Consider the following 113,977-nt stretch of genomic DNA (forward strand, 5'->3'; position numbering starts at 1 on the left):
AGCAAGACGTCCTCTCGGTGTGAGAGGCGGTAGGAAACGGGTCTTCATCGCGAGCCTCCCGTCCGCGGAACCGCCGGAGCGGCGACCACGTTCTGGATATAGCTGTCGAACCACCGCCCGTTGCCGAGGGTGTTGGTGAACACCCGCACGTAGGGCGCGAGCAACTTGATGCTTCGGTCGAGGCTCGCCTGGTTGCGTTCGAGCATGCTGACCACCGAGTTGAGGCCTTTGAGCGCCGGGCCGATCTGCTTACGGTTGTCCTCGACCAGGCCGGAGAGCTGGATGCCGACCGCGGCCGAGCTCTTGAGCAGCGAGTGGATCGCCGCCCGCCGCTTGGCGATCTCCTTGAAGAGCTTGTCGCCGTCCCTGACCAGTACGACGAACTCCGCGGAGCGGTTATTCAGCACACCGGTGACCCCATGGGCGTGATCGAGGAGTTGCCGCAGCGACTGATCGCGGGAGGCGACCGTCCGGGAAATCTTCGACAGACCCTTGATGGACGCCCGTACCTCGGTCGGCGAATCCTCGAAGGTGGCGGAGATGGTGTCGAGAGCCTTCGCCAGCCGGGCCGTGTCGACCTTCTCCGTGGTGGTCGTCAGATCACTGAACGCTGCCACGACGTCGTACGCGGGAACCGTCCGGTTCAGCGGAATCTCGCTGCCGGGCCGCAGCTGCCCGGTGCCCTTCGGCTGGAGTGCGAGGTACTTCGCGCCCAGGATCGTCTTGACCCTGATGGCAGCCCCGGTCCGGGTGCCGAACTCGGGCTCTCCCTTGACCCGGAAGGTGACTTTGACATGGTCACCGTCCAGGTCGACCTCGTCGACCTTGCCCACCTTGACCCCGGCGATCCGCACCTCGTCGCCGGGCTTGAGGCCGCCTGCCTCGGAGAAGGCCGCGCTGTACGTCTCGCCGTCGCCGATCAACGGCAGGCTGTCGGCGTTGAACGCGGCCAAGGCCAGCAGTGCGAGCGTGGTGATGCCCACGGCTCCGATCACCACAGGATTTTTCTCGCGGAACGGAATCATGAGCACCTCGCCCGGGCGACATGGAGCTCGGGGGTGAGGATCTCCCTGGTCTTCGGCAGCACGATCCGGCCGTCGAAGTCACAGAGGTAGAAGTTGAACCAGGAGCCGTACGAGGCGGTCCCTGTCAGCTTGTTGAGCTTGTTCGGCAGCCGTTTCAGCACGCCCTCCACGGTCTTCTCGTTCGCTTTCAGCGTTCCGGTGAGGTCTCGCAGCCCGGCGATGTCGTCGCGCAGCGGAGGCCGGGCGTCCTGGAGGAGGCCCGAGGTGGCCTCGGTCAGCCCGTCGATGCCCGCCAGTGACGCGCCGATCGGCTTACGGTCGGCGGAGAGGCCTGAGATCAGCCGTTGCAGCTGCTTGAGGAGGCCGGAGAAGCGGGCATCGCGCTTGTCCAGAGTCCCCAGCACCGTGTTGAGGTTGTCGATCACGGAGCCGATCAGCTCGTCGCGATCGGCGATCGTCGTGGTGAGCGAAGCGGTGTGCGCGAGCAGGCTGTTGACGGTCCCTCCTTCGCCCTGCAGGGTCTTGATGATTTCGGTGGCGAGCTGGTTGACGTCTTCGGGGCTCAGCGCCGCGAACAACGGCTTGAACCCGCCGAGCAGGGCGTTGAGATCGAGCGCGGGCTTCGTCCTGGCGAGCGGGATCATGCCGCCCGGCTTGAGGCGCGTACCGTCGCCCGCGCCCTCGGTCAGGGCGACATAGCGCGACCCCACCAGACTCCGGTAGCGGATGACCGCGCCGGTGCTGCTCAGCAGCGGCCGGTCACGGGAGACGGTGAACGTCACCTCGGCCAGCGTGCGGTCCTTGATCGCGATGTCCTGGACCTCGCCGACGCGAACTCCGGCCACCCTGATGTCGTCGCCCTCCTCCAGGCTGGTGACATCGCTGAACACCGCCCGGTAGGTGTCCTCGGGAGTGAAGGAGATATTGACGATGGTCGCCGCGAGCAGCGCGGTCGCCAGCACCGTCGCCACCGCGAACACACTGAATTTGACCAGCGGCACCATGGCATCGGTGGCACGTGCTCTCCTCATGCGACGCTCACCGCCGTTCCGCGGGCCATCGGGCCGAACAGCAGCGTCGCGACCGCGGGCACCCGGTCGGCCGGCACCCCGAGGACGGGGGCCACGAGCGAGCCGACGGCCCCCTGCTCGGCCGCGGTGGCGGACACACCGGCTCCTCCGGGCAGTCCGCCCGCGCCTGTCCGCGACGTACCGTCGTCGAGATGGACATCGGGTGCGGGGACATAGGGGTTGGGCAGGCCCCCGCAGTCGGGTCCTGAGCGCTCTGCATAGCGCGGTTCCTCACCGGGTCGGTACGCGGGCCGCGGGTGGACGAATTCGAGCGTGATGTGCATCTCTCCGCCCCTGAACGCCTCTTCGGACGCCGCCTCCTGCTTCACCAGGCCGTCGAGGAGGCAGGGGTATTCGGGTGCGTAGCGGGCGAACAGCGCCAGGGTGGGCCGGGAGACACGGCCGAGCGTGATGAGCCGGTCGCCGTTGCCGTCGAAGAACTTCTCCGCGGTGCCGGCGACCGTGGTGGTCGTCTTCAGAGCCTCGGCCAGCCGGTCCTGTTGCTCGACGACTGTGCGGCTGGTGGTGACGGAGTTGCGCAGGATCCGCATCAGATCGGGTGCGGCGTCGCCGTACACCTCCGCCACATCGGCGAAGCGTGCGATGTCCTCCTTGATGGACGGCATACGGGGGTTGAGGTTGTGCAAGTAGCCTTCGACGCGGGTCAGATTGACGCCGATGCGGTCCCCGCGCCCTTCCAGAGCGGTGGCGAACGCGGACAGGGTGGCGTTGAGCTCCGCGGGCCGTACGGTGCGCAACAGCGGCAGCAGGTCGTTCATCAGCTGCTGCAGCTCGATGCCGACCGTCGTGCGGTCCTGGGTGATGACATCACCGGCACGGATGTGCCGGGCACCTGACCCGCGTGGCGGTACCAGATCGACGAACTTCTCGCCGAACAGCGTCTTGGGCAGCAGTCGGGCGTGCACATCGGCCGGGATACGCGAGACATGCTCCGGCTTGAGCGCGATGACCACAGTCGCCTTCTCGCCGTCGGCCCGCACCGTGCGCACCTCGCCGACCATCAGCCCGCGCAGTTTGACGTCGGCCCGCGGGTCCAGCTGATTGCCCAGCGTGTCCGCCTCCAGCGTGATGCGTACGACCGAGGTGAACACCTGCTGGTAGACGGCCACGGACAGCGACAGCAACAGCGCCATCACCGCGAGGAAGGCGACGCCATACAGCCTCAGCCGGGTGCCGCGTGCCAGGGTCGGTCCTGGAATGCGCATCGCTCGTTACCCCGCAATCCGTACGGTTGTGTTGGCGCCCCAGATCGCCAGACTGAGGAAGAAGTCGAGGACGTTGATGGCGACGATGGAGGTGCGCACCGCGCGGCCGACCGCGACGCCGACGCCGGCAGGACCACCGCTCGCGTAGTAGCCGTAGTAGCAGTGCACAAGGATGATCACGACGGCGAATACGATCACCTTGCCGAAGGACCAGAGCACGTCGACCGGCGGCAGATACTGCTGGAAGTAGTGGTCGTAGGTGCCGGTGGACTGTCCGTAGTAGTCGGTGGTGATGGTGCGTGCGGCGAAATACGAGGACAACAGCCCGATCACATAGAGCGGGATCACGGCGACAAAGCCGGCGATCATCCGGGTGGTCACCAGGAACGGCAGCGAGGGAACGCCCATCACCTCCAGCGCGTCCGTCTCCTCGCTGATGCGCATCGCGCCGAGTTGGGCGGTGAATCCGGCGCCGACCGTCGCGGACAGGGCGAGACCCGCCACCAGCGGTGCGATCTCACGGGTGTTGAAGTACGCCGAGAGGAACGCCACGAAGTTCGACGTGCCCAACTGGTTCAGCGCCGCGTACCCCTGCAGGCCGACCTCGGTGCCGGTGAAGAAGGACAGGAAGGCGATGACACCGACGGTTCCGCCGACGACGGCCAGCGCGCCGCGCCCGAAGCTCACCTCCGCGAGCAGCCGCAGGATCTCCTTCTTGTAGCGGCGCAGGGTCCGTCCGGTCCAGGTCAGCGAACGCCCGTAGAAGGCCAGTTGGGTGCCCAGCTCCTCGAGCCATTGCGTGAGCGCCATCCTCATCCCCTCTGCGGCACGATCTGGAAGTAGGCGGCGGTCATCACGAAGTTGGTGACGAACAGCAGCATGAAAGTGATCACCACGGACTGATTTACGGCGTCGCCCACGCCTTTCGGGCCGCCCTTGGCGGTGAGTCCCTTGTACGAGGCGACGATCGCGGCGATGGCGCCGAAGACCAGGGCCTTCAGCTCGGCCGCCCACAGGTCCGACAGCTGGGCGAGGGTGGTGAACGACGCGAGATAGGCGCCGGGCGTGCCGTTCTGCAGGATCACGTTGAAGAAGTAGCCGCCGGCCACACCGACGACCGAGACCAGGCCGTTGAGCAGGACCGCCACCAACATCGAGGCCAGTACGCGCGGTACGACCAGGCGGTGGACAGGGTCGATGCCCAGTACCTCCATGGCGTCGATCTCCTCGCGGATCTTCCGCGCCCCGAGGTCCGCGCAGATCGCGGTGCCTCCCGCCCCGGCGATCAGCAGCGCCGTCACGATCGGCGAGGCCTCGCGCAGCACCGCCAGGACGGACGCGGCACCGGCGAAGGACTGCGCGCCCAGCTGCCGGGTCAGACTGCCGATCTGCAGGGCGATCACGGCGCCGAAGGGAATGGACACCAGCGCGGTCGGCAGGATCGTCACACTGGCGATGAACCACGCCTGCTGGATGAACTCCCTTGCCTGGAAGGGGCGTCTGGGCATCGTCCGCAGGACGTCGAGACCCAGCGCGAAGAGGTTGCCCGAGTGCCTCAGCGCTCCGGTGGGCGACAGGCTCATATGTCCGCGCCCCTTCCGCGCACTGCGGCCCTCACCTGTCGCAGCGCCTCCCGCTCGGCGATCGCCTCCCAGCGCGGCGGGCGGGTGATCCCCGCGGTGGGCAGAAGACGTGGGGTCAGCTCAGGCAGGCCCCGCGGCACGGGATCCGCGTCGTCGCCGAGCTGCGCCAGCTCCTGTTCGACCTGGGCCGCGTCCTTCTCCTCGGCCATGCCGATCGGACCCTGCATCCGGCCGTTGAGGAACTGCCGTACCACCGGCTCCTCGCTGGTCAGCAGCTTCTCCCGGGGGCCGAACATCACCAGCTCGCGTCGGAACAGCAGCCCGATGTTGTCCGGGACCTGCCGCGCCGACGCGATGTCGTGGGTGACGATCAGAAAGGTCGCGTCGATCTGCGCGTTGAGGTCGACGATCAGCTGGTTGAGATAGGCCACCCGGACCGGGTCGAGCCCCGAGTCCGGCTCGTCGAAGAGGATGATCTCCGGATCGAGAACCAGGGCCCTGGCCAGTCCGGCCCGTTTGCGCATGCCGCCGGATATCTCGCCGGGCAGCTTCTCCTCGGCACCGATCAGGCCGACCATGTCCATCTTCTCGTGCACGATCCCTCTGATCGCGCTCTCCGGCTTGCGGGTGTGCTCTCGCAACGGGAAGGCGATGTTGTCGTAGAGGTTCATGGACCCGAACAGCGCGCCGTCCTGGAACAGCACGCCGAACAGCTTCCGTACCTCGTACAGTTCGTGTTCGCGCAGGGCGGTGATGTCCGTGCCCGCGATCCGGATCGACCCGCGTTCGGGCTTGAGCAGCCCGACGAGCGTCTTGAGGAACACCGACTTGCCCGTGCCCGAAGGACCGAGCATCACCGAGACTTCGCCGGCGGGCAGCGTCAGCGAAACGTCCTGCCAGATGACCTGGCGACCGAAGGACTTGGTCAGCCCTTCCACGCAGATCTCGACACCCATCCGGTTCACCCTTCAGCCGTGGAGCAGCTCCGACATCTGCTCTACGGGGAAGGGCGGCCCGTCCGTCGCTGCGGACCGAAGATTCTTTCCGGACAGTTCCTGAAGGTTTTTTACGGGTATGGAATCGGCGACGCCGCGTCCGTCCCGTCGGCGGGTAGGGCCACTGTGGGCAGTGACTTCGGCGGCAGCGACGCGGACGGCAAGGGTGCCGAGGGCAGGTCGGACAGGCCGGGTACGGGAACCTCCGGCACGGTCGGCATCTCCGGGACGGCCGGAGTGGTCAGCGGCAGTGGCGGCAGAGGCGGCAGCGAAACCCGGGGCAGGGGCGTGAGCAGGGTACCGCCGGAACGCCGCCCAGCGTCCGCAGCGGCCCGCGCCGGCCCGGTGGGAGTGGATGCGGTCGGCGGCGCCGTACGGCCGAGGGCCGACTCCCGCGCGTCCGCGGCCTGTGAGACCGCGGGGGACGCGGGGCGCGACGAACCGGGCTCGTCCCCGTCATCGACGTACGGCAGGAGGATCAGGCCCGCGAACGCCAGCGTCGCCGCTGTTGAGGCCACCGCCACTGCGTGGGCGTTCCCGCCCCGTGGGCGGCCGTGGCCGACCAGCCACAGGGCGAGGCCCAGCGTGGCGGCCAGCGAATGGCGCAGCGTCCGGCGGGCCCGAGCCAGCAGAGACTCGACGGTGCGGTAACTCAGCCCCATCTTCACGGCGACCTGGCCGACGTCCAGATCCTCGGACTTCAGCCACAGGGCCTCGGCCTGGCGGGCGGGCAGTTCATCGCTGCGGCGGGCGAGCCACCTCGCCTCAGCGCGGTCGCAGACAGCTTCCTCGACCGGCACCGGGACCGGCGAGAGAAGCCTCTGGCTGCTGCGCACCTCGCTCTCCCGGTTGACCTGCCGGTAGCGGTCCACGCACAGCCGCATCGTCACCGTCGTCAGCCAGGCGCCCAGCCGCTCGTCGTCCAGTTCCGGGTGCTCCACTGCGCGCAGCATCGCCTCGTGTACGGCGTCCTCGGCGTCCTCCGGACTCATGGACCTGCGCCGGGCCACCTTGAGTAGCTGCTCGCGGTGGCTCCACGCGCGCTGCCACCTGTCGTCGGCCGCGTTTGTGTCCGTCGCCATGAGGGCCCCTTCGCGCTCACCCGGCCGGACATGGTTCGGCCCGGCGTGGGGAGATTACCGCCCGGTATCCAGGCTTGGGGAGGGGAGGCGCGCATCGTTCGGTTCCGTTGCTGGTCAGCCCACCGACGCCGGGGATCTCGGCGATGGGGCTCGGGAGCGCGGGCAGCGGCACTGCGGGCTCTGCGCCGCCGCCAACGCTCTTCGAAGGCGAGGGTGAAGGGGGAGGCGGCGAAGAGTTGGGCGCTTCAGACGCACCTGCCGGGCGGCCGGAAGCCGCGGAGGACGCAGCCGGCCGCGGTTTCTTCGTCGCCCTCGGCTTGGGACGGACGGCCGGTCCAGAACCCTGGTCCGGGACGACCCGGTGGCCGTCGAGGTAGTACGCGAACCATGCCTTGACCGTGCGCAGATACGCACCGGAGCGGTTGTAGCCGAGGATCGCGCGGTCCAGGTCCGCCGCCCGGGAGAGATCGCGCCCGCCCGCGCACAGATAGTGCCCTGCCGCGAGCGCCGCGTCGTAGATGTTGCCCGGATCGCTGCGCCCGTCGCCGTTGCCGTCGGCGCCCCAGACGTCCCAGGTCGACGGAATGAACTGCATCGGGCCCACGGCACGGTCGTACGCGGAGTCCCCGTCGTACGTCCCGCCGTCGGTGTCCCTGATGACCGCGAATTCATTGCCGTCGAGGCGCGGGCCGAGGATCGGTGTGAGCGTCGTGCCGTCCGCTCGCACCCGGCCGCCGCGTGCCTGCCCGGACTCGACCTGCCCGATCGCGGCGAGCAGCTGCCAGCGCAGCCGGCAGCCCGGCCTGCTGTCCGCGAGCTCGTCCTCGGCCTGCCGGTAGGCGGCCAGGACGGTGGTCGGCAGTGCACCTCCGGCTTGTACGCCTGAGCCGCCCCTGCCCCCGGTGCCGCCCGCTGCTCCGCGCGACCGCAGGGGCGGGAGCTCGGTGCGGTACGGGGCGTCGCCTGAGACACTCGGCCTCGGCGGGGCCGAGTGCACCGTTACCGGGGCAGGGGCGTGAGCCGCCGTCCCCGGCGCCTGCGAGGCGGTCAGTGCTGCCATGGCCGCCGTGACGACCGCTGTCGCCCGGACACCTCTGCGCTTGCGCCCTGTCATGATGCAGCCCCCTCCCGGGGCCGCTGTTGTGCAGCCCGTTCACCTGGTCTACGCGGCAGCGGCGCGGGTCCGTCGGTGCGTTGCTGGGTGTCCGATGTGGAGCTCGGCCTGCTGGATGGGTTGCCGGTGGCCGTCACTGCCAGCCGCTCAATCGCGGGGATCTGGGACCTCGGCACCGGCACATCCCTGCATGAGATCCGAATGCCTGTCGCTCCCGGTGCCGTCGCCTTCGCCCCCGGCAGTGAGCTCGTCGTCGGCGCAGGGTACGAAGTGATCGCTCTGGAGCGTTGAAGCGCACGGCACGTCAGCCTGTCTTGTGCGTGACCGGGAACAGGGTGTATCTGGCGACAGCCGGCCAGTCCGTGGAGCGGCTTGGTAGCAAAAAGCCGTGACGCTCATTTGACGCTCCGAGCGTCTGACGGCTGCCTGCCTGACCCGAAAACTGGCTCTGACGTGCGGTCGCTGCCGCTTGGGAGTCCGCCGCGGCAGGGCGCCACTCCCCGGCGGCCAGGAGCTGCCGTGCCTGCCCGGCCTCACGGGTCAGGGCGCGAGTCTGCAGCGGCCGTGGGCTGAAGGCTGCCCGTGAGTCTCGTGCCCGCTCGCCATGGCCCCTCTCCCTCTTCCCTCGTTCCTGCGGCTGTCGCGACGTAACCGCGTGCCCGCTGTGAGCGCCGGTGGGCAGCCCATCACACAAGCGGATTGGGTCTCTTGGAGCCGCTGGGGTTCGCGTCAGGCTGCCGGTCTCGTCCAGGCCATCCTCTGCCTGCATCCGGCCAGCTCAGCATGAAGTTGGAAAGGGCTCACTGACCAGCAACAAAATCCCACAACCGCGACCCGGACGACTGAATCTCACCAAACCGAGAGATGGCGATCAGCAACACCAAGACCGACGCCACAACGGCACACCCAAGAACTTGGCGTCAAATGGGCAGCAGCATGACGACCTGCGTCGGCTGCAATGGGTCAGGGCTCGGCTCAGGGGCGCTCTACGTCTCGCCCTCCAGCTCTTCCCGCGTCTTCTTCTCCTCTCGCAGCATCTGCCACCTCTGGCGCTGGCGCTCGCCGTACGCCGCGTTGCGGACGGTGCCGTCGTCTTCGAGTCCGGATCCGAACGCACCCCCGACCATGCCCATCGAGCTGACGAACCAGGCGAGCACGGCGTAGTCGTGGACCGTTGAGTCTTGCCCGATAACCGTGCCGAAGACCGACGGGGTCAGGATGAGCTTGGAGACGCCGAAGAGGACGAGGAACAGGATCACGTACAGGGAGAGCACACCGGCGGTGATCGTCACGCACGTGACTGTGTTGTAGAGGCGGGAAAAGGAGCGGGAGAGCGAACCGTGAGGGCGTTCCCAGAGCTCGTGATCGATGATGATCCACGCCGTGAGGGCGAGAAGGGACACCACAGAAGCCCCGATCAGGCGCCCCACGTCCATGCCCGAAGAGATTTTCCAGGTCGAGTTGTTGATCAGGCCGAAGGCAGCGGTGGCGAAGACACCGGCCAGTGCGCGGGAGAGGGTGGCGAAGAGCCGCCAGGGCCGGTTGGCCCGCACCATACCGGTGACGAGACTCAGATGTCCGCGCAGGCCGGGCACGATGAAGCGTTCCAGACCATCCTCGCCGGCCCCCGAAGCTTCGAGCCGGCCGGCTTCCTCCAGGGACGGAGCGAGATCGGCACGTTCCCGGGTGAGCATGCCGACGACATCCGCGACGACGCGCCGGGCGCGCCGTCGCATCCGCCAGGAGCCGAGCGCGGGCAGGGACACCAGCGCGATGCGGTCCGCCGGGCTCACCTCGACGCTGACCGGGCGCAGGCCGGCTCGTCGAGGCAGATCGGTGAGGAGGACTCCGGCCTCCCAGTCGCCCTCGGGGAGCAAGGGGCGTACGACGTCGGCCGCGGAGGAGACGTCCAGTTGCTCGTCCGCGACCAGGGGTACCGTGCGCGCCGTCACCCGCCAGTCGACGTCCGCGCGGACCCGCCGCCTCAGCAGCTGCGGCAGCTTGTCGGCCAATTCCTGGGCGATCTCCGACGCCACTCCGGGGTCGGCGACCAGCACAATCCGCACCACGTGCGCCGCAGCGGCAGGCAGGAAATCTGTCACGGTCTCAATCCGGTCGGGGGCGGGCACGCGCGACGGTTTTTCGCCCGAGGTCCCGTTGTAACGCCCCTCTATGTGGCAGTCGAGCGCGACAGGCGCCTTGGCGCCCCCCGTCCCCCGATCAGGCCGGGACGGGGAGACCGGTGGCCGACGGACGGACGAGTGGCGCGGAGGAAGACGAGGAGACGCACTCATTCACCTACAGCGAACCGATGCTGACGGTCCAAAAGGACAATCCTCCCGCAGTCGACACGAGGTACGACCCTCCGACGAGACGCTCAGTCCCGCCAACCGCGCGTGCGAGCCCTTGCGCACGGGGGGTGCGGGCCCGCGTGGGTCAGCTCGAGCCGTTGGGGTGGAGGACGACCTTTGTCCAGCCGTCGTCACGGGCGTCGAAGTGCTGGTAGCCGGCGGGGGCCTGGTCCAGCGGCAGCTCGTGGGAGACGATCCATGAGGGCTTGGCCTTGCCCTGCTCTATCAGGGCGCACAGCTGTCGGTTGTATGCCTTGACGTTGGCCTGGCCGGTTCCCATCGACTGGCCCTTGAACCAGTACAGGCCGTAGTCGAAGGCGACCTCGCCGTCCTCCTTGTACAGCTTGTCCGGGCTCCCCGGGTCGTGCGGTACGAAGACACCCACGACCCCGATCGTCCCGGTGAACTTCACCGAGTGCACCAAGTTGTTGAGCGTCAGGTTCGGGTGCTCGACACCCTGAGGGTCGTGCGCCTGGTAGCCCACGCACTCACACCCGCGGTCGGCTCCCAGACCGTTGGTGAGCTCGTTTATCTGGTCGATCGGCGAGGCCTTGGAGTCATCGATGGGAATCGCACCGATCTGCTCTGCGAGTGCGAGCCGGTCCGGGTGACGGTCGACGACCATCACCTGCGCCGCGCTCTTGAGATTTGCCGACAGCGCCGCCATCAGACCGACCGGCCCCGCGCCATAGATGACAACGGTCTCACCCGGCTGCACGCCGGCCAGCTCCGTGCAGTGCCAGCCGGTCGGGAAGATGTCGGACAGCATCACGTAGTCGGTCTGCTTCTCCCGCGCGTCCTCCGGCAGCACCAGGCAGTTGGAGTCGCCGTACGGAACCCGCAGGAACTCTGCTTGACCGCCGTTGTAGGGGCCCATTCCCGCGAAGCCGTATGCGGCACCGGCCATCGTCGGATCCACCGGTGTGGTCAGGCAGAAGGCGGTCAGCCCGTTGTCACAGTTGCGGCAGAACCCGCAGCTGATGTTGAACGGCAAACAGACCAGATCCCCCACCCGCACACGGTCCACGCCGTCGCCGACCTCGATGACCTCCCCCATGTTCTCGTGGCCGAGGACACGCCCCGTCTCCATGTCCGTGCGCCCCTCATACATATGCAGGTCCGACCCGCAAATGTTGGTGGAAGTGATCTTCACCAGCACATCCGTCGGCCGCTCGATCCTCGCGTCCGGCACGTCCTGCACGTTCACCGAACGCGGCCCGTCATACACCAGAGCCTTCATGGGCATTCCCTCCTGTCCGATATGGATTCACGAATGAATCAACCGCGATTGCTATGCATGCGCCGCGGGAAACGCGCACGGAGGACGCGCATGGCTACCAGCGCCGGTACACAACTGACCGACACGTGGTGAAGAGGTTTCGCAAAATGCTCACTCATTTACCGGGGAGCCGTACGGCACCAAAGGCCGGGCCGCTGCTTCCCGGTGGCTCTGCGGCCGCAGCAGCAAACGCAACCAATGCGCCGTCCAGAGGAGTACTCAATTAAAGCCTCCCACCGGGACACTGCATGTCAACCGGAGATCGGCGAAGAATATTTGGTCATCCCTGCTGCAGGGCCAACCGTGACGGAACTACGGGAATTCCATGTCACAGCAATGCGGGTGACGGTGGTGGAAGCCGGGAACGAAGAAGGACTGGACGACTCCAGGACGCAGTGGACCACGCCTGCCGTCACCGAGATCGCTGTGGCCGCCGTACCGTCTTCGCCTGGAGGCGTGTACACCTTCCTGCCACTCCGCGACGACCTGACCCCTCCGCTGGCCGGCCATCTCAACGCGCCCTTCTACAACAAGAGCGACCGCACGGGATGCGACAGGGAACGCCCGCTCAACACCATGCTCCTCGACGCCGCGGCGCTGGGGGACAGCGCGGAACCGGACGCCGTACGGTTGGCGGTGGATCTTGTGAGCTGGCAGGCGGCGTGGGCCGGGCGGTGGCCGCGGCGGACTCAAGGACGAGGGCTTCTCGTAGCCGAAGTGATCGGTGATCTCATCTCGCTCTCCAGGGCCGACTCTGCAACAGCCTCCCTCACCGGTCAGCTGCAGGCCCTCGCTCCGGGCCCGGTCAACCAGCATCGCGACGGGTTGCTCGTCCGACGCAGCCGACGGCATGCAAGTCTCTCCCTTGATCAGCAGATCCGCCGTTGATTGGAACTTCCATAATGGGGCAGCCCACTGCCGCTGGCGCCGCTCGCACGACAGTTCTAGCGGGGCATCAGCCTGGTCCGCCCAGCACGATCGTCCACACTCGGGTCGCCACCTGGAGGTTGAGGCGGTCCTCGACGTTCGCGAGGTCGTTGCCGCTGATGTCGCGGATGCGCTGGAGCCGATAGCGCAGCGTGCTGCGGTGGATCGCGAGGGATTCGGCGGTCTCGTCGTAGTTGCCGCCGCAGTCGAAGTACCGGGACAGGGTCTCCACCATGGCCGCGTGGTGCCGGGAGTCGTAGTCGATGAGCAGGCCGAGCCACTCGTGGACGAACGTCTCCAGTTCCCGGAAACCGTTGCCAGGTCCCAGGATGCGGTACAGGCCGAGCTCGTCGAAGAACGTCGTGCCGTAGCGCTCGCGGGAGTGGCGGCGCACTTCCAGGGCGCGCTGCGCCTCCTCGTAGTGGTGGGGGATGTCGTCCAGAGAGTCGCACGGGGCGCTCACTCCGATCGTCCCGGACCGTGTCCCGGTCTCCCGGGCGAGCGCCTCGTACAGCGCGCGTGCGTGCGGCCTGTCGTCGGCGACCAGGACCACGTGGTCGGAACGCGGGGTCAGCAGCGAGCGCATGCCCACGGCAGAGGCCGCCCGGCCCACGGTATGCGCGAAGGAATCGTCCGCAGTCCGGTTCGACCACTGCACCACGACGATGTAGTGGCTGCGGTGCAGGTCGTGTCCGACTGCCTCGGACCGGGCGTAGGCGCTCGCCTCGTCCGTCCCTGCCAGGAGGTCGTCGACCAGCTCGCGGTGCAGCCTCAGCTCCACCTCGGCCAGGTTACGCAGGTGCGCCAGCTCCAGGGCGAGCGACGTGGCGGCGTGTTCCAGCGCGAGCACGGTGTGCTCGTCGGCCTCGCCCCGGGCATCGACCAAAGCCAGCACGCCCAGCACCTCGCCGTGCGGGCGGACCAGGGTGATCAGCCGGTCCTTTATCCGCACCGGCCCGACCTCCCGGGCGACGGCGCGCAGCATTTCGTCCTGGCGCACGGGGTCCGGTTCCGGATAGGGGTCGGGGCGGCTGGGGCCGGTCCAGGACCTCAGCCGACCGAAGCGGTCCTCGACCAGTGCGGGGAGTCCAGTGAGCTCGTGCAGTGCGCGGGTGATGGCTTCCTCGCTGCCGCCCGAGGCAGCGACATCGGCCATGAGCGCGTGAACAGCCCGCTGGTACCCCAGCTCAGCCTCGACGGAGATCAGCTGCCGCTGGAGGGCTGTCCGTTCCTCCCTCAGCCGGTGCAGCTCCAGCGCGTCCTCGCGTTGGCGGCGGTCTGTGAAGGCGACTGACAGAGCAGCAGCGGTGTGCCGGACGATCGTGGCGAGCAGGGATCGCTCGGCCTCGGTGGGCCGGGAGCGGGACGTCACCACGAGGTAGCCGTGGAGTCCCTCAAGTCCGCGCAGCCCCAGGGCCCGGCCCCAGGGCCAGCCGGGTAGGGTCACAGGGCCGTCTTGCCCGGCCAGCTCCCGCACCCTCCGGTCCACGGCGGCATGGATCTGCCCGCCCCTCGGGCCGGGGACCAGGACGCCGTCCACCCTGAGGTATCCGGCCTCGGCGCTGTATGGCCCCGCGGCGGCTATGTGGTCCATGGCCAGGCGCAGGATCTCGCCTTCGTCCCGGGTGTCGAACAGGGCGCTGGAGAGCACCATCAGTTCGTGAAGGGCATAGGCGGCTGGGGTCGGAACGGGTGGGCTGGGCTCTGTCCGCGCGGCCGTGGACTGTCGCCCGGCGCTGCCCCGCGGAAGGCTGCCCGCCCGGTCGGAGCGGCGGCGGTACAGGTTGTGCGCCCGGCTGCTGGTCATGGGATTACTCCCTTCCCCCAACAAGCCCTCAGAAAGGTGAATGCGACCCTTCCTGTACGCCTCTCCGACCAACTTACCCGAGATGTTCGGAGACCTCGTCTCGTGCTCGCGGGGCGACGGGTTCCGTTGTTTTTTGACCTGCCGGGCGCAGGCGTAGAGCCGCTTGGTTAAGCGAGTCTGGGGCGTGCGGGTGGCGCCATGCGCACCGGCAGGAAGGACTGGGCGATGCTCGAGAAGCCTCGCAGGCCCGTTGACACGTACGAGACGTACCAGGGAGCCGAACGCACCGGCGACCACCTTTCGGACCAGGGGTTTCCCGTGCAGAGGGTGGCTGTCATCGGCCAGGACGTCTGCCTCGTCGAGCAGGTCATCGGCCGGATGGACTACGGCAGGGCTGCCCTGCACGGAGCGGCGAGCGGGGCCCTTCCCGGTGCGTTGATCGGCTGGCTCTTCGGCCTGGTTGACTGGGTGGACCCGCTCGTCTCCGCCCTGCTCGTCGCCCTCTACGGCGTGATTTTCGGAGCGATCGTGGGCGCGCTGTTCGGTCTGCTGCTGTACACCCTGCGGGGCAGCCGCCGGGATGACGGCGAGGTGCAGCGGCCGGACCGGGCGGGTCCTGCGACTTCGGATCGGGGTTTGGCCCCCGTCCGCTCGATGCAGCCCAGCCGGTACGTCGTCGTCGCCGGCGCTGGTGGTCCGCAGCCCGCCGAGCAGCCGTACGGCCTCGTCGGCGACCGCTTCGTCCGGACGTCCCGCCCATACCTCAACGATCGGATCCGCAGCGTCGGCGCAGGCCGCCGCATCGGGAGGAGTTCCTCATGGCCAAGGCAGTCGGCATCGACCTGGGCACCACCAACTCGGTGATCGCCGTGTGGGAGGGCGGCGAGCCGTCCGTCGTGCCCAACAGCGAGGGCAACCGCACGACACCGTCTGTGGTGGCTTTCACCGACAGCGGGGAACGTCTGGTGGGCCAGCTGGCCCGGCGCCAGGCGATCCTCAACCCGAAGGGCACCATCTACTCGGCCAAGCGGTTCATCGGCCGGCACTTCGACGAGATCTCCGACGAGGCCAGAGCCGTGGCGTACGACGTGGTCGAGGGCGACGGCGGGGCGGCCCGCTTCAAGGTGCGCGACAAGCTCTATGCGCCTGAGGAGATCAGCGCACAGGTACTGCGCAAACTCGCCGACGACGCCTCCAAACAGCTCGGGGAGCGGGTCACGGAGGCGGTCATCACGGTGCCCGCCTACTTCAATGACGCTCAGCGCACCGCCACCAAGGACGCCGGACGGATCGCGGGACTGGAGGTGCTGCGGATCGTCAACGAGCCGACTGCGGCTGCCCTCGCGTACGGCATGGACAAGAAGCAGCACGAGACCGTCCTCGTCTTCGACCTGGGCGGCGGCACCTTTGACGTGAGCATCCTCGACGTCGGCGACGGCGTGGTGGAGGTGCGCTCCACCGCCGGCGACAGCCACCTGGGCGGCGACGACTTCGACCGGCGTCTGGTGGATTACCTCGCGGACGACTTCCAGAAGGACAACGGCATCGACCTGCGCAAGGACCCGCAGGCGCTGCAACGACTGTTCGAGGCGGCAGAGAAGGCCAAGACCGAGCTCAGTTCGGTGACGCAGACGCAGGTCAGCCTGCCGTTCATCACCGCCGACGCCTCGGGCCCCAAGCACCTCACCGACTCGATCATGCGGTCCACGTTCGAGCAGATCACCGGCGACCTGGTGGAGCGTTGCCTGGGACCGGTCCAGCAGGCAATGGCCGACGCCAAGGTCGGCGAGAGCGACATCGACGAGGTCATCCTCGTAGGCGGCTCCACACGTATCCCGGCGGTCCAGGCCCTGGTCCGCCGGCTGACCGGCGGCAAGGAACCCAACATGAGCGTCAACCCCGATGAGGTCGTGGCCCTGGGCGCCGCGATCCAGGCCGGGGTGCTCAAGGGCGAGGTCAAGGACGTCCTGCTGCTCGACGTCACACCCTTGTCGCTGGGCCTCGAGACGCGCGGCGGAGTGATGACGAAGATCATCGAGCGGAACACCACCATCCCGGTGCGCCGCAGCGAGACCTTCTCCACCGCCGAGGACAACCAGCCGGCCGTCGATGTGGTGGTCCTCCAGGGCGAGCGCGAGAGGGCCGCCGACAACCGGGTGCTCGGCCGGTTCCAGCTCACCGACATCCGGCCGGCGCCGCGGGGCGAACCACAGATCGAGGTCACCTTCGACATCGACGCCAACGGCATCCTCAACGTCAGGGCCCGCGACCGGGACACAGGCAAGGAACAGGGCATCACCATCAGCGAGAGCTCCAACCTGGACCGCAGTGAGGTCGAACGCATGGTCCAGGAGGCCGAGCACAACCGAGGCCAGGACCAGGCACTCCGCGAGGCCGTCGACGCCCGCAACGAGCTCGACGCCGTCGCCTACCAGGTCGAGAAGCGCCTCGCCGAACTGGGCGACGCAGCGCCCGCACACGAGAAGGCACGCGCCGAGATGCTCGTGTCCGACGCCCGGGCGGCGGTCAAGGAAGAGGCGGACGTGGAGCGCGTACGGACCCTGACCTCCGAACTCCAGCAGGTGCTCGCCGGGCTGGTGGCCCATCAGGGCGCCGCCGCCACGGGCGGTCCCGGCCAGGACGCCGCCCCCGGTGGTCCCACCAGTGGCGTTGGCGGTGGCGACGATGTCATCGACGCCGAGTTCGACAAGGACTGAGGCGCGCCATGCCCAGCCACCCCCAGGAACCCGACCGGGCCGCGTCGGATCCGGTCGAACCGGTCCCGGAAGGCACCGTACGCCCTCCTCGCGGGGATTTGCCGCAACCGGGCCCGCCGACCCGGCCGGAAGCGGCGAACGGCGAACCGGGACCCGACGCCGCCGGCCCCGCGCCTGTCGAGGACGAGTACACGACCGCGATCCAGGAACTGGAGGACCGCTGGCGGCGCGCGCTCGCTGACCTCGACAACCTTCGCAAGCGTCACGCCAGGGAACTGGAGCGCGAACAGGCGGTCGAGCGGTCCCGCACGGCGGCCGCCTTCCTGCCCGTCCTCGACAACCTCGAACTCGCCCTGACCCACGCCGGGGCCGATCCGAACGCGATCGTGGAGGGCGTCCGGGCCGTACGCGACCAGGCGGTGAACGTCCTCGAACTGCTCGGCTACCCGCGGCGGGCGGAGACAGGCGTCGCCTTCGACCCGGCCCGGCACGAGGTGGTCGGCGTCGTCCAGGACCCCGACGTCGAGCCGGGCACCGTCGTCGAGGTGCTGCGCCCCGGCTACGGGGACGGCGAGCGGCAGCTCAGGCCGGCCGCGGTGACCGTCGCGAAGCGGGAGTGACCGGCGATGGCACGGGACTACTACGAGGTGCTGGGCGTGTCGCGGAGCGCGAGCCAGGACGAGATCCAGCAGGCATATCGCAAACTCGCCCGCAGGTACCACCCCGACGTCAACAAGGACCCCGGGGCGGAGGAGCGTTTCAAGGACCTCAACGAGGCATATGGCGTCCTGTCCGATCCCAAGTCCCGGGCCCGCTACGACCGCTTCGGCGAGGATTTCCGTAAGATCCCGGAGGACTTCGACGAACGGGTCGCGGCGGGCGCGGGCGGCGGCTTCCGCGGTCGGAGGGCCGCAGGCGCGGGCGGTCCTCGCGTCCGGTACGCCACCGGCTTCGGCGATGACTTCGGAACGGAAGGCATCGACATCGAGGACCTGTTCGGCTCCATGTTCGGAGCCGGCGCCGCCCGAGGCGGCGTCCCCGGAGCGGACCAGGAGGCCGAGCTGCCGCTCACCGTCGAGGAGGCGTACCAAGGCGGCCGTCGCACCGTCACGCTCGCCGGTCCCACCGGGCAGCCGCGGCGGTACGAGGTCGACGTGCCGCCGGGCGTGACCGATGGGCAGCGCATCCGGCTGGCGGGCGAGGGCGGCCGGGGTAGTGGTGACGGCCCCGCGGGCGACCTGTACCTGCGGGTGCGTATCCAGCCCGACCCCCGGTTCCGGCTGGACGGCCGCGACGTACACGTCCAGGTCCCCGTCGCCCCCTGGGAGGCGGCCCTGGGTGCGAGCGTGCCGGTGCCCACGCCCGGCGGCGGCACGGCCAAGGTCACGGTGCCCGCGGGTTCGTCCAGCGGCCGGCGGCTGCGGCTGCGTGGCGAGGGCATGCCGAACCCGCGCGGCGCGAACGGCGACCTGTACGCCGAAATCCGAGTCATGGTGCCGCCCACCCTCGGCGACCGGGAGCGCGAACTGTTCGAGGAGCTCGCCGCCACCTCCTCGTTCGACCCCAGGAGGACGCGATGAACGACCGAACCGCGGGAGCGGCAGGCGGGCGGGCCGGCGTGGGCGACCGTCCGGTACGAACGGGCGCCGACATCACCGCCTCGACGGCTGTCCGGTACGCGCTCGTGCCCGCCCCCAGGCTCTCCCTGCAGACCGTGGCCCGCCGCTCGGGCCTCCATCCCGATCTGATCTGCCGGTTCGTCGCTCTCGGCCTGGTCGACGCCGAGCGCGACGGCGCGGGGCGCCTGGTGTTCGACCCCTCGGCCCCGGCGGTCCTTGCCCGCATCCAGCGGCTGCGCTCCGGACTCTGCCTCAACTACGCATCCATCGGCCTGGTGCTCGACCTGCTCGACCGCATCAGCCTGCTCGAGGCCGCCCTGCGCGGCCGCGGCACGAGGAGTGAAACACCCCCATGGACATGAACCGTCTCACCCAGAAGTCCCAGGAAGCCCTCCAGGAGGCCCAGACCGCGGCCGTCGGCATGGGGCAGACCGAGGTCGACGGGGAACACCTGCTGCTCGCACTTCTCGATCAGGAGGACGGTCTGATCCCGCGGTTGCTGCAACAGGCCGGCACCGAGCCGAAGGAACTGCGCGCTGCTGTGCGCGAGGAACTGGCCCGCCGCCCGAAGGTCACCGGCCCCGGCGCGGCACCCGGCCGGGTTTTCATCACTCAGCGCCTCGCCCGCCTGCTCGATGCCGCCGAACGGGAGGCCAAACGGCTCAAGGACGAGTACGTGTCCGTGGAGCACCTCCTGCTCGCCCTGGCTGAGGAGAGCTCTTCAACCGCCGCCGGACGACTGCTCAAACAGGCCGGCATCACCAGGGACTCGTTCCTGAGCGCGCTCACCCAGGTCCGCGGCAACCAGCGCGTCACCTCCGCCAACCCCGAAGTGGCCTACGAGGCTCTGGAGAAGTACGGCCGCGATCTCGTCGCCGAGGCCAGGGATGGCAGGCTCGACCCGGTCATCGGCCGGGACGCCGAGATCCGCCGCGTCACCCAGATCCTCAGCCGCAAGTCGAAGAACAACCCGGTCCTCATCGGCGATCCCGGCGTCGGCAAGACCGCCATCGTCGAGGGTCTCGCCCAGCGCATCGTCCGCGGCGACGTGCCCGAAGGACTCCGCGACAAGATCGTGTTCGCCCTCGACATGGGCTCCCTGGTCGCCGGCGCCAAGTACCGCGGTGAGTTCGAGGAACGCCTCAAGGCCGTGCTCAGCGAGGTCAAGGCCGCCGAGGGGGGCATCTTGCTCTTCGTCGACGAACTGCACACCGTCGTCGGCGCGGGCGCCGCCGAAGGGGCCATGGACGCGGGCAACATGCTCAAGCCGATGCTCGCCCGCGGCGAACTCCACATGATCGGCGCCACCACCCTCGACGAGTACCGCAAGCACATCGAGAAGGACGCCGCCCTCGAACGCCGTTTCCAGCAGGTCCTGGTCGACGAGCCGAGCGTGGAGGACACCATCTCCATCCTGCGCGGACTGCGCGAACGCCTCGAGGTCTTCCACGGCGTGAAGATCCAGGACACCGCGCTGGTCTCCGCGGCCACCCTCAGCCACCGCTACATCACCGATCGATTCCTGCCCGACAAGGCCATCGACCTCGTCGACGAGGCATGCGCCCGGCTGCGTACCGAGATCGACTCGATGCCCGCCGAACTCGACGAGATCACCCGCCGCGTCACCCGCCTGGAGATCGAGGAGGCGGCCCTGTCCAAGGAGACCGACCCCGCCAGCAAAGCCCGCCTGGAGGAGCTGCGCAGGGAACTGGCCGACCTGCGCGGCGAGGCCGACGCCAAACATGCCCAGTGGGAGGCCGAACGGCAGGCGATCCGCCGCGTGCAGGAACTGCGCCAGGAACTGGAGCAGGTCCGCCACGAGGCGGAGGAGGCCGAACGCGCCTACGACCTCAACCGCGCCGCCGAACTCCGCTACGGCCGCCTCCAAGAGCTGGAGCGCCGACTCACCGCAGAGGAGGAGCAACTGGCCGCCAAACAAGGACAGAACCGGCTGCTGCGCGAGGTCGTCACCGAGGAGGAGATCGCCGAGATCGTCGCCGCCTGGACCGGCATCCCCGTCACCCGCCTGCAGGAGGGCGAACGCGAGAAACTGCTGCGCCTCGACGAGATCCTGCGCGAGCGCGTCATCGGCCAGGACGAGGCCGTCAAGCTCGTCGCCGACGCCATCATCCGCGCCCGCTCCGGTATCCGCGACCCTCGCCGCCCCATCGGCTCGTTCATCTTCCTCGGCCCCACCGGCGTCGGGAAGACCGAGCTGGCCAAGACCCTCGCCCGGGCCCTGTTCGACTCCGAGGAGAACATGGTCCGCCTCGACATGAGTGAGTACCAGGAGCGGCACACCGTCAGCCGACTGATGGGGGCTCCGCCCGGATACGTCGGCTACGAGGAAGGCGGCCAGCTCACCGAGGCCGTACGCCGCAAGCCGTACTCCGTTGTGCTGTTCGACGAGATCGAGAAGGCACACACCGATGTCTTCAACACCCTGCTGCAGATCCTCGATGACGGCCGCATCACCGATGCTCAGGGCCGCACCGTCGACTTCCGCAACACCGTGATCATCATGACGTCCAACATCGGTTCCGAGCACCTCCTCGACGGTGCCACCGCCGAGGGTGAGGTCAAGCCGGACGCCCGCGCCCTGGTGATGGGCGAGCTGCGCGGGCACTTCCGCCCGGAGTTCCTCAACCGTGTCGACGACATCGTGTTGTTCAAGCCGCTCGGTGAGGCCCAGATCGAGCGGATCGTGGAGCTGCAGTTCGACGAGCTGCGGCAGCGGGTCGCCGAACGTCGCATCACTGTCGAACTCACCGACGCAGCCCGCGAGTTGATCGCCCACCAGGGCTACGACCCGATCTACGGGGCCCGGCCACTGCGGCGCTACATCTCCCACGAGGTCGAGACCCTGGTCGGACGCGCCCTGCTGCGCGGCGACGTCCAGGACGGCGCCACGGTCCGCGTCGACGCCGAGCACGCAGAGCTGGTGGTCACCTACGACCAGCCGGAGGGAGCCCGGGAAGCGAGGGCGGCGTGAGCACCACCCGGACGACGACTGTGACCTGCCCGAACTGCGGGCGTGACAACCGGATTCCCGTGGCCGCCGAGGGACGTCCCAAATGCGGCCACTGCAAGCAGCCCCTGCCCTGGATCGTCGACGCGGGCGACGACGACTTCGCCGAGGTCGCCGACAACGCCACCCAGCCCGTCGTCGTCGACCTCTGGGCCACCTGGTGCGGCCCCTGCCGCATGGTGAGTCCCGCCCTCGAACAGGTCGCCCGGGACCTCGCCGGACAGATCAAGCTCGTCAAGGTCGACGTCGACAAGAACCCACGGCTCAGCCGGCGGTTCGAGGTGCAGGCGGTGCCGACCCTGCTTGTCCTGGACCAGGGCGAGACGGTCGCCCAGCAGGCCGGCGCGGCACCCGCGCACGTCCTGCGCTCGTGGGTCGAGCAGGCGATGGCGGGCCGGCAAACCACTGCAGGAGAGTGAACACGATGGGCCGGCCACGCGGAATCCCCACGAAGCCGCAGTCCCCGAGACTCCGGATTTGCACGGAACGTATCCCCGGTCGACGGACGAACAGATCGGGTCGACGGCAGCATCGAACGAGTCGTACACACCGTGCTGGAGGCTCCGGAACGGGAGCGGCGATGTCCCGCCGGGCTGGTGCCGCCACCCCGGAGCTGCGCCGCTGGGTGAAGGAGAGCATCGCGGGCCGCGGCTGAGAAGTCCCACCCAGGAAGGAGAACCCTGATGGCCACGATTCCCGACCCGCACCTGGCGATGGTGCGCCCAGTGACGCCGCGTACCCCGGAAGGCTGCGAGGAGTGCCTCATGGAGCGTTCCCCGTGGGTGCACCTGCGGCTCTGTCTCACCTGCGGGCACGTCGGCTGCTGCGACTCCTCGCCCCTCAAGCACGCCAGGCAGCACGCGGGCAGCGCCGGTCACCCCATCGTGCAGTCCTTCCAGCCGGGAGAGGACTGGCGCTGGTGCTACGTTCACGAGGCCCTGGTCTGATGAGCGCGGCCGAGCACAAGCAGAGTGCGGTCCGCGAGACACCGGACCGATACGGGGCGTTCCCGCGCCTGACACCGGAGCAGTTCGAGGACCTGACCGCGCACGGTGAGCGCCGAAGGACCGCCGAGGGCGAGGTGCTGTACCGCGAGGGCGAGCCGTTCCGGGAGTTCCTCGCGATCCTCAGCGGGACCGTCGAGATACTCCACGACCTCGGCGGGCCCGACGAGCGCACGGTGGCGGTGCACGGACCCGGCAGATTCCTGGGTGAACTCGGGCTGCTGGAGGGCCAGGCGGCGTTCGACACCGCCGTGGTGCGCGAGGCGGGCGAGGTCCTGGCCGTGCCGGTGGAGCGGCAACGCGCCCTGGTCGGCCGCGACCCCGTCCTCGGCGACCTGATCCTCCGCGCTTACCTGGGCCGCCGGTATCTGCTCATCGGCCTCGGCGCCGGCTTCCGGATCCTGGGGTCGTGTTATTCACCGGACACGCTGCGGCTGCGTGAGTTCGCCGCCCGCAACCGGCTGCCCCACCGCTGGGTGGATCTGGAGAAGGACAAGGAGGCGGAGGCGCTGCTGTGCCGGTTCTCCATCCGTCCCGAGGAGACTCCGGTGGTCATCTGGGAGGGCGAGCGGGTGCTGCGCAATCCGAGCAACGCCGAACTCGCCCGGCTCATCGGGCTGCCCGCCCCCTCGCCGGAGGCCGGGCGGTGCGACGTGATGGTGGTCGGTGCGGGCCCCGCGGGACTCGCCGCCGCCGTGTACGGCGCCTCCGACGGCCTCACCACGGTCACCGTCGACGCCGTGGCCACCGGGGGCCAGGCCGGTACCTCGTCTCGCATCGAGAACTACCTTGGCTTCCCGTCGGGCATCTCCGGGGGCGAGCTCATCGAACGCGCGGTGCTCCAGGCCCACAAGTTCGGTGCCCGCCTCATGGTGCCGGCCCAGGTCAGCGGGCTCACCCCGCAGGACGACGAGTACGTCGTCACCTTCACAGACGGGTCCCAGGCCCGGGCGGGCGCCGTGGTGCTCGCCTCGGGCGTCTGGTACCGCAGGCTCGAGGTGCCCGGCATCGACCGCCTGGAGGACATCAGCGTCTACTACGCGGCGACGGTCCACGAGGCCAGTCTCTGCCAGGCGGATCCGGTCGCCGTGGTCGGCGGCGGGAACTCCGCCGGGCAGGCGGCGCTGTTCCTCGCGAACCACGCGTCCAGGGTCCACCTCCTCGTCCGGGGCAGTGACCTCAACGCGGACATGTCGCGCTACCTGGTTGACCAGGTGGAACGGCACCCGAAAATCGAGGTGCTGCTCCACACCGAAGTCCAGGGCGTCTCCGGGGAGGAAAAGCTGGAGTCGCTGACGGTGGAGGACAACGCAAGTAGTGAGCGCCGGGAACTGCGGGCCGCGGCGCTGTTCGTGTTCATCGGGGCCCGGCCGCGCACGGAATGGCTCAGGGGCGTGCTGGCCCTGGACGAGAAGGGCTTCGTCCTCACCGGCGCCGAGGCCCAGGCGGCGGCCGACGCGACCCGGTGGGCCTCGCTCGGCCGTGGTCCGTTGCTGCTGGAGACCACCCTTCCCGGGGTCTTCGCCGCCGGCGACGTGAGGAGCGGCTCGGTCAAACGGGTGGCCTCGGCCACCGGTGAGGGTGCCATGGCGATCCGCCTCGTGCACGAGCACCGGGGAAAGACGGGGAATCTGGTCCGCTCCGCTGGCCCGTAGGGCGTCGGCTGCGAGGAGGCGCAGCGCGCCCTGGAAGTGCGCCGCCACTCCCGCGAGCGCTACGGCACGACGTTCTTCGACGAGCTCGGCCTGTACCGCATCCTGGGACCTGGCAACGGTTTCCGGGAACTGGAGACGTTCGTCCACGAGTGGCTCGGCCTGCTCATCGACTACGACTCCCGGCACCACGCGGCCATGGTGGAGACCCTGTCCCGGTACTTCGACTGCGGCGGCAACTACGACGAGACCGCCGAATCCCTCGCGATCCACCGCAGCACGCTGCGCTATCGGCTCCAGCGCATCCGCGACATCAGCGGCAACGACCTCGCGAACGTCGAGGACCGCCTCAACCTCCAGGTGGCGACCCGAGTGTGGACGATCGTGCTGGGCGGACCAGGCTGATGCCCCGCTAGAACCGACGCCGCCTGTGGACGACGGCAGCCTGAGCGTCAGCGGATGCTGCGGCAGATGTCGCGGCAGGAGCGAGGCGAGCGCAGGGGGCCGGACACCACCGACGGGAGACGCCCGGGCCGCGGCCCGCGCGTCACAGGGCGATGACGTGGAGGTCGACCAGGTCGAGCAGCGCCCGCAGGGCCGAGCTGGGCCGCCTGGTCGACGACGTGCCGAGATGCATGCTCCAGCGGAGCATGGTGCCGTGGACGTCCAGGACTTGCAGGCCGGGGGTGCGGGCAACGGCGAACGCGGGCAGGAAGGCGATGCCCAGACCGTGCCGGACCAGTGCCGCCCCCATGTCGATGTCGGGCACTTCCAGTGCCACCCGGCGTACGACGCCCGCCACCGCGAACGCCCGGTCGACCACCTCGCGGTTGCCGTAGCCCGGCGGGAAGTCCACGAAGGGCTCCCCCGCGAGGTCCGCAAGTGCCACCTCCCCCCGCTGCGCGAGCGGATGGGCAACGCTCACCACCAGGACGAGCGGCACGGTGGCCAGCTCCCGTGCGTCGATCCCGGCGGGTTTGTGCTCGGGCAGCGACAGGAAAGCCACGTCCAGGTCCCCGCTGAGCAGTGCGTGCGCCAGTCCCGCCGATCCGGTCGTCGCCAGCCGCAGCCGGACGTCGATCGCTGGATGCCGCGCGTGCAGCTGCCCGAGGAGCGCAGGCAGGTCCACCACCTCGACCGAGGCCATGGCGCCCACATTCACCGTGCCGCGCAGCGTGTCCTGTGCGGCGCGCACGGCGTCCTGGGCCGCCTGGGCGGCGTGCAGGGTGGCCCGAGCCTCCGGCAGCAGCGCCGCGCCCGCCCCGGTGAGCCGGACCTGCTGCGACGTGCGCTCGAACAGCTCGCAACCGAGCTCGCGCTCCAGGGAGCGGATCGCGGCGGACACCCCGGACTGCACCACGTGCAGCCGTCGGGCGGCACGCGTGAAACTCAGCTCCTCGGCGACCGCGATGAAGTGCTCCAGCTGGCGTAGCTCCACACGAGAAGTATCACTCGCATTGCTCGAGCCCAGCAAAAACATTCGTTGGCACTGATCCCGGCTGGTGAGGAGAATGGAAAGCGCCATCCACTTCCGCCCGAGGAGGGGTACCCCTGCCTGCCGTTTCGACGCCGCTGAGCCGTCCCACAGCCGACGCTCCCGACGACCCGACCCACCCGATCCCAGCACCCGCTCCCGCCGACCTGCCGCCCCGCGCCCCCGCCCGGCGTCGTGCCTCGCACACGACCGGCTTTTGGTTCGTGGCGGTGGCCTTCACCGTGCTTATGGCCTTCGGTACCGCGCCGACCCCGCTGTGGCCGCTGTACGAGGCCCGGGACCACTTCGGCGCGACCACGGTCACGGTGGCGTACGCCTCGATGGTCGTGGGCGCAGCGGCCGCCTTCCTCGGACTGGGACACCTGTCGGACCGGCTCGGCCGACGGCGCGTCATCGTCCCGGCGCTGCTGGTTGGCATCGTCGCGTCGGTCGTACTGATCGCGTGGCGGGACCTGCCGGGGCTGATCGCGGGCAGGATCCTGAACGGTGTCGGACTGGGGTTGATGGCCTCGACCGCGACGACGTACCTGCACGACCTCCACCACGAGGCCCGTCCGGAACGGACGGGTTCGGTGCTGCCCGGCATCGTGGCCACCGCCGCCAACCTCGGCGGCCTGGCCTCAGGGCCCCTGGTCGCCGGAGCCGCCGCCGAGTGGCTTCCCATGCCCCTGATCACCGCCCAGGCGATCTTCACGCTCGCCATGGCAGTGTGCCTGGCGCTGGTGCTGTCCACCCCGGAGACCGTGGACCTGGAGCTGCCCGCGGCCGAACCGCCCAGCAGGTTCGTCCTGCGCCCCGGCGGCGGGCGGACGTTCGGCGCCGCCGGCGCGCTGGGCGCCTTCGCCTTCGCGATCCTCGGCCTGATCTCCTCCCTCGGGGCGAGCGTGCTCCATGGCACCCTGCACACCGACTCGCACCTCGTGGTCGGCTTGTCGGCCTTCCTCATGTTCGGTTCCGCGGCGGCCGGCCAGCTGGTGCTGGGCCGCCTCCCACTGCCCCGGGTCCTGACCGTGGGGGCAGTGGTATTCCCGGTCGGCCTGGTCCTGTGCGCCGTCGCCCTCTACCACCCGGCGCTCTGGCTCTACCTGGTCGCCGTGTCCCTGTCGGGAGCCGGCTCCGGGCTGCTGTTCAAGGGAGGCGTCGAACGTGCCGTTTCAGTGGCCGAGCCCGCCTCACGCGCGGGGGTCCTCGCCGTGTTCTTCGTCGTCGCGTACCTGGGAATGGGCCTGCCCTCCGTCCTGTTCAGCATCGCCCTGCGGCATTTCGCCGTGCAGACCGCGATGATCGGCTTCGCGGCGGTCCTCTCCTGCGGCGCCGTTGTGTCGGTCGCCGTCGCGTTGCGCGACCGCGCACCCGGTGCCGGCGCGCTCTCGGCGCAGTCCGCTCGCCCCTCCTGACCTCCCTGCGGCGCATGCGAGACTGGTTGCCTGGGAGGCGCGGACCTGGGCACTCGGTGCGGGCGCGCGTGACACGGATCCACGGCAGACGGGAGGCCCGAGATGCCTGCGGAATCGGCCAGAACGATCGCGCTCCCCTCCGGTGAGGAGATCGCGGCGCTCGGGCAGGGCACCTGGTATCTGGGCGAGGAACCGGCCCGGCGTGAACAGGAGATCGCCGCGCTGCGGCTGGGCGTGGACCTGGGCATGACCGTCGTCGACACGGCGGAGATGTACGGCGACGGCGCAGCCGAGGAACTCGTCGGGGAGGCCCTCCGGGGACGCAGGGAGGAGGTCTTCCTCGTCAGCAAGGTGCTGCCCGGCCACGCCGACCGGAAGGGCACCGTCGCCGCCTGCGAGGGCAGCCTGCGGCGGCTCCGTGCGGAACGGCTGGACCTCTACCTGCTGCACTGGCGGGGACGGTGGCCACTCGAGGAGACCCTTGCGGGATTCACCGACCTGATGGAGGCGGAGAAGATCCGTTACTGGGGCGTGAGCAATCTGGACGTCGCCGACATGGTCGAGCTGACCGCCCTCCCCGGCGGCGACGCCGTGGCCGTCGACCAGGTGCTGTACAACCTCTCCCGGCGCGGCATCGAGTGGGATCTGCTCCCCTGGTGCCGCGAGGCCGGGGTGACGGTCATGGCCTACTCCCCGATCGAGCAGGGGCGACTCCTGAAGGTCGAGGCACTGGGGGCCGTGGCCCGGGCCCTCGGAGCCACGCCGACCCAGGTGGCACTCGCCTGGGTGCTGGCACAGGGGGTGGCCGCGATCCCGCGTTCCGGATCACCCGACCACGTTCGGGAGAACCGCGGCGCAGTGGACCTCCACCTTCCCACCGAGGCGCTCGACGCCCTCGACGAGGCGTTCCCGCCGCCCAGCGGGCCCACGCCCCTGGAGATGCTCTGAAGAAGTTGTCAGGATGGCGCGCCTCACGCTGGCTCACGTCCGCAAGGCACCGCCAGTTCGGCCGCCTCTTCTGACCGGCCGACGCGCCGTCACCGGTCCCGGCGTGCGATACGCACCAGGGCCTCGCTCACGGTCGTCACGCCTTCGTCCCAGCCGTCCTCGAGCTTCGGACCCCAAGAGGCCGGCGCCATACCGTTGCCTGCTCATGCATGGGGTGGTTCACCCGGCTTCGCGTAGATCGTTTCGCCGGAAAAACGTCAATGGCTTGGCGGCAAGAGGGGCAGCTCGGTCGCCGGTGTCTCATGAGACACCTCGCAGTCTGAAGTAAGGACGGCTACCGCCGCCCACTCTTCAGCCCGGCCCCTGCGCCGGGCCCGGTCCTGTTCCAATCTCGGCGGGGTGCCCTAATGCGGGGTGCCCAAATACAGTCCCGCTTCCCCGAGCTGGTCGTGTCGTCCGGTCAGCAATTCTCGTTCGAGGCGTTGCAACGCCGTGCAGCCTCCTGCGGACGGACGGACGCCCGTACGGCTGGCCGAGGGATGCCTGCGCACTTCATGCTGCTCTGCAAGGGGAAGAGGGGGTGCCCTTTTTCGGCCTGGGGTGCGGAGGCGCTCAGCAGGGGGCTCTGCGAATCTCGACCGGGTAACAGCCGATGGCGGCGCGGGCGGGAGCGAACGACGCCGTCCGTTCCCGGTGAGGAGGCGAGAGGCATGACCGTGATGGGTGTGTCGAAGTTCGAGAGGTTCTTCCGCGCCGCCGCAAGCCTCGACGTGGACAGGAACGACCTGAAGCGGTACGGCGACTTCGTCGACGCCAAGCTCTACGACCTCCTGGTCGCCGGCCAGGCGTCGGCCAAGGGCAACGGCAGGGATACCGTCGAACCGTGGGATCTACCGATCACCAAGGGCCTCCAGGAGAGCATCCACCGGTTCCGGCGGCTCGACGAGGAGGTCGAGCTGAAGCCCATCCTGGAACAGCTCGCCGCGCATCCTCCCCTCGACAGGACACCCACCCAGGAGGCCGAAGAGCGCTACCCCGAGATCATCGGCGGTCTCAGCGTCGCCCTCGCCGAGACGTTCAAAATCATGTATCCGGATGTCAAGAACCCGCAGACCAGTCACTGGGAGGGCGTGACCGCGGTGTTCGACCGGCTGCTGTAACAGTCGCGCCCCGGTGCATGTCGCCGGACTGAACTGAGATGCCGGACGGGGGCGGAAGGTGGAAACTGGAAACCTTCACCCAGGCCCGGGTCGCGCCGCAGGTGCTCGGGGATTCGCGATCGCGGTTTCAGCGCGGCTGGTCGTCGGCCAGGAAAATCACACCCCCTTGCCTTCACGTAATGGCGTCTGACTCGGAAGGTCGTTTCGAGGGTCTGTCTCGTCCCGCGATGCTCTGACACGCCGAGGGAAGACTCATGAAAGCTGTTGTCTACGAGGGATCGCGCGCCGTCCGTGAGCGTGAAGAATGTCCCCGATACGTATGTCGAAAGGCCCAAGAAGGGCCTGACCGCGTTCTGTCTGACCACTCCCCACAAATCCGAGGATGGCCGGCGCCGCCTACGGTTTCGCCGACGTGGGTCCCTACAACGGCGGGCGGGCCGAACTGCTGCGCGTTACCTGCGGCGACCACAACTGCCTGGTGTTGCCGGAAGAAGCCAGTGAGCGGCGAACCGACTACGTGATGCTCTCCGGCATCTTCCCCACCGTCTGGCACGCCGCCGAGCTCGCCTGGCGGCCTGGTCCAGGCCGGGAAGGCCGAGCCGTCCTAATCCGGTACTAACGACTCTCAGGACTGATGTGAGTTCTGAGGGCCATTCGAGTAGCGAGCGGTGCTCGCGGTGGTGATCGCGTGGGTGCCGGACTGACGCCTTGAGCCGTCGTCAGGAGCGCGCTAGCCGGGCCGCGAGATAGGGCGCGGTGGCGCTGCGGCGGGCCCTCGCCACCTTGGCCGGCGGGCCCGCCGCGACCACCCGCCCGCCCGCGTCGCCGCCGCCCGGCCCGAGGTCGATGACCCAGTCGGCGGTGGCGATCGTGTCCAGGTCGTGCTCGACGAGGACGACCGTGTTGCCGGCGTCGACGAGCCGGTGCAGCTGTCGCAGCAGCAGCGCGATGTCCGAGGGGTGCAGCCCCGCCGTCGGCTCGTCGAGCAGGTAGAGCGCGTGCCCGCGGCGGGCTCGCTGCAGTTCGGTGGCGAGTTTGATGCGTTGCGCCTCACCACCGCTGAGTTCCGTCGCGGGCTGGCCCAGCCGCAGGTACCCCAGTCCCACCTCGCGCAACGTCTCCAGACTGCGGGAGGCGGCCGGGACGGCGGACAGGAACTTGGCGGCGGCGTCGACGGACAGCGCCAGTACTTCCGCGATGTTCTTGCCGCGGTAGGTGACTTCCAGCGTTTCGGCGTTGTACCGGGCGCCCTGGCAGGTCGGGCACGGCGCGTAGGTGCCGGGCAGGAACAGCAGTTCCACCGCGACGAATCCTTCGCCCTGGCAGGTCTCGCACCGCCCTTCGGGCACGTTGAAGGAGAACCGCCCGGCCGAGTAGCCGCGCGCCCTGGCCTTGTCCGTCGCCGCGTACAGCTTGCGCACCGCGTCGAACATCCCCGTGTACGTGGCCAGGTTGGACCGGGGAGTTCGGCCGATGGGCCGTTGGTCGACCCGGACCAGCCGGTCGAACGACTCGACCCCCGACGCGTCCTGGACATCGACCTCCAGCTGCGCCTCGTCGGGCTCCTCGGGTACGAGTCCGAGGTGGCCGCGGACGACCTCGGCGAGCACCTGCGTCACCAGCGTCGACTTTCCGGAACCGGACACGCCCGTCACCGCCGTCAGTACACAGAGCGGTACGTCGACGGACACGTCGTGCAGATTGTGGCGGGAGACGCCGCTCAGGTGCAGCCAGCCATGCGGTGTGCGCGGGCGGTGATCGAGCGGCTGGGCACGCCCGAACAGGTACTGGCTCGTGGCCGACTCCCCGACCCGCTCAAGACCGTCGACCGGGCCGCTGTACAGCACGCGTCCGCCGCCCTCACCCGCGCCGGGGCCGATGTCGACCACCCAGTCCGCCCGCCGTACGACGTCCATGTCGTGCTCCACGACGAACAGCGAGTTGCCCGCCGCCTTGAGGCGGTCCAGCACGTCCAGCAGCGGTTCCGCGTCAGCCGGGTGCAGGCCCGCGGAGGGTTCGTCGAGAACGTAGACGACGCCGAACAGCCCCGAGCGCAGCTGGGTGGCGATCCGCAGGCGCTGCGCCTCGCCGGGCGACAGGGTCGTCGAGCGGCGCCCGAGGCTGAGATATCCGAGGCCCAGGTCGAGCAGTACGTCGACCCGCGCGACCAGATCGCCGCAGATCCGGACCGCGACCTCGGTCGTCTCCCCGGATCGGGCGGTCGACGTGGTGGCGTCGGCCTCGGACCGCCCCGCGACGGGCCGCAGCAGCGCCACGACCTCGGTGAGCGGCATCGCGTTGATCTCGGCGATGGAACGTCCGGCGAAGGTCACGGCGAGCGCCTCGGGCCGCAGTCCGCTGCCGTGACACTTGGGGCAGGGCACACTCCTGACGAACCGGAGCGCCCGTTCGCGCATCTTCTCGCTCTTGGAGTCGGCGAGGACGTGCATGACGTGCTTGCGGGCGCTCCAGAACTTGCCCTGGTAGCCGTAGTCGACGCGGTCCTCCTCCGGCTCGATGTACACGGAGGGCTGCTCGTCCGTGTACAGCAGCCAGTCCCGGTCCTTCTTCCTGAGCCTGCGCCACGGTCGGTCGATGTCGATCCCCAGGCCGCTCACGACACTGCGCAGGTTGGCGCCCTGCCAGGCGCCCGGCCAGGCGGCGATCGCCCCCTCGCGGATGCTCAGCGAGGGGTCCGGGACGAGGAGGTCCTCGGCGATGTCGTGCACGACGCCCAGTCCGTGGCACTCCGGGCAGGCGCCGGCCGCGGTGTTGGGTGAGAACGACTCGGCCTCCAGCCGTGCGGCCCGGGGCGGATAGGTGCCGGCGCGGGAGTACAGCATGCGCAGCAGATTGGACAGCGTGGTGATGGTGCCGACCGTCGAGCGCGAGCTGGGCGACCCGCGTCGCTGCTGCAGGGCCACGGCGGGTGGCAGTCCGGTGATTTCCTGCACGTGCGGTGCGCCGACCTGTTGCAACAGCCTTCGGGCGTACGGTGCTACGGACTCGAAGTAGCGCCGCTGGGCCTCCGCGTAGAGCGTGCCGAACGCGAGCGAGGACTTGCCCGAACCGGAGACGCCGGTGAAGGCGACCATCGCGTCCCGCGGAACGTCGACATCGATGTTCCGCAGGTTGTTCTCACTGGCGCCCCGGACATGCACGAAGGGGTCGGTCGCGTCCTTGTTCACCGTTCCTGATTACCTGATCGCACCGGGAACCGCGCGACAGGCGCCGTCACCGGGCCCCGCTCACACGAGCGTCCGGAGTATCCCGGGATCCATTTTCAATGCACGGCCTAGCCTAGGCGGCGCACACTCCGCTGTTGGCGGACGCCGACAAGGTGGCGTTGCTGCTGGAGACCACCCTTCCCGGGGTCTTCGCCGCCGGCGGCGTCAGGAGCGGCTCGCTCAAAGGGGTGGCGTCGGCGGCCGGGAGGGTGCCATGGCTATCCGCCTCGTGCACGAGCACCGGGAAAAGACGGACAACCTGGTCTGCACCGCGGGCCCCGAGGGCCCCGGCCGGTGGCGGGCCATAGAGAGGCACTCGGCATCGTGCTGGTGTCGGACGAGGGGACGCAACGACTGCGGTGTGAGCAGGAACGCCGCAGTGACATGGACGAGCAGGAACAGCGCGGCGTAGAGGCAGTGATGCCCATGAACAAGGTGATCACGGTGACGAGGTTGAACAGGAGGCGGGCCTGCTGCCGATCGATCTCGTCGCGGTGCCCGGGGTGGCGCGGAGCGGGTGTTCGCGGTGGCGCACGCAACCGTGGCCGGTGGTGGAGCAGGCCCTGCACGGGGAGGACGAGGAGATCTGACCGTACCGCCTGCACCTGCTGGCAGGGGCCAGCGTGTCACGCGGCGTGGGCGATACCTCGGGGGCATCCTGTGGGCACGGGCGGTCGGGGGTGGGGGCAGCCGACGAGAAGGAGTCATGCGGGTGTCGTCTCAGGGCGTTACGGTCGTGGCTCTCCTGGCGGATCCGGATGCGCCGACGGAGATCGCGCAGCGCATGGCCCGGATACTTTCCACTCGACTCGCCGACAAGTCGGGCCAGGGCCGACGTTTCGACGTCGAGGTGGTCAGTGAGCCTTTCACCGCAGGGACCGAGGACCCGCCCACCTTGATGCGCCGGATCATGGACCGCGGAAGAGCTGAGAATTGGGACATTGTCGTGGCCCTCACCGACCTTCCGCTGCACTCACACGGGCGCAGGCTCGTTATGGATGTGAGTCACGAACACGGCTTGGCGCTGCTGTCTCTTCCTCCGCTGGGGGGCTTGCGTCTGCAGACGAGAGCCCGGCGGGCCGTGGAAGAAGCCGTGCTTGGTTTGGCGGGTCCGCGGGCTACCGGGGCTGAGGGACCTCCGCAGAGTGAGCCGCTTCTGGGGCCCTTCGTCAGTCGTCTCGCGCCTGTTCACCTGGGCCCGGTCGGTGAGGAGGAGACCGCTGATCTTCGGTACGTCGTAAGCGGGCCGCGCGGTTACCTGAGGGTGCTCGTCGGTATGGTCCGCGCCAACCGGCCGTGGCGGTTGGTGCCGGGCTTGTCGAAAGCCCTGGCGGCCGCACTCGCCACGGGAGCAGTCGCCACCGTGAACTCCACCATCTGGGGCCTGGCAGAGTACCTGAGCGCGCCACGCCTCGTGATCGCGATGGTCGGGTCTGTCGGGCTCATGGTCGGCTGGCTGATCGTCGACGCGCAGTTGTGGCATCGATCAACAGAGGTCTCGCCGGAGGCGAGGCAGAGGGCGAGGCTCTACAACGCCTCGACGGTCATGACCGTGGGTATCGGGGTGCTCGTCTGCTACGGCGGTTTGATCGTCATCAACCTGGTGTGGGCTCTGTTCATCATCAACGGCCAAGTGTTCGCTTCCGTGACACGGACCCCGCTGCACGCCGCGGAATACTTGACGTTGTCATGGTTCGTCGCTTCGGTAGCCACCGTGGGCGGCGCGCTGGGATCAGGCTTGGAGAGCGACGAGGCGATCCGGGCAGCCGCCTACTCCAAGCGCGAACAGGAACGTCGCCACATGCTCCAGGACGACCACGGCGACTAGCTCGTGGTCCTGCCCTTCAACATCGCCTGCGGCTTCTGCAAGCAGTGCGAGATCTGTCGCTGCTCGCCGCGGTCCGCGCGGCGGGCGAGGAGATCGCCGCGCACTATCCGCGGATCGACGTACTGATCAACAACGCGGGCCTGCACGCCTTCTCTCAGCGGGTCACCACCGAGGGGTACGCGGAGATGACCGCGGTGAACTACCTCGCACCCTGGGTGCTCACCGACGCCCTGCGCGACAGGCTTGTCGCATCCGCTCCTGCCCGGATCGTCACGGTCGCCTCCCGGGCCTCGCGGCAGGCCGGCGCCATCGACCCGCTGCACGATTTGACCGACACCGCGGACTTCACGCGCCGCGGCTCCAGCCCGCGCTACGGCCGGTCCAAGCTGATGGACATCATGTTCACCCAGGAACTCGCCCGCCAACTGCAGGGCACGGACGTCGCAGCCACCTGCTGCTGCCCCGGCTTCAACGCCACCGGCCTCGGGCGCGAACTCCCTCTCGCCGGAGCTCTGGAGAAGGCCCTCACCACGCTCAACATCGGCAACCCCCAGCACGGCGCCGACATCATCGTGAAACTCGCGACCGACCCCGAGTTCGCCGACACCAGCGGCGGCTACTTCGCCGCCAGGACCGCCGAGCCCCTGCAGTGCCCGGAGATCGGGCGCGGCGAAGGGATCCAGCGTGCCCTGTGGGACGCCACGGCCGACCTCGTCCACACCATCCGGCGGCCGCAAAGCACCTGAAACCCTTGACCGGCTCCGCCCGCCCCACTCGCCCCGCCCGAAGGAGACCGCAATGAACCCAACCAGCCACGACCAGCCCGACGCGGTGACCCTCCAACCTGTCGGACACGTCGTGAGTCCGCGGGACGATCTCTCGGACGACAACTGGGGCGAGGTTCCTGCCGTCATCCGCCTCGACTCCACCCGCTTCGGCGAAGACGCGCTCTTCGGACTCGCGGACTTCTCCCACCTCGAAGTGGTCTTCCACTTCCACCGGGTCCCCGAGGAGAAGATCGAGACCGGTGCGCGCCACCCACGAGGAAACACGGACTGGCCGCTGGTGGGCATCTTCGCCCAGCGCGGCAAGAACAGGCCCAACCGGCTCGTCGTCTCGCGGTGCACGTTGGTGAAGGGCGAAGGACACGACATCCACGTCCCCGGCCTGGACGCGATCGACGGCACACCGGTGTTCGACATCAAGCCCTACCTCCGGGAGTTCGGCCCCCGCGGAGAGACCGAGCAGCCCCAGTGGTCCGTTGAACTGATGGGCGAGTACTACTGACGCGTCGCGGGTGTCACCGGCCGGAGGCGAGGAGGGGTCCGCAGGCACTCGGCGATGTCGGGGTCGAGGGCGTAGCGGGCGACGTCGTGCAGGGTTCCGGTGCGGCGGCTCGGTGGGCCTGTGGTGGATCTGCTTCGGCACCGGCACCGGCACCGAAGCCGTCGAACTGGACGCCGGCGTCCTCGGCCAGGTTCGTCCAGCGGATCCAGCGGATCCAGCGTCCGTCGACGGTGTGTTTCCACCCGGCGTCGTTGAGTGGCTTGGTGGCGACGGTCTTCTCATCGACGGGGCCGCCGATGGCTGTCTCCCAACCGCCTCCCTCGGCGAGGTGGTGAAGCAGGGTCTGGAGCACGGGTCGCGGCCAGGTGCCACATTCGGTCCGAGACGGGTGTCTCGTACGCCGCCACAGTCCAGGCGATCTCCCGGGGTGGGCTTCGTGGACGGGCTCAATGTGGAGAATTTGTGATTCGTGGATCGCGTGGGTGGTGTCGTCGGGCCATATCCGGACCACGCTGGCACAGCGATCAGCTCATCCATCAGGCTGAGCTGAAGTGGCCCACACGACCTCCGCAAGCGGTTCGGAGCCGCACTTTGCCACGTGGTTCGCGTCAGACGCGGGCGAAGTCGCGGGGGCGGAACTTCCCGCTCTTCAGGTGCCTCTCGATGTCTTCGAGGCTGTGCCCGGTGAGCTCCGGCATTCGCCGCCATACGAACAGCCACGCCGCGACGTTGAACATCCCGTAAATCCAGAACACCTGGCCCACACCGAAGATGCTGATCATCGTCAGCAGGGTCAGCGTGATCAGCAGGTTCGTGCTCCAGAGCGTGGCCGACTGCACGCTTGTGGCGGCGGCACGCACCGACAGCGGGTAGATCTCGGAGCCGGTCAGCCAGCCCATCAGCTGGAGCCCGCCAGCGTTGAAGAACATGAAGGCGAGCAGGCAGGCGACGATGGACGGCACGTAGTCGCGGGTGGCGTGGCCGGTGATGAAGAGGGCTCCGAGGGCGAACAGGCTGACCGCCGCGCCGGGCACCATCACCAGGGTCATCCGACGGCGCCCGACCTTGTCGACGATCACCAGGCCAACCACCATCATCACCAGGTAGGTCATGCCCAGCGCCACGCTGACCGACAGCGCGGTCGTCTCGGAGAAGCCGTTGTCGGTCAGGATGGTCGGGGCGTAGTAGATGATCATTTCGATGCCAGACAGCTGGGTGAAGACGGCGATGCCGCAGCCGACCACCAAAGCCGGGCGCACCCATGGCTGCCACAGCCCGCTCCACCCGCGGTTGCGTCTGCTGGTCCGCTGCTGGCGTCCCTCCAAGGCGACGAACTCCTCGAGCTCGGAGGAGATGTCGTAGCCGTCGGGCCGTATGTCCTCAAGCACCCTTGTGGCCCCGTCCACGCCGACGCGGCCGTGCCTGAGGACCAACCACCGCGGGCTCTCGGGCAGGCGCAGCTGCAGGAGAAGCATCACCAGTGCCGGTACGGCGGCCGCGCCTATCGCCTCCCGCCACGACACAGCCTGGCTCGCGCCCACGAGCGTCGCGATGACGATGCCAACGCCGATGGCGAGCTGGAAGCAGAGCACAAGCCGTCCGCGGATCGCCTTGGGGGCCAGCTCGGCGATGTACATGGGCACGGTTTGGGTGGCGCCGCCGACGGCGAAGCCGAGCACCACCCGGGCCAGGGCCAGACTGACCGCGGTGGGGGCGAGCGAGCTGCTCACGCTGCCGAGCATGAACACCACGCAGATCAGCAGGATCGTGCGGTGCCGGCCGATGCGCGCGGACAGCAGGCTGCAGGCAAGGGCGCCGATCACGGCGCCGAGCAGGATCGCGGCGGCGATCACCTGCTTCATGTCGTTCCCGATGTGGAATTCCTTGGAGATCTGCAGCAGTCCGCCGGAGATGATGCCCGTGTCGTAGCCGTACAGCAGTCCGCTGACGGCAGATACCACGGCCGCCATCAGCATCCGCCCGTTCAGGACCTTGGTCGGTGGCGCCTTGTCTGCGATATGGGCCATGGTTCCTCCAGGGCGGTGAACGGACCCTCATCCATCCTCGAACCGGGGGCTGGGCCCTCATCGCTCGGCTGACCTGCCGCGCCGAGGCACAGCACGTGACGGCCTTTCGCCGTTGGCATTCACTTGCGAAGCACCAGACGACGGTGACCCCGTAGAAGGGTTCGGCATGCCCAAGGTCGGCATTCGCAATATCCTCGGCAGCACGGAGACGACACAGAACCTAAACCTCTCGGTGACAGCGTGCGCGTAGCGGGTGACTGGCGACATGGCCCAGGGAGACAAATTGTTCTCTTCATCTCACCCCAAGGGGCCTAGCGCTGGATTCCTCTTTGGCAGGGTATATGTCCTGGTGGCGGGGTAGTTCGGGTGCTCGGGGGCGGGTGCTGGACCGTGGTGTTACGGGCACGGCCGAGCCGTGACGAGAACGAGCAACGGGTCGTGCGTCGACTGGCACGGGCACGCAAGGCGCCGCGTGATCTGGCATTGCGGGCTCGGATGGTCGACCTGAGCTGGTCCCGACAGACGGCCTGCCATCGCGGATGAGTTGAGGTGCAGCCCGAAGACAGTCCGCCGCTGGCCGCACCGCTTCGACCGTTCGGGCCTGGACGGGCTGGAGGATCTGGGTGGTCAGGGCCGCAAGCGGCGGATTACCGAGGCGGAACGCTCCCAGATCATTGGCCTGGTCAGACAGCCAGCGCCGGGCCGGCTGACGGTGGGGCGGACGGCGAACTGGCCGCCGCGGATGAGTCCGGGCCGCCGGAGTGGCCCCTCGATGCACTGGCCGCTGAGGCCGGGCGGCTGGGTGTTGAGGTTGGCATCGGTGGTCACCACGTGCGTGATCAAGTGCGGACATCCTGCGAATGGGTCGTCGCAGGTCTCACTGAAGTGGACTTTGTGGCCGCGCCAGCCGGATCCGTGTTTCATTCCGTATCGGGAGTCGACGTCATAGGGGAGGTGATACGCCGGTTACATCTCCGCCGAACTGCTGCTGACCTCACCGACTGGATGCGGAGTCACCGTCGTCGGGCGCGTGCGACCAAACACCACCCCGCAGACCGTTCAGGCCGCCGGCTTCGGCGAAACGTCCTTCACCATCTGGGATGGACCACAACCACAGGCCGGCGATCCGGATCCGATTCGCAACCGAGACCTGCGCGTCCCGCCCTGTCCAATCCCAGTGCGCGCGCCTGCCATCAACCTGATCCGACTCGACGCCTGGTGGCGCGGGGATCCGCTCGCACAGACCCGCATCTCGCATCTCGCAGCCCTTGACCTCGCGGCGTGAGATCAATTGGGCCACGGGGTCATCGAGAGCTGATACAAATTGCACCGACTGCACAGCAGCGTCGGCTACCCCAGCCCCGCCGACTACGAGACCGCACTGGCGGCCTGACCACCACACCAAGCGTGTCCGTCAAAGCGGAACAAGCTCAGTGCGTCGTCGTGTACATCAACATCGATTCCCATTCCGGGATCGCCGTTCGCGGACCGGAGGCCATCGGTCAAAGCATCCTGGGCCATCAACAAGGCGCGCTCGTAAGCGGGTACGACCTTCTGTGGCCAGGCTTCATCGCTGTAGGCATCACGGTGAGCGGTCTCGATGCTGTCCCGCAGGACAAGAAGTGCCTCACGGTGCGCGTGCACCACGTCTGCAGTGTCCAGGCCACTCCGAACAAACAGCTCCTGACGTACGCCATCGCCATGCTTGATCATGCCGCTCAGGTCTGCTGGACGACCCTGCAGACGCAGGCCCATCGCTGGCTGAAGGCCGGCATCTGGGCCGAGGCCATGACGTTGCTGAAGGACGTGGAGGCCGTACCGGCATGGCAGCCGGACCCGGTCGAGATACGGGCGAGCCTGAAGCCGCTGGCCATTGAGCCCATTGTGGGTGACGGAGAACGCGACCGTTGGATACCGGCCCGCCCACGCAGAACTCGGTGCGCTCGCCGAAGCCTTGCTGGGCGGTGTCGTGGGACACGATCTGGGCGTGCGCCGAACAGTCCTTGATCAGCGCCGAGAGTTCGAGCAGGGCGAAGACGTCGTGGCGGTGGACGGCGCCGTCCCCGCCCGCGTCGCGGTTGACGACGAGCAGGCACTCGGAGTTCCCGGGCAGCCCGAAGAACGCCTGCTTCCGACGGAGCCTGCGGCGCCAGAGATAGGTGCGAGCCGCCCAGCCGAGGGCGGCGAAGATGCCGCGGCTATCACGCCCAGCACGATGTTGCGTACGTCGTCAGTCATGGGCGGGCATGTAGCGGTCATCCGGACCATGTTCACAGTGGCCCTGACGAGACCGGTGGGGCGGCGTTAGCCTGCGCGGACGATCCTTCACTGGAGGTGCGCATGCGACGTTCAGTCGCACGGAATGTGTCGTTGTTAAGTGTGCTCGCCGCTGTCGTCACGGTCGGCGCGGCCGCACCGTCCTCTTCGTCGCCATCGGCCGTGCCACCGCCCAAGCCCCCTGTCGCGGTGGGATACGGCGGCGCGGTCGCCAGCGTCGACGCGGATGCGACGGCCGCCGGGATCGAGGTGCTCCGCGAGGGCGGCAACGCCGTCGACGCCGCCGTGGCGACCGCGGCCGCGCTCGGTGTGACCGAGCCGTACTCGGCGGGCATCGGCGGGGGCGGTTACTTCGTCTACTACAACGCCAAGAAGCGCACCGTGGAGACCATCGACGGCCGCGAGACCGCCCCGCGCAGCGCGGACTCCTCGCTCTTCCTGGAGAACGGGAAGCCGCTCGCCTTCGCGGACGCCGTCACCAGCGGTCTGGGCGTGGGCACGCCGGGCACCCCGGCCACCTGGGGCACCGCCCTCGACGCCTGGGGCAGCAAGTCGCTGGGCAGGCTGCTGAAGCCGGCTGAACGCCTGGCCCGGGACGGCTTCGTCGTCGACTCCACGTTCCGTTCGCAGACGGAGGGCAACCAGGCCAGGTTCGCCGACTTCCCGGACACCGCGAAGCTCTTCCTGCCGGCCGGGCAGCTTCCGGTGGTCGGCTCCGTCTTCAAGAACCCCGATCTTGCCCGTACGTACGAGAAGGTGGGCCGCGAGGGCATCGACGAGCTGTACCGCGGCGACCTGGCCGACGACGTCGTACGGACCGTGCGCAACCCGCCCGTCGACCCGGAGGCGACCCGGGTGGTGCGTCCGGGCGACCTCACAGCGAGGGACCTGCGGTCCTACCGGGCAGTGCGGCAGGCTCCGACGAAGGTCGGCTACCGCGGCCTCGACGTGTACGGCATGGCGCCGTCCTCGTCCGGCGGTACGAGTGTGGGTGAGGCCCTCAACATCCTTGAGTCCACGGACCTTTCGCGGGCCACCGAGGCGCAGTATCTGCACCGCTACATCGAGGCGAGCCGGATCGCGTTCGCGGACCGTGGGCGGTGGGTCGGCGACCCGGCGTTCGAGGACGTACCGACGCGCGACCTGCTCAGTCAGCGGTACGCCGACTCGCGGGAGTGCCTCATCAAGGACGACGCGGTGCTGACCAGTCCGCTCGCTCCCGGCGACCCGCGCCACCCGGCCGACTGCGCGAATCGTGGAACGGCCGCCCCGACGACGTACGAAGGGGAGAACACGACGCATCTGACGGCCGCGGACAAGTGGGGCAACGTCGTCGCGTACACCCTGACCATCGAGCAGACCGGCGGCAGTGCCCTCACGGTGCCGGGGCGCGGCTATCTGCTCAACAATGAGCTGACGGACTTCTCGTTCGCCCCCGCCGACCCGGCGGTGCACGACCCGAATCTGCCGGGTCCGGGCAAGCGGCCTCGGTCGTCGATCTCGCCGACGATCGTGCTGAAGCACGGGCAGCCGGTGCTGGCTCTGGGGTCGCCGGGCGGTGCCACGATCATCACCACCGTGCTCCAGTCGCTCATCGGCACGGTCGACCGGGGCCTTCCGCTGGTCGACGCGATCGCGGCGCCGCGCGCCAGCCAGCGCAACTCGCCGACGACGGAGCTCGAACCGGGGCTGTGGAACAGTCCGCTACGGAGCGAGCTGGAGTCGCTGGGGCATGCCTTCAAGCTCAACCCCGAGATCGGGGCGGCCACGGGGGTGCAGCGGCTGCCGGACGGGCGGTGGCTCGCCGCGGCGGAGAAGGTCCGGCGGGGCGGTGGTGCGGCGATGGTGGTGAAGCCGAGCGGAAGGCCATGACGGAGTGTCAATAGCCGGGCCGGCGAAGCCGGTTGGTGGTGAGTCGTCCGGCGGTGTCAGAGCGCGGTGAGGATGCGGGGTCCCGCGTCCGTGATCGCCACCGTGTGCTCGGCGTGCGCCGCCCGGCTGCCGTCGGACGTGCGCAGCGTCCAGCCGTCCCGGTCGGGGTGGAACGCGTCCCGGCCGCTGCCGATCAGCATCGGCTCGATCGCCAGCACCATCCCGTGCCGCAGCGGCATGCCGCGACCCGGTCGTCCCTCGTTGGGGACGGCCGGGTCCTCGTGCATGGACCGGCCGATGCCATGGCCGCCGAAGCCTTCCGGGATGCCGTATCCGGCCGTCCGGCAGACCGTGCCGATCGCATGCGCGATGTCACCGATCCGGTTGCCGACGACCGCCGCCGCGATCCCCGCCTCCAGCGCCTCGAAGGCCGTGTCGATCAGCCGGGTGTCCGCGGGCCGTGCGCGGCCGACGGTGAAGCTGATCGCCGAGTCGCCGGCCCAGCCGCCGAGCGTCGCGCCCGCGTCGATGCTCACCAGATCGCCGTCGCGCAGCCGCTGGTCGGTCGGGATGCCGTGCACGATCGCGTCGTTGACGGACGCGCAGATCACGCCGGGGAACGGGGTGGGCGCGAAATGCGGCTTGTAGTTGAGGAACGGCGAGCCGGCGCCTGCTTCGCGCAGCACTTCGCGCGCCACCTCGTCGAGCTCGCGCAGCGACACACCGACCGCCGCCGCCTCCCGTACGGCCGCCAGCAACTGGGCCACGACCCGGCCCGCCTCGCGCATCGCCTCTATGGATGTATCCGTCTTGAGCTGAACCATGCCAATTACTATACCGGTGAAAGCGGTATGAGAATAACGGCGGTATGAGAATAACGGCAGTACTAGACTGTCGGCATGGTACGAACGCCTCTGACCCCGGAAGAACGCCTGCGCGGCGAACGGCTCGGCCGACTGCTCCGCGAGGCGCGAGGCGCCCGCAGCATGGTCGAGATCGCTGCCGGCGCCGGCATCTCCGCGGAGACGCTGCGCAAGATCGAGACGGGGCGCGCCCCGACCCCTGCGTTCTTCACCGTCGCGGCACTGGCCGGGGCGCTCGGCCTCTCCATGGACGAACTGCTGATCCGCTGCGCCCCGGAACCGGACGTGGCCGTCCCACTGGCCGGCTGACCGCAGATCCGCGGCGGTGCCGTCCGGCCGGCGGCCGCCTGCGCCCGTCGACCGGTCGGTACCCACGGGAGGTGCGTACCCGGCACTCGGGCGCGTAGGGTCACCGCCGTGACTTCCCGGACTCCGCAGGACTTCGCCCACAGCGAGTACGTCAGCCTGACCACGTACCGGAAGGACGGCACCGCCGTTGCCACGCCCGTGTGGGCGGCGGCCGACGGCGACGAGCTGTTCATCTGGACCCGCGACGACTCGTGGAAGGTAAAACGGCTGCGCAACGACAGCCGGGGCGTCGTCACCGTCTGCGACGTGCGCGGCCGGATCGTGGAGGGTGCGCCGAGCGCCGAGGGAACGGCGCGACTGCTGGACGAGGCGGGGACACGCGCGGTGCACCAGTTGCTCGCCCGCAAGTACACCTGGAAGTTCTGGCTGGTCGACTGGCCGGCGACCGTCGTCCGGCTCGGCAAGCGCCCGCACATCGGGATCGCCGTCACCCTCTGACCCGGCCTGCTGCGGGGGGCGTGCGCCCGCGGCGTTGCGCCGGTCGCACCCTCGCCGAAAAGTGCGCGTAGCCGCCTCGTAACACGCCTGCGATCGAATGCCTGCGGACTGGAGTGCTCCAGTCGACGCTGGGTGAGGGCGACGATGACAGTGCATCAACTTGCTGGAGAAGTAGCCGAGTTCGCGCAGTATCTGCGGAACCTCACGGCCCTGCTCGACCCGGGGCGCGGCTGGTACGGGGTGTTCTGCCGACGCGATCCCGCCGGCGTGCGAGCCTGCCTCGACGGCGCGGAGATACCGCCGTGGGACGTGGTGGAGTCGCTGCTGCAGGACCTGGCCGGCGAGCGTGGCGCCGCGTTCGCGGCGCGTGAGTCGGTACGCGCCGCAGCGCTGTACTCCGCATCGGCCGCCGCCCACGACCGGCGGCCGGGCGGACGGCAGGCACTCGTCGAGCGGTTGGAGCTGATGCTCCGCGAGCAGGCATACGCCGCCCAGCGGGTCCGCGCGGCCGGGGTGGACAACGGCACGCAGCCGCCGGACCCGGACACGCTGGCATGGGCCCAGGACGACCACACGCGCGCCTCGGCCCGCTGCACGGAACTGCGCAAGCGGCTGTCGGCCGTGACCGTGCCGCAGGGGTGGTTCCGGGCTGAGGAGGAATCCCCCGCCGAACCCGCGAGGCCACGGGTGCCGGGCCCGCGCACCGCACCCGGCCCCGCAGCCGGAAGCGAGCGGGCACCCGCCGCCCGGAAGCCCCCTGCCGCCGGACCGTCGTCCTCCGCCCCCGGGCGGCCCCAACCCCCGGCCCCCAAGCGCAAGAAGCCGCGCGGCGCCCGCTTCGCCGGACTCGAGGTGGACGACGACACCGGCGTCGACGCCCCCCTCGCCGTCCCCGTGCTCCCCGTCCCCCCGACGAACGCCGCCGTCCCGCGCGGCGCCCGATTCGGGGGCGCCCCCACCACGGCGGACGCCGACGCCCGGGGCCGTGATGCCGCCCGGCTCGCCCCGGACCCCGTCGCGCAACGCGCCGCCACCGACGCCGTGGACATACTCGTCCGGCTCCGTACGGAGGGCCGCAGCGGCGAGGCCCATGGCGTGCTGTGCGAGGCGGCCGGCTGGCCTGCCGACCGGCTGCCCCTGCTCGCCGTGGAACTGCACAGGTCGGGCCTGGCGGCCGACTGGGCGACCCTGCTGTGGGAGGTCTCCTCGCTGCCGCCCGTCGAGCTGGCCGCCGCGGCCGGTGCACTGGCCGCGGCGGGCCGTACCGACGACTGCGGACAGCTGCTGCGTCAAGGGGTGGCGCGACCCGCGGCGGAGATCGCCGACGCGGTGCTGGCTCTGGACCGGGCCGGTCTTGAACCGGAGGCGCAGGCGCTGATGGGCGCCTTCGTCCGTGTACGCACCCCGGAGGATGCGGCCCTGATCGCGGCGGGCGATCCGCGCCAACTCGTTCCGCAACTGCTGGCCGCCGCCCGTGCGGTGTCACCCGAGCGGGAGTGGGACCTGGTGCACGCCCTGCGCGTCGCGGGCATCGCGGACGCCCCTTAGAGGGCATCCGGTGCGGGCGCAGTCCGTCGAGGTGGCGTCACGCGGTCCGGACACGGGGTGGCGGCGCGTTGCTGCCCGTGAGGCCTGGGAATCCACCCGGGGTGCGAGGGGATCGGAAGTGTGGACCGCACGGGTATGAAACGTGATCGACTCAGCCGGTTCACGGCGATGGTCTTGCCCCACCGTGTGGCGGGGCTTACGTTCTCCTCCTATGCACCGAGTCTACGTGCGTAGAAAACGCGTAGAGGCTCTCTGACGCCGCGTCGAAGGAGCAGCTCATGTCCCACGTCGTACGCGCCGCACTAGTCCAGGCGACCTGGACCGGCGACACCGAATCCATGATCGCCAAGCATGAGGAGCATGCTCGCGAGGCCGCCCGGCGGGGGGCGAAGATCATCGGCTTCCAGGAGGTGTTCAACGCCCCCTACTTCTGCCAGGTCCAGGAGCCCGAGCACTACCGCTGGGCCGAGGCCGTCCCGGACGGGCCGACCGTCCTGCGGATGCAGGATCTCGCCCGTGAGACGGGCATGGTGATCGTCGTGCCGGTCTTCGAGATCGAGCAGTCCGGCTTCTATTTCAACACTGCCGCCGTGATCGACGCCGACGGCTCGTACCTCGGCAAGTACCGCAAGCACCACATCCCGCAGGTCAAGGGGTTCTGGGAGAAGTACTACTTCAAACCCGGAAACGTCGGCTGGCCGGTCTTCGACACCGCCGTCGGCAAGGTCGGTGTCTATATCTGCTACGACCGGCACTTCCCCGAGGGGTGGCGTCAACTCGGTCTGAACGGCGCCCAGTTGGTCTACAACCCGTCAGCCACCTCGCGGGGCCTGTCCAGCTACCTCTGGCAGCTGGAACAGCCTGCGTCCGCCGTCGCCAACGAATACTTCATCGCCGCGATCAACCGCGTCGGTCAGGAGGAGTACGGCGACAACGACTTCTACGGAACCAGCTACTTCGTCGACCCGCGAGGCCAGTTCGTCGGGGAGGTCGCCAGCGACAAGGAGGAGGAACTCCTCGTCCGCGACCTCGACTTCGGTCTCATCGAGGAGGTGCGCCAGCAGTGGGCGTTCTACCGGGACCGCCGCCCCGACGCGTACGAGGGACTGGTTGAGCCGTGAGCAGTCTCCACCATCGCCATCTCGCCGTCAGCCCCGACTGGCTCGCGCTCTACTACCGGCACCCCCTGGAGCTCACCCACGGCGAGGGCCGCCATGTCTGGGACGCCGACGGCAACCGCTACCTCGACTTCTTCGGCGGCATCCTCACCACGATGACCGCACATGCCCTGCCCGAAGTGACCAAGGCGGTCAGCGAGCAGGCCGGGCGGCTGATCCACTCCTCGACGCTCTACCTCAACCGGCCGATGGTCGAACTCGCCGAGCGCATCGCCACGCTCTCCGGCATCCCGGACGCCCGGGTCTTCTTCACCACCTCCGGCACCGAGGCCAACGACACCGCCCTGCTGCTCGCCACCACGTACCGCAGCTCGAACCAGATCCTCGCGATGCGCAACAGCTACCACGGCAGGTCGTTCTCGGCCGTCTCCATCACCGGCAACAAGGCCTGGTCGCCCACGAGTCTGTCCCCGCTGCAGACGCTGTACGTCCACGGTGGCGTCCGCACCCGAGGACCGTACGCGGAACTCAGCGACGCACAGTTCATCAAGGCGTGCGTGGCCGATCTGGAAGATCTGCTCGGCCACACCCGCGGCGCCGCCGCGCTGATCGCCGAACCCATCCAGGGCGTCGGTGGATTCACCTCCCCGCCCGACGGCCTGTTCGCAGCGTTCCGCGAAGTGCTCAGCCGGCACGGCATCCTGTGGATCTCCGACGAGGTGCAGACCGGCTGGGGCCGTACCGGCGAACACTTCTGGGGCTGGCAGGCGCACGACCGGAACGGCCCGCCGGACATGCTCACCTTCGCCAAGGGCATCGGCAACGGCATGTCGATCGGCGGTGTCGTGGCCCGCGCCGAGGTCATGAACTGCCTGGACGCCAACTCCATTTCGACGTTCGGCGGCTCTCCGGTCACCATGGCGGCCGGCCTGGCCAACCTCTCGTACCTCCTGGAACACGACCTCCAGCGCAACGCGCGACGCGTCGGCGGACTGCTCATCGAGCGGCTGCGGGCGATCGGCGCCGGAGTGGAGTGCGTACGCGAAGTGCGCGGCCGGGGTCTGATGATCGGCATCGAGCTGGTGAAGCCCGGCACCGACGAGGCCGACCCGGAGGCGGCGACCGTCGTACTCGAAGCGGCCCGCGAGGGCGGGCTGCTCATCGGCAAGGGCGGCGGGCACAACACCAGCGTGCTGCGGATCGCCCCGCCGCTATCGCTGTCCATCGCCGAGGCGGAGGAGGGCGCGAGGATCCTCGCCGACGCGCTGCACGCGGCGGGGTGAGGGGCCCGACTCACCGGCACGGCCCCGAGTCACGGCGGGTGGGTGTCCGGCCCCGATCCGCTGGACGGCCCCGAAGGGGGACGCCTGAATCCGGCGTCCCCCGGGGCCGCACGCCGGGCCGAGGCGATGAATCAGTTTCTGATCACGGGCCGACGGTCTTTCGTTCGGATCGGGCTGGATCAGGGAGCGGCCCGCCGCGGAGCGGCTGATGTCACCGTGGTGCGTGCAGCTGCAAGGCGGAGGAAGGAGTCCACGCGGAGCGAATGGGGTCTCCCCTGCTCGAGCGAAGCCGAGAGCTCGGGGAAGACCGACGACAACGCGGCAGATGTGCGTGCCGGACCCTGCGAGCCCTGCATGATCCGAACGAGAGGTCCTAAGCCGGGGCGTCGTCGTCCTTCTCCGGTCGTGGCGCCCCGGCACGCCTCGCCGCGTGGCGTGCGGTGGATTCGCTCATCGACGCACCGATGTATACGACGTGACGCGGTGTCGGCTTTGGGCCGACGGTGTACGCCATGCCCGGAAACGGAAACGACTTCAGCGGTTAGCCGCAGTGGTATTGCCACAGTGGGTAACCCACTTCTACGTTCTTCACCACGCACCTTGTCTACGTGCGTAGACCCATTCCGCCACAGTGAGGAGGGGTACATGAGCCGCACCGTCATCCACGGCGGCCTTGTCGTCACCGCGTCCGACGAACTCCATGCAGACGTACTCATCGAGGGCGGCCGCATCGCCGCACTCGCCGCGCACGGTACCGACACGGCCGAGAGCTGGACCGCCGACCGGACCATCGACGCCACCGGCAAGTACGTCATCCCCGGCGGTGTCGACGCGCATACCCACATGGAGATGCCGTTCGGCGGCACCTACGCGGCCGACACCTTCGAGACCGGGACCAGGGCGGCCGCCTGGGGCGGCACCACCACGATCATCGACTTCGCCATCCAGACCGTGGGGCGCGCGGTCCGCGAGGGGCTCGACGCCTGGTACGCGAAGGCCGACGGCAACTGCGTCGTCGACTACTCCTTCCACATGATCCTCTCCGACGTGAACGAGTCCACGCTGGGGGAGATGGACCTGCTGGTCTCGGAGGGCGTCACGTCCTTCAAGCTGTTCATGGCCTACCCCGGTGTCTTCTACAGCGACGACGGCCAGATCCTGCGGGCCATGCAACGGGCCGCCGGCAACGGCGGGCTGATCATGATGCATGCCGAGAACGGCATCGCGATCGACGTCCTCGTCGAGCAGGCGCTGGCCGCTGGCCGCACCGACCCGCGCTACCACGGCGACGTCCGCAAGGTGGCGCTGGAGGCCGAGGCCACCCACCGCGCCATCCAGCTCGCCCGCGTCGCCGGATCCCCGCTGTACGTCGTGCATGTCTCCGCCGACGAGGCCGTCGCCGAACTGGCGGCCGCCCGCCACAAGGGACTTCCGGTCTTCGGCGAGACGTGTCCGCAGTACCTGTTCCTCTCCACCGACAACCTCGCCGAGCCGGACTTCGAGGGCGCCAAGTACGTCTGCTCCACCCCGTTGCGCCCCAAGGAGCACCAGGAGGCGCTCTGGCGGGGCCTGCGGAACAACGAACTCCAGGTCGTCTCCACCGACCACTGCCCGTTCTGCTTCTCCGGTCAGAAGGAGATGGGACGCGGCGACTTCTCGAAGATCCCGAACGGGATGCCTGGTGTGGAGAACCGGATGGACCTGCTGCATCAGGCGGTCGTGGAGGGCCGTATCTCCCGCCGCCGCTGGATCGAGATCGCCTGCGCCTCCCCGGCCCGGATGTTCGGTCTCTACCCGAAGAAGGGCACCATCGCCCCGGGCGTCGACGCCGACGTCGTCATCTACGACCCGCACGCCGAGCAGACCATCTCCGCCGAGACCCATCACATGAACGTCGACTACTCGGCGTACGAGGGGAAGCGGCTCACCGGGCAGGTCGACACCGTCCTCTCGCGCGGCGAAGTCGTCATCGACCAGCGGAAGTTCACGGGTCGCGCCGGCCACGGCATGTACACCCCGCGCGCCACCAGCCAGTATCTGGACTAGGAGCACCTGTCATGGACTTCGGACTCGTCCTCCAGGCCGACCCGCCCGCCTCCGCCGTCGTCGGCCTGATGCGCCGCGCCGAGCGCAACGGGTTCCGCTACGGGTGGACCTTCGACTCGGCGGTGCTCTGGCAGGAACCGTTCGTCATCTACAGCCGCATCCTCGAACACACCGAACGCCTCGTCGTCGGGCCCATGGTCACCAACCCGGGCACCCGCACCTGGGAGGTGACCGCCTCCACCTTCGCCACCCTCAACGACATGTACGGCAACCGCACCGTCTGCGGAATCGGCCGGGGCGACTCGGCGATGCGGGTCGCCGGACGCAAGCCCAACACCCTGGCCCGCCTCGGCGAGGCCATCGACGTCATCCGCGACCTCGCCGAGGGCCGGGAGGCGACCGTCGACGGGCAGAGCGTCCAGATCCCGTGGATCAAGGACGGCAAACTACCTGTCTGGATGGCCGCGTACGGTCCGAAGGCGCTCGCCCTCGCCGGGCAGAAGGCCGACGGATTCATCCTCCAGCTCGCCGACCCGTACCTCACCGAATGGATGATCAAGGCGGTTCGGGACGCGGCGGCGGAGGCGGGCCGCGACCCGGAGGCCGTGACCATCTGCGTCGCAGCCCCCGCCTATGTCGGCAACGATGTCGACCATGCCCGGGAGCAGTGCCGCTGGTTCGGCGGGATGGTCGGCAATCATGTCGCGGACCTGGTGTCCCGGTACGGCGCACACTCCGGACTGGTCCCGGAGGCCCTCACCGAGTACATCGCCGGGCGGTCCGGTTACGACTACAGCCACCACGGCCGTACCGGCAACCCGGACACCGCCTTCGTGCCGGACGAGATCGTCGACCGGTTCTGCCTGCTGGGCCCTGCCGAGGCGCACATCGAGAAGCTTCAGGCACTGCGCGACCTGGGCGTGGACCAGTTCGCGGTCTACAACATGCATGACGCGCGTGAAGCGACGATCGACGCCTACGGCTCCGAGATCATCCCCGCACTGTCCTGACCCGCCTCTCCGCATCCCCCGCGTCGTCACACCCCATCCCCCGCGTCGCCACACCCCCGCGCCCCACAGCCCCGCACGGCACCGCTCCCGAGCGAAGGGTCCAGCCGCCATGGCATCGACAGCCCCACCCACCCCGCCGACTCCACCGACCCCATCGCAGGACCTGATAGCGGACCTGTCAGGACGCGTGGAACTCGCACCCGGCGCCGTCCCCGTCGACAACCGTTTCGTCAACGACGACCTGCTGCCCGTTTCCCTGGAGCGGCGCAACTGGACCACGTACAACTTCGCCGCGCTCTGGGTCGGGATGGCCCACAACATCCCGTCCTGGCTGCTCGCCTCCGGCCTCGTCGCCCTCGGCATGGACTGGAAGCAGGCCGTCTTCACCATCGCGCTGGCCAACCTGATCGTGCTCGGGCCGATGCTGCTCACCGGCCACGCCGGACCCAAGTACGGCATCCCGTTCCCCGTTCTGGCCCGCGCCTCCTTCGGCCTGCGCGGCGCCAATCTGCCCGCGCTGATCCGCGCCGCGGTGGCCTGCGCCTGGTTCGGCATCCAGACCTGGATCGGCGGCGTCGGCATCTTCACCCTGCTCGGGAAGATCTTCGGCGGCTGGGCGAGCGCCTCCGAGATCGGCGGACAGCCCTGGACGCTCTGGCTCTGCTTCGTCCTCTTCTGGGTGCTCGAACTCGCCATCATCTACCGGGGGATGGACACCCTGCGCCGGTTCGAGAACTGGGCGGCGCCGTTCGTCATCGTCGGCGCCGTGGTGCTGCTGATCTGGGTCGCCGTCAAGGCCGGTGGCTTCGGCCCGCTGCTCGACCAGCCGTCGAAGCTCGGCTGGGGCGCGGACTTCTGGCCGGTCTTCTTCCCGTCCCTGATGGGCATGATCGCCTTCTGGGCCACGCTCTCGCTCAACATTCCCGACTTCACCCGCTTCGGCGCCGGCCAACGCGCCCAGGTCTGGGGCCAGTCGCTGGGCCTGCCGACCACGATGACCCTCTTCGCGCTCCTCTCGGTCCTCGTCACCTCCGGCTCGCAGGCCGTGTACGGCGAGGCGATCTGGGACCCGGTCCAGCTCGTCGCCAGGACCGACAACGTCTTCGGTCTGCTCTACGCCCTGGTGACGGTGCTGGTCGCGACGATCTCCGTCAACATCGCGGCGAACGTGGTGTCACCCGCGTACGACCTGGCCAACCTCGCCCCCAAGCTCATCAACTTCCGTACGGGCGCGCTGATCACCGGTGTCGTCGGCGTCCTGATCATGCCGTGGAAGCTCACCGAGACCCCCGAGCTGTACATCTTCACCTGGCTCGGCCTGGTCGGAGGTCTGCTCGGTACGGTCGCGGGCATTCTGATCGCCGACTACTGGATCGTCCGCCGCACCGTCCTCGACCTCGCCGACCTCTACCGCCCCGGCGGCCGCTACTGGTACACGCAAGGCTGGAACTGGCGCGCCGTCGTGGCCTTCGCCGTCGGCGGCATCCTCGCGATCGGCGGTTCCCACTCGGCCCCCGGCAAGGGCCCGTTCCCGGCGGACGGCCTGATCCCGTTCCTGAAGCCGCTCGCGGACTACGGCTGGGCGGTCGGCCTGGCCTCCTCACTGGTGCTGTACGTGCTGCTCAGCGGCAGGCCCGCCGTCAGGTCGAACGGGTCTCCTGCGCATTGATGCCGACAGTCTCGTCCGGCGGCGGCGTGGTCGTGGGCACCGGCTTGTCGAAGGCGGAGAAGCCCACGGTCGCGTCCGCCTTCGGCGAGCCGCCCGTCACATCGATCCTCAGCGGATACGGCTTGCCCGTGGCCGCGACATACATCGTCACCTTCTGACCGTGCCATGTCCGGACCAGCGGGACGACCGGAGCCCCGGCGAGTGTGGTCTTCTTTCCCTTCGTCAGCGTCCCCTTGTCGGTCTTCGCGTTGTCGCTGACCACCTTCTGGAACGTGGCCAGGTCGCAGGCGCTCGACAGGCCGCTCAGCCGCGAGTCCGAGGCCGAGCCCTTCATATAGCGCCCGGCGAGAATCGCGGCGAAGGCGGAGCCCACGCCAGGGTCCCGGTTCTTCCAGAACTGGGCATCCGGTTTGATCCAGACAGTGTCGCCCCGCTTCACGATCCGCACGGACCCCTGCTTCCCGCCGAGGCCCACCGAACCCGTGCAGTTACCGGCCCCGTCCACGATGAGATCCAGGGTCGTCGGCGCGCCGCCGTCGGCCGGCGTACTGCGGGTGCTGAGGTGCACCGAACGCGCGCCCCGCAGTGCGTCGCTGGAGCGGTCGGCGATCTGCCGGGCGGAGAGTGTGTCGATGGGGTCGTCCGCCCGCGCAATACCTGCGCCGAGCACGCCGCCGCTCGTGAGACCGAGCATGACGGTCGCTGCCCAGGCGGTCGTTCGCATGCCGATGTGTGGGCCGGTCACGTCGCCTCCCTCGGCAGGGGCTGTCGGACCGTTCAGGTTCGCGGTCCGACCTTTTGAGCGTACGCCGCGGCGCCATCGGCCGCGATTTCGGCTCGCAACCCCCACTCGCGTACACAGGGTGAGGTCCTGCCTCGTTTTTGGTCACGGACGGTGGGGGACGGTGTCGGGGCACCGAGTTCGTGACCGCGAAGGAGAAAAACGAAAAATGAAGCCGTTCCTGTCGATGTCCACGTCCATGGGGAGTGTGTCCAGGGCCCTGCTGCGGGGCGCTGTGGTCGCGGGGGCGACCGCCGCCCTCGCGGTACCCGCGACCACGGCCACCGCCGTCACGCCCATGGCGACGCCGCCCGGTCTGTCCTGCGAGACCGGTAAGCACGAGATCGACGACTACACGGGATACGCGCTGTGCCGGAACAACGGCACCACGGCGCGGACCTTCTGGGTGCACCTGGTCTGCGGCTGGTCGCCGGACGTGGACGGTGAACACGTCACCCTCAACCCGGGCCAGTCCGGCCAGTCCACCGCACACTGCGCCGGCCTCGGCACCGGGATCGGCGAGATCAGCGTCCAGCCGTAAGGCGTGTACGGGAAGAAGTGGGTCCGGTACCTGTGGTGGCAGAGGCCGTGCGCCGCCGCGGGTACCGGCCCCGAGACGGTCCCCGACCCGTCCACCGGGACATCAGCTCGCCGGGGAACGGCCGGTCCGCTGTGCTCATACGGTCACCCCGGGCCGCCGCTCGTCTCGCTCCTCGGCCGGTTGCTCGGTCCGTTCGTCGATCCAGCCCGCGTCCACTGCCGGATGGTCGTCGTGCACCACGAACTCCTCCTCCACCTCCGCCACTTCGAGACCGGCGGCGGTCAGCGCACCGAGGAGGTCGTCGAGTCGGGCACGGGCCTCCGGGCGGCCGACGCCACGGCAGCGCTGGGTGACGAACCGTTCGTGGCGTCCGTGCCGGGCGGCGCGACGGGCGTTGCGGGAGAGATGCGCGCTGTGCCGCTCGGCGACAGCCCGCGCCGAGGCCACCTCCGGCTCACCCGACAGCAGCAGCTTGATGTGGTGCTCGAAGTGGCAGACCGACGACAGCTCGGCCGCCTCGTCCGCCGTCCGCGGTACGTCCTCGTTCCGTGGAGCCGCTTCGATCTTCACCCGTACGACGAGGAAGCCCGCTGCCCGCAGTTCGGCGGACCGCAGCAAGGCGGCGGCCCGCTGCTCGGCGAGGGTGCCCCGGCCCTGTTCGGTCAGCATGGGCTGGTCGGGCACGGCACCGCGGTCCAGGACGATGCGGGTGAGCTTCAGGCCGTGCTGACCGGCCCAGCGCTCCAGTCGCGCACCGCTGACGGTATGGGCATCGGGACACACCGTCAGGTGCGTCTCGAACTCTCCCCGGAACGCCCTCTCGACGACTGTTCCCACTGGCCCCACCTGCCCCGTTGTGTGCTGCGCGCTGCCTCGGCCCGCTGTCGGAGAACGTAGCAACCGGCACTGACACTCAGCGCCACGCCCCGCACTCCGCGTGGATCGGTTGAGTGGACCGCCTCCACTCGTTACCCTCCAGTAAGTCTGTACGAGCCGTCAGGTGCGGACACGCACCGATATGCGGGAGGCGGGCACCCCATGTCCTCAGCTGAAGCCGTGGAACTCACCGAGCCGACCGATTCGACCGGACTGGCCGACACCGCACGGGCGTTGGCCGACGGCCGGACCACCTCGACACAGCAGGTGTCCGCCGCCCTTGCACGGATCGATGCGAGCCAGAGCACTCTCAATGCCTTCCGTCACCTGCGTGCCACGTCCGCGCTGGCCGAGGCGGCGGAAGCCGACCGGCGGCTCGCCGCCGGTGAGCGGCTGCCGTTGCTCGGGGTGCCGATCGCGGTCAAGGACGACACCGATATCGCGGGGATGCCCACCCACTTCGGCTGTCGCGGCGATCTGCCCGCGGCCGCCGAGGACAGCGAGGTCGTGCGCCGGCTGCGCGCCGCCGGGGCCGTGATCGTCGGGAAGACCAACTCCTGCGAGCTCGGCCAGTGGCCCTTCACCGAAGGGCCCGCCTTCGGCGCCACCCGTAATCCGTGGCACACCGGGCACACCCCGGGCGGTTCGTCCGGAGGTTCGGCGGCGGCCGTCGCCGCCGGGCTGGTGCCTGCCGCGCTCGGTTCGGACGGCGCGGGGTCCGTCCGGATCCCCGCCGCATGGACCCATCTCATCGGCATCAAACCGCAGCGCGGCCGGATCTCCGTCCACCCGCACCACGACGCCTTCCAGGGTCTCACCGTCAACGGCCCGCTGGCCCGGACCGTCGCCGATGCCGCACTGCTGCTCGACGCCGTAGCCGGAGCGCACCCCGACGACCTGCACCGGCCGCCGCCCGTCGCCGCCTCGGCCGCCGCGGGGCGCGACCCGGGCAGGCTGCGGATCGCCCTCGCCTGGCGGCCCCCGCTCACCCTCACCGGCTCGGCCCCCCACCCGGCCGTACGACGGGCCGTCACCGCGCTCGCCGAGGCCCTCGCCCGGCTCGGCCACCAGGTCGAGGAGGCCAGGCCGCGCTACGGGCTGATCGGCCTCGGCTTCCTCCCCCGCGCCACCGCCGGGATCGCCGAACTCGCCGCGCTCCACCCCGAACCGGCCCTCCTCGACCCGCGCACCCGCAGCGCCCTGCGCACCGGCACCCGGCTCGGCGGCCGGGTGGTGCGAGCGGCCAGGGCACGGGAGGTTCGCCAGCACCGCAGGATCGGCAGGCTCTTCCGGACCTCCCCGGCCGGGGCCGGGTACGACGTGCTGCTCACCCCGACGACCGCCGAGCCCCCACCCCGGATCGGCGCATTCGACGGCCTGAGCGCCTGGCGTACCGATGTGGCGATCACCGAGGCGTGCCCGTACGCCTGGCCGTGGAACGTGCTGGGCTGGCCCGGCATCAACGTCCCGGCCGGGTTCACGCCCGACGGACTTCCCGTCGGTGCCCAGTTGCTCGGCCCGTCCCGCAGCGAGGAGTTGCTGATCTCCCTGGCAGCCCAGCTGGAGGCCGATCAGCGGTGGTACGAGCACCGGCCGCCGGCCCACGCGGTCTCCTGACACACCGCCGGTCGGAGCGGCAGGCGGTCGCCGACCACCCACACCCCCGCCCTCAGCAGTACGCCTTCCGCGGTCTCGTACGGCAGCAGGGTGTCCATCATCGAGGCCCGGGTGACGTCGGAGAGGCAGCCGTGCATACGGCGGCGCGCGGCGGACGGCGCACGGGGGGTATCGCCGCGGGCGCCCTCTTCCTCGCCGGGTACTTCACTGTCCTGATCGTCTCCGCTCCGGGCGCGCAGGACACCGTCGAGCGGACGCTGCTGCTCGGCTGGTTCCTCTGCGCAGGGGTCACCGGACTCATCGACAAGAACTGGCAGGCGTATCTCCGCCGGACCGAGCAGCGGGCGCTCGACGCCGAACGCAACCGGGAGGAGACGGCGCTGCGCCGGGCCGGTGAGGAGCCGGATCGCCCGGGAGCTGCGCGACTCGCTGACCCACTCCATCTCGATCGTCAAGCTCCAGGCGGGAGTTGCTGTCCATCTGGCGCACAGGCGGGGCAGCGAGGTGTAGCCGGCGCTGCTCGCGATGTGAGAGGGCTGCCGGGCTCCACGAAGGTGGTACGGCGAAACACCACGATGCTTCTCCGGTGACAGCAAGAGGACCTGACCTGTGAGTACTTGGCTGGGGCGACACAGCTTCGGAGCAAGCCGGAAACTGCTACGGCACTCGTGCCGTCCACTCGGGAGTGCCGAACTTGATGCGCACGAGTTCTTCCGCCTGCGCCAACTCTTCAGCGGTCACTGCACCCTGGGTGAGGCCGTGACGCTTGCGGAAGGACTCGATCATGTTGTCGATGACAGTCTCGCGTGGCAGGCCGGTCTGCCGGCGCAGGGGATCGACGCGCTTCTTGGCGCTCCTGGTGCCCTTGTCGGACATCTTTTCCTTGCCGATGCGCAGGACATCGAGCATCTTGTCGGCGTCGATGTCGTAGGACATCGTGACGTGGTGCAGCACGGCGCCGGGCCCGCCGCCGGGGCCCACGACGCGTTTCTGGGCCGCTCCGGCGATCTTCCCGATGTCGGTCGCGATGTCGTTGAGCGGCTGGTACCAGGCCTTGATGCCCATGTCGCCGAGAGCTTCGAGGACCCAGTCGTCGAGGTAGGCGTAACTGTCCGCGAAGGAGAGGCCGGAGACGAGGGCGTCGGGGACGGAGAGCGAGTACGTGATGGTGTTGCCGGGCTCCACGAACATGGCGCCGCCGCCGGAGATGCGGCGGACGACGGTGACGCCGTGACGATCGGCGCCCGCCGGGTCGACCTCGTTGCGCAGGGACTGGAAGCTGCCGATGATCACGGCGGGGGAGGCCCATTCCCAGACCCGCAACGTAGGCGGCCGGCGGCCGGCCGCGACCTCGGCGGTGATGACCTCATCGAGTGCCATGTGGAGTGCGGGGGACTGGGGGGCTTCGTGGATGAGCTGCCAGTCGTAGTCGCTCCACTCGGTGGCCTGCGCGAGGGCCCGGCGTACGGCGACGGCGACGCCTTCGGAGGTCAGGCCCAGCATCACGGTGGAGGCGGGGAGTGCCGCGTCGATACGGGCGGTGAGCCCGGCGGTGTCGGTGTTGGCCGGGGCGCCCTCCAGGGCCGCGTCGATCGCGAGGATGGCCTCGTCGGGCTCGAGAAAGAAGTCCCCGGCCACTCGTACGTTGCGCAGCGCGCCGCCCTCGACGTCCAGATCGACCACGACGAGCTTGCCGCCGGGGACCTTGTACTCACCGTGCACGGCCGTGCCTCCAAAGATGCCCGACTCCTCGACGTATCGGCTCTGATCACCTATAACGCTGCCACCGTGAGGGATTAATCCGAACCGGCATTTCACACCTTCGGCTCCGCTATCGTGCCCTGGTCCGTGTGCCGAGCAGCGGGCTGTTGGTGGTGCGGTCGCTTGAGTCACGGGGCCTTGGCAAGCACCTGCACCGACCAGCCGGCCCACAGGCGACTACTGCCTAGTACGGGCTGTGGCCGTGAGGGGGACGCCGACTTCGCGCACGACGGCGTTGAGGGCGTCGGGGGTGGAGCCGGTCCCGCCCCGGCCGATGCCCGCATGATCGCCAGACTTGGTGGGGCCTGGCAACGCCGGACCCCGAGAAATCAGCCCGCCTCGCTGCGTGTCTCTGGCGTCGGCTGGAGCCACGCACCAGCTGCCAGACAGCGGAGACCTGCGGCAGATGCGCAAACGTGACCGGCACCTCCGACTGATCGCCGGTTAGTTACGCCTGCAGCTCACCGTGACGAGCACCGCGGAGACCGGAACACCCAATGCCGATACGGCCAAGGTGACGCGATCAATCGCCTGCCGACTGTCATTGAGCTATTGCCCCACTTGCCTACCCAGGTCCGGCAGACGCCGCCAGAGGAGGCCGAAAGTGCGGGCCACTCACCACCCTCGACACTTCCATACATCGTATGGTACTAATGAAGGGCAGTTCCATACATCGTATGGAAAGGCATTCTCCGAGGACGCCAGGCGCATCACACCGCCTGCACAAGCAACTGATGGTGCAGATTGCACCAATCCGGAAGGAATGACCATGAAGCTCAAGAAGCGCCTCTCTGTCACTGCTACCTCCGTAGTGGTGGCGGGTGTTGCCGTTCTCGGTGCCGGGGGCACCGCTTCGGCCGCGACTCCTGACTTCGCACACGTTCAGCGTCCGGCCGTCAGCGTCAAGGCCACCGACTACCGCTGGGACCACGGTGTCAGCTACCTGATCGAGCAGGGCTACTGCTGGGACGGAGTCCGCGGCTGGCATCACGACGACCGCGTCATCGACTCGGCCCGGTACGGCCGCGATGGTCACTGCTACCGCTGGGATGACACCGAATGCGGCTGGAAGTTCGACAGGTCGTACCAGTACCACTGGAACCGGTACGAGCACGACGGCCAGGACTGGCACCACCACAACCACAACCACAACCACAACGACCACTGAGACAGCCGCCACCTGTGCCCGCAAGCCCAAGCCACGCGCCTCGCCGTGATGCCTGCCGGAGGCAGGGGGGTGATCGCTGGTCCGGAGGGCCAGCGGTTTTGACCGTCGCCCAGGCGCCTGGCTGTGTGAGGGCCTGCCTTTCACGCAGCCGGCGGACATCAACCATGCGTAGCGGGCTCGCTCGCCCAGCGACGCCGACGTCACGAATCTTGGGGTCCGCCGACACCGTCCGGCACCCGGGTCCTGTTGTAACCCCTCTCCCTCGTTGAATCCTGCCGCCCGACGGCGGGGCGCAGCCGAGGCAGAGGCGCCGTGGAGTGGAAGCCGATGAAATCCTTGAGGACCGTGGTGCAGGAGGTGGCCGCGCAGCTTGTCGTCACGCGCGACTACTCGCTACCGCTGTGCATGCGCTTGCGGTACGAGCCCAGTGATCCCTATGTCGTTCGTGCCACCTTTTTCACCCACAGTGACGATCCGGGTGAATGGGTCCTGGGGCGTGATCTTCTGGCTGATGGCCTGAGCGGTTCCGCAGGCGATGGGGACATCCGGATCTGGTCGGCCACTGGCCATGGTGGCCAAGGGATGTACATCACCCTCGGGTCTTCCGCGGGCACCGCCTTGCTCGAGGTTCCCGTGCAGGACGTCAAAACCTTCCTGGAGAACACCGAGGCTTTGGTGCCACGGGGCGCCGAGTCCGGACACATCGACTGGGACATCGAACTGGCGAACCTGCGTGCAGAAGGCTGAGAGAGGCCTCCCAACTAAGGGCTGTCCCGTGATCCCTGGTGGATCAGCGCGCGGCGTCGGATGCGGTGCATCGCAAGGCGGAGGAGCGTCCTCATACTGGGCGTATTCGGGCGTTCCGACAACGCAGCGAGGTGCCGTAGCTGTCGTCGTGCGCCCGCCAGGGATTACGGGACAGCCCTTAGCCTGCCGAATCGATCCGTTGCGCGCCTCTTCGTCCGCTGTCGCCGGACGGAGGATCCGGACACAGCCTCCACTGCGTCATGCCCTCACCAATGACAACCATGCTCAGTAGAAAAGGAACGAGTGTTCATGTCCCAGTATCAGCTTCGTGTCTACACACTGTGCAGCCCTGAGGCGCTCGTCGCCTACGAGGCCATCTGGTCCAAGCACATTCCCGGTATGGCCAAGCACCGGATCACCACACACGGCATCTGGACGGTGCCCACGGCTCTCGAGAGTGAGGCGCCCCAGCTGTACGCCCTCGTTTCCTACACGGACGCCGACGACGTGCAGGAGCGACTGGGGGCGTACCTGTCCAGTCCAGAATTCCGCGCGGATATGGAGGGCTTCGACATCAGCCAGATCGTCGGCGTCGCCGAATCCGTACTGACGCCCACCGCCGCCTCACCCTTGCGGTGACAGGTACCGAGCCGCAGGAAGTGACCCACACAGCCGAAGATCGATCTGCGTGCCCCGGTCAGTGATCAAGTGGCCCGTTGTTGCATCACCTGACGCACACGTTCCCCCGGCGTGGACGGCGATGCCCTGAAAGAGTCGGTCGCCGCCGACGGTCGGGCCTGGCATCGGGCGGCAGGATGACGATTCCGGCGACCTTTGAGTCCGTGTCGGAACGCGGCTCAAGCCGTCATGTCGCCGGCCTTGTAGTGCAGTGGAATGTCGACGGCTGTGTGGTCGCCGATGTGCCGGCTGAATGGCTCGGCCTCGCCGAAGCCCCGACTACGCCGGGAGGCCGGTCACCGGCCAGACCGTTGCCGCGCCGGCGCGTTCTGCCGCACCGGCCCTTCCGACGGACTTCTGGACGGTGATTCGGGGGCGGATGCGACATAGCCCATGTACGAGACGGTTTCGTTTCGATAGTGCTGCTGTACAAGACGGTTTCGTTCGGAACGGAGTGGATGAGCATGGCTGATGCCGCAACGGTGCGCTGCAGCCGGATCACGCCCGCGCGCGAGGCCGAGCTCTACGCGGCCGTGCTCGATCTGCTCCGGGAGGTCGGCTACGACGCCCTGACCATGGACGCCGTGGCCGTCCGCGCCAGGGCCAGCAAGGCCACCCTCTACCGCCAGTGGGGAAGCAAGCCGGAGTTGGTCGTTAAGGCGCTCAGGCACCAGAAGCCGGTGAGCATAGGCGAGATCGGCACCGGGAGCCTGCGGGGCGACTTCCACGAAATGGTCATGCATGCGGACGACTGCCGGATGGAGCAGGACACCTCGCTGATGCGGGGCCTGGCCATGGCGGTGCGCGAGAACGCCGATCTTCTGCGCGCCCTGCGTGAGCTGTTGTTCGAGCCGGAGACGATCGGCCTCGACCGGATGCTGCGGCGGGCCGTGGAGCGGGGCGAGATCCGCGCGGACAACCCCACGCTGGAGTAGGTACCGCAAATGCTGGTCGGCGCCCTTGTCGTCCGGGGGCTGATCGACAACCAGCCGCCCACGCAGGCATTCCTCACCTCGTACATCGACGCCGTGGTCCTCCCCGCCCTCGGCGCCTGACATCCCGGGGCCCCGCACCCCTCTCGCAGCATCCGACTCGGCCGCTCACGTCGTCGGCTGATGACACCGGTCGTGCCGGTGATCACCTTCGGTTTGCGGATAGCGGCTGGACTGTTGTTCACCGCACTGATCGGCGTCGGCATCGGTATCTCCACGATCACCGCGCTGGCGAACACGTCCGCGCTGGGCTCCGCCACCTCCATCCTCGCCTCGATCTCGCCGTCGGCATCGACTACGTGTCTCCCGCTACCGCGCCGAGCTCGCCGAGGGCCGTGAGCGCGAGGAGGCGGCGGGCTGGGCCGCCGACGCAGTCGTCATTGCGGTCCTCATCGCGCTCACCCTCATTCCGGCGCTCCTCGGAGACGCGGGCAGGGAGGTGCTGCCCGCGGCGTGAGGAGCAAGCTGCTCGGCGGCGGCCGCAAGAAGGCCAAGGGCGACCGGGCAAGCGGCGATCTGCCCTCCGGCCGTGGCGCGGTCGCGCATGGGGGCAGGTGACTGACCAGGGACGGTACGTCGCCGCGTACGGCCGCCGCTTTGCCGCCTCAGCGCGCAGGCACTGTGGCGGCGGAGAAGTGTGCGTCAGGGGAGCCCACGTCAGCCGCTTGCTCCGTCACGGCTCCCTGCGGGCGAGATGGCTTTCCAAGCCAGCGATCGTGGCGTCCAGCGCATAGCTGAACGTCGCGTCGACCACGTGCGTCGCGGGTGGGGGCGCGTCTTCCCCGTCGGTGCTGGCTGGTGCCGGCGGCAGGGTGGCCCAGCGCTGGAGTGCTCCGGTCAGTTCGCTGAGCAGCAGCCCCGTGAAGACCGCGCACAGGGAGGCAGCGACGCGCGGGATTGCCGAGGCTGGCAGTCCCGCGGCGGCCAGTGTCTCGGTGAGTCCCCGCCAAAAGGGGTCTTCCGGCTGGACGTAGTCGGCGCGTGCGAAGGAGTACTCCATCAACCTGGGGTGGCGGTGCGCCAAGGCACGGAAGTCCAGGGCCAGTTGGCGCATGCGGTCCTGCCAGGGAATGTCCTCCCGCTGCCCCTCGCGGAACTGTGATCCGACGCGCGCGGCCACGCCGTGCAGCAGCGCCTCCTTGTTCGGTACGTGGTGGTACAGCGACATAGGGTTCGCATCCAGCGCGGTCGCGAGTTTGCGCATGGTGAGCGCCTCGACCCCATCGGCGTCGATGAGTTGCAGCGCCATGGCGTAGATGCCGTCCTTGGTAAGCGGGACGTCCCTCTTTCTGGTCCCCCGGGGGGCCTTCCTCACCTTTTCCATACGTCGTATGGTACCACTGAAACGGTTACGTACGACATATGGAAACTCGGAACGAGAACCGCCGCATTCCCCTGGTGCCGTAGTGAGCTGCTCGATGGCGGCCCCCGCCAGCAGGCTGTGAGCCGGGAGGACGAGGAGAACCTGGCCGACCTGCACGGGCGCAAAGCCGTCAGGACGTGTCGTACATGCAGTGCGACACATCTGTCCTCGCCGAGCTCATGAGCATGTTCCGCCTACAGATCGGTACCGGCGTTGCCGTCGTCGCTCGAGGAGTCTCGCTGCTTGGCCTCACCCTGGGCGGAAGCGTCCTTCTCCTGCTTGTCCAAGAGCTCCAGGAGCGCGACGTCTGCCTTTTGCTGATCCTCCTTCGTCAGTTCAAGAGGTGCGTTGTTGTAGACGGCGTACCGGACGGGATCAATGATGTTGGTGGTTCTCAAGGTGAACGTCACAAGCGGGCGCCACCCCTTTCTGTGGCCAACCCTCACTTGAACTTGGACCTTGTAGTCTCGGGCCTCTGGAACGAGCCCAGGAAACGGTGCCTCAAACTCAATGAAGAGTTGTTGAGCTGCTCTGCCGGCCACGACGAACCCGGCTGGCAACTTCGTTTCCTCGTCCGGGCCGGGTTGAAGCCGAGACGGTGAAGACATCCACAGGAGTGGTAGATGAGAGGCGGGCTCATCAGGGAAGGTGAGCCTGAGATCCTGTACAACTATCGGCTTGGCACCGGTGTTGTGAAGGACGAGCGGTAGCCGCAGGCGAACCAGAGAGGAGGTGAAAGTCGCCGCAAAAGAATGAGGCTCCCATGACTTCAGGCGCCCTTGCCTGGAATTGAGCCACCAGAATGAGGCGACGGTGAAGACCAGTGCGCAGACCGACACGACGGCGGCGCCAGAAATCGATGAGAACGCATGCTGATCAGCAGCGGTCATCAGCGGGGACACACATTCAGTGTGCCAGCCTCAGGAGGGGCACGCTAACCGTTGCCCATGGGCCTGCAGCCAGTCAGGGTGGTCTCGGCCTGCAGTGGCACATTTGCTGCAATCGCGGCTAAAGCCCGGCGCCCGAGCAGGGAAACCTCAGTCTTTGGCGAGGAGGTGCCTCAGCAGGCTGTAGCCACTCGTTGAGGGCCGCCATGAGGGCGGTCGCTTCCAGGAAGTCCATCACAGCTACTTCGGGCAGGGGAGAAAAGTGGGCGCCGCACGCAGGAGAGCACCGGCGCCCACGGCATGGCACGTCTTACCGCCGACCACTCTCGGGCTGCTCGGACTTCCGTTCCGGCGCGCCCAGGCGGCGGCAGGGGCCGTCAGACCCAGGCGACGGCGTCCTCGACGGGCACGCGGGGCAGCCGCGGGAACCACGGGTCGGCACCAGGGTGGCCGATGTTGACCACCAGATGCGAACGCCAGCTGGTACCGGTGAAGAACTCCCCGTCCACGCCGGCCCTGTCGAAGCCCGCCATGGGACCCGCCGCGAGCCCCGCCGCGCGCACCGCGAGCAGGAAGACCCCGGTCTGCAGAGCCGAGTTGTAGGCCGCGATGCTCTCGCGCTTCTCGACCTGGTCGGCGAAGGCCGCTCGCAGCATGTCGCCCCGAGCCGGGAAGACTGTCGGCATCTGCTCGTGGAAGTCGACGTCGTACGCCAGGATCGCCACGGCCGGCGCACTGAGCGTCTTGGCCCTGTTGCCCTCGTCGAGATGCCGGCCCAGGCGCTCCTTGCCCTCGCGCGTGCGCACGAAGAGCACGCGCAGAGGCTGACCGTTGGCGGCGCTCGGCGACCAGCGGGCAAGTTCCCAGATCATGGCGAGTTCGTCGTCGGCAACATCCGTTGTGGCAAAGGTATTCGCGGTGCGGGCCTCGGTGAACAGCACCTTTCGCCCGGCATCGTCAAGGACGTCGAGGGCCTGCGGTTCGTAGTCGGTCATGTTCATGGTTTCTCTCTTACTTGGTTATGCGAATTGTGTGGTGCCGGGGCGGGTTGACCGCCTCGGCACCACGCGGTGGGGACGGGGTTTGCGGAGCCGGGCGGGGCACAGCGACCCGGTGCTGTCACGTGGGCCTGTGGCCCCCTGGCCGATGTCATGTGAGGCGTGTTGACCGCTTGTTCCGCTCCGCGCCCAGGCGGGCGAAGTAGGCGATCAGATCAGGGTTGTCGACCGCCGCGGGGTTCAGGACCTGCTCGACGGGGGCGCCCTGGAGCAGGCGCTTGACGGGAACCTCGAGCTTCTTTCCGGTCTTCGTGTGCGGGAGGGCCGGCACGGCGAGGATCTCGTCGGGGACATGGCGGGGTGAGGCGCCGACGCGGATCGCGTCGCGGATCCGGTCGCGCAGGGAGTCGTCCAGGCCGACCCCGTCGGCGAGGACCACGAAGAGGGGCATCCAGTAGCCGCCGTCGGGTTCCTCCGCGCCTATGACGAGGGCCTCGGTGATCTCCGGGAGGCGTTCGACGACGTCATGGATGTCGGCACTGCCCAGGCGCACGCCGTTGCGGTTGAGGGTGGCGTCGGAGCGGCCGTGGACGATCACCGAGCCGTGCGAGGTGAGGGTGATCCAGTCGCCGTGGTTCCACACGCCGGGGTAGGCGCCGAAGTAGGCGTTGCGGTAGCGGCTGCCGTCGGGGTCGTTCCAGAAGTACAGCGGCATGGACGGCATGGGGCGGGTGACGACCAGTTCGCCGACCTGGTCGAGGACAGGGGTGCCCGTGGCGTCGTAGGCGGCCAGTGCCACGCCCAGGTTGGGGGCAGACAGCTCCCCTGCCCAGACGGGGGTCGTGGGGGCACTGCCGGCGAAGGCGGAGACGACGTCCGTACCGCCGCTGGTGGACGCCAGCTGGATGCCTGCGCCCACGTGGTCGCGGACCCAGGGGTAGGCGGATGCGGGCAGGGCGGAGCCGGTGGAGCCGATGACGCGGATGGCCGACACGTCGTGCACGGAGGGTTCGATGCCCAGCTTGGCCATGGCCAGCAGGTACTGGGGGCTGGTGCCGAAGACGGTGACCTTGTGGCGGTCCGCCAGCTCCCACAGGATGTCCGGTCGCGCCTGCGGTGCCGGGCTGCCGTCGTAGGTGCAGGTGGTGGCACCGGTCAGCAGGGTGGAGACGACCAGGTTCCACATCATCCAGTGGGTCGTGGTGTACCACAGCAGGCGGTCCCCAACACCCAGATCGGTGTGCAGGCCGAGGATCTTGAAGTGCTCGAGCAGGACCCCGCCGTGGCCATGGACGATGCCCTTGGGCAGGCCGGTGGTGCCGGAGGAGAACACCACCCAAAGAGGGTGGTCGAACGGCACCGGGGTAAAAACGAGGTCCTCGGTGCGGGTGGCCGCGTCCTCCCAGGGCACCGTCAGCCCCGGGTGCCCGCCCGTGGGCCAGGCAAGGCCCACGTGCTCCACGCGCACCGTGGCCTTCAGCGTGGGCAAGGCGCGGGCCAGTTCGAGCGAGGCGGTCCGACGGTCGTGTGCCGTGCCGTTGAAGAGGTAGCCGTCCGCTGTGATCAGCACCGTGGGTTCGAGCTGAGCGAAGCGGTCGGCGGCGGCCTTGGGTGCGTAGTCCTGGCCGCACACCGACCACACCGCGCCGAGACTGGCGGTGGCGAGGAAGGCGATGACGGCGTGGGGGGTGTTGGGCAGGTAACCCACCACCCGGTCGCCCTGTCCGACGCCCAGGTCGCGCAGGGTGGCTGCGACGGAGGCGACCCGGGCGCGCAGCTCACGGCCCGTGATCTCGTAGCAGGCTCCGGTCTCGTCCAGCGCGGTGATCGCGGGAGCGTCCGGCTGCCAATTACGCAGCGCGTGGTGAGCGTAATTGAGCGTAGCGCCGGGGAACCAGCGGGCGCCGGGCATGGTGTCCTCGGCCAGCACTCGCTCGTACCCGGTCGTCGCGTCGATGGCGAAGTACTCCCACACCGCCTCCCAGAACCCCTCCAGGTCGGTGACGGACCAGTGGTACAGGGCTTGGTAGTCGGTGGGGTCCTGGATCCCTTCGGTGCCCTGGTGGCGGGCCGCCCATCGGGCGAAGTCCGCGATACGGCTGCGGGCGGCCGTCTTCGGGTCGGGGATGAAGAAAGCTTCCGGATACGGCGTGGGGTGCGGGGTGGTCATGGTGTGGGGCTCCTCGGCGGAGGGACGGGCCGGGCATCGGCGATATGGCGGGCCGTGTGGAGCAGGGGGGCCCAGACAGCGGTGTCTGTGAAATCGCCGGTGCCGATGGGGACGGTGTCCATCACGGCGCGGTCGGGGCGCAGCAGGACGGCGTCGGCTCGGCCGCGTGCCAGCCAGGTGGCCAGGGCGCCGTCGTCGCCCAGGTCGTCGATGTGAATCGTGGATGCGCCCAGTGCCGTGGCCACAGCCGTCACCTGCGGGGTTGGCGGCACGGCGGTCAGGACGGCGAAGGAGTCCCCGAGGACGTCATCGAGGCGCACTCGCCTGCCGTCGCGCTGAACCCAGGGCTGCGGGCAGAAGGTGCCGGCCAGCACACGGCCGGTCAGCCGGGGGCGGCGCCGTACCAGCGGACCGGCGGCCAGGGCGGGGCTGAGGTCGCGGCTCACCGCCGCGGTCACGCCGGGGATGCGGCACGCTGCGCCCACGACGGCCCGGCGGAGCGCTGCGGCGCGGTCCTGGCCGCCGGTCATGGCCCAGCCGACGGCGACCGCGACGCGGATCACGTGGCGGGCGTGCGGCTTGCGCTCGTGCTCGTAGGTGTCCAGCAGCCCTTCGTCTGCGCCTTGTTGGAGGACCCGGGCGAGTTTCCAGGTGAGGTTGTGGGCGTCGCGCAGGCCCGTGCACAGCCCCTGCCCGATGAAGGGCGGGGTGAGGTGGGCAGCGTCGCCCAGCAGGAAGACGCGTCCCCGGCGCCACCGGTCGGCGAGGCGGGCGCGGAAGGTGTACTGCGCCTGCCGGATCACCTCGAAGTCGTCGCCCGGGGAGGCATCAGACGGCAGGTCCATCCAGGGGGCGACCAGCTCGCGCAGGCGCTCCAGCCCGTCCGGACCGTCCAGGTGCTGATCGTCGGGCAGCCGGAACTCCCAGCGGTAGCGGTCTTCGCCGACGCGCATGAAAGTGGCCGGCTGGGTGGGGCAGCAGATCTGCTCGGCGCCTTCCCAGCTCCGCACCCGGCGGCTGGTGCGCACGTCGATGACTCGCCAGCTCTCCTCGAAGTGCAGGTCCTCCCATGTGGCGCCGATGGCGTCGCGGGTGACACTGCCTGAGCCATCGCAGCCGAGGACGGCATCGGCTCAAAGGTGCTCGTCCTCGTCGCTGCCGTCGCGGCGGAAGGTGACCCGGACCGGACCAGCCGAACCCTTTGTTCCATCGGCGTTCTGGCTGACGGAAACGACCTCTACCCCGCCCCGCAGCTCACACTCGGGGCGGTTCGCCAGGGCGTCGCGCAGCAGGTGTTCCAGCTCGGGCTGGTCGAACATGCTGGTCTGCGGGAAGCCGTGATGTCCCTGCGGGGACCGCGCGAATTCGGCGATCACGCGGTGCCGGGCGTCCAGCAGCCGGAGCCCGCGTGCCGGGCGGGCGAGGGCGGCGAATTCCTCGTGGACGCCGACACTCTGCAGGATCCGGCGGACCTCGTCGTCCACGACAACGGCGCGCGGCAAGGGGTAGACGTCCCGGTGGCGCTCCAGGACGACGCTGTGCACTCCGCGTCGGGCGAGCAGGAGAGCGGCCGTGACCCCCACGGGTCCCGCACCGATGATCACCACGGGTGTCCGGGATGCGGCGCTCATGGGGTGCCCGTCACAGAGGTCCGCTGCTCGCCGAGGTCGATCCGCCCGTCCGGGGTGGCGATCGTGGCGGTGATGAGGTCACCATTACGCAGGTAACGGGGGTTTTTGGCCTGGCTGTTGAAGAACGCCTTCCACTTCAGGGCGGGCGGCAGCAGTGCTGCGATCTTCTCGACAGCCTTGGGCGGGGCTTTCAGGGCCGTGCCGCCGGGCGTGCCGGTCAGCAGCAGGTCGCCCGGATCGAGGGTCTGGAAGCGGGCGAGCAGGGTGAGGGCCTGCGCGGGTCGTACGATCATGTCGGCGAGCGTGCGGTCCTGGCGCGGCTCGCCGTTGACCGACAATCGCAGCCGCAGGTTGAGCAGGTGGGCGAAGTCCTCGGGTTCCAGCAGGGCCAGGTACGGACCCGTCGGTGTGAATGTCGGGTAGGACTTGCTCTCGTAGAACTGGGTCTTGGTCAACTGGACGTCGCGGGCGCTGACATCGTTGGTCAGGACGAGACCGGCGACGTAGCGCGGCAGGTCACTCTCTTCCACGACGGTGCCCACGGGCAGAGGTGCGCCCATGACGAGGGCGAGTTCCACCTCGTAATCGAGGAACTTTACGTGCGAGGGGCGGACGATCTCCTCGTGCGGGCCGCTGACGGAGCCGGACGCCTTGCGGAAGAAGGTGGGCGGGATGTCGCCGGTGAAGCCCGAATCCTTGGCGTGGCTGCGGTAGTTGACCATTTGTGCGACCACCCGGCAGGGGGTCGTGACCGGAGGCAGGGCCACCAGGTCGGCGACGGGCGTGCCGCTCTCGGCGGAGGTGGCGGCCTCGCGGACCGCGTCCCGGTCGGCGAGCAGATCGACAGTGGTGACTGCCTTGGTCTCGATACGGACGGCGCGCTCGTCCCGGACGACCCACCAGCCGTCGGTGGTGCGCATAACGTTGGTGCTCATGAGCTCATCGCTTTCATCAGGCCCAGCAGGCGTGCGGGGTCGAGTTCGTTGTCGTCGCGCAGGGCCGTCATGACCTCGCGGAGCTTGGCGGGAGACGGGTTGGTGCCCAGGAAGTCGCGGGTGACCGGCGGGCCCCACTGGGCCAGGCCGCTCCCCGACATCGGCGCCCAGCCCGGTTCGAGGTCGCAGGAGAACAGGTCGCCGTCGGCGAAGTGCTCCAGCATGAAGTGGTTGGGGTCGCGCCAGTAGTCGAAGAGCTGGCTGCCCTGGATGTGCCGGCCGATCCCCCAGCTGCGCCGGTAGCCGCGCTCGGCGAGGTACTCACCGCCGACGGCGATCGCGTCGAGGTCGGTGACCTGGTAGGCGGAGTGGACATAGCCGGTTCCGGGCCCCAGGTGCAGGGCCAGCGTGTGGTGATCGACGGCCACGCCCCCCTGGTCGCACCGGATGAACGCCATGGTCGGTCCGCGCCCGCGCTGCCCGTCCAGGAACAGGAAGTCGGACACGATCATCCCGAGGGTGTCCAGGTACCAGTTCAGGGTGCGGGCAAACACTCGAGTCTCCAGCACCACATGGCCCAGGCGCTGGATACGGGACGGCTCACGGGGCGGACGCTGGGCGGTGTTCGTACGACGGGGCTCGGTGCCGAAGTTGAGGATCAGCGGCTGCTGCTCGGGCAGCGCGGGCAGCTGCTCGGCGCAGTACACGACCCGGACCGCCAGGCCGGAGGGATCGAGCAGGGCGACCGACTGCCCACCGCCAGGTACGTCGATGTCCCGCACGGTACTGCCGGTGGCGCGGGCGAGCCGGTCCAGGTCGGCCCGCTCGGCCGCGCGGAACGCCGGCCCGATGAACCGGGACGCACGCCCCAGCCGGATGACCATGCAGGGTGAGCCCGCGAACGTGCCGCGCAGCCACAGCTCCTTCTCGGTGCGGGCGGCGATCGCGAACCCGAAGTCACGCGCGAACACCTCGGCCTGGTCCAGGTCCGGCTTCTCGAACTCCAGCCAGGCCAGATCCGCCACCTTGATCACGGGATTCCGGGAACGTCCGGGGTGCTCTCCGCGCAGGGCGCCCTGCTCACTGTGAAGGTCTTGGTGGGGCGTCGGGGGAGCGGCCCTGTTAACGGGGGTGTGGGACATGGTGTCCTCCAAGCAACATTGCCGTAATGAGAAAATCATCAACTTTGACTTGCTCATCGTCAATGGGTTCGGGTCAAATAATTGATAATCTCATCAGTAATGGCAGACTGATCGTAACGGTTGTTACACTCGCCGTATGCCGACGTCAGCCCTGACCAAGAACCGTTTCGAGCGGCGCCGCGCCGAGACCCGGCAAGCGCTCGTCCGCGCGGCCCGGCAGATCCTCGCGGAGACCGGGGACACCAGCGCCAGCATCCAGGCCATCGCCGAGCGCGCCGACGTGGGTTTCGGCTCCTTCTACAACCACTTCGAGTCCAAGACGGAGCTGTTCGACGCCGCGGTGACGGATGCCCTGGAGGAGTTCGGGCAGGTCATCGACGACCGTGTCGAAGGGATCGAAGATCCGGCCGAACTAGTCGCCGCGGGCTTCCGGCTCACCGCCCGGATGGCCGACTCTCACCCGGAGCTCATGCGGATCCTGCGTGATCGCGGTCTGGCCTACATTCACGCCGACCGCGGCTTGTCACCGCGGGCCCTGCGCGACCTGGAGATCGGCATCGCCTCGGGCCGCTTCACCTGCAGCAACGCGACCACCGCCCTGTCCGCCCTGGGCGGGACCCTGCTGTCCCTCGTGGCGCTGAGGCTGGCCCGCCCGGACCTCGACGGCGACGAGACCGCCTCCGACCTGGCCGAAATGGTCCTGCGCATGCTTGGCCTTCCGGCGGACGACGCCCATGAGGTCACCCGGCGTTCCCTGCCCGCCCTCGACTGACAGCTCCGGGATAGCCCCCCAACTCGGCCTCAGCGAACGTACGCTGCGCCGCCGAATCACCGACCTGACCGTCCGCCTTGGGGCGACGACCCGATTCCAGGCGGGCGCGCAGGCGGTCCGCCGAGGGTGGCTCTGAACTCTCTGTGTTTCAGGGGGCCGGGAGCGAAAGACCGTGGGCGCCGGTGCTCTCTCAAGCATCGGCGCCCACTCACCCCTGCCGGAGGTGGTCTTGGTGAGCTTTCTGTTCAGGTGTTAGGGAACGAGGATGAGGCGGATCGGGTCGCCGATCTTGTTCTCCAGCCGGTGGACGGCGTCGGCGGCGTCGGCGAGCGGGATGTGGTCGGTGATGGAGGGGGCCAGGTCGAGTCGGCCGGCTGCGGTGAGCCTCACCAGCTCGGAGACGGACTCGGGGGAGCCGCCGTAGTGGCCGCGGACCTGCTTCTGCATGTAGTTGAAGGTCAGCCCCTCGGTGATGGTGAGCGGCTTGGGCGTGATGCCCACGAGGATGAGGGAGCCGCCCAGACCCAGCACCGCGGCGGCCTGCTCGCGGACGGCGGGAACGCCGGCGCAGTCGAAGGCGAAGTCGAGGCCTCGTCCGGCGGTGGCCTTCATGACCTGGTCGGCGAAGTCGGAGGCGGCCGGGTCCAGGGCGAAGTCCGCGCCGAATTCCAGGGCGCGCTCGCGGGCGCTGGGCAGCGGGTCGATGGCGATGATCGGCGCGGCGCCGACCAGGCGGGCGAGGCGCACGTTGTGCGCGCCGACTCCGCCCACGCCCCAGATGCCGACGGACTGGGCGGGTCGGACGTCCGCGGTGGTGACGACGGCGGCGTAGGGGGTGGAGACCGCGTCGGGGATGATGGCGGCCTGGTCGAAGGGGAGGTTGTCGGGGATGGGGATGAGGGTGTCCTCGCGGGCGATGGTGTACTGGGCCCAGCCGCCGTCGTAGTCGATGCCGGCAGTGCGCATCTGAGTGCAGGGGCGGCGGCGCGCGCAGTCGGTGCACTGGCCGCAGGTCTTGCCGGCCTCCAGGGTGACGCGGGTGCCGACGGTCAGGCCGCGCTTGAGGGCGGGGCCAAGGGTGTGGATCACACCGGAGACCTCGTGGCCGACGGTGACCACGTCGGAGGTAGCGAACTGCGGGACTAGAGTGCCGTCGATCAGGTGGACGTCCGACAGGCAGACGCCGGCGGCCTTGACCTCGATGAGGACCTCGCCCGGGCCGGGCACGGGAACGGGGGCCTCCTCCACGACGAACTTCTTGCTGTCCAGGTGGAAACGTCCGGCGAGCATGGTGTCCATGGTGATCTTCCTTCTATGAGTGGCACTCCCGGCCGGTTCGGGCCGATGGGTGCCCTGTGGTGTCTGGCGGGCTTGTGGTGGCCGGGAGGCGTGCGGGGGGAGAGGTACGCCGCACGCCTCCCGGGGTCTGAGGGTCAGGCGAAGACGTCCTGCTGGTAGCGCTCGTCGGCCTCGAGCTGGGCGAGCCACTGCTGGGCTGTCTCGTCGTCGGCGCCGGTCCGCTGGCGGTAGATCGCGGCGAGGGCCTCGCGCACGGCGGGCGCCATCCGGCGGCCGTCACCGCAGACGTAGATGTACGCGCCGTCTTCGATGGCCTGCCACACCGTGTCGGCGGCATTGGCGATGGCGTTCTGCACGAACCGGGCCGGGTGACCGGCCACCGCGGAGAACGCGGTGTGGACCTGCGCGATCCCGGACTGCTCCCAGCCCTGCATCTCCTGGCGGTAGAAGTAGTCGTGCTCCGGGTGGCGGCAGCCGACGAAGACCTGCGACAGGCCCACCTTCGTGCCGTTCTCCTGCTGCGAGGCGCGCTCCTCCAGGAATCCGCGCAGCGGCGCGATACCGGTGCCCGGGCCGATGAGAACCAGCGGCGTGGCCGGGTCGGCCGGCGGCGCGAAGGTCGGGGAGGGGACACGGACGTAGCCGTAGAAGACGTCACCGGGCTCAAGGCCTGCGATGTAGGAGGAGCAGGTGCCGCGGTACTGGCCGTCACCGGACAGGGCTGGGCCTTCCAGCAGGCCCACGGTCAGGCGCATGTGGCGCGGGTTGGCCAGCGGTGCGGAGGAGATGGAGTAGAAGCGGGGACGGATCGGCCCCGTCATCTCCAGGAAGACCGCCAGCGGCAGCTCGACCGCGGGGAAGCGCTCCAGCAGGCCCAGCACCGAGACCCGCTTGCCGAGGATCTCGTTCTGGTAGCGCTCTTCGGCTTCCTCGGTGTCGGCGGTGTAGGCGTGCAACTGCGGCCGGGTCCACGGGCACTCGGTGCGCTCGGCCAGCGTCTGTATCTGGGAGCGGGTGGCCACGTCCTGCAGCTCCAGGAACTCGGTGAGCAACAGGCCTGCGGTCACGGGGGTGCCCACCGGGAAGTGGGTGCGGCCGCCGGCCGGCTGCTCCAGGCGCAGGACCTGATCGCGGTCGACGCCGAGGCGGGCGAGGGCGCGGTTGACCAGGACCGGCTCGTTCTTGGCGAAGACGGCCAGGTGGTTGCCGGTGTCGTAAGTGACACCCTCGGGCAGCTCGATGGTGATGGACTTCGCCGACGGGCGCGGCGGCTCGAGGCTGAAGTCCCACAGGCCGGTCGCGTCGGCCACTAGTTCCTCGTTGGCCACTACCGTGAGCGGGTAGGCCTGCCCGGAGACGATCGCGGGGCGCACGTCCGCCTCGGTGAGCAGCTGCACCTGGAAGCGCGGACCGCCCGCCTCGGAGGTGTCAGCGGCGTACTCCTCGGCCAGGGTGGCCCACAGGGTGTCCATCCAGCGAGTGGCCATGCCGTCGAAGTCACCGGCCGCGTCCGCGATGCCGCGCTCGATGACGGGAGTAGCGCCGGCGGCCAGCAGGCCTGCCTCGATCCGCTTGGGGAAGCCCTGGTAGGTGGCCACCCACTGGGTGTTGCCAGCACCCAGCAGCGCGAACCGCACCCCCTTCAGCGAGCCCTCGGGCAGGCCGGCGGCGACCAGGTCGTCGAAACGCTGCGCGTTGTCCGGGGCCTTGCCGTTGTAGCTGGAGGCCACGACCACGAGCAGGCCCTCGGTGGGCAGGTTGTCGCCCAGCTCGTCCAGGCCGACCAGGGTGGTGCCGAACCCGGAGCGCTCGCTGCGGTCGGCGATGGTGCGCGCCAGGTCCTCGCACGAGCCGAGGCTGGAGCCGTAGGCGACGGTCAGGTTCACCCCGACCCCGCTGACCGTGGCCTGCGCCTGCGTGTCGTCGGCCTGCAGGTCCACTGCGCCGAACACGGTCCGCTCGTGCTCCCGACGGGCCCGCACTTTCAGTTCGAAGCCGCCGGGCTTGCGCGTCAGCGCCTCCTTGACGTCCATCTTGTAGTCGTCGGTGTCGGCGAACTTGAACTTCTGCAGCACCAGTGCGAGGGCCAGACGGGCCTCGGTGAGCGCGAACTGACGGCCGATACAGGCACGCACGCCGTTACCGAACGGCTTGTAGGCGTGCGGGTGGTGGTTGACCCGGTTCTCCGGCAGCCACCGCTCGATGTCGAACTCCTCCGGCCGGTCCCACGCCTTGGGGTGGGTGTGCAGCGGGCCCTCGAGGAGGTTGACCTGCGCTCCCTTCTTCAGCTCGTAGCAGCCGCCGATGACGGTGTCCTCGATCGGGGACTTGCCGATCAGCGGGATGGGAGCCCACAGGCGCAGGGTCTCCTCCAGGATGCGCGGGATCACGTCCATCTGCATGATCGTGTCGTAGTCCGGGACCGTGTCGCCCGGCAGCAGCCGGTCCACCTCGGCGTAGGCCTGGGCCAGCACCTGCGGGTTACGCATCAGCGAGTACGTGGCGAACGACAGCAGACCACTGGTGGTCTCGTGACCGGCGATGAGGAACGTCACCACCTGGTCACGGACGTTGTCGTCGGCCAGCCCCTTACCTGTCTCCGGGTCGGTGGCCTCCAGCATCAGACCCAGCAGGTCATCCTCAGCGGTGCCCTTCCCCTCACGGCGCTCCTTGATCACACTCTGGACCAGGTCCCGCATCAGCTGGATGTTCTCGCGGTACTTCTTGTCGTCGGCCTTGCGCATCTTGGTCATCATCGGCAGCTCCTGCGAGCGCCGCAGCGACTCAACCAGCGCCTCCAGCAGTGCGTTGAGGAAGGGGTGCAGATCCTCCTCGGCGAAGGAGTCGAACCGGTAACCGAACCCCGACAGAGCGATGGTGTCCAGGGTCAGCCGGGTGTAGTCGTTGGTGATGTTGACCGACTGGCCCTCCCTGCGCTCCCACTTGCCCACCAGGTTCTGGGCGATCTCCAGCATCTGCCCGTAGTAGCCCTTCATTGCCCGCTGGCTGAAGGCCGGGAGGAGGACTCGGTGAGCCATGCCCCATTCCTCCTCGTGCTGGTGGGCCGTGAACAGGCCCGCACCCGTGAAGTCCCGGACATGGGCCAGCGGCGTCTTCTCGATCTGCTTGAAGAACCGCGTCTCGTCGCAGACCTCGGCCACCAGGTCCGGGTCCCAGACGAAGACCTGCTCGATGCCGGCGATCTCCAGGCTGTAGAGCCCCTCGGGGAACCGCTTGGACAGCTCGCCGAAGTACGCCACCGGGTTGGTGCTGGGGATCTGCGGGGTGTGGCCGAGCAGGGGCATCCCGCGCGGGGACCGAATGGGGCGAAGGTCGTTCGACGTGGTCATGGCTTGCTCCTTTGGGCGGAGAGGGAAAGGCAGCGGCGCCGGTCGATGCCGGGGTGTACCTCAGAAACATACGCCGTATGGAAGAGAACCGTACGCCGTACGGAACGTCGAGCGCAACCCGGGGCGCGGGAGTGTCTGCTCCGTCACGGTGTGGCCGAGCCCATTTCCATACGCTGTACGGAACATATATCGTACGGCGTATGACAAAGGCGAAGCGTCCCCAGCGGGGAACAAGGAAGAGAGACGTGCCTCTGACCGAGGCCGGGATCTATGCAGCCGCCCTACGGCTCATCGACGCGGACGGGGTCGAGGCGCTCACCATGCGCAAACTCGCGACCGCGCTGGATGCGAACCCGATGTCGCCGTACCACCACGTGCCGAACAAGGACGCCCTGCTGCGCGGAGTGGCAAGGATGATCGGCGCCCAGTTCCGCACCGTGACGCTGGAGGAGGCTCCCTGGCAGGAGCGCATCCGCCTGCTCGCCACAGATTTCCGGACGCTGGCGTACCGCCACCCCAACCTCATGGCCTACTCATTCAGCCACCCGGACTTCATCCAGCCCGACGACCCGTTCTGGGCCGCGCTCATCGCGACACTGGATGCCCTAGGGGTACCGCCCACAGAGATCCAGCAGATCGCCGCTCTCATGTGCGCCGTCGTCATCGGTGTCCTCATCGCCGAACTCAACGGTGCGCTTCACCAGTGGTCGAACCTCAAGCCCACCGCCCCCGCTTCCGGCGAAGACGGCGAAGACGGGCCCCCGGACGGAGCCCCTGACGAGGACCGCATGTTCCGCCTGGTACTGGACACGATCATCACGGGCCTGGAAAGCCGACTCACCGTCAATCGTGACGCCGGAGTGCCAGCCATTGAGTCCTGAGGCATTGCGGCCTGGGGCAGGCCCGTGGCCGAGCGAGCTCGGACTACGCGTGGTCACAGATTCCCCCTCGCCGGCATCCGAACCAGGTCGACGTCGTCATCTTCCACAAAGTCCCCGGCAGCGAAGTTACGTCCGAGGAGTTCCAGTACTTTTGCGGCCGCTGGGGCGTGGTGCAGTTGATGGGGCGCGTCGGGTCGGACAATGGCGCCGCGTAGTCGTTCCACTCGCTCTTCACGGTCGAGTACGTCCACCGGCACACCTTCGCCACTCGCGCCGAGGCGAGGCTGAAGTGACTCCATGCAGCCCACGGCAGCACTGATAACAGATGGTGACCGTCCCGCCGACGCTCGCCACCGCGCACGGGCGAAGACCGCTGTGGCGGTTCGCCAGACGCCGGGACCGGGTCCGCCCAAAAGACCAGCAGGGACTGACAACACCTACGGCGGGCCAGGCTTGCCATCCAGCCCCGGCGCCCAGCCCTGCACCCAAGGCGCGACATAGATGATCACGATAATCTGGTCAAGCGGCCACAGATCCCCACTCGCCAGCATCCGACAGTGGAGTGAAAAATGGGCACGAAAGGAACGACTGTCCGGCGCTGGATCGCCAGAGGACAACGAGCATGATCAGTCCGAAACCTGGCGGTTGGCTGTACGCCTTGGACGACCTGGCAACCGCCGTACTCGACAGCCGGGGGACCGTGCTGGGGTGGACCGAAACGGCGGCGGACCTGACGGGACTGACGGCCGGGGATGTGTGCGGCCGCCCTGTACAGGAACTGCTGGCCGACCTCCCGGGCGACCCGGCTACGGCCGCGGAGATACCTGCATTCGGCCAGGTACGGCTGTGCCACCGTTCTGGAGAGGTCATTCCCGTCACATTCCGGGCGACGCGGGTTACAGGGTCTTCCGATCTCCTCGTCGTGGCAGCTCCCACACAGAACGTGTCCGATCAACAGCACGGCATAGCACTCCTGCGCGCGTTTTCCTCACAGGACCGGATCGCAATCGCCCTGCATGATCGGGATCTGGTCATCGTGCACAACAACCTGACGGGCGTCTTTGGCTGTCCCCCCGTGCCGCCCAGGGGCCGGCTGCGCGACGTGCTGGTGGACGGGGACGCTGAGGAAACCGAGGCGTTCCTGCGTCAGGTCCTCGACACGGGCGCACCGTTGCTCCGCAGGGACCAGACAGTGAGGTGGCAGCACGACCCGGCACGGCAGCGGGCCATGTCACTGTCCGCCTTCCGCCTCGAGGACGAGCGGGGGCGACCGACCGGAGTGGTAGCGCTGTACATCGATACCACTGATCAATGGCGGGCTCGTCGGGACCTGGACCTCGCTCGTAAGACGGCCGAGCGCGTCGGGGGGTCCCTCGATGTCGTGCGCACGGCGCAGGACCTGGCGGATGTAATGGCGCCGGCCTTCGGAGACTTCGCCGCGGTCGATCTCGCGGAGGCCGTATTCGACGGTGACGAACCCGCGAAGCGGCTGGGCGGTGGAGATCTTTGTCTACGCAACGCTGCGATGGCACCGGCCGCCGAGGGGTGGCCGGCCGGCATCGAGCGCGGCGACCCTGTTCCACCGTTCCTCGATCACCCCATCCTGCGCAGTTTTCAACACGGTGAGACGGTCATCCTCAGCCGCGACGAGTACATCTCTGTGATCGGCGATCCGCAGCTGGTCGAGTTCCTTCTGCCGAAGGGCTGTCATTCGGTGATGGTGGCGCCGTTGCACGCTCGCGGCCTCACGCTCGGAGATGTGTCCGTCTGGCGCGTCGGCTCATCCGTTCCGTTCACTGAGGACGAGGCGGATCTCATGGCTCAGATCGCATCGAGGGGCGCACTCGCCATCGACAATGCCCGCCGTTACACGCGAGAGCACCGGGCGGCTGTTGCATTGCAGCGACGTCTTCTTCCTCCGGCCACGACCGACGCTCCGGCAGGCGAGACTGCAGGTGTCTACCTGCCCGCGGGCGACGGAGCGGAGATCGGCGGCGACTGGTTCGATGCCATTGCTTTGCCGTCTCTCCGGCTGGCCCTTGTCGCCGGGGATGTCGTCGGCCATGGCATGCCCGCGAGCGCCACCATGGGACGCTTGCGCGCCGCCATCCAGACGCTCGCGGACCTCGAACTCGAGCCCGACGAGCTGCTCACCCGGATCGCGGACTTGGTCCAGCGCCTTGCGACCGAAGCCCCACCGGCAGACCAGGACACCGTCGGCGCCACGTGCCTGTACGCGGTCTACGACCCAGTCACTCAACGCTGCACCCTGGCCAGTGCCGGGCATCCACCGCCCGTCCTGATCCGGCCCGACGGGACCGTCGAAGTCGTCGAGGTCTCCCCGGGACCGCCACTCGCCATCGGCGGCATGCCGTACGAGACCACCACGATCGACCTCGAGCCGGGCAGCGTCCTCGCCCTCTATACCGACGGGCTGATCGAATGGGAGGGCGACGACATCGGCCAAGGGCTGCGGCACCTGATGGACACTCTCGCCGCGACCTGCAGGCCGGAGCACCCTCTGGACGAAACCGGCGCGGCTCTCCTCGCCAACCTGGCTGACCAGGCGCCGCGTGACGACGCGGCCCTGCTGCTGGCCCGCACCCGCGCCGTCCCGGCGAAGGACACCGCTCATTGGCAGATCCCGGCCGATCCTGCCGTCGTCTCCGAGGCGCGTGCATGGACAACCCGCCAACTCACCAGGTGGGGACTGGACGACCTCCTGTTCACCACCGAACTCATCGTCAGCGAACTGGTGACTAACGCCATCCGCTATGGTCGTCCGCCTGCGGAACTGCGTCTGATTCGCCACGACGTTCTAGTCTGCGAGGTCACCGACTCCAGCCCCACCCAGCCTCGCCTGCGGCGTGCCGCAACCACCGACGAGGGAGGACGCGGCCTGTTCCTCGTCGCCCAGCTCGCCATGCGCTGGGGCTGCCGCTACAGCCCAGGCGGCAAGACGATCTGGGCCGAGCAGCTCATCGAGTATCCAGACTGAACTGCGGCGTGTGGGGCATCATCCGCGGCCTCGTCTCCGACGGCGTGACGGTCTTCCTCACCACGCAGCAGCTGGAGGAGGCCGACGAACTCGCTGACCGCATCGCTGTGTTGAACGAGGGCAAGATCGCCGCCGAGGGTACCTCCGAGGAGCTCAAGCGGCTCATCCCGGGCGGGCACGTCCGGCTTCGCTTCACTGATCCGGTCGCGTATCAGTCCGCCGCTGACGCCCTGCGCGAGGTCACCCGGGACGACGAGGCGCTGTCGCTCTCCATCCCCAGCGACAGCAGTCAGCGCGAACTGCGCTCCATTCTCGACTGGCTCGACTCCGCCGGCATCGAGGCGGACGAACTGACCGTCCATACCCCCGACCTCGACGACGTGTTCTTCGCTCTGACCGGCCCCGCCCACGTCACCAACCAGCCCAAGGAGACCGTCCGATGAGCTCCCTCTCTCTCGCTGTACGCGACTCGAACACGATGCTGCGCCGCAACCTCCTGCACGCATGGCGCTACCTGTCGGGGACCCTGAACCTGCTGCTCTCACGATGAGGCCGCGTTTACGCCGGCGGAAGGTTTCGGGTACGTCGTCGACGAGGCGAAGGCGGAGAGGTGTAGATGCCACGGCGGTGCTCACAATCGCGGATGGTACGGCGGAATTCCGGCCGACCTTCTTCGCGCGTCCACATGTGCCAATACCTCAGGGTTCGCTGCCCGGTGAACTGGAGCTATCCCTATGCGGCGGTGGCGTAGTGCCTTTGCGATTCGACGAACATGGCGCCGCCGCCGGAGATACGCCGGACGACGGTGACGTCGTGACGATCGGCGCCCGCCGGGTCGACCTCGTTGCGCAGGGACTGGAAGCTGCCGATGATCACGGCGGGAGAAGCCCATTCCCAGACCCGCAACGTAGGCGGCCGGCGGCCGGCCGCGACCTCGGCGGCCCATACGTCGCCCACCTGATGGCCGTCCGGATCATGGTCGCCTGACGGGATGGGAGCTGGGGTAAGTGGTGGGTTGAGGGCAGTGCGTAGGCGGCGCTCGGACCTGGCCAACAAGTCTCTGCCGACCGCGCGGAAACCTCCCGGCGGAGGAGTGCCATGACAGCGTGGATCATGTTGGCCTGCGGATGCTTGATTGCAGCCGGGGGAGCGTTGACCTTGAGTGGTTGGAAAGCAGCGCGGTACCGGCATCGCCAGATGGCTGGCTGGGGGGCTATCGCGATGGGCGGCGGCCTGGCCTTGAACGGAGTGCCAAGGCTGGTCGGATGGTCCTGTGAAGTGGCCGCGGAGCTCGCCACCGTAGCCCTGATTCTCGTCGTGCTCGGCGCGGTGCTTCAGGTCCTCGGCAGGCCCGTGAGAGCTCGAAGCACTGCAAACGGTGATACGGACGCACGTCAAGGGCAGCCCGATTCCTGACATCAGCGCCTGACCCCAACCGGCACGAGCGGTACTGGTCAACGTCGAACCTCAGCGGCCCGCCGGCCGAAGTACGGAGCGGGTTGACCGACGTCGGCAGGTCCCCACGATCGACCTGCACGTGCCCAGCAGGCACATCAGGACCCCGTAAGCGTCGCCACGGTCGAGGGTGCCGCTGAACTTGTCCTCCTTCGGGCCGGTGAACAGCTCGTCGACGGCCCCTGGAGGTCGACGGTCGGGGGCGCCGGCCCACTCCGGCAGCACCTCGACCAAGGCCCGGAGCCGGTCGAAGTCGTCCGGCGGCGTCCGGCCGGTGTACCAACTGTTCACCGTTGAACGGGCGAGCGGCTTCAGGTGCCGGAAGCCGCCGTTCGGATCACCGATACGGATCCTTCCGGTGAATGCGGCACGTCTCGCGCACGCCTTACGTCCTGCGGCGGGTACGCCGTCTCCGCAGAAGACGACTCCAGCGATCCAGTGAGGAGACCAGCCATGTATGCAGTGGTTCGGCGGTACGAAGGGGTGACCGATCCGGCCGAGGCGGGACGCCGGGTGAACGAAGGGTTCGTGCCGCTCCTCCGCCAGGTCCGAGGTTTTGTGGCCTATTACTGGGTCGATGCCGGGGGCGGGGTGATGGTCTCGACGAGTGTCTTCCAGGACCCGGCCGGCGCCGAGGAGTCGACCGACAAGGCGGGGGAGTTCGTACGGGATCGCCTCGCTTCCCTGCTCCCCAGCCCTCCCCAGGTCACGGCCGGCGAGGTCGTGGCCCATTCGTAGCGGCCTGCCGGAAGGTGGCACGGCTGTGACGCTGCGTACCGCGTTGGTCGCCGCGTACGAGCAGCGCGCCCGACACAGCCTGCCCACGCTGCCTTCTGCTCGGCATTGTGCGACGTCTTAGCAGGTAGGCGGGACGGCTGCCTCGCCACGCTCGACGACACCCAGCAGCGGCAGTGGCTCATCATCCCTGCGCACCCACCTCCCGCACGGACGCCGGACTCGCTTCAGCCAGGCATGTTTCGTCGAGCCCGACAGGGCCCGGCACCGGACCGCGGCGATGCTGCGCCGTGCTGACATACGCGGGCGGGCGAGCAGCCCGGAAGGAGCACCTTCCTGGCTGCTCACCTTTTCGCGCTCGCGACACGGCGCTGGCTGGTCAGGTCAAGTGGTCGAAGGCGTCCGCCTTCGTACCGGCCGGAAGAGGCCGCGATCCCGCCGGGGGTGCAGCCTCGGCCCGCGCGGAAGTTGGCGTGGATTCACGCTTCGACGAGGTCGCCCGGACTGCTTGCCGTGACCGATGCGGCGGTGGTACGGCGGCGGGCGACGGCTCCGGAGATCCAGTAACCGGCAATCATCACGGCGATGACGGCGATGGTTTCGGTGGTGCCCCACACCCACGTGGACGTGCTGACCTCCTTGTCGGCGATCTTTGGCAGCTCGTCCAACGCGACCGTGGAGTGCTTGGCTACGTCAGCCTGGAATGCCTGATTACGGGCCGAGCCGTGAAGAAAGGGGGCGACGAACAGCAACGTCATTGCGAGCAGCGTCTCGACGGTGATCACGATGGGGAACTCCCGGGCGAGGAGCTTGCGCAGAGGGCGCTCGTCACCGGCGGCACGCAGTGCGTCGACACGCGGGTGCAGCCAGAACTGGTTGAAGACGCCGAGAAGCAGCAGGGCACCGAAGATAAGGATCTTCACGCCGAGCACGCGCCCGTACATCGTCGTGAACAGCTGAGAGGGACCGTCGACGTGCCCCCAGTACAAGAACAGCCCGGACAGTGTGATGGCGGCGACGCAGCTCATCGCGGCCACGGAGAAGCGGCGTATCACAGGGGACCAGAAGGCCCCTCGATCGGCCGGAGCGACCACGCGGGAAAGGGCGAGAACTGTCAGGCCCGCCACTCCGCCGAGCAGATGCAGCATCCACATGAGCGTTTCGAAACTGGTGCGGCCCCAGTCGTCAGGTACCTCATCCGGGAACTTGGTGGTACCGAGCGCGACCGCTCCCGCGCACAGTCCTGCCGCCAGCAGCCACTGCCGGGCCGGTCTCGCCGCGACTCTGCGGACGGCCAGGGGCGCGATCAGTGCGGTACCGACGAGACGAGGGTCACTTCCAGTCCCGACAGGCGGCCTGCGTTGCTGCCGTCGTACAGCGAGTTCCATGCTGCGCCGAAGTCGTAGCCGCCCTCCTCCGATGCGTTGTGAGCGAGGCCGGCGAGCACTGCCGGCACGGCCAGGACCCCCAGCACAACCGCCGGTCGGGACAGGCGCACCGTCACCGCAGTGAGTGTGTCCGATCCGATCGCGCGGGCGACCGGGCCCGCGGACACCAGGGCCAGGACGGTTACGCCGACGAATCCCATGAGCGTCACCCAGGTCGACCAGGCCACGGCGCTGTCCTCGAACGGACCGAGCGGGGTCGACGGAGCCGCCGCGGAAAGCGGCAGGGCATGGGGGAACTGACCGGGCAGGGGCATGGCTCGCCATCCTCGTGTGCGAACAAATACAGGCGAGTTAGGTTAGGCATCCTAAGCTCCTTGGTCTATGCGGGAAAATGACATGCTCGGCACGGAACCTCGATCCACCGACTCGTCCGGGCCCGCGCGTTCGACCCGCCGATTGGTGATGGATGGCCTTGCCCTGGCCGACGCCGTTCTTGCCCGCCTGGCCACGTTGTGCCTCCTCGCCGGCATGGGAGACGGCGAGCAGCTGCACATCGGGACCCTGGCCAACTCCGTCGGCAACACGTGGAACACGTCTTCCAAGTGGTCCCGGAGGAAAGCCGGGTCGCAATCGCGACTCGGGAATACCGCAACGAGTCGCTGTGCGCGCTGGTTCGCCCGACGTCATGCGGACCTGGTGCGTACGGCATCACACCTCCGCGTCCGCCGGCCGGGCGGCGGGCCACAAAGCGGAAGGACCCCACATCCGTGGAGTCCTTCCGTGCCTGCTGAGGCGTATTACTTCGTGAAGTAGAAGTACTTCCAGGCGCCGTAGGTGGTGGAGTTCACGTTGTCGCCGGACGAGCCGTTGATGTACGAGGCGCGCATGCGCATCCGGTAGCCGGTGTCGTGCGTGCCGGTCAGCGTCACGGCGGACTTGCCGTTGGTCCCGAGCTTGAAGTACTGCGAGCCCGCGTCGTACCACTTGCCCTGGTAGTAGATCTCCAGGTTCAGCCTGTGCGAGCGGTTCTTGTAATACGTCATGGTCGTGGTGAAGACTGGGTTGGTCTTCTTGTGGAAGTACGCGTACGAGGTGGAGCCGATCTTCGCCGTCTTGTACTGCTTGGAGACGGAGGTCGAGACCCTCACCTTGGCATAGGTCGTGGCCTTCACCGTCTTGGAGGCCGAGCGGGCGTCACCGGCGAAGACCGCCGTGACCGTGGTGTCCCGGGTCATGTCCACCGTGGTGGACAAGTTGCCCTTGGAATTGACCTTGCCCGTTTTCACGAGCTTGTTCGGCTTGTCCGAGCCGAACGGGTTCACCCACAGCTCGACGGTGCGGTTCTTGTACGTGGATCCGAGGTGCGCGGTGAACGAGACATCGGTGCCGTAGGAGTACAGCGAGCCGTTGTGGTTGAGGGTGAGGGAGGTGGCGGTGCGCGACACGGCGACCGTGTCCTTGCCCGACGCCGGTGCGTGGGTGGCATCGCCACCGTACTGCGCGGTGTAGGTGACGTTGCCGCCGGCGGGCGGTACGTCCGTGAAGGAGAACGTGCCGGAGGAGCTGACCGTCCTCGTACCCAGCGACTTCCCCTTGGGCGAGTCGATGTCGGTGCGGGTGATGGTGACCGTCGAACCGGACGGGAAGGACTTGTCGGAGGTCAGCTTGCCGGTGGCACTGAGCTTCTTGCCGCGGGTCGCTTTGGCCGGTGCGGAAACGCTCGCCTTGACCGGGTAGCGAGTGGCGTTGTCGAGCACACGCAGATAGGTACCGCTGTTGCCGGACGCGATGGCGAACAGCTTGCTTCCATCAGGGGCCCAGGTGAGCCCTTGGCTGGCGATGGTGTCGCCGCCCGATGTGTTCAAGTCGTACGTGTAAGTGCGGTAGGGCGTCTTCGCGCCCGGCTTGAAGACGAAGATGTCCTTGTCGTACCAACTGAACGTGGACAGAGCGATCGTCCCGTCCGGTGCGATCGCGGCGGAGTTGGGGTTGCCCGCCTCGACCGGGTAGCCGCCGGTGCGGCTGAGGTCATCGGTATTGATCGCGGTCGCCGCGTAAGGCGATTCGCCGGAGGCGGCGACGATCTGCTCGGCGTCGGCGCTGAGCGCGAAGTCGTTCATATAGTTCGCGGCCTCGGCCGGCATGCCCTGCTTGCGCAGCACGGGTGTTCCGGAAGACACGTCGTACACGGCGAGACCCGACCAGGTGCCGTGGATACCGATCACGAGAGTGCTCCCGGCCGACTCCAACTCGGGGGCGTCGTAGAAGCCCAGGTCGGGGAGTTGGTCAAGAACCATCTCGGGGGTGCTCTGCGCAGGGTCGAACGATCCCAGGTGGTGCGACGGCTGTTGCCCGTACATGAACCAGACCCGGCCGCCCGCGACCGCCAGGGTCTGCGGGTCGGTGTTCTCGCCGGTCGAGTAGCGTGCGGCCGTGGTCGAGGTGGACGTCTCGATGGCCACGACGGCGTCCTCACCCGGGACGGCCGCGTAGACGGTACGGGAGTCGGGCGTGATCGCCAGGTCCCGTACCCCGGAGAGATCAGGGACGGTCGCCACGAGCTTGCCCGCGTAGTCGGTGACGACGACCTTGTTGCCGGCCGGATCGCTGATGTACACCCGCTTGTGGACACCGTCCACGGCGATGTCGCCGTACGAGGAGATCGACAGGGCCGTGCTGGAGTCCGCCGCAGCAGGACCCACGGTGCCCGCGGCCAGGGCCGTCGAGCTGAAGAGGACCGCGAGCGCGGTCGCTACGGTGCGCATGCGCACGTTGATTCGTACCCCCCACAGAGAAGCCCGGTGGACAGACCGGGCGATGAGTCGGGCCGCGCGACACCCGAATGCCGTCCATGTGAAGACGACGTGAAGGGCGCGGCCGCAGGCGCAGCGTAAGCCATCGCTGTGACGGTTGGGGAGCGGGTTTTCCGGATCTTCCGCGTCTGTCCCGTCGTCCGCGTACTTCGCGTGCTGCCTGCCCGGCCGCACGACGTGTAACCGGTCCCGCACTCCGGCCTCACTCCACGCCGCAAGGCGCCGCCAGCACGTCCTCCCCGACCCGAAGTCCAACGGTCCAACTCCTGGTACTCCCACTGGATTTCGGTGGTTGCTCCGCTGAATCACCCAACTCGTCACCGGTACTCCAGCCGTGCCGCCGGCCCATCGGGGAGAGAATGCCGGTTCGCCCGGGTCACGGCGATGAGCTCGGTGTCGGCGCGCCGTTTCAGGGCGTCGGTGAACGGGTCGCTGTGCGCATGAACGGTCGCGACGACGCCGGCCTCGAAGACGGACCGGACGGCCTCCCTGAACGAGGCAGAGGCCAACTCCATCCGCCCGAGCTCGTCGATGAGCACAAGCTGCCCGGGGACAGGATCCGCCGAAGCCGCCATCAGCGCCAACCGGTCCATGACGCCCAGGTCGACGCCGTAGCGCCCCACCTTCGGCGGCCCCGGGAAGGCCGACATGGGCGAGCACGGCACGGTGTCCCGCTGCTGTCTCCAGAGCGAAGCCGACCCGGGCGCCGCCTTGCCGGATCTCCTCCGTCGTGAAGCCGACGATGTCACGGCGGTGCAGAAGCGCAGACAGTCGGCGGATTGCGGTCGTCTTGCCAACCCCGGGGCGTCCCTCCAGCAGGATCCTTGTCGGCATGCCGTACTCCGTTTCAGGCGTCGGCAGTACGGGAAACGCCGTTACTTCTTTCGCCCGTACGCCGTGTCCGAGCGGCTTCCTCACCACGGCCGGCCGGGCTCAAAACCGCGTACGCGTTCATCGCCGTCAAGACGGCGTCCCCGGGTCGGCGTACCGCAGCAGCGCGCCCACGCCCTCGTCCAGCCTCAGCTCGCTCTCCGGTACGACGACCAGTTCGGCACTGGTGCCCACGAGGGTCCGCACCAGGGCCTCGTCGGCACGCTCCTCGCGGGGTGCCCGCACGCCGAAGGAGATCAGCTCCTCCTCGGTCAGGGTGAGCAGGGTGGGCTGGGGGCCCGCCCAGAGCCGCAGGGAGCGGCCGGGCAGGTGGTTGAGCAGCAACGCCGCGACCTGGCCGCGCTGGAGTGCGGCCACGGTGGCGGACAGCCCCTCCGTCGCGGCCCCGTGCAGTGCGTGCCGGCCGATGAAGATGTCCACGAGGGCCCGGTCGTGCGCAGCCATGCGGCCGTGGAAGACGGTGTTCAGCTGCGGTTCCAGGAGGGCACGTCCGGTGTCCGTCGCCGTGGGACCTCCTACGCGTACGACCCTGTCCCGCAGGGCGTGCGGGAGGCGGCGGATCAGTACGTTGGACGCCCACTTGTCCCCGCCCATGACGACCGCGTCGGCGTGGACGCGCCGCGCCCATTCGTCCAGCTGATGGCCCAGCCGGACCGCGGTGTGGTGCCAGGTCGCCACCGCGACCCTGAGGTGCAGCCGCGCACCCGGGGCGACGTTGGATGCCGGCCAAATCCCGGCCTCCGCGTCCAGCGTCACCCAGCCGTGGGTCTCGGCGGTCGGCAGCCCGCCGTAGTGCACGGTCACGGCCAGGTAGGGGATCTCCGGGATGTGCTGGTCGACCAGGGGCATCGCGTCCGGCAGCGTGCCGTAGCGCGCGGAGTCGTGCGCGGGCGGCCTGGGCAGCTCCCCGTCCAGTACGAGCGCCCCGTGCGCTGCGAAGACGGCCTGCCCGTGCATCCCCGGTACCTCCGTATCGGCGCCGACCACCTCCTCCAGCACCTTGAGCAGTGCCCGGTCCGTGCCCTGACGGGTCAGGCGGTCCCGCAACCGCTGCCAGCGCAGCGCGATCGCCCGTTCCGGATGTTCGACGTCACGCGAGGTGTCCAGATACACGGAGGCGAACGGGCCGGGCTCCGCGTACAGGGGCTCCAGGAACGACAGCCTCATTGCCACTCCTTGTCGACGGTCTCCCCACGTTCGATGATGCGCGCTCCTACTGAACATTTTATCGAATGGTTATTCGAGTTGCCTCGAAGATTCATCGACGCTTCAGGAGGGCTCTCCGAGGGGGTCTTTGCGGCGCGCGCCGCCAGCCACACTTCCGTGAGATCGGCCCTGAGTGACGGGCCTGACGGCCGCAGGGGGCAGCGGCGACCTGCCCCCTGCGGCGCACAAGGTTTACTCATTATGCGAGACGGAGTGTCTTGCATTATGGATTCGCTGCCATAGTTGTAACCCACACACACCGGGGAGGACTGCTGTGCGCCGTTGGATGATGCTGGCTCTCGGGACCGCAGCGCAGACGGTCGCGTGCACCTTCCTCTACGGACTGCCGTACACCTCGGAGACGTTGAGACGGGAGGGTGGGCTGACACTCGGTCAAGTCGGATTGCTGATCGCCTGCCCGACCGTCGGCCTCGTGTTGACTCTCGTCGCCTGGGGAGCCCTTGCTGACCGTTTTGGCGAGCGGGGCGTCATCACCTCCGGTCTGGCCATGACAACCATCCTCCTCTCCCTGGGGGGCGCGGTGAATGGTCTGGTTTCCCTGGGCGTGCTCCTGGCGCTGGCCGGGGCAGCGAGCGCATCGGTCTCCGCGGCCAGTGGCCGGCTCGTCGTCGGATGGTTCTCCGCCCGGGAGCGCGGGCTCGCCATGGGAATCCGGCAGACGTCGACCCCACTGGGCATGGGCATTGCCGCTCTGATCGTCCCCACGCTCGCCGCGCGCAGCGGGGTGAAGGGGACCATGTTGTTCTGCGCGGCGTTGTGCGGTGTCGTCGCCGTGCTCGTCGGCTCGCTGGCCTCGGATCCGCCTCGTACCGCGCAGTCCGCAGCGCAGGAGCCGGCGGCCAATCCCTATCGTCACTCCAGCCTGTGGCGCATCCATGTCTCCAGCGCGCTGCTGTGCGTTCCACAGTTCGCGGCGAACGCCTTCGCGATGGTGTTCCTGATCGACGTCCGGGGCTGGAGCGCCGTGCACGCAGGTCAACTCCTGGTGGTGTCGCAGGTGCTGGGGGCTGTCTCGCGTGTCGTGGCGGGCCGTTGGTCCGACCGGGTCGGCAGCAGGATGCGGCCGATGCGGCAGCTGTCCGTGTGCATTGCCGTCGTCATGGGTGCGACTGCGCTGGGTGCCCTCTGGCCCTCGCCGGTGACGGATCTCGCCATGATCGTCGCCTGCGGTATCACCGCAAGCACCAACGGCCTGGCCTTCACCGCCACTGCCGAGCTCGCGGGGCGCTCCTGGTCGGGACGCGCCATGGGCGTCCAGAACACCGGCCAGAATCTCGCCGCATCGCTGACACCGCCGTTGCTGGGCGGGCTGATCGGCTCGGCGGGCTATGCGTGGGGCTTCATGCTGGCCGGAGTCCTGGCCGGCGCGGCATGCTTCATGATTCCCACCCTTGAGGGCAGGGCGATGTCGGACTCCCGCCAGGAAGTCGCGATCGGGCCGGATGAGCTCGTGCAGGCCGCCCGGCGGAAGGACGGGGAGAAGCCTTCCGGTGCGGATCTGGGGCAAGGCGGTTAGCGCGGTCCGGACAACGAAGAAGCGCCGGGACCGTGGCTTGCTGTTGGAGCGGGTGACGGGAATCGAACTCGGGCTCCGAGCTTGCGAATCAACCGGCATCGGATCGCCGGACATGTTCCTGACCCGGCGTTGCGGGTCCTGCAAGTGGACGCGTCCACCGCTGGGCAGGAGGACGTCGCCCACGCCGTCGTCGAGGCGATCGGATGCGTCGATGAGAAGTCGTTCATGCTCCGGGGCTGTCAGCCTGTTCGCGATGTCGCGGTTGTGACATGTCCCACCTGCGACGCCGATAATCGGTGACACAGCGCCCACCGTCACCGGATTCTGTACAGCACCGCATGAGCAATTGCCGTGCATTCATTGACTTGGACCGGTTCCGGAAGCAACTGGCCCCAGCGTCCGGCAGACCGTAATGCACGCCTCCTGCACGGAGGGTAGTCACGTCAGCCGTCCAGTACATGGCGGGTGCGCGGCCGTTGAACATGTCCGCGCACCGGCCGCCGCACTGGAGGGGTGTAGTACGGTATTCAACTGTTGGACGGGTGGCATCAAGGAGAACACCGTGACACTGGAAGCCGCCGGAGTCAGCGATGCCGAGGAGTCCGCCTACCGGATTCTGGTGACGATGGGCCGGGCTTCGGCGCACGACTTCGCGGTACGAGCCGGTCTCGACACCACGGATGCCGAACAGACGCTCACGGCGCTGACCGCCAAGGGACTGGCCAGCCACACCGACGGAGTGCCGAGGCTCTACCGGGCCACGCCTCCCGACGTGGCCCTCATGCCCCGGCTCAAACAGCAGGCCGACGCGCTCGACCATGCCCGCGCCACGGCCACCGGACTGCTGGAGATCTACCGGGACACCATGCGCCGCAGCGACGCCGACCAGCTCATCGAGGTGATCACCGGGGCGGACGCACTGCGCCAACACCTGCGCCGTATCCAGGCGGACACCCGCGACGAAATGCTCTGGTTCTGCAAGGCGCAGTACGTGGCCATGCCCTCGGGCAGCAACAGCGAGGAGTTCGACGCCCTGGCGCGCGGTGTGCGCTATCGCGTTCTCTACGAGAAGGCGTTCTTCGACGACGAGGGTGCCGTGGACAACGTTATCGAGGGGGTACGGGCAGGTGAAGTCGCCCGCGCCGTCCCCCACTTGCCGCTGCGCCTCGCCGTCTCCGATCGCGCCATCGCGATCTGCCCCCTCGTGCCGGGAGGCCCGTACGGCAGCCCCGAGGAACCCACCACGGCCCTGGTACGCGACAGCAGCCTGCTGGCGGCGCTCGTCGCGCTTTTCGAGCGCTACTGGGACGATGCCGTCCCCCTGCACGTCGACGACTCGGGAACGGTCAGCGGCACCGACGGAGTGGTCGGCGCCGACCCTCTCTCAGCAACGGACCGTCGGCTGCTCTCCCTGCTCGTCGCAGGTGTCGCGGACAAGGCGATAGCCTCCCAGATGGGCCTGAGCCGACGCACGGTCCAACGCCACATCCAGCAGCTGATGACGTTCGCCGACGCCGCAACACGCATGCAACTGGCATGGCAGGCCGCTCGCCGGGGCTGGGTGTAGCGGGGCGCGGTCGTACCGACGCTCGCTCCGGGACTGTGCTGAAAGATCTTGTCGTCACCCGGCGGGTCACCCGTGGTGTGCTCAGCCCGGGCCCCCGTGCCGCCGTTCATGCCGGTGCTCGCCTCCGTAGTCGGCTTCGGTGCACCCGTCACCTGCACCGGTGTCACCCCCGTCTCCGACAGGAAGCGTCCCCTTGCCACCGCGGTCGGTGGGGAGGAGGGCGGTCTCGGGCGCGTTGGTGAAGGGGCTGATGGTCTTGGTGCCCATGCAGACCCTGACGTTCTGGTTCCCTATGGGGGCCCCGTCGGCGTCGACCATCGCGAACGCGAGGGAATGGCCGTGCGTCGCGTCGGTGACACGGGTGTCGGCCGCGGCTGTCACTCCTGCTGTGGGTATTCCGGGTCGGGCTGAGAGGGCGATGGCGGCTGGGGCCAGGACACCGGCGCCGACGGCGACGACGATGCTCGTGGCGAGGGTGAGACGACGGGCACGGCCGCGGATGGCGGTGGAAAATGGCATGCTGAAAAACGCCCTTCCTGGCAGGGACAACTCGGACTGTCGGGGAAATCGGTGCGGAAGTGCAACGCGCTCGGGCGGTGCGTCGTCCGCCGTGCCGCCGTGCCATGGTGAGGGCAGCAACACGCGGCCACCGCGCTCATGGACGGTCCGGCCCGTTCTTTGCGCAGCAGCCGTGTACCAACGTATGGAGCCGTGCCATCACTGCGAGACGGCCGAGGGGACACACCACACCCCGACGAAAGTCGGTCGCCGGTCGCACGGCGGCGGACGAAGGCACGCCGGCGTAGTCGAGCAGGAAGCAGGATGCTGCCCGGCGCCCGGCACTCCCCCCCCGGGGCGGTGCGCGGAGCTTCGGCGAGCGGCTTGTGGCAACCGGCTCGCTGCGTGGGCGTGTGTCAGTCCTGGCCCAGGTCCGCGTTGCGGGCGAGCAGCGCGGCCTGGACCCGGTTCTCCACCGCCAGCTTGGCCAGGATGCGGCTGACGTGCATCTTCACGGTGCTCTCGCTGGCGAAGAGGTGCTTGGCGATGTCGGCGTTGGACATGCCCTGGGCCAGGAGGACCAGGACCTCCCGTTCGCGCGGTGTCAGCGAAGCCAGCCTTGTGCGCTCGTCCGCGCTGACGATGTGCTGCCCGCGGCGCACCGTGTCCAAGAGTTGCCGGGTCACCTCGGGGGAGAGCATCGCATCGCCGCCCGCCACGGTGTGCACCGCACGCACCAGTTCGGTGGGCGGGGTGTCCTTGAGCAGGAACCCTGCGGCGCCCGCCTGTACGGCCTCCGTCACGTACTCGTCCAGCCGGAACGTCGTCAGGATCACCACGGCCGGCGGGGCGGGGAGTGCCAGCAGGGCCCGGGTGGCGGCCAGGCCGTCCATGTGCGGCATGCGGATGTCGACCAGGGCCACATCACATGCGTGGGCGCGGGCCGCCTCGATGCCCTGGCGCCCGTCGCCGGCTTCGGCGGTGACCTCGATGTCCGGGTCGCTCTCCAGGATGGTCCGCAGCCCATGACGGACGTAGGGGTCGTCGTCCACGAGCAGCACCTTGATCACGTCGTCTCCGTTTCCTGGAGTCCTTGGTTTCCTGCGCCGCCGGGGCGGTGGACGCTGACCGTCGCCCGGACCCGGAAGCCACCCTCGGGGGTGCGCTCGGCGATCCCCTGCAGGCCACCTCCCGCCCCGGCCAGGAGGGGCATCGGCCACACCGCCACCGTCTCGTCACCATGGTCGACCTCGGCTCGAACCTGGGCTCCCGGAGCGTGCTCGAGCGCGTCGGTCACAGCCTCCCTGACGACCCGGTCGGCGGCACTCCGGACCGCGCGGGCGAGGTCGCCCGGCCGACCGTGGAGCTGCGCATCCGGATTGTCCTCATGGGTGGCGCAGCGGCCGTCCTCCGTGGGGGCGCTTCGGCGGGGCCGCCTCGGGAAGGAGAGCCCCAGGAGGGGCCACCGGTCGGTGGCAGGTGGGTCGTACTTTCGTCCGCCCCCGGCGCAGCCGAACGACCGATCCGCCGGGAGGGGCCCGGCTCCTACCGTGGAGAGCAGATGGGGGACGCACCACAGATCGGGGGGCCCATACCGGGCGACAGCGACGCGGTCACAGGACCGCCCCTCGCCCGACGATCCCGGGAGTGTTCTTGATGCGTAACGGACCCTTCACCGATCTGCGCCTGCCCGCCTGCATGCGCTCTGTCGGGCGCGCCCGCCGTGCCCTGGCCGCTCTGGTTCCCGAGGGTGACGTCGCCGACAACGGGAAGCTGCTGGTCACCGAAGCGGTCGCCAACGCCGTCGAGCACACCGACAGCGACCAGGTACGGGTCCTCCTCGACCACGACGACGCCGCCGGCGAACTCGTCTGCGCCGTCCGCGACAGCAGCACCCACACCCCCGTTGCCGCCGGAGCCGCCGACGTGGAAGCCGAGAGCGGCCGCGGCCTGCACCTCATCGACACACTCGCGGACAGTTGGGGCTACTTCACCGACAGCCACGGCAAATGGATCTGGTTCAGTCTCACCACCGCTGCGTGAAGCCGACGACCACAGCGACCACGGGCGGTTCGAGTCCGGCCCGGCCGGCACCGCGAAGACTCGGCAGGCCGCCGCCTCGGCCGTGGCAACCCGCTGTCGGCGGGGCCTGCGAGCCAGGCCTACGGCCCCCAGGCACCTGCACGGGGTGTTCCTGGAGTCCAGGTGTGCGGGCACCGCACGGCAAGGGCCGCGATGTCGTCGTCGAGCCTTCCGCCGCTGTAGTGGAGCAGGGCCCGGTGAAGCCGGTCGAGCAGCTCGCGGGGCGGCGTCGGGCCTTGCCGTCGCATCCAGTCCGGCAGGGGGAAGAATTCGCCGGTGCGGTCCCGGGTCTCCGTTACGCCGTCGGTGTAGAGCAGCAGCTGGTCGCCCGGGGCGAAGGCGACGGTGTCGACGTAGTAGTGGTCCCCGATCAGTGTCGCGAGGTTGAGGGGCGGCGAGGGAGTGGTGGGCTCCAGGACGCGGATCTCCCCGAGGTGCACGATGAGCGGCGGGGGATGCCCGCAGTTGAGAAGCCTGACGTGGCCGCCGCCGTGCGGGATCTCGGCGATGAGAGCGGTGGCGAAGCGCTCCGGCAGGTCGTGGGCGGGGAAAGTGGCGCTGTGGCGGGTGATGCTGGTGTCCAGGCGGTGGGTGATGCCCCTCAGGTCGGGCTCGTCGTATGCGGCCTCCCGGAAGCAGCTGATCACCGCCGAGGCCGCCCCCACCGCGGACAGGCCCTTGCCGCGTACGTCGCCGATGAGCAGTCGGACTCCGTACGGTGTGTCGGCCGCCTCGTAGAAGTCGCCGCCGATCCGGGCCTGCTCCTGGGCCGCCAGATACAGCGACTCGATCTCGATGTTCCTGATGCGGCGCGGCAGAGGGCGCAGCAGCACCTTCTGGGCCGTGTCGGCGACGAGCCGGACCTGGACGAGCGCCTCCTCCCGCTGAAGCCGGACATGGCTTGCGTATGCGGCCGCCAAGGTGACCGCGACGATCGCAGCGGCCGTGTACGGCGTCCCCAGGTCGGTGTACACGAGGCTGAGGCCGACCATGACCAGCAGGCAGAACGTCCCCAGCAGGATCGTGGGGAGCACGGGCCACATCGCGGCGGCCAGGGCGGGTGCGGCGGGCAGGAGGCGGCTGACGGCGATCTCCCTCGGTGTGGAGAACGCCAGGCAGGCGATGAGGACGGTAAGGATCACCGGTGCCAGCGGAGCAGCTTCCCGCCGGCCGTCGTAGGGAGGACGACGGCGCCGCAGCTGCCCGGGCATGATCACAAAACGCATCATATCGTGACGAAGTGCTCATTGAGCTCGGTGGTACATAGGCGGTCGGTGGGCTCAGGCAGCGTGCCGCAGGGGTATGGGACACCGCGTAGGGGAGGGGCGTCGGCCGTCAGTCACACCCGCCCGGCTCATGGGCCGCCGGGAGCCGGTGCCGTACTTCCGCGCTCGATCAGCCCGGGCAGCGGTACCTGCACGGTGCGGGCCGCGCCGCCGTCGAGCAGTGCGGTCAGCTCACGTGCGGCGATCCGTCCGAATGCGACCGTGTCCCGGGACAGCGCGGTCAGCCAGGGGACCGTCAGCCGGCACAGCGCGGAATCCTCCCACGACACGACCGAGACATCGCCGGGAACGGAGCGGCCGAGGCCCGCGACGACCGTGGCTCCGGCCGCGGCCATCACATCGTTGTCGTAGATGATCGCGGTCGGTGGCGTGGACTGTTCCAGCACTCTGCGGGTGACGGCCGCGCCCTCCGTGTCGGAGTAGTCGGTGGTCACCGAGTGGGCCTCGGCCAGCCCGCGCCGGTCGGCCTCGATGCGCAGGGAGCGGATGCGCCGGTCGGTGTGGGCGAGGGAAGGCAGCCCCGCGATGTGCACGATGCGCCGATGGCCCAGTTCGTGCAGCCGGCCGACGATCGCCGCCATGGCACCCGCATCGTCCGCGCGTACCTGCGAGAGCCCCGGGTGCGGACCCGTGTCGCTGCCGGGCAGTGCGCCGATCACGACTCCTGGCAGCCCGAGTTCGTCCAGCAGGCCGGGGCGGGGGTCGTCCGTACGGGGATCGACGACGAGCACCCCGTCGACGCGGTGCTCCGCCCACCAGCGTCGGTAGACGGCGCACTCGGCCTCCACATCCTCCACCACCTGGAAGAGCAGCCCGAGTTGACGCTCGGCCAGCACCTCCTGGATGCCGGAGATCAGCTGGAGGAAGAACGAGTCCACGCCCAGGCTCGCTGCCGGGCGCGCCACCACCAGCCCCACGGTGGCCGACCCCTCGCCCGACAGTGCGCGGGCGGCGGTGCTCGGCCGCCAGCCCAACTGCTCGGCGACGCGCCGGATCCGGTCCCGGGTGATCTCCGAGACGCCGGGGCGGTCGTTGAGCGCGAAGGAGACGGCGCTCTCCGACACTCCGGCGCGCTGGGCGATGTCCTTCATGGTCGGCCGTCGGGCGGGTGTGCGCCTGGCCGGCCGGGTCTCCTCGGCCGGCGGCCCCTTCGGTGTCACCCGGTGCCCCTCTTCCTGCGTTCCCCGTTGCTCCTGGGAGGCGCGGTGCTCGCTCGCCCCCGGTGCATCGTAAGCCTTACCGGCGCATTGGTCGACCGAAGTGATCGATTAACTAATGCGCTTGAGTGCAGGAGCCCTAAAGCGCATTAGTCGATCGTCTCCAATAGCCTCGTATACTGCTCTGACCTGCGAGTATCCGAAACGTAGAGGCTAACTTCAAGCGAATGTATTGACTTTGCGCCGTGTGCATTGGAAGGTCTGCTGGGCGTACGCAGCCGGAGTGTCATCGACCCTCGGCCCGCCGTCCGCACGCCTGGTCCGAGCAAAGGAGCCGTTCACCGTGCGTATCTCCCGCAGAGCAGTAGCCGCTGCCGCCGTACTCGCCACCGTCCTGCCGCTGAGCGCGTGCGGAGGAGGATCCGGCGACAGCTCGTCCGACGCCTCCGGCAAGGTCGAAGGAAAGATCACCTTCCAGACCTGGAACCTGCAGGCGAACTTCAAGGACTACTTCAACGGGGTGATCGCGGACTTCGAGAAGAAGTACCCGGGGACCGAGGTCAAGTGGGTCGACCGGCCGGCCGAGGGCTACGCGGACAAGATCAGCGCCGACGCGGCCGGCGGCACGCTGCCGGACGTCGTCAATGTCTCGCCCGACCTGGTCGCACCACTGGCCAAGGCGGGGCTCGCACTGGACCTCGACAAGGCGGCGGCGAAGTACCGCAAGGAGTACCTGCCGGGCGCCTGGCAGAGCCACCGGATACCGGGCATGGAAGGGACCTACGCCTTCCCCTGGTACCTCAACACCGGACCGCTCTTCTACAACAAGTCCCTCTTCAAGGACGCCGGACTCGACCCCGAGAAGCCGCCGACCACCTACGACGAACTCTTCGACGAAGGTCTGGAACTGGCCACGAAGAGCAAGGGCAAGGTCGCCACGCTGGCCAACGTGCCCACCATCGAGGACTTCGGCCGGTACGGCGGACAGCTGATGAACAAGGAAGGTACGGGCTTCGCCTTCAACGACGCCAAGGGTGTCGAACTGCTCACCCACTACAAGGAGCTGTACGACGCCAAGGCGCTCGACCCGCAGGCGCTGACCGCGACCCCCGAGTCTTCCGGCCACAAGTTCCTCACCGGGTCCGTGGCGATGAACCCGGGCAGCGCACTGGACCTGGAGAACTTCAAGAAGCAGGCCCCGAGTCTCTACAAGAACATCGGGATCACCGACCAGATCAGCAGCACCGGCAAGGCCAACATGTACGTCATGGGCGTCATGGTGAACGCGCAGACCAAGCAGAAGCCGGCGGCCGTGGCCTTCGCCCACTACGTGACCGACGCGACGCGGCAGATGGACTTCGCGAAGCAGGTCGCCATCTTCCCGAGCACCGCCGGATCCCTCGACGACCCGTACTTCACCGCGGAGGACGGCACCGACGTGACCCGGGTCCGGGTCGCCGCCGCCAAGTCCCTCAAGACAGCGGTCAATTACACGCCGGTGCTCTTCAGTGACCAGATGAAGACCGAGCTGCGCAACCAGGTGGCGAAGGCGCTGCAGGGCAAGCAGAGCCCCAAGGAAGCTCTTGACAACGCTGTCAAGGCCTGTGACCGGCTGCTGCAGCAGAGCTGAGCCTCCCGTGAAGACCCCCCTCGTGAAATCGGCCATGGCATCTCCGCCGATCCAGGACACCGGCACAGCGGTGCAGGCGGCCCGGGGCGCACGTCCCGGCGACCGCCGGCCCGGCCCGCTCCCCGGCCACCGGATACGCCGCCATCTCCCCTTCAGCCCGTGGCTGTTCGCGGCCCCCGGCCTGCTCGTCGTCGGGACCTTCAGCCTGTTCCCGTTCTTCAGTACCCTGGCCAACGCCTTCACGGACCGCCGGACGCTGATGCCGGGGAAGTTCGTCGGCCTGGCGAACTTCCAGGAACTGATTCACGACGAGATGTTCTGGATCGGGCTGCGGAACAGCACGCTGTACGTGGTCGGAGTCGTCCCCGCCCTCGTTCTCCTGCCGCTGCTCCTGGCGATGCTCGTCCAGCGGAACATCCCCGGCATCACGTTCTTCCGCTCCGCCTTCTACACCCCCGTCGTCGCGTCCATCGTCGTCGTGGGACTGATCTGGGTGTGGATGCTCGACGACCGCGGGCTGGTCAACGCGGTACTTGAGGCGGTGGGGATCGGCAGGGTCGGCTTCCTGAGCGACCAGTGGCTGCTGCTGCTCAGCGCGATGACGGTCACGGTCTGGAAGGGCCTCGGCTACTACATGATCATCTATCTGGCCGCGCTGGCCAACGTCCCCAGGGAACTCCACGAGGCGGCCTCCGTGGACGGTGCCGGCGCCGTCCGCAGGTTCTTCACCGTGACCGTTCCCGCCGTCCGCTCCACCATGGTCCTCGTCGGGGCGCTGGCGTCGGTCGCCGCCTTCAAGGCGTTCTCCGAGGTCTATCTGATGGCCGGTCCATCCGGCGGCCCGGCCGGTGAGGACACCACCCTGGTGATGCTCGTCCAGCGCGTCGGAACCGGACTGACCGGGCGGGTCGGCTACGCCTCCGCGATCTCCGTCGTCATCTTCGTCGTGACGGTCGCCCTGATGCTCCTGGTGCTCCGCGCCGACCGCAAGGAGGACGCATGAGCATCCTGACCCTCAACGACGCCGACGGCCGCCGTATCCCGGTCTGGCAACTCCTGCTGCGCTACCTCCTGCTGCTGGCCGTACTCGCGCTGACCGTAGGACCGTTCCTGTGGCAGCTCTCGACCTCCCTCAAGGGGCCCGGCGAGGACATCTTCAGCTCCCCGCCGAAGTTCTTCCCCGGCCACCCCACCCTGGACAACTACACGCGGGTCGCCGAGACCATCCCGGTCTGGGACTACGCGCTCAACTCCGTCAAGGTGGCGACCGCCAATGTGGTCACCAACTGCGTCGGCTCCGCACTGGCCGGCTACGCGCTGGCCAGGATGCGGTACCGAGGGCGCAGGGCCGCGACGCTGGCGTTCATCCTCGCCATGCTCGTACCCGTCGAGGGCATCATCATCGCCCAGTTCACCACCATGCGTGAGCTCGGTCTGAACAACACCCTGATCGGTGTGCTGCTGCCGGGGTCCGTCGCCGCGATGAACGTCCTGCTGATGCGCAACGCGTTCCTCAACCTTCCGCACGAGGTGGAGGAGGCGGCGTTCGTCGACGGCGCCAATGTCTGGCAGCGGTTCTTCTGGATCGCCCTTCCCTCGGTCAGAGGGACCCTTGCCGTCGTAGCGATCTTCGCCTTCATGGGGGCCTGGGACGACTTCCTGTGGCCGCTGATCGTCCTGAGCGACCCGGCGAACTTCACCCTGACCATCGGGCTGAACTATCTGCACGGCACGTTCGCGAACGACGAACGGCTCGTCGCCGCGGGCACGATTATCGCCGTGCTCCCGCTGATCGTGCTCTTCGCCTGCCTGCAGCGCTTCTTCTTCCGGGGCGTCGGCGAAGGCGCCGTCAAGGGCTGACCGCCCCGCCTTCCCCCGCCCCTTCGCACCACAGAACCAGGACACCCGTACCGTATGCCTCACTCCCCGCTGCGCTTCGGCGTCAACTACACACCCAGCCAGGGCTGGTTCCACCACTGGCTGGACTTCGACCTCGACGCCGTGCGCGCCGACCTGGACTCGATCGCCGGCCTCGGCCTCGACCACATCCGGGTCTTCCCGCTCTGGCCGCTCTTCCAGCCCAACCGCACCCTGATCCGGCCGCGCGCCGTCGAGCAGCTGGTCCAGCTCGCCGACGCCGCGGCCGAGCGCGGCCTCGACGTCAACGTGGACGGACTGCAGGGCCACCTGTCGAGCTTCGACTTCCTGCCCGCGTGGACGCAGACCTGGCACCGGCGCAACATCTTCACCGACCCGGACGTGGTGGCGGGCCAGACCGAATACCTGCGTACGCTCGCCGCGGCCCTCGCCGACCGACCGAACTTCCTCGGTATGACCCTGGGCAACGAGATCAATCAGTTCTCCGGCCCTCCGCACCCCGACCCGGACCCCATCACCCCGGAACAGGCGGACCGTTGGCTGCGTACCCTGCTCGACGCCTGCGAGGAGGGAGCGCCGGGCAGGCTCCATCTGCACGCCGAGTACGACGCCGCCTGGTATCAGGACGACCACGCGTTCACCCCCGCCCACGCGGCCCGGATCGGCGCGGTCACCGCCGTGCACTCCTGGGTCTTCAACGGCACCGCCCAACGGCACGGCCGCACCGGAACCGCCACCGAGCACCATGCCGCGTATCTGATCGAACTGTCCAAGGCGTGGGCCAACGACCCGCACCGGCCCGTCTGGCTGCAGGAGGTCGGCGCCCCGGCTCCGCTCGTTCCCGCTGAGCACGCGGCCGCGTTCACCGAGGCCACCGTGGCGAACGCGCTGGACTGCGAGGACGTGTGGGGCATCACCTGGTGGTGCTCCCACGACGTGTCCCGGTCGCTGGCCGACTTCCCCGAACTCGAATACAGCCTCGGCCTGTTGACCAACGACCGGCAGGTCAAGCCGGCCGGCGAGGCCATCGCCGGGATCGTCGCGGACCGGCGGGGCACGGAGTACCGCCCGGCGCCCCGCACCACCGCACTCGTCGTCGACACCGGAGACGACGACACCGCGCCCCGGCGCTCCACCTGCGCCCCCGGCGGCGCGTTCTTCGAGGCGTTCGCCCGGCTCACCGCGGACGGGGCCCGGCCCACCGCCGTCCTCGCGAGCCAGGCCGGGAACAAGGAACACCTGGCCGCCCGCGGGATCACCGAAGTCCTCACCCCGGACCAGGTCCGCTGACGCACACCGGCCACGCAACCGGACCCGCACCCCAACCCACCACGGAGTCACCCTCATGCATGACGACCGCAGCCTGGTCGAAGCCCGCCTCAAGCGCGCTCTCGACGAGCGCATCCGGCCCGCCGTACACCCGGAGTCCGTACCGCTGGACGTCGCCGTCTGGACCGCGCCGGGTGAGCCCGTCCCCGTCGCCGAGGGCCTCGCGGCCCCGGCCGTATCCATCGCGGTCGGCGACCGGTGGGGCGCGCCCTGGGGCACCAGTTGGTTCCGGGTCTCCGGAACCGTCCCGCAGGCATGGGCGGGCCGCACCGTCGAGGCGCTCCTCGACCTCGGCTTCGACGAGAACATGCCCGGCTTCCAGTGCGAGGGCCTGGTCCACCGGCCCGACGGCACCCCGGTGAAGGGCCTCAACCCGCGCAATCAGTGGGTGCGTATCGGCGCCCCTGTCGCGGGCGGCGAGGACGTGCTGCTGCACATCGAGGCCGCCTCCAACCCGGTCATACTCGACTACCACCCCTTTCTGCCGACGCAGCTCGGTGACAAGGAGACCGCGGGCAGCGAACCGCAGTACACCCTCGCCCGGATGGACCTCGCCGTCTTCGACGAGAACGTGTGGAACCTCGTCCAGGACCTGGAGGTGCTCGGCGAACTCATGGCGGAACTTCCGGTCGAGGGCGCCCGCCGCTGGGACGTCCTGCGTGCCGTCGGCCGCGCGCTCGACAGGGTCGACCTGCAGGACGTGAACGGCACCGCGGCCGCCGCCCGCGCCGAGCTCGCCACGGTCCTCGCGGCACCCGCCGAGCCGTCCGCCCACCGGATCAGCGCCGTCGGTCACGCGCACATCGACTCCGCCTGGCTGTGGCCGCTGCGTGAGACGGTCCGCAAGGTCGCCCGTACGACGTCCAACATGACGGCCCTGCTGGAGGACGAACCCGACTTCGTCTTCGCGATGTCGCAGGCCCAGCAGTTCGCCTGGATCAAGGAGCATCGCCCCGAGGTGTACGCCAAGGTCAAGAAGGCCGTGTCGGAAGGACGGTTCGTACCGTCCGGCGGCATGTGGGTCGAGTCGGACACGAACATGCCGGGCTCCGAGGCGATGGCCCGTCAGTTCGTGCACGGGAAGCGGTTCTTCCTCGACGAGTTCGGTGTCGAGAACGACGAGGCGTGGCTGCCCGACACCTTCGGCTTCGCCGCCGGTCTGCCGCAGATCATCAAGGCCGCAGGCTCCAAGTGGCTGCTCACCCAGAAGATCTCGTGGAGCCAGACCAACAAGTTCCCGCACCACACCTTCCAGTGGGAAGGCATCGACGGCACCCGGATCTTCACGCACTTCCCGCCCGTCGACACCTACAACTGCTCGATGAAGGGCAGCGAGATCGCCCACGCGGCGAGGAACTTCAAGGACAAGGGCGTCGCCCGGCACTCCCTCGCGCCGACCGGCTGGGGCGACGGAGGTGGCGGCACCACGCGCGAGATGGTTGCGAAGGCGGCCAGGATGCGCAGCCTCGAAGGGTCGGCCACCGTTACCTGGGAGAAGCCCGCCGAGTTCTTCGCCAAGGCGGAGGCGGAGTACCCGAACGCCCCGGTCTGGGTCGGCGAGCTCTACCTGGAGCTGCACCGCGCCACCCTCACCAGTCAGGCGAAGACCAAGCAGGGCAACCGCCGCAGCGAGCACCTGCTGCGCGAGGCCGAGCTGTGGGCCGCCACCGCCGCGGTGCGCACCGGGTTCCCTTACCCGTACGCGGAGTTGGACCGGATCTGGAAGACGGTGCTGTTGCATCAGTTCCACGACATCCTGCCCGGTTCGTCCATCGCCTGGGTGCACCGCGAGGCCGAGAAGACGTACGCGGCCGTCGCCGATGAACTGAACGGCATCGTCACCGCCGCGCAGCGCGCCCTGGCGGGCGACCCCGCATCGGGGGAGCTGCTTGTCTTCAACTCCGCGCCGCACGCCCGCGGCGGGGTTCCGGCCGGTGGCGCCGGGGCGGTCACGGCCGGCAGCCCGGGCAGGCTCGCACCGCGCGAGGGTGGCGGCTACGTACTCGACAACGGCCTGCTCCAGGTGGAGATCGACGGCCGCGGTCTGGTGGTGTCGGCGTACGACATCGGCGCCGAGCGCGAGACCGTGGCGCCCGGGCAGGCCGCGAACCTCCTGCAGATCCACCCCGACTTCCCGAACATGTGGGACGCCTGGGACGTCGACGCGTTCTACCGCAACACCGTCACGGATCTGACGGAGCTCGACGAGCTCTCCCCCGTCGAGGACGAGGGGGCAATCGGCGTCCGTGTCGTCCGCAGCTTCGGCGACTCCCAGGTCACCCAGGTGCTGACGCTCGCCCCGGGCGCCAAGCGGCTCGACATCGACACCGAGGTCGACTGGCACGAGACGGAGAAGTTCCTGAAGGCCGCGTTCCCGCTGGACATCCACGCCGAGCGGTACGCCTCCGAGACGCAGTTCGGGCACTTCTACCGGGCCACCCACACCAACACCAGCTGGGAGGCCGCCAAGTTCGAGGCCTGCAACCACCGCTTCGTCCACCTGGAGGAGCCGGGCTGGGGCGTCGCGCTCGTCAACGACTCGACGTACGGCCACGACGTGACCCGTACCGTCCGCGACTCGACCGCCGGGACGACCACCACCGTCCGGGTCTCGCTGCTGCGCGCCCCGCGCTTCCCCGACCCGGAGACCGACCAGGGCGTACACCGCTTCCGCCACGCGCTCGCGCCGGGCGCCGCGATCGGCGACGCGGTCCGTGAGGGTTTCCGGATCAACCTGCCGGAGCGCCGGGTCGCCGGCGACCGTACGGTGGCGCCTCTGGTGACCGTGGACAACGACGCGGTCGTGGTCAGCGCGGTCAAGCTGGCGGACGACGCGAGCGGCGATGTCGTTGTACGGCTCTACGAGTCGACGGGCGGCCGAGCCAGGGTCCGGCTCGGCACCGGCTTCGAGTTCGCCGATCCGAAGGTGACCGACCTGCTGGAGCGGCCGCTCGCCGAGGGGAACGTGCCGGTGCGGGTGGACGGGGGCGTACAGCTGTCGCTGCGCCCGTTCGAGCTGGTCACGGTGCGTCTGACGCGCCGCTGAGCCGGGCCGGGACGAGGCGGGGCCCGGGCCCCGACGGACCGGCGGAAACAGGCCGGGCGGACTGGCCTCGATGTCGTAACAGGGCATCCAGGTCAATCCGCCCGGCCCGTGTGCGTCCTACACCTTTCCGTTATCCGATCGTCAGCGAAAACCGTCCGCTATATGGACACCCCCCTTGCCCTGCGGACTGTATGCGAAATACGGTCGGCGGTATTCCTTGATCACCCTCTGGCGGGAGGTAGGCCCTCGTGCGCCGAAAAGCGGTTGCCCTGGTGGCAGTTGCATTGGTGTCCCTCACCTCGGGCTGCGCGTCGTTGCAGTCCTCGGCGACCGAGGTCGGCGGTGTGCGGAAAACCGATGAGCGGTCCGTACGCGACGGCGGGACACTCACCGTTGCTCTCAACTCCGACCCGGACAAACTCGACCCCACCCTGGCCCAGACCCTCGTCGGCCGGACGGTCTTCGCGGGCATGTGCGAGAAGCTCTACGACATCGACGAGAACGGCGCGGTCGTGCCGCAGCTCGCCACCGCGCTGCCCGCCACCTCGGCCGACGGCCGCACCGTCACCGTCCGGCTGCGGCACGACCTGAAATTCAGCGACGGCACGAGGCTCGATGCCGACGCCGTCGTCACCTCGCTGCTGCGCCACCGCGATCTGCCCGGATCCGCGCGCGGCACCGAACTCGCCCCGGTCAAGTCCGTCCGGGCCACTGGCCCGTACACCGTACGGATGGAACTCGACCACCCGTACGTCCCGCTCACCGGCGTGCTCGCCGACCGGGCCGGGATGGTGATGTCACCGACCGCGCTCAAGAAGTACGGGAAGAACTTCACGAACCACCCGTCCTGCGTCGGACCGTTCCGGTTCGTCGAGCGGGTCGGCGGCGACCGGATCGTGCTGAAGAAGGATCCCAACTACTACGACGCGGACAAGGTCCACCTCGACGGGGTCATCTACAAGCCGATCCCCGACGGCAACGTCCGGCTCGCCAACCTGCGCTCCGGCGACCTCCAGGTCGGCGACCAGATGGGCCCCATCGACGTCCAGAGCGCGCTGACCGAGCCCAAGCTCCAGCTCTTCAACTCGCCGTCGCTCGGCTACCAGGGCATCGGACTCAACGTCGGCAATGTGCACGGCCTCGGCAAGAAGCCGGGCAAGCTCGACACCCCGATAGCCCGGGACGTCCGGGTCCGTGAGGCGTTCGAACTCGCCATCGACCGCGAGACGCTCAACAAGGTCGTCTTCCAGGGCATGTACGAGCCGGCCTGCAGCCCGATCTCCCCGCAGTCCGCCATCGCCCCCGGCGTCAAGCCCCAGGACTGTCCGAGGCGTGATGTCGCCAAGGCGAAGAAGCTGCTGAAGGAGGCCGGGGTGAAGACCCCGGTGAAGATCGAGCTGAAGACCTCCACCACCCCCGAACAGGGGCGCGTCGGGCAGGTCCTCCAGGCCATGGTGAAGGAGGCGGGCTTCGACCTCTCCCTGCGGCCCACCGAGTACGCCACCATGCTCTCGGAGACCGACGACGGGCACTACGACGTCTTCACCAGCGGCTGGTCCGGCCGGCTCGACCCGGACGGCAACGTCTCCAACTTCCTCAAGACAGCAGGCGCCATGAACGCCTACGGCCTCGGCGACCCCGAGATCGACCGGCTGATCGACGAGGGCCGCACCGTCGCCGACCCGGCCCGGCGCACCAAGATCTACAACGAGCTGACCCGGCGCGTTCAGGACGCCCACACGATGATCTACCTCTACCGGCAGAAGAACTACGTCGTCGCCACCAAGTCCGTCGCGGGCATCCGCGTCTACGGCGACGGTCTGGTCCGGGTCAAGACTGCGGGGTACATCCGATGACGAAATACCTGCTGACGCGCCTTCGTCAGTCCCTCATCACGCTCTTCCTCGTCTCCATCGTGGTGTTCGCCGGAATCCGGGCCCTGCCCGGCGACCCGGCGCTCGCCCTGGCCGGCGAGGAACGCAGCCCCGAGGCGCTCGCCGCGATCCGCGAGGCGTACGGACTCAACGACAACATCGTCGTGCAGTACGGACGGTTCATCGGCCACGCCCTCACCGGCGACCTCGGCACCTCCTCCCGTACCGGACTCCCGGTCGCCGACGCCATCGGCCAGGCCCTGCCCGTCACCCTGGAACTGGCGGCGCTCTCCCTGCTGCTCGCCGTCGTCCTCGGCATCGGCGCCGGAGTCGTCGCCGCCGTGCGGCGCGGCAAGCCGGAGGAATGGCTCGCCAACATCATCGCGCTGATCGGCCTCTCCGTCCCGACCTTCTGGCTCGGCATCGTGCTGGTCCTCGGGTTCGCCATCGCCGTCCCGGTGTTCGCCGCCTCCGGCTACGTACCGTTCGGCACCGACCCGATCGACAACCTGCGTCGCATGGTGCTACCCGCGATCGTCCTCGGCTCCGGACTCGCCGCCGTCGTGATGCGGCAGACCCGGGCCGCGATGCTCGACTCGCTCTCCGCCGACTACGTGCGTACCGCCCGTGCCAAGGGGCTGTCGAAGCGGTCCGTCGTCGGCGGGCACGCCCTGCGCAACTCGCTCGTCACCGTCGTGACCGTCCTGGGTCTCCAGCTCGGCCACCTGATCTCCGGAGCTGTCGTCACCGAGCAGATCTTCGTCCTGCCCGGCTTCGGCAAGCTCACCATCGACGCCGTCTTCACCCGCGACTACGCGACACTCCAGGCCGTGGTGCTCTGCACCTCCGCCGCGTACATCCTCATCAATCTGCTGGTCGACGTGGTCTATTCGGTCATCGACCCGCGCATCCGGCTCGGAGGTGCCCGGTGACCACCGCGACCACAGCGCTCCCCACCACCCCAGAGACGACCAGGAAGCGACCGAGCAGCGGCCGGCTCCGCGCCCTGCGCAAGAACCGGCTCGCCCTCACCGGCGGCATCATCGCCGCCGTCTTCGTCCTCGTCGCGCTCCTCGCGCCACTGATCGCCCCGTACGACCCCGCCCAGCCGAACTTCGGGAACGTACTCGCCGAACCCAGCTGGGCCCACTGGCTCGGCACCGACGACCTCGGACGCGACCAGCTCTCGCGCATCGTGTACGGGGCACGCGCCTCCATGCAGGTCGGCCTCGTCGCCGTCGTGCTGGCCTTCGTCATCGGCGTACCCCTCGGCCTGGTCGGCGGCTACTACGGCCGGTTCGCGGACAGCACCATCTCCCGGCTCACCGACACCATGCTGGCGTTCCCGTTCCTGGTGCTCGCCGTCGGCCTGGCCGCGATCCTCGGCCCGTCGCTGACCAACGCCACCATCGCCATCGGCATCTCGCAGATCCCCGCAGTCATCCGCATCACCCGGGCCGAGACCCTGCGGCTCAAGCACGTCGACTACGTGGGCGCTGCCATCGCCAACGGCGGTGGCGACGGCACCGTGCTCTTCCGGCACATCCTGCCCAACGCCACTTCGGCGCTCATCGTGCAGGCGACCGTCGGCATCCCCGCCGCGATCATCGGCGAGGCGCTGCTCAGCTTCCTCGGGCTCGGTGTCCAGCCGCCCGCCCCGTCGCTCGGCGTGATGCTCTCCGGCGCCCAGTCCTTCCTGGCACCCGCCCCCTGGCTCGCCGTCTTCCCCGGCCTGGCGATCGTCGCGGCGACGCTGGCCTTCAACCTGCTCGGCGACGGACTGCGTGACGTCCTCGACCCCCGTGGAGGCACCCGATGACCGAGACCGTCCTCGAACCCGTACGGGAGCCCGTGCGTGAGCCGGTCCTGAGCGTCCGCGACCTGTCGGTGTCCTTCCGCTCCGACACCCGGACCGTGCACGCCGTCGACGGTCTCTCCTACGACCTCGCCCCCGGCGAAGTCCTCGCCGTGGTGGGGGAGTCGGGGTGCGGCAAGTCCGTCACCTCCATGGCCGTGATGGGCCTGCTCCCGCCGACCGCGCACGTCGGCGGTTCCATCAGGCTCGGCGGCCGGGAACTGGTCGGCGCCCACGAGAAGGAGCTCCAGAAGGTCCGCGGCAAGGACATCGCGATGATCTTCCAGGAGCCGATGACCTCGCTCAACCCGGTCCTCACCATCGGCCGGCAGATCGGCGAAGTGCTGCGCAGGCACCAGGGGCTGAGCAGGAAGGACGCCAGGGCAAGGGCCGTCGAACTCCTCGAACTGGTCGGCATCCCGGCCCCGCAGCGCCGTATCGACGAGTACCCGCACCAGCTCTCCGGCGGCATGCGGCAACGCGTGATGATTGCGATCGCCGTCGCCTGCGACCCGTCCGTACTCATCGCGGACGAGCCGACCACCGCACTCGACGTCACCGTCCAGGCCGGCATCCTCGAAGTCCTCCAGTCGCTGCGCGAACGGCTCGGTACGGCGATCGTCCTGGTCACCCACGACCTCGGCGTGGTGGCGGACGCCGCCGACCGGGTGCTGGTGATGTACGCCGGACGCTCCGTCGAACAGGCCCCGGTCCACGACCTGTTCGCCTCGGGCCGGCACCCGTACACCCGAGGTCTGCTCGGCGCCGTCCTGCGGCCCGGCGGCGAGGGCAAGCGGCGGCTGCCCGAGATCCCCGGCCTGGTGCCGAGCCTCGACAGCCAGCCGGACGCCTGCACCTTCGCCCCGCGGTGCAGCCGCGCCGACGACACCTGCACCGGTGCTCGGCCCGGTTTCAAGGCCATCGACCCGAAGGCGGGCGCGGACGCCCTCCACCGGGCGGCCTGTTGGCACCCCTACGGCGCCGACGCAGCCGCGGACACCACCCCCGCACCCGACACGACCGACACACTTGACCAGGAGGCCGGAGAGTGACCACCGCACAGACGGTCCCCGCACCCCGCAGCAGCGACGGAACCGCCGCCGGACAGGACGCACCGGTGCTCGAAATCACCGCCATGGAACGGCACTTCGGTGCCTCCGGCGGTGGCACCGTCCGCGCCGTCGACGGCGTCTCGATCACCATCGGCCGCGGCGAGGTCGTCGGCCTCGTCGGTGAGTCCGGCAGTGGCAAGTCGACCGTCGGCCGCTGCGCCGTACGCCTCGACGAACCGACCGGCGGCACCGTCCGCATCAACGGCACGGACATCACCCACCTCTCGCGCCGAGCCCTGCGCCCCTTGCGCAAGGACTTCCACCTGGTCTTCCAGGACCCGTCGTCCTCGCTCGACCCGCGCATGACCATCGGCCAGATCATCGCCGAACCGATCAAGCTGCACCGTCAGGCCCGGGGCGAGGAGGTGCGCGCCCGGGTCGAGCAGCTCCTCGCCCAGGTCGGCCTGCGCCCCGAGCACGCCGACCGGCATCCGCACGAGCTCTCCGGTGGCCAGCGCCAGCGCATCTCCATCGCCCGTGCGCTCTCCTGCAACCCCGACCTGGTCGTCGCCGACGAACCGACGTCCGCACTCGACGTCTCCGTACAGGCCTCCGTCCTCAACCTGCTCGCCGACCTCCAGCGCGACCGCGGCTTCGGCTGTCTGTTCATCACCCACGACCTGGCCGCCGTCGAGTTCCTCGCCGACCGGATCGCCGTGATGTACCTCGGGCAGATCGTCGAACAGGCCCCGACCGCCGAACTGTTCGCCGCCCCGAAGCACCCCTACACCCAGGCGCTGCTGTCCGCCGCGCCCGTCCCCGACCCGGTCGAGCAGCGCTCCCGCGAGCGCATTGTGCTCCACGGCGACCTGCCCAGCCCGCTCGACCCCCCGGCCGGCTGCCGCTTCCACACCCGCTGTCCGCTCGCCACCGATCGCTGCCGCACCGAGGTGCCGGTCCTGCGCGAGCTGCCCGGCGGACGGCAGGTCTCCTGTCACCTCGTCGAGGAGGACGGGACCGCCCCGGACGCGGCCTCCTGACCTCCCGTACATACGATCCGAACCACACCCGAGTACGTCGCACAGCACGTCGCAACTAGGAGCCGCATCCGTGTTCACCACCCGGCCGACCCTCCAGGGCACCTTCGGCATGGTGTCCTCCACCCACTGGCTCGCCTCGCAGTCCGCGATGGCCGTCCTGGAGGACGGCGGCAATGCCTACGACGCGGCCGTCGCCGCCGGTTTCGTCCTGCATGTCGTCGAACCGCACCTCAACGGCCCGGCCGGTGAGGTGCCGATGATCCTGGCGCCGAGCGAAGGCGACGTGCAGGTCCTGTGCGGCCAGGGCCCGGCTCCCGCCGGTGCCACCGTCGCCCACTACCGCTCCCTCGGCCTCGATCTGGTCCCCGGCACCGGACCGCTCGCCGCCGCCGTCCCCGGCGCGTTCGACGCCTGGATGCTGCTGCTGCGCGACCACGGCACCAAGACCCTCGCCGAGGTGCTGCGGTACGCGATCGGTTACGCCGAGGACGGTCACGCACCCGTCGAGCGGGTCGGCCAGACCGTCGAGACCGTCCGCGAACTCTTCGAGACCGAGTGGCAGTCCTCCGCCGACGTCTACCTTCCCGGCGGTGAGTCCCCCAAGCCGGGCGAGCTCTTCCGCAATCCCGCCCTCGCCGCGACCTGGCGCCGCCTGATCGCCGAGGCCGAGAAGACCGGCGGCGACGACCGCATCGCCCAGATCGACGCCGCACGGAAGATCTGGAGCGAGGGCTTCATCGCCGAAGCCCTGGTCCGCCAGGCCGCCCGCCCCACCATGGACACCAGTGGCAGCCGCCACACCGGCACCCTCACCGCCGCCGACCTGGCCGGCTGGTCCGCGTCGTACGAGGCGCCCGCCACGTACGACTGGAACGGCTGGACGCTCGCCAAGGCCGGCGGCTGGAGCCAGGGCCCCGTCTTTCTCCAGCAGCTCGCCCTGCTTCCCGCCGAGCTTCCGCAGTACGGCTCCGCGGAGTACGTACACCTGCTCATCGAGGGCTGCAAGCTCGCCATGGCCGACCGTGAGGCCTGGTACGGCGACGCCGGCGACGTGCCCCTCGACGTGCTGCTCTCGGAGCCGTACAACGCCGAGCGGCGCGCACTGATCACCGACGAGGCGTCGCGCGAGCTGCGCCCCGGCAGCCCCGGCGGCCGCACCCCCGTCCTCAGCGGGCACGCGTACGCCGTCGCCTCCGGCGAAGCCGGGTTCGACGCCATGGGTATCCCGGCGGCGGGCGTCGGCGAGCCGACCGTCGCGAAGGACCGCGCCGCTGCCGGCGAGCCGACCGTGGCAGCGGACGGTGCGACCCGCGGCGACACCTGCCACGTCGACGTCGTCGACCGCTGGGGAAACATGATCTCCGCCACCCCCAGCGGTGGCTGGCTCCAGTCCAACCCGGTCGTGCCCGAGCTCGGCTTCCCGCTCGGCACCCGCCTCCAGATGGCCTGGCTCGACGAGGGCCTGCCGAACTCCCTCACCCCCGGCCGCCGCCCCCGCACGACCCTCACCCCGTCCCTCGCCCTGCGCGACGGCGTACCGGTGATGGCGTTCGGCACGCCCGGCGGTGACCAGCAGGACCAGTGGCAGGTCCACTTCTTCCTCGCCGTCGCGCTGCGCGCCGAGGTCCGGGGCGGGCTCGACCTGCAGGGCGCCATCGACGCACCGAACTGGCACAACGACAGCTTCCCCGGCTCGTTCTTCCCGCGCGGCATGCGGCCCGGCAGCGTCACCGTCGAGGAGGGCATGGACCCGGAGGTCGTCGAGGAGCTGCGCCGCCGCGGCCATGACGTCACGGTCGGGGATCCGTGGTCCGAGGGCCGGATGTGCGCCGTCGCCCGCGACCCGGAGACCGGGGTTCTCTCCGCCGCCGCGAACCCGCGCGGTATGCAGGGGTACGCCGTAGGCCGCTGACCGGCCATCTTCACGTCATGGCCAGGTCGTCAGGGACCCGGTGGACCGTGCTTAGCTGGGGTCATGATCGATGACTTCCTTGCCGGGGACCTGACCGAGGTCGAGGAGGCGGTCCGCGCAGCGGCCGCCGCCGAGATCATGCCGCGCTACCGGCAGCTCGCCGCACACGAGATCGTCGAGAAGAGCGGTCCGCACGACCTCGTCACCACCGCCGACCGCCTTGCCGAGGAACACCTCACCGCGTCCCTGACCCGGCTCCTGCCCGGCTCGGTGGTCGTCGGTGAGGAGTCGGTCCATGCCGATCCGAAGGTGTACGACGCCCTGGGCGGCGAGGCACCGGTCTGGATCGTCGACCCGGTCGACGGCACCCGCCAGTTCGTCCGCGGCGAGCCCGGCTTCTGCACGCTCGTCGCCCTCGCCCACCACGGCGAACTCCTCGCCTCGTGGACGTACGCCGCGGCCCTGGACGAGATGGCGGTCGCGGTCCGCGGCCGCGGCGCCACGCTGAACGGCGCCCCGATACGTTCCGGATCGCCCGCGCCGGGCGCCGTGCTCGAGGTGGCCATGTCGCACCCCGACTACACCTCCGACGCCCAGAAGCGTGCCCTGCTCGGCCTGCGCACCGAAGGCATCAACGCGCGCCCGTGCGGCTCGGCGGGGCTCGAATACCTGGCCGTCGCCCGCGGCGACCAGGACGCGGTCGCCTTCAACTGGGAGTACGCCTGGGACCACGCGGCGGGCCTGCTCCTGGTCACCGAGGCGGGCGGCGCCCAGGCCACGCTGTCGGGCGCCCCGTTCCGTATCACCGGCGGCAATGCCCTGCCCTTCACGGCCGCCCGTGACGAGGCGACGGCCGAGCGGATCCTGGAGGCACTGCGCGCCGGACGATGACCTGGCCCCACGGTGCTCGCGTCGGCCGTCCGGGACGAGCCGGGCCGTCCTCCGCGACGACCGGGCTACGGCCGCTCCGCCCGGTGCAGGACCAGGCAGAACGGATGCCCCGCCGGATCGGCATAGATCCGCCACGGCCGCTCGGCCCGCTCCGGGTCCGCCTCCCCGGCGCCGTCCGTGCTCCCGTCGTCGAGTACGGTCGCGCCCGCCGCGAGGACCTCCGCCTGCGCCGCGTCCAGGTCCGGGACGCCGAAGTCCAGATGGAACTGCTGGGGCCGCTCCGGGTCCGGCCACTGGGGCGGCCGATGATCCGCCGCCCGCTGGAACGCCAGGACGAGACCGGCGTCGGTGTGCAGCGTCGCCCAGTCCTCGCCGAGCCCCCACCGCCGGTCCGGCTCGTTGACCCGGCCGCCCACCACCGACCGGTAGAACTCGGCGAGACGTACGGGATCGGGGCAGTCGAGCACCAGGCACTGAAGTTCGGCGATCATGACCGGATCCTAGGCCGGACGCGGTCACCGGCGGTCCCGGTCACCGGAGCACTGCCCGCACATCCCGCACCACGGCCCCCGCCGTCTCCACCGCCGCCACGTCCAGCCCCCGCAGCGCCACACACACCCGCTCGGCGAAGTCCGCCGGAGTCTGCGGCAGCAGCGCGGCCGCCGCCAGCGCGCCCTTCTCGTTCAGACACCAGGTGCGGTGATGGGCGTGGAGGGACTGGGCGAGGATGCCGAACGCCCTCGACAGACACAGTGCGACATGCAAGGTGTCGCCGGAGGAGGCCGATTTCCGTGCTGCGGCCACCGAGAAGTCCGCCTCCCAGGCGGCGTCGGCGAGTGCCTTGCGCAGCGGCTCCGGGTAGCTGCGGGTCTCCTGTCGAAGCTCCGTCAGTTCACCGGAAGGATCGGCCAGTACGCGGCCGAGCGC

94 protein-coding genes and 11 pseudogenes (2 of these 105 only partly in view) are annotated in these 113,977 nt (G+C 69.1%); 60 read left to right on the forward strand and 45 right to left on the reverse strand.

Annotation, left to right across the window (positions count from 1 at the left end; genetic code table 11):
- From ACIA8E_RS04850 to ACIA8E_RS04890, 9 genes are all read right to left on the reverse strand, one after another.
- Positions 1-48: the 5' portion of an MCE family protein gene (locus ACIA8E_RS04850; protein ID WP_399294575.1), read on the reverse strand. Its footprint begins 1,119 nt before the window's first position; the window shows 48 of its 1,167 coding nt (coding positions 1-48); the start codon lies at positions 46-48; its stop codon lies off the left edge, out of view.
- Positions 45-1,025, reverse strand: coding sequence for an MCE family protein (locus ACIA8E_RS04855; protein WP_399294577.1), 981 nt, complete (start codon positions 1,023-1,025; stop codon positions 45-47). Before ACIA8E_RS04855 ends, ACIA8E_RS04850 begins: the two co-directional genes overlap by 4 nt.
- Positions 1,022-2,056, reverse strand: a complete 1,035-nt coding sequence (locus tag ACIA8E_RS04860) for an MCE family protein (protein ID WP_399294581.1) — start codon at positions 2,054-2,056, stop codon at positions 1,022-1,024. Before ACIA8E_RS04860 ends, ACIA8E_RS04855 begins: the two co-directional genes overlap by 4 nt.
- Complete coding sequence (locus tag ACIA8E_RS04865) at positions 2,053-3,321, reverse strand: MCE family protein (protein WP_399294584.1); 1,269 nt, start codon at positions 3,319-3,321, stop codon at positions 2,053-2,055. Before ACIA8E_RS04865 ends, ACIA8E_RS04860 begins: the two co-directional genes overlap by 4 nt.
- Positions 3,322-3,327: 6 nt before the next feature.
- Complete coding sequence (locus ACIA8E_RS04870) at positions 3,328-4,131, reverse strand: MlaE family ABC transporter permease (protein WP_399294586.1); 804 nt, start codon at positions 4,129-4,131, stop codon at positions 3,328-3,330.
- A gap of 2 nt (positions 4,132-4,133) precedes the next feature.
- Entirely contained in the window at positions 4,134-4,904 is a 771-nt protein-coding gene (locus ACIA8E_RS04875) for an MlaE family ABC transporter permease (protein WP_399294588.1), read from the reverse strand.
- Positions 4,901-5,860 (reverse strand): ABC transporter ATP-binding protein, encoded by a 960-nt coding sequence (locus tag ACIA8E_RS04880; RefSeq protein ID WP_399294591.1) that lies wholly within the window; start codon positions 5,858-5,860, stop codon positions 4,901-4,903. Before ACIA8E_RS04880 ends, ACIA8E_RS04875 begins: the two co-directional genes overlap by 4 nt.
- A 110-nt stretch (positions 5,861-5,970) precedes the next feature.
- Positions 5,971-6,981 (reverse strand): RNA polymerase sigma factor, encoded by a 1,011-nt coding sequence (locus tag ACIA8E_RS04885; RefSeq protein ID WP_399294593.1) that lies wholly within the window; start codon positions 6,979-6,981, stop codon positions 5,971-5,973.
- A 16-nt stretch (positions 6,982-6,997) separates the two neighbouring features.
- Positions 6,998-8,095, reverse strand: coding sequence for a lytic transglycosylase domain-containing protein (locus tag ACIA8E_RS04890; protein WP_399294595.1), 1,098 nt, complete (start codon positions 8,093-8,095; stop codon positions 6,998-7,000).
- Between the two features lie 96 nt (positions 8,096-8,191).
- Here ACIA8E_RS04890 and ACIA8E_RS04895 point away from each other — a divergent pair, with 96 nt between their 5' ends.
- On the forward strand, positions 8,192-8,386 hold the full coding sequence (locus ACIA8E_RS04895) for a hypothetical protein (RefSeq protein ID WP_399294597.1): 195 nt from the start codon (positions 8,192-8,194) through the stop codon (positions 8,384-8,386).
- Positions 8,387-9,081: 695 nt separating this feature from the next.
- Here ACIA8E_RS04895 and ACIA8E_RS04900 read toward each other — a convergent pair.
- Entirely contained in the window at positions 9,082-10,197 is a 1,116-nt protein-coding gene (locus tag ACIA8E_RS04900) for a hypothetical protein (RefSeq protein ID WP_399294600.1), read from the reverse strand.
- 334 nt (positions 10,198-10,531) lie between these two features.
- Positions 10,532-11,686, reverse strand: coding sequence for a glutathione-independent formaldehyde dehydrogenase (locus ACIA8E_RS04905; protein ID WP_354387759.1), 1,155 nt, complete (start codon positions 11,684-11,686; stop codon positions 10,532-10,534).
- A 381-nt stretch (positions 11,687-12,067) separates the two neighbouring features.
- Here ACIA8E_RS04905 and ACIA8E_RS04910 point away from each other — a divergent pair, with 381 nt between their 5' ends.
- A complete protein-coding gene (locus ACIA8E_RS04910; protein ID WP_399294603.1) occupies positions 12,068-12,613 on the forward strand; it encodes a hypothetical protein in 546 nt (181 codons plus the stop codon).
- A gap of 67 nt (positions 12,614-12,680) precedes the next feature.
- Here the strand turns inward: ACIA8E_RS04910 and ACIA8E_RS04915 are convergent, their stop codons facing one another.
- Positions 12,681-14,459 carry a PucR family transcriptional regulator gene (locus ACIA8E_RS04915; protein ID WP_399294606.1) on the reverse strand — a complete coding sequence of 593 codons (1,779 nt, stop codon included), beginning with the start codon at positions 14,457-14,459 and terminating at the stop codon, positions 12,681-12,683.
- Positions 14,460-14,684: 225 nt separating this feature from the next.
- On the opposite strand from ACIA8E_RS04915, the gene ACIA8E_RS04920 reads away from it, so the two are divergent.
- From ACIA8E_RS04920 to ACIA8E_RS04965, 10 genes and pseudogenes are all read left to right on the forward strand, one after another.
- Positions 14,685-15,323 carry a general stress protein gene (locus tag ACIA8E_RS04920; RefSeq protein ID WP_399294609.1) on the forward strand — a complete coding sequence of 213 codons (639 nt, stop codon included), beginning with the start codon at positions 14,685-14,687 and terminating at the stop codon, positions 15,321-15,323.
- On the forward strand, positions 15,278-17,176 hold the full coding sequence (gene dnaK, locus ACIA8E_RS04925; RefSeq protein WP_399294612.1) for a molecular chaperone DnaK: 1,899 nt from the start codon (positions 15,278-15,280) through the stop codon (positions 17,174-17,176). The genes ACIA8E_RS04920 and dnaK overlap by 46 nt, the downstream gene beginning before the upstream one ends.
- An 8-nt stretch (positions 17,177-17,184) precedes the next feature.
- The gene (gene grpE, locus ACIA8E_RS04930; RefSeq protein WP_399294615.1) at positions 17,185-17,796 is read left to right on the forward strand and encodes a nucleotide exchange factor GrpE; all 612 of its coding nucleotides are present in this window, start codon (positions 17,185-17,187) and stop codon (positions 17,794-17,796) included.
- A gap of 6 nt (positions 17,797-17,802) precedes the next feature.
- Positions 17,803-18,756 carry a DnaJ C-terminal domain-containing protein gene (locus ACIA8E_RS04935; RefSeq protein WP_399294618.1) on the forward strand — a complete coding sequence of 318 codons (954 nt, stop codon included), beginning with the start codon at positions 17,803-17,805 and terminating at the stop codon, positions 18,754-18,756.
- Complete coding sequence (locus ACIA8E_RS04940; protein ID WP_399294621.1) at positions 18,753-19,157, forward strand: chaperone modulator CbpM; 405 nt, start codon at positions 18,753-18,755, stop codon at positions 19,155-19,157. The genes ACIA8E_RS04935 and ACIA8E_RS04940 overlap by 4 nt, the downstream gene beginning before the upstream one ends.
- The gene (clpB, locus tag ACIA8E_RS04945) at positions 19,148-21,787 is read left to right on the forward strand and encodes an ATP-dependent chaperone ClpB (RefSeq protein ID WP_399294624.1); all 2,640 of its coding nucleotides are present in this window, start codon (positions 19,148-19,150) and stop codon (positions 21,785-21,787) included. Before ACIA8E_RS04940 ends, clpB begins: the two co-directional genes overlap by 10 nt.
- Positions 21,784-22,242, forward strand: a complete 459-nt coding sequence (trxA, locus tag ACIA8E_RS04950; protein ID WP_399294627.1) for a thioredoxin — start codon at positions 21,784-21,786, stop codon at positions 22,240-22,242. Before clpB ends, trxA begins: the two co-directional genes overlap by 4 nt.
- Before the next feature lie 264 nt (positions 22,243-22,506).
- The gene (locus ACIA8E_RS04955; protein WP_355788924.1) at positions 22,507-22,770 is read left to right on the forward strand and encodes a UBP-type zinc finger domain-containing protein; all 264 of its coding nucleotides are present in this window, start codon (positions 22,507-22,509) and stop codon (positions 22,768-22,770) included.
- Positions 22,770-24,482, forward strand: coding sequence for an FAD-dependent oxidoreductase (locus ACIA8E_RS04960; protein WP_399294631.1), 1,713 nt, complete (start codon positions 22,770-22,772; stop codon positions 24,480-24,482). The genes ACIA8E_RS04955 and ACIA8E_RS04960 overlap by 1 nt, the downstream gene beginning before the upstream one ends.
- Positions 24,483-24,494: 12 nt before the next feature.
- Positions 24,495-24,884: pseudogene (locus ACIA8E_RS04965) on the forward strand (PucR family transcriptional regulator); the annotation flags it as partial.
- Between the two features lie 142 nt (positions 24,885-25,026).
- Here ACIA8E_RS04965 and ACIA8E_RS04970 read toward each other — a convergent pair.
- On the reverse strand, positions 25,027-25,917 hold the full coding sequence (locus tag ACIA8E_RS04970; protein ID WP_399294633.1) for a LysR family transcriptional regulator: 891 nt from the start codon (positions 25,915-25,917) through the stop codon (positions 25,027-25,029).
- Between the two features lie 266 nt (positions 25,918-26,183).
- Here ACIA8E_RS04970 and ACIA8E_RS04975 point away from each other — a divergent pair, with 266 nt between their 5' ends.
- The 4 genes from ACIA8E_RS04975 to ACIA8E_RS04990 all read left to right on the forward strand — a co-directional run bounded on the left by ACIA8E_RS04975 (position 26,184) and on the right by ACIA8E_RS04990 (position 30,098).
- Positions 26,184-27,371 (forward strand): MFS transporter, encoded by a 1,188-nt coding sequence (locus tag ACIA8E_RS04975; protein WP_399294636.1) that lies wholly within the window; start codon positions 26,184-26,186, stop codon positions 27,369-27,371.
- Between the two features lie 102 nt (positions 27,372-27,473).
- Entirely contained in the window at positions 27,474-28,319 is an 846-nt protein-coding gene (locus ACIA8E_RS04980; protein ID WP_399294639.1) for an aldo/keto reductase, read from the forward strand.
- A 710-nt stretch (positions 28,320-29,029) separates the two neighbouring features.
- Positions 29,030-29,479, forward strand: coding sequence for a DUF1931 family protein (locus ACIA8E_RS04985; RefSeq protein WP_399294642.1), 450 nt, complete (start codon positions 29,030-29,032; stop codon positions 29,477-29,479).
- A 382-nt stretch (positions 29,480-29,861) separates the two neighbouring features.
- Positions 29,862-30,098, forward strand: coding sequence for a hypothetical protein (locus ACIA8E_RS04990; RefSeq protein ID WP_399294645.1), 237 nt, complete (start codon positions 29,862-29,864; stop codon positions 30,096-30,098).
- A gap of 100 nt (positions 30,099-30,198) precedes the next feature.
- Here ACIA8E_RS04990 and uvrA read toward each other — a convergent pair whose 3' ends face one another.
- Positions 30,199-32,667: an excinuclease ABC subunit UvrA gene (gene uvrA / locus ACIA8E_RS04995; RefSeq protein ID WP_399294648.1), complete on the reverse strand. Its 2,469-nt coding sequence runs from the start codon at positions 32,665-32,667 to the stop codon at positions 30,199-30,201.
- 158 nt (positions 32,668-32,825) lie between these two features.
- Between uvrA and ACIA8E_RS05000 the strand changes: the two are divergent.
- From ACIA8E_RS05000 to ACIA8E_RS05015, 4 genes and pseudogenes are all read left to right on the forward strand, one after another.
- Positions 32,826-33,118: pseudogene (locus tag ACIA8E_RS05000) on the forward strand (hypothetical protein); the annotation flags it as partial.
- 294 nt (positions 33,119-33,412) lie between these two features.
- Positions 33,413-34,534, forward strand: a complete 1,122-nt coding sequence (locus ACIA8E_RS05005; RefSeq protein ID WP_399294650.1) for a hypothetical protein — start codon at positions 33,413-33,415, stop codon at positions 34,532-34,534.
- A 44-nt stretch (positions 34,535-34,578) separates the two neighbouring features.
- On the forward strand, positions 34,579-35,280 hold the full coding sequence (locus tag ACIA8E_RS05010; protein ID WP_399294653.1) for an SDR family NAD(P)-dependent oxidoreductase: 702 nt from the start codon (positions 34,579-34,581) through the stop codon (positions 35,278-35,280).
- Positions 35,281-35,332: 52 nt separating this feature from the next.
- Positions 35,333-35,821, forward strand: coding sequence for an SAM-dependent methyltransferase (locus tag ACIA8E_RS05015; protein ID WP_399294656.1), 489 nt, complete (start codon positions 35,333-35,335; stop codon positions 35,819-35,821).
- A 13-nt stretch (positions 35,822-35,834) separates the two neighbouring features.
- Here the strand turns inward: ACIA8E_RS05015 and ACIA8E_RS05020 are convergent, their stop codons facing one another.
- Complete coding sequence (locus ACIA8E_RS05020) at positions 35,835-36,173, reverse strand: hypothetical protein (protein WP_399294659.1); 339 nt, start codon at positions 36,171-36,173, stop codon at positions 35,835-35,837.
- 256 nt (positions 36,174-36,429) lie between these two features.
- Entirely contained in the window at positions 36,430-37,848 is a 1,419-nt protein-coding gene (locus ACIA8E_RS05025; RefSeq protein ID WP_399294662.1) for a sugar porter family MFS transporter, read from the reverse strand.
- 544 nt (positions 37,849-38,392) lie between these two features.
- On the opposite strand from ACIA8E_RS05025, the gene ACIA8E_RS05030 reads away from it, so the two are divergent.
- Together ACIA8E_RS05030 and ACIA8E_RS05035 are read left to right on the forward strand one after the other, a co-directional pair.
- Positions 38,393-38,797, forward strand: coding sequence for a helix-turn-helix domain-containing protein (locus tag ACIA8E_RS05030; RefSeq protein ID WP_399294664.1), 405 nt, complete (start codon positions 38,393-38,395; stop codon positions 38,795-38,797).
- A gap of 458 nt (positions 38,798-39,255) precedes the next feature.
- Positions 39,256-39,855, forward strand: a complete 600-nt coding sequence (locus ACIA8E_RS05035) for a hypothetical protein (RefSeq protein ID WP_399295088.1) — start codon at positions 39,256-39,258, stop codon at positions 39,853-39,855.
- Here the strand turns inward: ACIA8E_RS05035 and ACIA8E_RS05040 are convergent.
- Positions 39,737-40,086: pseudogene (locus ACIA8E_RS05040) on the reverse strand (hypothetical protein); the annotation flags it as partial. The gene ACIA8E_RS05035 and the pseudogene ACIA8E_RS05040 sit on opposite strands and share 119 nt — an antisense overlap.
- 102 nt (positions 40,087-40,188) lie before the next feature.
- Here ACIA8E_RS05040 and ggt point away from each other — a divergent pair.
- The gene (ggt, locus tag ACIA8E_RS05045; protein ID WP_399294667.1) at positions 40,189-41,997 is read left to right on the forward strand and encodes a gamma-glutamyltransferase; all 1,809 of its coding nucleotides are present in this window, start codon (positions 40,189-40,191) and stop codon (positions 41,995-41,997) included.
- A 56-nt stretch (positions 41,998-42,053) separates the two neighbouring features.
- On the opposite strand, the gene map is transcribed toward ggt, so the two are convergent.
- Positions 42,054-42,821: a type I methionyl aminopeptidase gene (map, locus tag ACIA8E_RS05050; protein WP_376256289.1), complete on the reverse strand. Its 768-nt coding sequence runs from the start codon at positions 42,819-42,821 to the stop codon at positions 42,054-42,056.
- Between the two features lie 75 nt (positions 42,822-42,896).
- Here map and ACIA8E_RS05055 point away from each other — a divergent pair, with 75 nt between their 5' ends.
- The 8 genes from ACIA8E_RS05055 to ACIA8E_RS05090 all read left to right on the forward strand — a co-directional run bounded on the left by ACIA8E_RS05055 (position 42,897) and on the right by ACIA8E_RS05090 (position 52,341).
- The gene (locus ACIA8E_RS05055; RefSeq protein ID WP_030978049.1) at positions 42,897-43,169 is read left to right on the forward strand and encodes a helix-turn-helix domain-containing protein; all 273 of its coding nucleotides are present in this window, start codon (positions 42,897-42,899) and stop codon (positions 43,167-43,169) included.
- A 108-nt stretch (positions 43,170-43,277) separates the two neighbouring features.
- A complete protein-coding gene (locus ACIA8E_RS05060; RefSeq protein WP_399294671.1) occupies positions 43,278-43,667 on the forward strand; it encodes a PPOX class F420-dependent oxidoreductase in 390 nt (129 codons plus the stop codon).
- Between the two features lie 144 nt (positions 43,668-43,811).
- Complete coding sequence (locus ACIA8E_RS05065; protein ID WP_399294674.1) at positions 43,812-45,215, forward strand: hypothetical protein; 1,404 nt, start codon at positions 43,812-43,814, stop codon at positions 45,213-45,215.
- Between the two features lie 278 nt (positions 45,216-45,493).
- Complete coding sequence (locus ACIA8E_RS05070; RefSeq protein ID WP_399294677.1) at positions 45,494-46,336, forward strand: nitrilase-related carbon-nitrogen hydrolase; 843 nt, start codon at positions 45,494-45,496, stop codon at positions 46,334-46,336.
- Positions 46,333-47,616 (forward strand): aspartate aminotransferase family protein, encoded by a 1,284-nt coding sequence (locus ACIA8E_RS05075; protein ID WP_399294678.1) that lies wholly within the window; start codon positions 46,333-46,335, stop codon positions 47,614-47,616. The genes ACIA8E_RS05070 and ACIA8E_RS05075 overlap by 4 nt, the downstream gene beginning before the upstream one ends.
- A gap of 645 nt (positions 47,617-48,261) precedes the next feature.
- Positions 48,262-49,662, forward strand: coding sequence for a dihydropyrimidinase (hydA, locus tag ACIA8E_RS05080; RefSeq protein WP_399294681.1), 1,401 nt, complete (start codon positions 48,262-48,264; stop codon positions 49,660-49,662).
- 11 nt (positions 49,663-49,673) lie between these two features.
- Positions 49,674-50,672 carry a TIGR03842 family LLM class F420-dependent oxidoreductase gene (locus ACIA8E_RS05085; RefSeq protein WP_399294684.1) on the forward strand — a complete coding sequence of 333 codons (999 nt, stop codon included), beginning with the start codon at positions 49,674-49,676 and terminating at the stop codon, positions 50,670-50,672.
- A gap of 109 nt (positions 50,673-50,781) precedes the next feature.
- The gene (locus tag ACIA8E_RS05090) at positions 50,782-52,341 is read left to right on the forward strand and encodes an NCS1 family nucleobase:cation symporter-1 (RefSeq protein ID WP_399294687.1); all 1,560 of its coding nucleotides are present in this window, start codon (positions 50,782-50,784) and stop codon (positions 52,339-52,341) included.
- Here ACIA8E_RS05090 and ACIA8E_RS05095 read toward each other — a convergent pair.
- Complete coding sequence (locus ACIA8E_RS05095) at positions 52,313-53,086, reverse strand: hypothetical protein (protein WP_399294690.1); 774 nt, start codon at positions 53,084-53,086, stop codon at positions 52,313-52,315. The genes ACIA8E_RS05090 and ACIA8E_RS05095 overlap by 29 nt on opposite strands.
- A gap of 223 nt (positions 53,087-53,309) precedes the next feature.
- Between ACIA8E_RS05095 and ACIA8E_RS05100 the strand changes: the two genes are divergently transcribed.
- Complete coding sequence (locus ACIA8E_RS05100; RefSeq protein WP_399295067.1) at positions 53,310-53,663, forward strand: hypothetical protein; 354 nt, start codon at positions 53,310-53,312, stop codon at positions 53,661-53,663.
- A gap of 135 nt (positions 53,664-53,798) precedes the next feature.
- Here ACIA8E_RS05100 and ACIA8E_RS05105 read toward each other — a convergent pair whose 3' ends face one another.
- Complete coding sequence (locus ACIA8E_RS05105) at positions 53,799-54,500, reverse strand: hypothetical protein (protein ID WP_399294693.1); 702 nt, start codon at positions 54,498-54,500, stop codon at positions 53,799-53,801.
- Between the two features lie 201 nt (positions 54,501-54,701).
- Here ACIA8E_RS05105 and ACIA8E_RS05110 point away from each other — a divergent pair, with 201 nt between their 5' ends.
- The gene (locus ACIA8E_RS05110; RefSeq protein ID WP_399294696.1) at positions 54,702-56,156 is read left to right on the forward strand and encodes an amidase; all 1,455 of its coding nucleotides are present in this window, start codon (positions 54,702-54,704) and stop codon (positions 56,154-56,156) included.
- A pseudogene (locus ACIA8E_RS05115) lies at positions 56,117-56,663 on the forward strand (histidine kinase); the annotation flags it as partial. The gene ACIA8E_RS05110 and the pseudogene ACIA8E_RS05115, both read left to right, overlap by 40 nt.
- A 150-nt stretch (positions 56,664-56,813) precedes the next feature.
- On the opposite strand, the gene ACIA8E_RS05120 reads toward ACIA8E_RS05115, so the two are convergent.
- Positions 56,814-57,878: a biotin/lipoate A/B protein ligase family protein gene (locus ACIA8E_RS05120; protein WP_399294699.1), complete on the reverse strand. Its 1,065-nt coding sequence runs from the start codon at positions 57,876-57,878 to the stop codon at positions 56,814-56,816.
- Positions 57,879-58,686: 808 nt separating this feature from the next.
- Between ACIA8E_RS05120 and ACIA8E_RS05125 the strand changes: the two genes are divergently transcribed.
- The 5 genes and pseudogenes from ACIA8E_RS05125 to ACIA8E_RS05145 all read left to right on the forward strand — a co-directional run.
- A complete protein-coding gene (locus ACIA8E_RS05125) occupies positions 58,687-59,085 on the forward strand; it encodes a hypothetical protein (protein ID WP_399294702.1) in 399 nt (132 codons plus the stop codon).
- A gap of 312 nt (positions 59,086-59,397) precedes the next feature.
- A complete protein-coding gene (locus ACIA8E_RS05130; RefSeq protein ID WP_399294705.1) occupies positions 59,398-59,832 on the forward strand; it encodes an SsgA family sporulation/cell division regulator in 435 nt (144 codons plus the stop codon).
- A 309-nt stretch (positions 59,833-60,141) separates the two neighbouring features.
- The gene (locus ACIA8E_RS05135) at positions 60,142-60,471 is read left to right on the forward strand and encodes an NIPSNAP family protein (RefSeq protein ID WP_399294707.1); all 330 of its coding nucleotides are present in this window, start codon (positions 60,142-60,144) and stop codon (positions 60,469-60,471) included.
- Between the two features lie 503 nt (positions 60,472-60,974).
- Positions 60,975-61,565 (forward strand): annotated as a pseudogene (locus ACIA8E_RS05140) (TetR/AcrR family transcriptional regulator).
- Between the two features lie 69 nt (positions 61,566-61,634).
- Positions 61,635-61,947, forward strand: a pseudogene (locus ACIA8E_RS05145) (MMPL family transporter); the annotation flags it as partial.
- Positions 61,948-62,175: 228 nt separating this feature from the next.
- On the opposite strand, the gene ACIA8E_RS05150 reads toward ACIA8E_RS05145, so the two are convergent.
- The 7 genes and pseudogenes from ACIA8E_RS05150 to ACIA8E_RS05180 all read right to left on the reverse strand — a co-directional run bounded on the left by ACIA8E_RS05150 (position 62,176) and on the right by ACIA8E_RS05180 (position 70,628).
- Entirely contained in the window at positions 62,176-62,826 is a 651-nt protein-coding gene (locus ACIA8E_RS05150; RefSeq protein WP_376668750.1) for a TetR/AcrR family transcriptional regulator, read from the reverse strand.
- A 233-nt stretch (positions 62,827-63,059) separates the two neighbouring features.
- Entirely contained in the window at positions 63,060-63,767 is a 708-nt protein-coding gene (locus ACIA8E_RS05155) for a hypothetical protein (protein ID WP_399294709.1), read from the reverse strand.
- Between the two features lie 362 nt (positions 63,768-64,129).
- The gene (locus tag ACIA8E_RS05160) at positions 64,130-64,753 is read right to left on the reverse strand and encodes a malonic semialdehyde reductase (RefSeq protein WP_399294711.1); all 624 of its coding nucleotides are present in this window, start codon (positions 64,751-64,753) and stop codon (positions 64,130-64,132) included.
- Between the two features lie 148 nt (positions 64,754-64,901).
- On the reverse strand, positions 64,902-66,920 hold the full coding sequence (locus tag ACIA8E_RS05165) for an acetoacetate--CoA ligase (protein ID WP_399294713.1): 2,019 nt from the start codon (positions 66,918-66,920) through the stop codon (positions 64,902-64,904).
- A pseudogene (locus tag ACIA8E_RS05170) lies at positions 66,917-68,551 on the reverse strand (bifunctional 3-(3-hydroxy-phenyl)propionate/3-hydroxycinnamic acid hydroxylase). Before ACIA8E_RS05170 ends, ACIA8E_RS05165 begins: the two are co-directional and overlap by 4 nt.
- Positions 68,548-69,486, reverse strand: a complete 939-nt coding sequence (locus ACIA8E_RS05175; protein ID WP_399294715.1) for a fumarylacetoacetate hydrolase family protein — start codon at positions 69,484-69,486, stop codon at positions 68,548-68,550. Before ACIA8E_RS05175 ends, ACIA8E_RS05170 begins: the two are co-directional and overlap by 4 nt.
- Positions 69,483-70,628 carry a VOC family protein gene (locus ACIA8E_RS05180; RefSeq protein ID WP_399294717.1) on the reverse strand — a complete coding sequence of 382 codons (1,146 nt, stop codon included), beginning with the start codon at positions 70,626-70,628 and terminating at the stop codon, positions 69,483-69,485. Before ACIA8E_RS05180 ends, ACIA8E_RS05175 begins: the two co-directional genes overlap by 4 nt.
- A gap of 136 nt (positions 70,629-70,764) precedes the next feature.
- Between ACIA8E_RS05180 and ACIA8E_RS05185 the strand changes: the two genes are divergently transcribed.
- Positions 70,765-71,400 carry a TetR/AcrR family transcriptional regulator gene (locus ACIA8E_RS05185; RefSeq protein ID WP_399294719.1) on the forward strand — a complete coding sequence of 212 codons (636 nt, stop codon included), beginning with the start codon at positions 70,765-70,767 and terminating at the stop codon, positions 71,398-71,400.
- A 252-nt stretch (positions 71,401-71,652) separates the two neighbouring features.
- Here ACIA8E_RS05185 and ACIA8E_RS05190 read toward each other — a convergent pair whose 3' ends face one another.
- Together ACIA8E_RS05190 and ACIA8E_RS05195 are read right to left on the reverse strand one after the other, a co-directional pair.
- Entirely contained in the window at positions 71,653-72,699 is a 1,047-nt protein-coding gene (locus ACIA8E_RS05190; protein ID WP_399294720.1) for a zinc-binding dehydrogenase, read from the reverse strand.
- 134 nt (positions 72,700-72,833) lie between these two features.
- Positions 72,834-76,049: a cytochrome P450 gene (locus ACIA8E_RS05195; protein ID WP_399294722.1), complete on the reverse strand. Its 3,216-nt coding sequence runs from the start codon at positions 76,047-76,049 to the stop codon at positions 72,834-72,836.
- A 245-nt stretch (positions 76,050-76,294) separates the two neighbouring features.
- On the opposite strand from ACIA8E_RS05195, the gene ACIA8E_RS05200 reads away from it, so the two are divergent.
- The 4 genes and pseudogenes from ACIA8E_RS05200 to ACIA8E_RS05215 all read left to right on the forward strand — a co-directional run.
- Entirely contained in the window at positions 76,295-76,930 is a 636-nt protein-coding gene (locus tag ACIA8E_RS05200) for a TetR/AcrR family transcriptional regulator (protein WP_399294724.1), read from the forward strand.
- 622 nt (positions 76,931-77,552) lie between these two features.
- Positions 77,553-79,928, forward strand: a complete 2,376-nt coding sequence (locus ACIA8E_RS05205) for a SpoIIE family protein phosphatase (RefSeq protein ID WP_399294726.1) — start codon at positions 77,553-77,555, stop codon at positions 79,926-79,928.
- Between the two features lie 8 nt (positions 79,929-79,936).
- A pseudogene (locus ACIA8E_RS05210) lies at positions 79,937-80,371 on the forward strand (ABC transporter); the annotation flags it as partial.
- Positions 80,368-80,472 (forward strand): annotated as a pseudogene (locus ACIA8E_RS05215) (ABC transporter permease); the annotation flags it as partial. The pseudogenes ACIA8E_RS05210 and ACIA8E_RS05215, both read left to right, overlap by 4 nt.
- 218 nt (positions 80,473-80,690) lie before the next feature.
- Here the strand turns inward: ACIA8E_RS05215 and ACIA8E_RS05220 are convergent.
- Together ACIA8E_RS05220 and ACIA8E_RS05225 are read right to left on the reverse strand one after the other, a co-directional pair.
- Positions 80,691-80,879 (reverse strand): annotated as a pseudogene (locus ACIA8E_RS05220) (biotin/lipoate A/B protein ligase family protein); the annotation flags it as partial.
- 516 nt (positions 80,880-81,395) lie between these two features.
- Positions 81,396-81,674: a hypothetical protein gene (locus ACIA8E_RS05225; RefSeq protein WP_399294728.1), complete on the reverse strand. Its 279-nt coding sequence runs from the start codon at positions 81,672-81,674 to the stop codon at positions 81,396-81,398.
- A gap of 162 nt (positions 81,675-81,836) precedes the next feature.
- On the opposite strand from ACIA8E_RS05225, the gene ACIA8E_RS05230 reads away from it, so the two are divergent.
- Positions 81,837-82,121, forward strand: coding sequence for a hypothetical protein (locus ACIA8E_RS05230; RefSeq protein WP_399294730.1), 285 nt, complete (start codon positions 81,837-81,839; stop codon positions 82,119-82,121).
- Positions 82,122-82,597: 476 nt separating this feature from the next.
- On the opposite strand, the gene ACIA8E_RS05235 is transcribed toward ACIA8E_RS05230, so the two are convergent.
- The 6 genes and pseudogenes from ACIA8E_RS05235 to ACIA8E_RS05260 all read right to left on the reverse strand — a co-directional run bounded on the left by ACIA8E_RS05235 (position 82,598) and on the right by ACIA8E_RS05260 (position 88,377).
- On the reverse strand, positions 82,598-83,266 hold the full coding sequence (locus tag ACIA8E_RS05235; protein ID WP_399294732.1) for a copper resistance D family protein: 669 nt from the start codon (positions 83,264-83,266) through the stop codon (positions 82,598-82,600).
- 158 nt (positions 83,267-83,424) lie between these two features.
- Positions 83,425-83,820, reverse strand: coding sequence for a hypothetical protein (locus ACIA8E_RS05240; protein WP_399294734.1), 396 nt, complete (start codon positions 83,818-83,820; stop codon positions 83,425-83,427).
- Positions 83,821-84,303: 483 nt separating this feature from the next.
- Entirely contained in the window at positions 84,304-86,271 is a 1,968-nt protein-coding gene (locus tag ACIA8E_RS05245; RefSeq protein ID WP_399295069.1) for an Ig-like domain repeat protein, read from the reverse strand.
- A 365-nt stretch (positions 86,272-86,636) separates the two neighbouring features.
- Positions 86,637-86,969, reverse strand: coding sequence for a nucleoside-triphosphatase (locus ACIA8E_RS05250; protein WP_399295071.1), 333 nt, complete (start codon positions 86,967-86,969; stop codon positions 86,637-86,639).
- 46 nt (positions 86,970-87,015) lie between these two features.
- A pseudogene (locus ACIA8E_RS05255) lies at positions 87,016-87,153 on the reverse strand (nucleoside-triphosphatase); the annotation flags it as partial.
- Positions 87,154-87,279: 126 nt separating this feature from the next.
- Positions 87,280-88,377 (reverse strand): hypothetical protein, encoded by a 1,098-nt coding sequence (locus tag ACIA8E_RS05260; RefSeq protein ID WP_399294736.1) that lies wholly within the window; start codon positions 88,375-88,377, stop codon positions 87,280-87,282.
- 313 nt (positions 88,378-88,690) lie between these two features.
- Between ACIA8E_RS05260 and ACIA8E_RS05265 the strand changes: the two genes are divergently transcribed.
- Positions 88,691-89,953 (forward strand): MFS transporter, encoded by a 1,263-nt coding sequence (locus ACIA8E_RS05265; protein ID WP_399294738.1) that lies wholly within the window; start codon positions 88,691-88,693, stop codon positions 89,951-89,953.
- A gap of 562 nt (positions 89,954-90,515) precedes the next feature.
- Positions 90,516-91,520, forward strand: coding sequence for a helix-turn-helix domain-containing protein (locus ACIA8E_RS05270; RefSeq protein WP_399294740.1), 1,005 nt, complete (start codon positions 90,516-90,518; stop codon positions 91,518-91,520).
- 81 nt (positions 91,521-91,601) lie between these two features.
- Here ACIA8E_RS05270 and ACIA8E_RS05275 read toward each other — a convergent pair whose 3' ends face one another.
- The 3 genes from ACIA8E_RS05275 to ACIA8E_RS05285 all read right to left on the reverse strand — a co-directional run bounded on the left by ACIA8E_RS05275 (position 91,602) and on the right by ACIA8E_RS05285 (position 93,315).
- Positions 91,602-92,039, reverse strand: a complete 438-nt coding sequence (locus ACIA8E_RS05275) for a hypothetical protein (protein ID WP_399294742.1) — start codon at positions 92,037-92,039, stop codon at positions 91,602-91,604.
- Positions 92,040-92,434: 395 nt separating this feature from the next.
- Positions 92,435-93,088: a response regulator gene (locus ACIA8E_RS05280; RefSeq protein WP_399294744.1), complete on the reverse strand. Its 654-nt coding sequence runs from the start codon at positions 93,086-93,088 to the stop codon at positions 92,435-92,437.
- Positions 93,085-93,315 carry a hypothetical protein gene (locus ACIA8E_RS05285; RefSeq protein WP_399294747.1) on the reverse strand — a complete coding sequence of 77 codons (231 nt, stop codon included), beginning with the start codon at positions 93,313-93,315 and terminating at the stop codon, positions 93,085-93,087. Before ACIA8E_RS05285 ends, ACIA8E_RS05280 begins: the two co-directional genes overlap by 4 nt.
- 359 nt (positions 93,316-93,674) lie before the next feature.
- Between ACIA8E_RS05285 and ACIA8E_RS05290 the strand changes: the two genes are divergently transcribed.
- Entirely contained in the window at positions 93,675-94,061 is a 387-nt protein-coding gene (locus ACIA8E_RS05290; RefSeq protein ID WP_399294748.1) for an ATP-binding protein, read from the forward strand.
- 119 nt (positions 94,062-94,180) lie between these two features.
- Here the strand turns inward: ACIA8E_RS05290 and ACIA8E_RS05295 are convergent, their stop codons facing one another.
- Together ACIA8E_RS05295 and ACIA8E_RS05300 are read right to left on the reverse strand one after the other, a co-directional pair.
- Positions 94,181-95,311, reverse strand: coding sequence for a PP2C family protein-serine/threonine phosphatase (locus ACIA8E_RS05295; protein WP_399295073.1), 1,131 nt, complete (start codon positions 95,309-95,311; stop codon positions 94,181-94,183).
- A gap of 143 nt (positions 95,312-95,454) precedes the next feature.
- On the reverse strand, positions 95,455-96,477 hold the full coding sequence (locus ACIA8E_RS05300; RefSeq protein WP_399295075.1) for a LacI family DNA-binding transcriptional regulator: 1,023 nt from the start codon (positions 96,475-96,477) through the stop codon (positions 95,455-95,457).
- 409 nt (positions 96,478-96,886) lie between these two features.
- On the opposite strand from ACIA8E_RS05300, the gene ACIA8E_RS05305 reads away from it, so the two are divergent.
- The 12 genes from ACIA8E_RS05305 (at position 96,887) to ACIA8E_RS05360 (ending at position 113,050) form a co-directional block, all read left to right on the forward strand.
- Entirely contained in the window at positions 96,887-98,173 is a 1,287-nt protein-coding gene (locus ACIA8E_RS05305; RefSeq protein WP_399294750.1) for an ABC transporter substrate-binding protein, read from the forward strand.
- A gap of 34 nt (positions 98,174-98,207) precedes the next feature.
- Positions 98,208-99,176, forward strand: a complete 969-nt coding sequence (locus tag ACIA8E_RS05310) for a carbohydrate ABC transporter permease (RefSeq protein ID WP_399294752.1) — start codon at positions 98,208-98,210, stop codon at positions 99,174-99,176.
- Positions 99,173-100,033: a carbohydrate ABC transporter permease gene (locus ACIA8E_RS05315; protein WP_399294754.1), complete on the forward strand. Its 861-nt coding sequence runs from the start codon at positions 99,173-99,175 to the stop codon at positions 100,031-100,033. Before ACIA8E_RS05310 ends, ACIA8E_RS05315 begins: the two co-directional genes overlap by 4 nt.
- A gap of 54 nt (positions 100,034-100,087) precedes the next feature.
- The gene (locus tag ACIA8E_RS05320) at positions 100,088-101,341 is read left to right on the forward strand and encodes a glycosyl hydrolase (protein WP_399294756.1); all 1,254 of its coding nucleotides are present in this window, start codon (positions 100,088-100,090) and stop codon (positions 101,339-101,341) included.
- A 55-nt stretch (positions 101,342-101,396) separates the two neighbouring features.
- Positions 101,397-104,426, forward strand: coding sequence for an alpha-mannosidase (locus ACIA8E_RS05325; protein ID WP_399294758.1), 3,030 nt, complete (start codon positions 101,397-101,399; stop codon positions 104,424-104,426).
- 272 nt (positions 104,427-104,698) lie between these two features.
- The gene (locus ACIA8E_RS05330) at positions 104,699-106,282 is read left to right on the forward strand and encodes an ABC transporter substrate-binding protein (protein ID WP_399294760.1); all 1,584 of its coding nucleotides are present in this window, start codon (positions 104,699-104,701) and stop codon (positions 106,280-106,282) included.
- Positions 106,279-107,232, forward strand: coding sequence for an ABC transporter permease (locus ACIA8E_RS05335; protein WP_399294762.1), 954 nt, complete (start codon positions 106,279-106,281; stop codon positions 107,230-107,232). The genes ACIA8E_RS05330 and ACIA8E_RS05335 overlap by 4 nt, the downstream gene beginning before the upstream one ends.
- Positions 107,229-108,119, forward strand: coding sequence for an ABC transporter permease (locus ACIA8E_RS05340; protein ID WP_392750248.1), 891 nt, complete (start codon positions 107,229-107,231; stop codon positions 108,117-108,119). The genes ACIA8E_RS05335 and ACIA8E_RS05340 overlap by 4 nt, the downstream gene beginning before the upstream one ends.
- Positions 108,116-109,207, forward strand: coding sequence for an ABC transporter ATP-binding protein (locus tag ACIA8E_RS05345; RefSeq protein ID WP_399294764.1), 1,092 nt, complete (start codon positions 108,116-108,118; stop codon positions 109,205-109,207). Before ACIA8E_RS05340 ends, ACIA8E_RS05345 begins: the two co-directional genes overlap by 4 nt.
- Before the next feature lie 83 nt (positions 109,208-109,290).
- Positions 109,291-110,247 (forward strand): ABC transporter ATP-binding protein, encoded by a 957-nt coding sequence (locus tag ACIA8E_RS05350; protein ID WP_399295077.1) that lies wholly within the window; start codon positions 109,291-109,293, stop codon positions 110,245-110,247.
- A gap of 70 nt (positions 110,248-110,317) precedes the next feature.
- On the forward strand, positions 110,318-112,159 hold the full coding sequence (locus ACIA8E_RS05355; protein WP_399294766.1) for a gamma-glutamyltransferase family protein: 1,842 nt from the start codon (positions 110,318-110,320) through the stop codon (positions 112,157-112,159).
- A gap of 63 nt (positions 112,160-112,222) precedes the next feature.
- On the forward strand, positions 112,223-113,050 hold the full coding sequence (locus ACIA8E_RS05360) for an inositol monophosphatase family protein (protein ID WP_399294768.1): 828 nt from the start codon (positions 112,223-112,225) through the stop codon (positions 113,048-113,050).
- Positions 113,051-113,115: 65 nt separating this feature from the next.
- Here ACIA8E_RS05360 and ACIA8E_RS05365 read toward each other — a convergent pair whose 3' ends face one another.
- Together ACIA8E_RS05365 and ACIA8E_RS05370 are read right to left on the reverse strand one after the other, a co-directional pair.
- Positions 113,116-113,541: a VOC family protein gene (locus ACIA8E_RS05365; protein WP_399294770.1), complete on the reverse strand. Its 426-nt coding sequence runs from the start codon at positions 113,539-113,541 to the stop codon at positions 113,116-113,118.
- A gap of 40 nt (positions 113,542-113,581) precedes the next feature.
- Positions 113,582-113,977, reverse strand: the 3' end of a protein-coding gene (locus ACIA8E_RS05370) for a nucleotidyltransferase domain-containing protein (RefSeq protein ID WP_399294772.1). It continues 417 nt past the right edge of the window; the window shows 396 of its 813 coding nt (coding positions 418-813); its start codon lies beyond the right edge, outside the window; it ends in the stop codon at positions 113,582-113,584.

This window comes from Streptomyces sp. NPDC051664, assembly GCF_044453545.1.
Lineage (GTDB): Bacteria > Actinomycetota > Actinomycetes > Streptomycetales > Streptomycetaceae > Streptomyces.

What these genes read in the sequence shown, in the direction of transcription:
- ACIA8E_RS04855 (WP_399294577.1), bottom strand. Translation starts at nt 1,025, where the DNA reads ATGATTCCGTTCCGCGAGAAAAATCCTGTGGTGATCGGAGCCGTGGGC.
- ACIA8E_RS04860 (WP_399294581.1), bottom strand. Translation starts at nt 2,056, where the DNA reads ATGAGGAGAGCACGTGCCACCGATGCCATGGTGCCGCTGGTCAAATTC.
- ACIA8E_RS04865 (WP_399294584.1), bottom strand. Translation starts at nt 3,321, where the DNA reads ATGCGCATTCCAGGACCGACCCTGGCACGCGGCACCCGGCTGAGGCTG.
- ACIA8E_RS04870 (WP_399294586.1), bottom strand. Translation starts at nt 4,131, where the DNA reads ATGGCGCTCACGCAATGGCTCGAGGAGCTGGGCACCCAACTGGCCTTC.
- ACIA8E_RS04875 (WP_399294588.1), bottom strand. Translation starts at nt 4,904, where the DNA reads ATGAGCCTGTCGCCCACCGGAGCGCTGAGGCACTCGGGCAACCTCTTC.
- ACIA8E_RS04880 (WP_399294591.1), bottom strand. Translation starts at nt 5,860, where the DNA reads ATGGGTGTCGAGATCTGCGTGGAAGGGCTGACCAAGTCCTTCGGTCGC.
- ACIA8E_RS04885 (WP_399294593.1), bottom strand. Translation starts at nt 6,981, where the DNA reads ATGGCGACGGACACAAACGCGGCCGACGACAGGTGGCAGCGCGCGTGG.
- ACIA8E_RS04890 (WP_399294595.1), bottom strand. Translation starts at nt 8,095, where the DNA reads ATGACAGGGCGCAAGCGCAGAGGTGTCCGGGCGACAGCGGTCGTCACG.
- ACIA8E_RS04905 (WP_354387759.1), bottom strand. Translation starts at nt 11,686, where the DNA reads ATGAAGGCTCTGGTGTATGACGGGCCGCGTTCGGTGAACGTGCAGGAC.
- ACIA8E_RS04915 (WP_399294606.1), bottom strand. Translation starts at nt 14,459, where the DNA reads ATGACCAGCAGCCGGGCGCACAACCTGTACCGCCGCCGCTCCGACCGG.
- ACIA8E_RS04920 (WP_399294609.1), top strand. Translation starts at nt 14,685, where the DNA reads ATGCTCGAGAAGCCTCGCAGGCCCGTTGACACGTACGAGACGTACCAG.
- dnaK (WP_399294612.1), top strand. Translation starts at nt 15,278, where the DNA reads ATGGCCAAGGCAGTCGGCATCGACCTGGGCACCACCAACTCGGTGATC.
- grpE (WP_399294615.1), top strand. Translation starts at nt 17,185, where the DNA reads ATGCCCAGCCACCCCCAGGAACCCGACCGGGCCGCGTCGGATCCGGTC.
- ACIA8E_RS04935 (WP_399294618.1), top strand. Translation starts at nt 17,803, where the DNA reads ATGGCACGGGACTACTACGAGGTGCTGGGCGTGTCGCGGAGCGCGAGC.
- ACIA8E_RS04940 (WP_399294621.1), top strand. Translation starts at nt 18,753, where the DNA reads ATGAACGACCGAACCGCGGGAGCGGCAGGCGGGCGGGCCGGCGTGGGC.
- clpB (WP_399294624.1), top strand. Translation starts at nt 19,148, where the DNA reads ATGGACATGAACCGTCTCACCCAGAAGTCCCAGGAAGCCCTCCAGGAG.
- ACIA8E_RS04955 (WP_355788924.1), top strand. Translation starts at nt 22,507, where the DNA reads ATGGCCACGATTCCCGACCCGCACCTGGCGATGGTGCGCCCAGTGACG.
- ACIA8E_RS04960 (WP_399294631.1), top strand. Translation starts at nt 22,770, where the DNA reads ATGAGCGCGGCCGAGCACAAGCAGAGTGCGGTCCGCGAGACACCGGAC.
- ACIA8E_RS04980 (WP_399294639.1), top strand. Translation starts at nt 27,474, where the DNA reads ATGCCTGCGGAATCGGCCAGAACGATCGCGCTCCCCTCCGGTGAGGAG.
- ACIA8E_RS04985 (WP_399294642.1), top strand. Translation starts at nt 29,030, where the DNA reads ATGACCGTGATGGGTGTGTCGAAGTTCGAGAGGTTCTTCCGCGCCGCC.
- ACIA8E_RS04990 (WP_399294645.1), top strand. Translation starts at nt 29,862, where the DNA reads ATGGCCGGCGCCGCCTACGGTTTCGCCGACGTGGGTCCCTACAACGGC.
- ACIA8E_RS05005 (WP_399294650.1), top strand. Translation starts at nt 33,413, where the DNA reads ATGCGGGTGTCGTCTCAGGGCGTTACGGTCGTGGCTCTCCTGGCGGAT.
- ACIA8E_RS05015 (WP_399294656.1), top strand. Translation starts at nt 35,333, where the DNA reads ATGAACCCAACCAGCCACGACCAGCCCGACGCGGTGACCCTCCAACCT.
- ACIA8E_RS05025 (WP_399294662.1), bottom strand. Translation starts at nt 37,848, where the DNA reads ATGGCCCATATCGCAGACAAGGCGCCACCGACCAAGGTCCTGAACGGG.
- ggt (WP_399294667.1), top strand. Translation starts at nt 40,189, where the DNA reads ATGCGACGTTCAGTCGCACGGAATGTGTCGTTGTTAAGTGTGCTCGCC.
- map (WP_376256289.1), bottom strand. Translation starts at nt 42,821, where the DNA reads ATGGTTCAGCTCAAGACGGATACATCCATAGAGGCGATGCGCGAGGCG.
- ACIA8E_RS05055 (WP_030978049.1), top strand. Translation starts at nt 42,897, where the DNA reads ATGGTACGAACGCCTCTGACCCCGGAAGAACGCCTGCGCGGCGAACGG.
- ACIA8E_RS05065 (WP_399294674.1), top strand. Translation starts at nt 43,812, where the DNA reads ATGACAGTGCATCAACTTGCTGGAGAAGTAGCCGAGTTCGCGCAGTAT.
- ACIA8E_RS05070 (WP_399294677.1), top strand. Translation starts at nt 45,494, where the DNA reads ATGTCCCACGTCGTACGCGCCGCACTAGTCCAGGCGACCTGGACCGGC.
- hydA (WP_399294681.1), top strand. Translation starts at nt 48,262, where the DNA reads ATGAGCCGCACCGTCATCCACGGCGGCCTTGTCGTCACCGCGTCCGAC.
- ACIA8E_RS05085 (WP_399294684.1), top strand. Translation starts at nt 49,674, where the DNA reads ATGGACTTCGGACTCGTCCTCCAGGCCGACCCGCCCGCCTCCGCCGTC.
- ACIA8E_RS05090 (WP_399294687.1), top strand. Translation starts at nt 50,782, where the DNA reads ATGGCATCGACAGCCCCACCCACCCCGCCGACTCCACCGACCCCATCG.
- ACIA8E_RS05100 (WP_399295067.1), top strand. Translation starts at nt 53,310, where the DNA reads ATGTCCACGTCCATGGGGAGTGTGTCCAGGGCCCTGCTGCGGGGCGCT.
- ACIA8E_RS05110 (WP_399294696.1), top strand. Translation starts at nt 54,702, where the DNA reads ATGTCCTCAGCTGAAGCCGTGGAACTCACCGAGCCGACCGATTCGACC.
- ACIA8E_RS05125 (WP_399294702.1), top strand. Translation starts at nt 58,687, where the DNA reads ATGAAGCTCAAGAAGCGCCTCTCTGTCACTGCTACCTCCGTAGTGGTG.
- ACIA8E_RS05135 (WP_399294707.1), top strand. Translation starts at nt 60,142, where the DNA reads ATGTCCCAGTATCAGCTTCGTGTCTACACACTGTGCAGCCCTGAGGCG.
- ACIA8E_RS05150 (WP_376668750.1), bottom strand. Translation starts at nt 62,826, where the DNA reads ATGGAAAAGGTGAGGAAGGCCCCCCGGGGGACCAGAAAGAGGGACGTC.
- ACIA8E_RS05160 (WP_399294711.1), bottom strand. Translation starts at nt 64,753, where the DNA reads ATGAACATGACCGACTACGAACCGCAGGCCCTCGACGTCCTTGACGAT.
- ACIA8E_RS05165 (WP_399294713.1), bottom strand. Translation starts at nt 66,920, where the DNA reads ATGACCACCCCGCACCCCACGCCGTATCCGGAAGCTTTCTTCATCCCC.
- ACIA8E_RS05175 (WP_399294715.1), bottom strand. Translation starts at nt 69,486, where the DNA reads ATGAGCACCAACGTTATGCGCACCACCGACGGCTGGTGGGTCGTCCGG.
- ACIA8E_RS05180 (WP_399294717.1), bottom strand. Translation starts at nt 70,628, where the DNA reads ATGTCCCACACCCCCGTTAACAGGGCCGCTCCCCCGACGCCCCACCAA.
- ACIA8E_RS05185 (WP_399294719.1), top strand. Translation starts at nt 70,765, where the DNA reads ATGCCGACGTCAGCCCTGACCAAGAACCGTTTCGAGCGGCGCCGCGCC.
- ACIA8E_RS05190 (WP_399294720.1), bottom strand. Translation starts at nt 72,699, where the DNA reads ATGGACACCATGCTCGCCGGACGTTTCCACCTGGACAGCAAGAAGTTC.
- ACIA8E_RS05195 (WP_399294722.1), bottom strand. Translation starts at nt 76,049, where the DNA reads ATGACCACGTCGAACGACCTTCGCCCCATTCGGTCCCCGCGCGGGATG.
- ACIA8E_RS05205 (WP_399294726.1), top strand. Translation starts at nt 77,553, where the DNA reads ATGATCAGTCCGAAACCTGGCGGTTGGCTGTACGCCTTGGACGACCTG.
- ACIA8E_RS05230 (WP_399294730.1), top strand. Translation starts at nt 81,837, where the DNA reads ATGTATGCAGTGGTTCGGCGGTACGAAGGGGTGACCGATCCGGCCGAG.
- ACIA8E_RS05235 (WP_399294732.1), bottom strand. Translation starts at nt 83,266, where the DNA reads ATGCTGCATCTGCTCGGCGGAGTGGCGGGCCTGACAGTTCTCGCCCTT.
- ACIA8E_RS05240 (WP_399294734.1), bottom strand. Translation starts at nt 83,820, where the DNA reads ATGCCCCTGCCCGGTCAGTTCCCCCATGCCCTGCCGCTTTCCGCGGCG.
- ACIA8E_RS05245 (WP_399295069.1), bottom strand. Translation starts at nt 86,271, where the DNA reads ATGCGCACCGTAGCGACCGCGCTCGCGGTCCTCTTCAGCTCGACGGCC.
- ACIA8E_RS05250 (WP_399295071.1), bottom strand. Translation starts at nt 86,969, where the DNA reads ATGTCGGCCTTCCCGGGGCCGCCGAAGGTGGGGCGCTACGGCGTCGAC.
- ACIA8E_RS05260 (WP_399294736.1), bottom strand. Translation starts at nt 88,377, where the DNA reads ATGAGGCTGTCGTTCCTGGAGCCCCTGTACGCGGAGCCCGGCCCGTTC.
- ACIA8E_RS05275 (WP_399294742.1), bottom strand. Translation starts at nt 92,039, where the DNA reads ATGCCATTTTCCACCGCCATCCGCGGCCGTGCCCGTCGTCTCACCCTC.
- ACIA8E_RS05290 (WP_399294748.1), top strand. Translation starts at nt 93,675, where the DNA reads ATGCGTAACGGACCCTTCACCGATCTGCGCCTGCCCGCCTGCATGCGC.
- ACIA8E_RS05295 (WP_399295073.1), bottom strand. Translation starts at nt 95,311, where the DNA reads ATGCCCGGGCAGCTGCGGCGCCGTCGTCCTCCCTACGACGGCCGGCGG.
- ACIA8E_RS05300 (WP_399295075.1), bottom strand. Translation starts at nt 96,477, where the DNA reads ATGAAGGACATCGCCCAGCGCGCCGGAGTGTCGGAGAGCGCCGTCTCC.
- ACIA8E_RS05310 (WP_399294752.1), top strand. Translation starts at nt 98,208, where the DNA reads ATGGCATCTCCGCCGATCCAGGACACCGGCACAGCGGTGCAGGCGGCC.
- ACIA8E_RS05315 (WP_399294754.1), top strand. Translation starts at nt 99,173, where the DNA reads ATGAGCATCCTGACCCTCAACGACGCCGACGGCCGCCGTATCCCGGTC.
- ACIA8E_RS05320 (WP_399294756.1), top strand. Translation starts at nt 100,088, where the DNA reads ATGCCTCACTCCCCGCTGCGCTTCGGCGTCAACTACACACCCAGCCAG.
- ACIA8E_RS05325 (WP_399294758.1), top strand. Translation starts at nt 101,397, where the DNA reads ATGCATGACGACCGCAGCCTGGTCGAAGCCCGCCTCAAGCGCGCTCTC.
- ACIA8E_RS05335 (WP_399294762.1), top strand. Translation starts at nt 106,279, where the DNA reads ATGACGAAATACCTGCTGACGCGCCTTCGTCAGTCCCTCATCACGCTC.
- ACIA8E_RS05345 (WP_399294764.1), top strand. Translation starts at nt 108,116, where the DNA reads ATGACCGAGACCGTCCTCGAACCCGTACGGGAGCCCGTGCGTGAGCCG.
- ACIA8E_RS05350 (WP_399295077.1), top strand. Translation starts at nt 109,291, where the DNA reads ATGGAACGGCACTTCGGTGCCTCCGGCGGTGGCACCGTCCGCGCCGTC.
- ACIA8E_RS05360 (WP_399294768.1), top strand. Translation starts at nt 112,223, where the DNA reads ATGATCGATGACTTCCTTGCCGGGGACCTGACCGAGGTCGAGGAGGCG.
- ACIA8E_RS05365 (WP_399294770.1), bottom strand. Translation starts at nt 113,541, where the DNA reads ATGATCGCCGAACTTCAGTGCCTGGTGCTCGACTGCCCCGATCCCGTA.